A 95118-nucleotide genomic window follows, 5' to 3' on the forward strand; every position below is an offset into this window, starting at 1 on the left:
GTGGGACGACGAAATCGAATTCTAACGAATTACCGATTTCTGTCCCACTCTCTTTATTTTAAAGATGATACAAATCTTCTACAATGGCAGCTACTTTTTTAATATCTCCCAACATCCCCCGCATTTCAAAATCGGCTAACATAGGGAAACCAAAGCGTTGGCTATATTGCTTAGCGGTTAAACAATATTGATTGTTAAAATTCCGATTGCCTGACCCAACCACTCCTAAACACTTGCTGGCATTGTCTCCGTAAGCAATAAAATCCGCAACATCTGTCGTCAAAATTTCCACATCGCCATTGTCGACACCATTTCCACCCTCCAAATAGGTAGGCAAAAAAGTGATAAAAGGATTGGTCATTTCAAAGAAGGGCTGGCCCTCTTTGACTAGGTCTTTCACATGAACTTTCTCGATTTCAAGTCCGGGATGGGCTTCCAGCAAATAGTCACTTAAACGGCGGACAAAACTCTCTGTATTTCCACTCAGACTAATATAAACAAAGGATACTTTCATCTTTTTTCTCCAATCAAGAAGCCCTCTTATCCTCTAAGAGAGCTCCATTCAAACTTATCTATTATGCCCTAGCTTGAGCTTTTCTCAAACGCAAGGTTTTATACAAAACAATTCCAAGGAAGAGAAGGGATAAAGCAGTCAAGAGTAACAAAGCAATGGATGAAGATGCCAAATATCGTTGGCGAAGGGACGGGTTTGAAAAACTAGCTAATAGTGGACGCCCTGCAAAATAATTATAGCAAGAGAAGGCTTGACTTAATAAAATCTGCCCCATATAAGTATAATGTGCTGTTAACAGATCCTGCTTCATAAAGAGGAAATAGAAAGTTGCCAGCAAAGCAATCAGAATCAGGGACACAAATAAAAAGGTTAGTGGAGACTGATTGAGTTGGGCTGATTTCTCATAATATGTCACATAGTCAGCCTTGTCTTGAGCCGTTGTTAAACCAAGTTGTTTAGCAAAATCATCTGTCAACTCAAAACTCTTTGAAGCTCCAAAGGTTGAAACAGCTGAAGTCAGGGTTCCAACCGTAGAGAAAAATAACAGGATATAAAGATAGATAGGTTTCTTTTTCATACAAACTCCTTTTCATTTCTTACACCCTATTATATCGCGATACAGATAGAAAGGCAAGCGCCTCAAAACCGTGGAAGCACTTGCCTGATCACTGATACGTTCAAATGAAATTCATTTGGAAAAGTAATGTGTGCAAAAGATGAAAAAGACATCGCAACTGTATAATTGGAATGATTAGAGATATAACGGAGTCCTATAAACTTTCATTCGAACACCACCAGTATACCTCATTCTCTTCTTCTTGTGTCATCCATTTCTATTCTGCTTCATTTCGACACGATTTGGTCTATAAAAGCCATTTCCTCTCCTTATCCAAAAACTATTCTGTTCTATTTCTCAACTATTTGGTCATCACTCCATCAAAAAAGCCAGAAGGATTTGCCTTCTGACTTTCTTTATTTAGATGAATGAACGAAAGAACTAAGAATTAATCTTCTTTTTTCTTGCGTGCAAGACCCAATCCAAGCAATCCAGCCATCGCACCTGCAAGAACAGCTGCAGTTGAGCTTTCTGTACCTGTATTTGGAAGCGCAGGTGTTTGTGGTTGCGCAGGTTGTACAGGCTGTTCCGGAACTTCAGGAGTTGGTTCGATTGGAACCTCTGGAGTTGGTGGAACGATTGGTGTAGGTGGAACAATTGGTGTTGGTGGGTTGTATGGAGTTGGTGGAGTTGGAGGAACTGGTGTTGGTGGGGTTGGAATATCTGTTTCCGTTACCACTTTATTCTTATGCCATTTCACTTCAGCTTCCGGTTTCACCGGATTCGTATTTGGAACGACTTCAGGAGTCGGTGGGGTTGGAGCTTTTGGTGGAGTTGGAGCTTTTGGTTCCTCCACATCGACCGTAATCACAGTGTAGTTAGGTGCTGTTGGCGGAGTTGGTGATTTAGGTTCTTCTGGTTTCGTTGGCTCTGCAGGTAGATTTTCCACTGTAATCGTTGGTGGAGTTGGAGCCTTTGGTTCTGTTGGTTTTGTTGGCTCTTTCGGTTCTTCTCCTGGCTCTTTAGGAAGACCTACATTTGAGTTGATGGCAAACCAGTAAACCGTTGGTTGACCAGCCGCATTGGCACCATTAGCCGTAAAGACTAAGTGTCCATCTGACATCTTCAAGCCTGCTCCACCATAATAGAGGTATGGAGAAGATGGATTATCCCAACCTTCAAGAGTTGTTGAAGATTCACCGTTAAAGACAGAGCCATGTTCAATATATTGGTTATCTTTAAAGGAAGTTACTTCTTTAGTAGCAGCATCATAAGACACACTTGAGTTTGGAATTGGAATAAATTTATTATTTCCAACATTTACAGACTCTTGGTGTTCCACGTTTTCAAATTTCTTCTTAGGCGTGAACGTAATTTGACCTGTAGTTGCATCTACTTTGTATGATCCGATAACATCATCCTTACCTTCAAAGGTAAATTCTTCTGTACCAATAGAATGAACACTTCCTGAACCCGAAGCATTTACAGTTAACGCATCCGTTACTTCTTCCTTCTCAGGTGTCGTACCAGGAACCCATTTACCTGTGTCATCTTTAACATAACCATATTTCTGAGTCACAATTTTGAGAGGGTTGTCTGCTGAAATGGAAACAGTTGCAGTACCAAAGTCTGCTTTTCCTGTTTTAACCTTCACTTCATTGTTTTCAATGCTCATGGATGAACCATCTGCATATGGATCCCAAGTTCCACGAACAGTGTTGCCATTTTTATCTTTGGCTTCTACTGTAAGGGCACGAGGTTTGTCCCCACTATCGACATAGGAAGCACCTGTCCAGTGGTTGAGCGAGTTCAAAGCGACAATGGCATTGCGTTGAGTCAAATCAAATTTATTGCCATCACCATCATAGAATTCAACATCGACAGCAACCTTAACAGGTTTGTCTTGGTCTGTTGAAGCACCCACTGTCATGGTTACCGTTGGATCTGCGTTGACTGCTGCAATCCCTTTGCCATCATTTGATGGAAGACTTAAAATCTCATAACGGTAAATCACACGTTTGATTGGATGCATATCCGTATTTTCACGCATGCTGGACTGATTCAAGTTATCATAAGTAACGACAAATTTATCGCCTTCTTTCACTTGAATGTACTCAGTTTCATTATTGGCCCAAGGACTAGTTGCTACAATATCTGAAGCTTCCAATTTATTAGAATCATATTGATGGACATTGCTTGTATTTAAACGAGCTTGAGCATCACGAGTAAGATAAGTGCTGATGCCGTCAATGGTGTGAGTTGCACCACCTTCACGTTGGAAGGTCAAATCTTGAACAGTTGAAACATTTTTAAGGTCAGCATACGCATTGTCTGTCATATATTTGTCGTATGCTTGTTTCGCGTCCGTATATTGTTTTTTGGCAACTTCGTATTCAGCTAATTTCTTTTGATAAGCAATATAATCATTTTCGTACTGTACTTTTTCTACATTGTATTTTGCAAGATCAGCTTCGTATTGAGCCTTAGCAGCATCTTCTTCTGCCTTCTTCGCTACCAATTGATCATAAGCTGCTTTATCTTTATCGTATTGCGCTTTCTTAGTTTGGTATTCTTGTAAATCTTTATCGTATTGCGCTTTCGCTGTATTGTAAACAGCCATTTCTGCTTCATACTTAGCTTTTGCTTCTGCATTGGCCTTATCTGCTGCTGCTTTTTCTGCTACTTTAGCATCGTAGGCTGCCTTTTTAGCATTGTACTCTTCTAAAGCTTTATCATAAGCTGCTTGTTGGGTTTTGTAGTCTTCTACTTGTTTCTTGTAAGCCGCTTCTGCTTCTGCATTTCTCTTTTCAATCAATGTGATTTCTTGAGATTTTGCTTCATACTCCGCTTTTGCCTTTTTGTAGTTATCAACTACTGTGTTGATTTCAGCTGTTTGAGCTTTATTATCTGCTTCTGCTGCTGCGATAGATGGTTGGACTTTTTCAGCTTCTTCTGTAACGGTCACACCTTCTGTAGCCGCATCAGCTTTTGCTTTTTCAAGTTCTGGTGATTCTACATAAGTCGTCGTAACTGTTTTATTTCCTTCTGTCACAGTTGTAGATGTCAACTTAGAACTTGTTGAAACAGCTGCATCGCTTGTTGCTGTATCCGTAGTAGTCGCTTCAGTTGCAGGCGCTGTTGCTTCATCTGCTTTCACTTCTGCTCCGTAGGTATTAACAGTAGCCAATCCAGCGATGGCCAATGAAACAACACCGACTGATAACTTACGAATTGAAAATTTTTCCTGCTTCGAAACATGTTCACGATAGCTTTTCATTTTCAAAACTCTCCTTTTTTGTTTAAAAAAATCTCACTGTAGAGGCAAAAATATGCTACTTCCAGTTAACTTCATTGTATCACAATCAACCATTTTTATATATTTGTCAATTTAATTTTTTATTTTACTTTAAATATATAACAACTTGAATCCCCAAACTTTCCTTGCCTTCCCCATCTTTAGTTGAAAATATATGCAAACGCCTGTGAAAAAATCCTTTATTTTCAAGGGTTTTTAAGACACTTTCTCTTTTTATAAATTTCACCGAAAGGCTTTTTAAAGGGAAGTATTTTTTTATACCAATAAATTAGATTTGAAGACTGAAATAAAAATTATGTATTTTTTTCCCTTTAGGGGTTGCAAAATTCAAAAAAAAACACTTTTTGCAGAGTGTCCATTCCCTAAACTAGCTCCATTTCTTCTCCCAAATGAGAAGTAATGAAAAAGACCAAGGTCTTATGGACCTTGGTCTAACAACTAATGATTAGTTTAAGTGCCAGATATCTTCATTGTACTGAGCGATCGTACGGTCAGATGAGAAGAATCCTGCTTTAGCAATGTTTACGATAACTTGATCCAACCATGCATCACGGTCTTCGTAATCAGCCAACATGCGTTCTTTGGTTACAATGTAGTCTTCCAAGTCAAGAAGAGTCATGAACCAGTCTTTGTTGATCAATTCCTTGTGAAGACGAGTCAAGCGTTCCTTGTTACCAACTGCAAGAACGGCATCGCTGATAATGAAGTCTACCAATGGTTTGATAGCTTCACGTTCATAGAAGTCCGCTGATTTGTATGCTGATTTGGCATATAGATCGATTACAGTTTCTGAATCTTCACCGAAGATGTAGATGTTGTCACGTCCAACCAATTCAGCGATTTCCACGTTTGCTCCATCCATAGTACCAAGTGTTAACGCACCATTCAACATGAATTTCATGTTACCAGTACCTGAAGCTTCCTTAGAAGCAAGGGAGATTTGCTCAGAAATATCGCTAGCTGGAATCAAGTAGCTTGCAGCAGTCACGTTGTAGTTTTCTACCATAACGACTTGCAAGTGTGGAGCTACTGCTGGATCGTTTGCAATCACTTCAGACAAGCAAAGGATCAAGTGGATAATATCTTGTGCAATGGTGTAGGCAGGAGCTGCTTTACCACCAAAGAGAACAGTGATTGGGCGAGCAGGGATATTTCCAGCTTTGATGTCCAAGTATTTGTGGATCACATACAAAGCGTTCATTTGTTGACGTTTGTATTCGTGGAGACGTTTGATTTGGGTATCAAAGATAGAGTTAGGATTGATTTCCACACCTTGATGGTCTTTCAAGAAACGAGCCAATTTCCGTTTGTTGTGAGACTTGATGTTTTCCAATTTTGCTTTGACTGCATCTTTATCTTCATAAGAAAGAAGGTCTTCCAATTTAGATGCGTCATGGTGCCAGTCACGTCCGAGGATATCATCCAAGTAGTGTGACAAGGTTGGGTTGGCATGCATGAGCCAACGACGGAATGTGATCCCGTTTGTTTTGTTGTTGAATTTTTCAGGGTAAATGTCGTAGAAGGCTTTCAACTCAGAATTCTTCAAGATTTCTGTGTGAAGTGCCGCTACCCCGTTTACGCTAAATCCATAGTGGATATCCATGTGCGCCATGTGTACGCGATCATTCTCATCGATGATTTGAACAGCTGGATCTTTGTATTCAGCGCGAACACGGCGGTCCAATTCTTCAATGATTGGAACCAAGTGAGGAACCACTTCTTGTAAGAATTCAAGTGGCCATTTTTCAAGGGCTTCCGCAAGGATTGTGTGGTTAGTGTAGGCCGTCATGCTACGAACGATAGAGATGGCTTCATCCATTCCAATACCACGTTCTGTCAAAAGACGGATCAATTCAGGGATGACCATTGATGGGTGAGTATCGTTGATTTGGACAACAGCATAGTCAGCAAGGTCATGCAAGTTGCTTCCTTTTTCGATGGCTTCGTCGATGATCAATTGTGCACCATTTGATACCATGAAGTATTGTTGGAAGATACGGAGCAATTCCCCTTGACGGTTACTATCATCTGGGTACAAGAAGAGGGTCAAGTTGCGAGCGATATCTGTCTTGTCAAAGTTAATACCATCTTCAATAATAGATGAATCAACTGAATCCAAGTCGAACAAACGCAAACGGTTCTTGGTATCAATCTTGTAACCAGGGACATCGATATCATAAAGGGTAGAAGTCAATGTGAAGTGTGCAAATGGCACTTGGTAGCTACGGCTTGAACGAACGAGCCAGCTTTGGTCAGTCAACCATGCGTTTGGAATGGTTTCTTGTTGGTTGTTTTTAAGGACTTGTTGGAACAAACCAAAGTGGTAGTTCAAACCAACCCCATCCCCTGTCAAACCAAGGCTTGAGATAGAGTCGATAAAGCAGGCTGCCAAACGTCCCAAACCACCGTTACCAAGTGATGGTTCCAATTCCACTTCTTCGACTTCGATCAAGTCTTTACCAGCATCTGACAATTCTTTTTTGACATCGTCGTAAAGACCCAAGTTGATCAAGTTATTAGACAAGAGTTTACCGATCAAGAACTCAGCTGAGATATAGTAAACTTTTTTCTTACCAGTATTTAATTTCTTTTGAGCGCTTGCTTGCTTGGTGTAATTAAGCAAAGCAAGGTACAATTCTTCATTTGAACATTCAGCAATTGTTTTTTGATGATGATCAATCACATATTTTTGTAATGATTCCATGTTGGGAGTCTCCTTTGTTTCAACAATTTTTTAATAGGGGGAAAGATTATTTTTCTGCTTTCGTAACTTCTTTTTTCAAGTCTTTGTTTTCACGACGATAGATCGTAGTGAAATCAAGCAATTCTTGCTCGACAGCTGGAGTCAATTGATCCGCTGTCATTCGCCATGACCAGTTACCACCGAGAGTAGATGGGAAGTTCATCCGAGCTGAGCCATCTAACTCAAGCAAGTCTTGCATCGTAGCAATCGCCATGAAGCTGACGGAAGCAAAGACGGTGCGAAGCATAGCATGCGGTACAGATTCGTACTCTTTCCGGTTGGTATAACGAGCAAGATACTCACGAGTTGGATCGTCGATTTCATTTCGGTACCATCCAAGAACTGTGTTGTTATCATGTGTTCCAGTGTACATCACAGAGTTGTTTGGTGCCAAGTGAGGGCTATCGATACTTTCATCGTCAGGATTGAAGGCGAATTGAAGAATCTTCATTCCTGGGAAGCCAGTGCGTTCACGAAGTTCGATGACTCCGTCTGTCATGAAGCCAAGGTCCTCAGCGATGATGTTCAAATCACCGAGCTCTTTCTTCACGGCTGCAAAGAGTTTGTAGCCAGGACCTTTGACCCATTTACCTGGTGCTGCAGTTTCAGAACCAGCAGGGATTTCCCAGTATGATTCGAAACCACGGAAGTGGTCGATCCGAACGATGTCATAGATCTTGAAGCTTTCACGCAAGCGTTCAATCCACCATTGGTAGCCATCTTTGTCCATTGCTTCCCAGTCATAGATTGGGTTCCCCCAAAGTTGACCAGTTGCTGAGAACTCATCTGGCGGGCATCCTGCAATGCAAGTTGCTTTTCCGTTTTCATCTGTTTTGAAGAGATGAGGATTAGCCCACATGTCGCTTGAATCTTCTGCTACATAGATTGGCATATCTCCCACAATTTCAATGTGGTGGTCGTTAGCATAAGCTTTCAAGGCCAACCATTGTTGGAAGAAGAAGAATTGAGTCACACGATGGTAAGTCAATTTATCAGCCAATTCTTCACGGTAGTTAGCCAAAGCTTTTGGCTCACGCGCACGAATAGCTGCATCTGGCCATTCTGTCCAAGCTTTCAAATCAAAGTGTTCTTTAATAGCCATGTATTCTGCGAAGAGCTCCAACCAAGAAGCATTGGCTTCACAAAATTCTTGGAATTCTTTTTGATCACTTGATTTTAAGAAATTCGCAACTGCTTTTTCAAGCAAGGGACGACGTTGCTCGAAAACCTTTGCATAATCCACTTGAGTAGGATCTTGACCAAAGTCCACTCCTTTAAGGTCTGCTTCTGTCAACAAACCTTGTTCGATCAAAAGATCGAAATCAATAAAATGAGTGTTCCCAGCAAAAGCTGAGAAAGATTGGTATGGAGAATCTCCATAACTGGTTGAACCAAGCGGCAAGATTTGCCAGTAACGTTGCTTGGTCCGAACGAGGAAATCAACAAAATCATATGCTGATTGTCCGAATGATCCGATTCCGTATTGTCCAGGAAGGGAAGAAATGTGCATCAAAACACCACTTTGACGTTTTTTCATGGGTTACCACCTTTTTTTATTTCTTTGAAGCCTGCGATTCGGTGCACGGTATGGGTATCGTTGCAGAGTCGTATCCAGCTCTCAAGCGGCTCTACTCTTTGTTAAAATCGAACAGGCGCAACTCAGTTTACGCAATTTTTGCGAAAACGTTTGCGTACCATGTCATTATAAACTTTTTCCATATTTTCTGCAAGGGGTTTCTTAAAAAACTTTATATCTTTTTTAAAAAAGCCCCTTATCACTAGTTTAGTATTTATTATTAGCAATGTCAATGAATTAGCGGTTTTTATAGAAGAAAGTTTAGAATTAAAATATTTTTTAAAAATTTTCTCAAAATCACTTGCAAACGTTTTCGCCTTGTGATATACTTAAGTCGTTTTAGGAAAACGTTTGTCTAAAACGGTTTCTAATTATTATCTTTTTTTATTCTTTAGGAGGAATAAATCATGAAACGTACAATTTTACGTAGTGCTGCTGTACTTGGTACAGTTGGTTTTGCCGGCTTCTTACTTGCTGCTTGTAGCAATAGCTCTTCAGGTTCTTCTGAGGCAAGTAAAGAAATCAACGTCTATGTAGACAAAGGCTACAAATCTTATGTTGAAGAAGCTGCAAAAGCTTTTGAAAAAGAAAATGGCGTAAAAGTTAAAATCAAAACTGGTGATGCCCTTGGTGGATTGGATAACCTTTCTCTCGATAACCAATCTAAAAAAGCTCCAGACGTTATGATGGCACCATACGACCGTGTAGGTGGTCTTGGTAACGATGGTCAATTGGCTGAAGTGACATTGAACAAAGATAGCCACACAGACAAAACAACTGAAGCTCTTGTCACAAACGGTGGTAAGGTTTACGGTGCACCTGCTGTCATCGAAACGTTGGTTCTCTACTATAATAAAGATCTTGTAAGCGAAGCTCCAAAAACATTTGGTGACCTTGACAATCTTGCAAAAGATAGCAAATACGACTTTGCTAGCGAACCTGGTAAAACAACTGCCTTCTTAGCTGACTGGACAAACTTCTACTATGCTTACGGTTTGCTTTCAGGTAATGGTGGTTATGTATTTGGTAAAGATGGTACAGATCCTAAAGATATTGGATTGAACAACCAAGGTTCTATCGACGGTATCGAATATGCGAAAACTTGGTATGCTAAATGGCCAAAAGGTTTGCAAGATACTAAAGGTGCTGCTAACTTCATCCAAACACAATTCCAAGAAGGTAAAACAGCTGCTATCATCGATGGTCCTTGGAAAGCTGCTTCATTGAAAGAAGCTAAAGTAAACTATGGTGTCGCAACTATTCCAACTCTTCCAAACGGAAAACAATATTCTGCCTTTGGTGGTGGTAAAGCTTGGGTTATCCCTACAGGTGCGAAAAACCTTGATGGCGCTCAAAAATTCATTGACTTCTTGACAAGCACTGACCAACAAAAAGCTTTGTTTGACAAGACAAATGAAGTTCCTGCCAACACCGAAGCTCGTAAATATGCGGTTGGTAAAAACGATGAATTGACAACTGCCGTTGTTGAACAGTTCAAGAACGCTCAACCAATGCCAAACATCTCTGAAATGAGTGCTGTTTGGGATCCAGCTGCTACTATGCTTTTCGATGCTGTAAGTGGTAAAAAATCTGCAAAAGCTGCTGCTGACGATGCAGTGAAATTGATTAAAGAAACCATCGAACAAAAATTCGGTAGCAAATAAGACAGTTTTTTAGGTTTGAGTAAGAGGTTGGCGACAAGGTCCCAACCTCTTATGTTCCATTATCAACCTTCCACTAGATCACTGTCAAACTTGTCTTCTTGCTCTCTGGCAAGGACATTATAAGGAGATTTGAATGACTACAGAACAAAACCCAAAAAAGGCTATGTGGCTCTCTTTGATCCCGGGTCTTGGGCAAATTTATAACAAACAAAAAGCTAAAGGCTATATTTTTCTTGCAGTGACTGCTCTCTTTCTCGCCTATTTCCTAGGAATCGGAGTTGGAGAATTATCGAAATTGGTTACACTTGGAACCGTCCGTGGACAAGATAATTCTCTCTTTATCTTGATTCGTGGCGCCTTCCACTTGATCATTACCATTGTTTACTTCCTATTTTATGCCTTAAATATTAAGGATGCTGGAACCGTTGCAAAACGTATCAACAATGGCATCGCTGTTCCAAAAACTGGAAAAGAAATGGTTCAAGCCATCTATGAAAATGGCTTCCCATATTTATTGATCATTCCTTCATACATTGCTATGACATTTGCGATTATCTTCCCAGTTTTAGTAACTTTGATGATCGCCTTTACCAACTACGACTTCAAACATACCGCTCCAACAACCTTGCTTGATTGGATCGGGTTCCAAAACTTCACTAATATGTGGACCTTGAGTACCTTCCGCTCAGCCTTTACATCTGTTCTTGGCTGGACCTTGATTTGGGCGCTCGCAGCTTCTACTCTTCAAATCGTACTCGGTATCTTGACCGCTATTGTTGCAAACCAACCATTCGTAAAAGGAAAACGAATCTTTGGGGTTATCTTCTTGCTCCCATGGGCTGTTCCAGCCTTCATCACTATCTTAACTTTCTCAAATATGTTTAACGATAGTGTCGGTGCCATCAATGCACAAGTTATCCCATTGTTTGCGAAGATCTTCCCATTCTTAGATGGCGTTTTGATTCCTTGGAAAACAGATCCTACCTGGACAAAAATTGCTTTGATTATGATGCAAGGTTGGCTCGGCTTCCCTTACATCTACGTCTTGACTTTAGGGATTCTTCAATCTATTCCAAACGATCTTTACGAAGCTGCTTATATTGATGGTGCCAACGGTTGGCAAAAATTCCGCAGCATCACTTTCCCAATGATTATGGCTGTTGCAGCTCCAACTTTGATCAGTCAATATACCTTCAACTTTAATAACTTCTCCATCATTTACTTGTTTAACGATGGGGGACCTGGTTCTGTCGGAGGAAACGCCGGATCTACAGATATCTTGATCTCATGGATCTACAAGTTGACAACCAATTCTTCTCCTCAATATTCAATGGCTGCAGCGGTAACCTTGATTATCTCTGTGATTGTGATCTCAATCTCTATGGTTGCCTTCAAGAAACTACATGCATTTGATATGGAGGATGTATAAAATGAAAAATTCAGTTCAATTTAAACGCCGCCTCAATCATTTCTTGACTTACCTGTACATGGTGGTTCTTTCAATCGTTATCATTTATCCATTGTTGATTACGGTTCTATCAGCCTTCAAATCAGGGAATGTCAGTGCCTTTACACTTGATTTTAGTGGCAATCTTAGTTTTGATAACTTCTCAAAACTTTTCTCTGAAACCCATTATGGCACTTGGTATATGAACACCTTGGTTATCGCCATTATCACCATGATTGTACAAACAAGTATCGTTACCTTCGCAGGTTACGCATACAGCCGTTACAATTTCTTGGCGCGTAAACAAAGTTTGGTCTTCTTCTTGATTATTCAAATGGTCCCAACCATGGCAGCCCTCACAGCCTTCTTCGTTATGGCTTTGATGCTGAATGCCTTGAACCAACCTTGGTTCTTGATCTTCCTTTATGTTGGTGGTGGTATTCCAATGAATGCCTGGTTGATGAAGGGATACTTTGATACTGTTCCAATTTCCCTCGATGAATCTGCGAAATTGGATGGAGCTGGACACTTCCGTCGCTTCTGGCAAATCGTCCTTCCTCTTGTTCGTCCAATGATTGCCGTTCAAGCACTTTGGGCTTTCATGGGGCCTTTCGGAGACTATATCTTGTCTAAATTCTTGCTTCGTGACGAAGTGAACTATACGGTAGCCGTTGGTCTTCAAACCTTTATCAGTGACCAAAAAAATCAAAAAATCGCCTTCTTTGCAGCCGGTGCTATTTTGATCGCGGTTCCAATCTGTATCTTATTCTTCTTCCTACAAAAGAACTTTGTTTCAGGCTTGACAGCTGGTGGAGATAAAGGATAAAATAGAATCTTATTTCAAGCACATTTTATTTTTAAGTTGAGGGTAGTATGGTGGATGCTTTACTACCCTTCGTTAAGAATAAAATCAATGCAAAGAGATTTCTCTTTGCATTTCTGATACTCTTATATTTAGAAAGGTCATCTTATGCCCTATCCTTTTAATTATTTCGCAAGTATCTTCAATTTCCGCTCTTCTTTTGCAAACCGCAAAAAACTGAGCTGGTTCCAAATGATTTTTACTTCTTTCTTTCTAATCTCTATCACACTATTACCTGTGGCTCTGCAAAATGCTCAACTCAAAACCTATCCTTTGACAACCTTTGTCAGCGATGTGTTTGATCCTTTATCAACAGACGTTATGAAAGATATCCAAGAACACGTCGTGATCAAAGACCAAGAGCTCACCTATACAGGGACTAACCCTGTACACAAGACTTCAAAAGGACAGGTTATCTTAGGCCAAGAGGCAAAGGCTAGTGAAGGCAAGGAGTTAACACTCCATTTTGATCGCAAACAATTGATTATCTCAAAAGAAAATAAAGAACTCGCTACCGTCTCATACCAGGCTATCAATCAGGAGAGCCTCCGGGATAAAAAAAGCTTCACTCAAGCTATCTCTAGCGATTGGTTCCGTGAAAATCGACTCCCTGTCAGTCTCTTTCTCGTGATTTTCTCTGGCTTCTTATCGACAGTCAATTATTTGATTCTCATCCTAGGGGCATCTTTCTTCCTCTACTTGACACGAAAATCTCGACTCTTTTCACTACAAACTTTCAAGGAATGTTTCAATTGTATTCTGAATTGCTTGGGACTCCCTATTTTACTAAGTGTCCTCATCAGTTTACTATTCCATCAAGTATTTACTACGACGATCATGATCCAAAATGTCTTATTTGTACTCTATCTTGCTATGGTATTTTATAAGACCCACTTCCGTGATCCAGACTATCACCGCTAGGAGGTTTTCTCATGCGTGTTACCATCAAAGATGTGGCGAAACTCGCTGGCGTCGCGCCTTCAACTGTCACGCGCGTCATCCAAAACAAATCCACGATTAGTGATGAAACAAAAAAACGTGTCCGTGAGGCCATGGTCGAATTGGACTACCATCCCAATCTTAATGCTCGCAGCCTTGTCAGCCAATCTAGTCAAGTCATTGCTTTGGTCCTACCAATCGACAGTGACGTCTTCTACCAGAATCCTTTCTTCCCAACTGTTTTAAGAGGGATTACCCAGATCGCGTCAGACAATGATTATGCCATCCAAATCTGTACGGGGCAAAATGAAGAACGGCGGCTCGATAATCTCAAACAACTCATCTACGGAAATCGTGTAGATGGTTTGATTTTCCTTTATTCCAACCCGAATGATCCCCTCGTTGAATTTGCACTGAAGGACAAGTTTCCCTTCCTCATCCTTGGAAAGGCGGTCTCTCCTTTTGTTTCGCTAGTCGATAATGACAATATCAAGGCCGCATTTGATGCAACAGATTATTTTATTCAACAAAACTACCGAAAAATTGCTTTTATCGGGGGAAACAAAGAGCTGTTTGTGTCTCAAGACCGCTACCAAGGTTATAAAGAAGCCCTCCAAAAAGCAGGGATTCCTCTCGATGAAAAACTCGTTCATTTTTCATTTGGGTTTATGTTAGAAGATAATTCTTATCAAATGATGGAGAGTCTACCATTAACAGAACTAGATGCGATTATGACGACCGATATTCTCGTTGCTGAAGGGGTGCGCCAATACCTATTAGAACACCAGCTGACAATCCCGATTATTTCCTTTGATTCGATCAAGCCACGACTCGATATTGAAGCCTATATTGACATTAATGCGGTTGAACTCGGACGCGAATCTGTTCGAACGATTCTACAAATTATCAAGGATCACAAAGAAGGAAAAACCGTTTGCTACCGTCAATTGATTGACCATACCATTACGAAACTTTAGGAGTCTTTATGTCTACATTTACTGCTTATTTAGATGACCAAGACCTGATTCTTATCCAAAAAGGAGAGGAGCATATCCTTCCTTTTTATTTGGAAACGAACCAAGGTCATCTTGCCTTAATCCCTGTCAAAACGTCAAGTGCAGCGACTGACACAGGAGACTATTTCTTAAGCCCTATTCCGCTTGAACTCGGAGAAGAGTACACCATCTACGATGCTGCTGGAAATTCTTCTATTCTCCACTATCGTCAAATTGTTCGCAAACCCATTTTTGATCAAACCTTCACCTATACTGGAGAGGATCTAGGAAGTTTCTACACACTACGTCAGACGCAATTTAAATTCTGGGCACCCATTTCGCAAGATGTGACCCTCCATATCGAAGATCAGGTCTATCCAATGCATCGTACAGAAAATGGGGTCTGGGAACTCGTACTCAAAGGGGATTGGGAAGGAGCTGCCTACCACTATGAGTTCCGTGTCAATGGCCTAGAACGTCGGATCCACGATCCCTATGCTCTATCCTCTTTAGCAAACTCTGGAGATAGCCTCGTCGTCGACCGCAAGAAGATCACACGTCCTATCACACGTGCTGCTCGTCAACTCGACCCGACAGAAGCGCTCATCTATGAGATGAGCGTTCGGGACTTCTCTGTCCAAAAAGAGGCCGGCTTTAAACACCCTGGTAAGTTTAAAGGGTTGACAGAATCGCCTCAACTCAATGGTCAAATCCTTGGATTTGATTACCTTCAAAAACTGGGCATTACCCATGTACAGTTACTTCCAGTTTACGATTTCGGTAGTGTCGATGAAGAGGATCAATGGAAGGCCTACAACTGGGGCTATGATCCTGTTCAATACAATGTTCCAGAAGGCAGCTATGCGAGTGACCCTAACGATCCTTATGCACGAATCCTAGAGCTCCAAGACACTATTGACACCTATCATCAGGCCAATCTGAGTGTCATCATGGATGTAGTCTACAATCACGTCTACCAAGCCGATGAGTATGCATTTGAACAAATCGTACCAGGTTATTTCTACCGCTATAATGCAGAGGGAGAGCGGACCAATGGAACCTTCTGTGGGAATGATGTCGCAAGTGAACGTTCCATGATAAGACACTATATCAAGCAATCCCTCAAGCAATGGGTTTCCCTCTACGGTTTTGATGGTTTTCGCTTTGACTTGATGGGAATCTTAGACATTCAAACCATGACAGAGATTGCAGAGGAGCTCCGTGAAATCTATCCTAACGTCTATCTCTATGGGGAAGGGTGGAAGATGGATACAGGCCTCTCTGAAGACCAGCTCGCTCACCAGTACAACTCAAAACGATTACCAGATTTTGGCTTTTTCAGTGATAATTTCCGGGATACGGTCAAGAGAACACTCTTAGCCGGTCACCGTTGTGATAGTCAACATCCAGCCAATGATTTTTCTAATATCCTAACAGCAAATGTCGGGAAAGTAGGACCTGCTCATTTCATCCAACCTCAACAAGCCATTCAGTACGTCGAATGCCACGACAATGCAACTGTTTTTGATTATTTCCAACTTGAAAAAGAAGAGATTCGTCTAGAGGAGAGAAAAACTCTCTCACGCCTCGCTCTTCATTTGGTATTATTATCCCAAGGTGTACCTTTTATCCATGCGGGTCAAGAACGTTACCGCACAAAAGGGCTCGAAGACAACACCTATAACTTGCCAGATAGTCTCAACCAATTGGACTGGACATCCCTTTCAAAATGCCAAGAAGAACTTGCTTTTCTTAAAGAATTGATTGCTTACCGGAAATCGCAACCTCTCCTTCGTTTGAAAAAAGGACAAGAGATTCGAGATTACTGTGATGTCAAATGGTTGTCTGATCATCATTTGATCTACACGATTGAAAAAAATCGTGAAAAAATAACGATTCTCGTTAATATCGGTGATCAGGACACGACCTATCAACATCCTAGCGATAGTCAACTGCTGTTTGCCTATCCTTATGCCAATCTCCAAACGCCTATTCCTAAAGGAAAGGAACTTTCTATTCCTGCCCATAGTTGGCTCCTTCTCCGAGAAGCTGAATAAACAAAATAAGGTCACCACGATGTGGGACCTTATTTTATTCTTCTGTTTCCACAAAGCGTCCAATGATATGAACGTTTTCTGAAATGGTGATAAAAGCCTGAGGATCAGCTTTTTTCATAATATATTTGAATTCATTAAACTCTGCACGCGTAATAACTGTCAGTAGAACTGCTTTTTCCTGATGGTTATAGGTTCCTTCTGCATTGTGGATAATGGTTGCTCCACGATGCAATTTTTTATGAATCTTTTCAATAATGGCATCCGGCTGGCTCGTTACGATCATTGCCTGCATCCGTTTTTGCTTGGTAAAGACAGCATCCGTTACTCGACTCGATACGAAGATGGTAATCATAGAGTAAAGAGCATACTTCCAACCAAAGGTCAGACCAGCAATCAACATGATGGTCCCATTGACCAAAAAGGAGATACTGCCGACATTCTTTCCTGTCCGTTTTCGAATCGTCAAACTAACAATATCCGTTCCTCCACTGGAAATGTTGTTCCGAAGAGCAAAACCAATCCCTGTTCCCATGACAACCCCACCAAATAGGGCATTCATGATCGGATCGTTGGTCAACGTAATCACTGGCACGAACTGAATAAAGAGGGAACTCATCGAAACCGTAATAAAGGTAAAGATGGTAAATTTATGGCCAATTTGATACCAAGCCACAATCATCAAAGGGATATTGATGGCATAAAAGGTCAAGGAAACGGGAATCGTAAAGCCAATAAAGCGTTGGCTCAGAACAGATAAAATCTGAGCTAGCCCTGTTGCACCGCTGGAGTATACATGTCCTGGTTGAAAGAAGAAGTTGACGGCAATCGCTGATAGAAAACCATACAGCAAGGAAGCTGACACTTTTTCATCGTATTTCTCACGGGAGATGCTCTTCAGCACGCGCAATAATTTAATGTTATAAGCTAGTCGCCGCACATGATAGCGAAATAGCTTATGAAAGCGAGTTTTTTTCATTTTCAATCCATCGATTAGAAGAAAAGGAAGATCTTAGAGCAACTGATTCCTAGACTTTCCCTTTTCTCTCTTGTCCTATTCTTGCTCTGCTAGTTCTACTTGAAGATTTAACTCATCCAATTGCTTTTCAGAAACGACAGAAGGAGCTTGTGTCATTGGATCTGTCGCCTTGTTATTCTTCGGAAAGGCAATGACTTCCCGAATATTATCTTCACCTGCAAGAAGCATCACGAAGCGGTCCAAACCAATCGCCAATCCTCCATGTGGTGGGAAACCGTAATCCATTGCTTCCAACAAGAAACCAAATTGTTCATTAGCAGCTTCTTTTGTAAAGCCAAGTGCTTTAAACATCCGTTCTTGTAAATCTTTATGATTAATCCGTAGGCTTCCTCCACCTAATTCATAGCCATTTAAGACGATATCATAGGCAATTGCTCGAACTTTTGAAAGATCACCTTCCAATTCATGCTCTGTTTCAGCTTGTGGGAGTGTAAATGGATGGTGAGCAGACATATAACGGCCTTCTTCTTCAGACCATTCAAACATTGGCCAATCCACTACCCAAAGGAAGTTGTATTGATTGTTGTCAATCAAGTCAAGCTCTTTCGCAAGACGAACACGCAAAGCACCAAGCGTTGCATTGGCTACTTCAAGAGTATCTGCTACAAAGAGAACTAGATCTTTGTCTTCTAACTGTAAAGCAACTGTCAAGTCACTTGTCAAGTCTGTCAAGAACTTCGCAACAGGACCGTTCAAAGTACCCTCAGCATATTTCACCCAAGCAAGACCTTTTGCACCGTATTGCTTCGCAACTTCTGTCAATTTATCGATGTCTTTACGAGAGTAATGATCCGCTGCACCTTTGACAACAATCGCCTTAACTGCTGGAGCTTCTGAGAAGACTTTGAAGTCTACACCCTTGACAAGCTCTGTCAAGTCTTGGAGCAACATTTCAAAACGTGTATCTGGTTTATCTGAACCATACAAGGCCATAGCGTCATCATAATTCATCCGTGGGAATGGGAGTGTTACTTCAATTCCCTTGGTTTCTTTCATGACACGTGCAATCAAGCCTTCTGTGATATCCTGGATTTCTTGATCACTCAAGAAAGAAGTTTCCAAGTCGACTTGTGTAAACTCAGGTTGACGGTCTCCCCGTAAATCCTCATCACGGAAACACTTCACGATTTGATAATAGCGATCAAATCCAGCATTCATCAACAATTGTTTTGTAATTTGAGGACTTTGAGGAAGGGCATAGAAATGACCCTTATTGACACGGGAAGGAACCAGGTAGTCACGTGCTCCTTCTGGAGTTGACTTAGAAAGAAACGGTGTTTCCACATCAATAAATTCTAATTCATCTAAGTAATTGCGGATTGAATGGGTTACTTTTGCACGGAGTTTGAGGTTTTCCAACATCTCAGGACGACGAAGGTCTAAGTAGCGGTAACGAAGACGGGTATCATCATTGGCTTCAATTCCGTCCTTGATTTCAAATGGTGTAGTTTTTGCAGTATTGAGAACCGTAATAGCTTCCACTTTGAGTTCTACTGCTCCTGTAGGCAAGTTTGGATTAGCTTGTTCACGAGCTTCTACAAGACCTGTCACTTCTACAACATATTCACTACGGATGCTTTCAGCTGTAGCCATTACTTCTGCACTAACTGTTTCTGGATTGATCACCAATTGCATGATTCCTTCGCGGTCGCGTAGATCGATAAAGATCAAACCACCCAAGTCACGACGACGGCTAACCCATCCTTTCAAGGTAATACGAGTTCCAATGTGTTCTTCACGAACACGTCCAGCATACATTGAACGTTTCATTTCTAATTAATCTCCAAACTAATATTCTTCCTTCTATTTTACCATAAAGACCAGCAGAAAGTGGCCTTTAGCTCAACTTTTTCAGTCACCAACTTCTTTAGTTATCGTGGCTCTCTTCTTTCTTTTTGGGATCATCGTAGAGAGTGGGTGCTAGCACCTTCATTAAAGTCGCCGTCCCAAATCGTAAGACAGCTGCTGCTAGTCCAAAAATAGGGGATAGGTAGCGGAAAAAGAAATCTCCCCTAAGTACATAGGTCATGCCACCCACAATAAAAAAGATCACAATTCCCTGAACGATTGCGTAAAACCAAATTTTTTTCACACTATTCTCCTTTTCACAAACCAGCTGACTTATCCACTGTTTTTTATCACTTATCCACAAAAATGTGGATAACTTTCACCTTTTGCTCCCTCAAAAGAGGAAGTGTCATCAGCACCAGGACTTGTTTTCATCCATTTACAAGGAAGTTTCCCACAGCCTGTGGATAACTCTCTTGCTTGTTTGTGACTTTCTCGTCACTTTCCTCACAAATCAAGGAGCCAGGATTTGATCCTGCCCCCTTTGATCAAGCATTATTTAAATTCGTCTGGTGTCCCTTTATATTGAGCCCAGTCTTTACTGAAGAAGCGATCATTTAGATGGTAAGTTGGTGCTTTTTCAGCCTTTGTGACAAAGGGATTGACCGCTTTATCAAAGGCTAGCCAACCATTCCATCCCATATGAATCGTATCTTCCATAAAGTAGGGCTGATCACCATCTTTAGAAAAGTCTGCAATATTGGTGAATCCTTGACTTTCCAATTGGTAACGAATCTTTTGAACAGCCTGTTCATATTTTTCTTGGCTCAAGCCTGTGTATTTCATCCATTTGGCATTAACTGGAGGAATGACAAAGATGACATTGGTCCGAGATTTAGCAAACTGGTCTAGAACCAATTGCAAGTCATTGTACTCAGGAGATTGAACATAGGATTCGTTTTTTTGGAAACCTTTAAGTTTCTTCAACTTCATTTTTAAACGAGTATTGTAAAAATGATTACTGATCCCAAGGTCGTTGTTATTGGTTTTGACTTTTGCTTCAGCCGTTGCAATTTCTTCCAATTTCTCATATGAGAATTGATCTGGTAAATCTTGTAGACGTTTTTTGACCTTCTTATCGTAATTCCCGTTTGTACGCGTTGCAAGATTACTAAATAAAGCATCTTCGCGTTGGACAAGGTGGGAAACAAGCTGGTTCAAAGACTGATCAAATCTGGAAATTTTCTTTCCTTGAGAAATTTTCGTTACAACACTTTGAAAGGCGACATTTGGATACTGTTGTAACAGACGCTTTGCAGCATACTGGGATGCAGCATCCTGTTGGTGATTGGCAATAAAGCTATTCAACTGATCGCTATTAAAAAATTGTTGAAAGGCAGAGGAATCATAGCCCTTCTTGGTGAACCATTGCGGAGAAACTACATAAACAGCTGTATTGTCCTTGAGTTCTGGCAAAATCTGTTGCATTCCAAAATACTGGTTCAAAGAAGCCGCACCACGTTCTCCTAAAAAGTAGGGTCTGTAATTGCGGTCATATTTTTCAGCCAAAACCGCTGGATGCACCACATCAAAGCGCAACCACTCACTGGAGCCGAAATAAGGGACAAAGCGATGCTGTGGATCAGAGAGTGCTTCTTGTTTCTTTGTACGACTCTTGAATCCTTCTGCATTCAGACTTACCGCAGCTTTTTTCTCTTCGGTATAGTTGTGCTTATGATTGATTGGATAAAAGAATAATAAAGCTGTTACCATGAGGAGCGCGCAAAATACGGGCCCTAAAATCAGCCACAAACGCTTAAGCATTCTGAAGCTCCGTTACACCTTCTACGATCTTGTTAGCAGTATTCCAATCATCGCGTCCAAATTCAGATACAGGAACACGGATGCCAAAGCGATTTTCCAGTTCCACAATCAATTCGACTGTCCCCATACTATCAAGGACACCCGCATCAAAGAGATCCTCATCCATCATGTCTGAGACATCTTCCATAAACAATTCGTCAATAATTTCAATTACTTGAGATTTTACATCCATTTTTCTATTCTCCTTTTATTTCAATTTTGGAAACCATTGTTGATCCAAGAATCCTGAGAAAATCAGGAAGGACAGCATCACTGTGTTAAAGGTGATAAAGATCCCTAAAGCTTTGGTCCAACGATTGTCCGGTATAGGATCCAATCCTTTTGCTTTTCTTTCTTTATTGATGGTCTTTTTCTTACGAATCCAAGCATCATTGATGACCAGTCCAAGCCCATGGAAGAGCCCATAAGCGATGTAGTACCAAGTCACCCCGTGCCAGAAGCCCATGACCAACATATTGATAATGTAGGCAACATTTGAGGTGGTAATCCGGCTCTTGAATACTTTATTGCGCATCAATACCATCACGAGACGCATAAAGACAAAATCACGGAACCAGAAAGATAAACTCATATGCCAACGATTCCAGAATTCCTTTAAGTCACGTGATTTAAAGGGACGATCAAAGTTGATTGGACTTTTAATTCCCATCAGATTGGAAGCTGCTAAAGCAAACATCGAATAGCCCGCAAAGTCAAAGAAGAGGTCAAAGCCATAAACATACATGACTCCCAGCGTTCCGATATTGAAGAATCCACCTTGAGACAAGGCATAGGTCTGCACATGACCTAACAATAAGTGGCCAAAAATATGAGCTAGGATAAATTTATAAAGGAAGCCATACATGATATACTTAACAGCTTGCTCCAACATATCCAATAATTCTTCACGCTCAGGAATGGCTTTATAATCCTCATTAAAACGCTTGAAACGATCAATCGGCCCACTTGAGAAGGTCGGCATAAAGAGCATAAAGCGTAAGAATTCCCAAAGTGTGAATTCTTTCAAGACACCATCTCGCATTTCGATGATCATTCCGACAGCTCGGAAGGTTAAATACGAAATCCCTAAAAATCCAAACAAGGATTGGTGCCCATTCTTGATTGCTGGCTCTACCTTAACAAAGATCAGGGGCAAGACAGACAAGAAGGAATGAAGATAGAAAATCCACTTATTGTCCGCTTTTTGACGATAGATCTTGTAGGAATACACAATCAAGATTTGCCAGACTACGTAAAAGAGCAGGGCATAAATTTGCTTGAGATTCGAACCTGTCAGCATCAAAATGATAAAGATCAGACTCACCAGTCCTTCATATACCGGAAATCTCTTTTTGAAAAAGAGAGCCACAAAGATCGGCAAAAAAGCTAGAATGAGGTAGATAAAATAGATCGGTGTTCCATAGTGTTCTAAATGAGGGAGCTGTTTCAAAAACTCGATCATCGGTTGTTAACCTCGCTAATCAACCCTTTGATGTCGATTTTCCCGTTTGGTGTTAATGGCAAGCTGTCACGGTAAAGGAATTTTGAAGGCATCATATAAGACATCATAATATTTTCTAAATCTTCTTTAATGGCTTTCGTGATATCAATTTCGCGCTCAAATTGTTCTTTGACGCCCTCTTTTAAGATGACATAGGCCAAGAGATTTTGGACCTTGTGATCCTTATTATAACGCGGTACTGCGACTGCTGAATCAATATACTTCGATTTGTTCAAGTTTTGAGAGACATCCTCTAGCTCGATCCGATAACCGTTAAATTTGATTTGGAAGTCCATCCGACCACCATAGAGAAGAAGGCCTTCATCCGTCATGGTTCCGACATCTCCCGTATGATAGGCTGGAAGACCTTCAAATTCGAAGAAGGCTTCTGCTGTTTTCTCTGGATTATTCATATAACCTTTTGAAACAGCTGGGCCAGATACGATGATCTCACCTTGCTCACCATTCGGCAATTTGTTACCTGCCTCATCAATGATGAAGGTTGGAGAATCTTCTTTGGTGTAACCAATTGGCAGACGTTTCAAAGTAGCTAACATCTCATCTGTTACGGCTACAGCCGAAAGAGCTACAGTTGCTTCCGTTGGGCCGTAGGCATTGATGATGCGCGCATTTGGGAAACGCTCGCGCAATTTTTGTGCAGTTTTAACGGTCAATTCTTCCCCATCAAAGTAGAAATGGGTGATCCCTGGCATCTTTTCAGCATTGAAATCTTCAGACAACATGGCCATATCTGCAAAAGATGGTGTCGAAGTCCAGATAGCAATTGGAAGAGAAAAGATCGTCGCAAAGAGTTGTTTGAAGTCTTGAGTGATGGCTGATGGAAGAGCAAAAAGGGTTCCTCCAAGAGCTAAGGTCGGTGCCCAGTACATGACAGACAAGTCAAAAGAATAGGGCGGTTGCGCCAACATTTGCGGACGCTCTGGCGTTGCAAATTCCTTGTCCGTAATCATCCAGTTGGTAAAGCTGAGCAAGTTATCGTGCGAAATTTGCACCCCTTTTGGTTTCCCGGTTGTCCCTGAGGTAAAGATGATGTAGTAGTTATCATCCCCTTTGACTGGATGTTGTAAGTCATAGGCATGCTGAGCTGCATAAGCTTCACGCACTTGCTCCAAGGACATGATTGGAGCAGCTGGGTTTTCCAATGGAAATTCATTGATGGCAATAATCAAGCTTGGCTCTGCTACTTCAACAATGGCAGACACGCGCTCCAAGGCAGAGTGGCTATCAATTGGGATATAGGCATGGCCAGACTTTGTCAAGGCCACAAAGGTTGCTAACATTTCATATTCTTGGCCACCAAAGACCACTACAGGTGACTTTTCAGGAAGGCCCATTTGGTCGATGTGGGCAGCCAAGCTATCTGAATCAGCCTTCAATTGGCCATAGGTATGTTCCTCACCAAGGACATTGTAGACCGGATAGTCTGGTTGTAGTTGCGCATAACGTTCAATTGTCTCGATCATATCAGTAATTGGTTGGTTTGACACGGTTAGGAGTCTCCTTTTCTAAAATTCGTTGTAGATAAAGCCACCCTGACCTTGACCAAGGTAACTAAAGAAATAAAGTAGGGCTAGAAAAATGGCGAAATACAAGACCGTCTGCCCGATAAATTTATAAAGTGTTTTATGTTTCATAAGTTTCACTCTTCATTTTGATTGTTATTCACTATTTTACCATTTTTTATACCAAGTAAGCAATTTTAAACATAGTGAGAATGTCGTAGAAAACGTTATCATTTCAGATCATTCAAGCCGTTTAACGAAAGCATTTTTCTTTAATCAGTTTTCTGGTTGAAATCCTATTCTATTTCACAGTCCCCTGATGAATCAACTCCAGACACTTGTCCAGATCCACATCTCTCTCGAAATGGCTAGGTGTCCAAGAAATCTCTATATCGGGTAGAACACCCTGATCCGTCATTCCTTCCCCTTGATCCACGCTTAAACAGCGAGAAGTGGGAAACATTAAACAAAAATTATCATAATCAACCGTACAACAATTAGAGTAGTCTAGAATTCCGAGAGTTGGTCGACCCACCACCGTTACCTTCTTAAACTGCTTCATCATCTGTACAAAGTTATCCCCAGATGAAGCACAATAAATATCTGATAAGATAAAGATCTGTTCAGGATAGTGGCCACCTCTAACCTCTGGGAAGAATTCCTCGCTTTCTTGCTGATACGGTACATAGCCTTGTCCCCAATGGTGGATCAAATTCTCTTTCATATCTTCAAGTAGCTTATCTGTTTCGGGACTAATTTCTTCCTGTTGCATCCAGTCCTCAAAGTCTTTCAAACGCAGGTCAACATTGCGCTCTGTGTAGAGAATTTCCATGCCATCATCATCCCAGTCAAGCGAATCATAGCCCTGATCCTTCTCTAAGCCTAGATGTAACAGAGGAAGATATAGAGAATCCGTCCCTCCACTGTTACGTCGAACATCAATGATAAGAAACTTGACTTCCGTCATCATCGGTAAACACTCTTGATATACCCGACTAATGGCTCCTTCATCCATAAAGTTATCCAGACGAAGATAAAGAATCTCATCGTCTAATCTTTTCCAAAAAATCTGATCTTGGATCGGTTCTCGACTAGGGACTACTTCAATGGTCTTTTCTATCCCTTCTCGAAGCAGGGTGACACTCGTTGACTGAGAGACCAAATCCGCCCATTCTCGGTAGTGTCTTTCAGGGGTCTTACTGATAAAATAGTCTTTATGAAGAGAAGCTATCTGATCCAAGTCACTTCCATCCAAACCTAGGATCTGATCTCCTACTTGAAGACCCGTATCTTCATTAGCTTCCTCAACATACAGTTTCTGTCCGTTTATTCTCAAAAGAAACCCTTTTGGACTGGCCTTTTTATCTCGAAAGGAAACATGCCCGATCACCCCAAAACTAGCTAGGTAAGTCTTAACTTGATAGAGAAAGGCATCATCTGTCATATCATCTGTAATGTTTTCTCGAAAAGGCTCTAGATCGCATCCTTTTCGATCCTTGATGGTAGATGAATCATGGGTCATAATAGAGACGACATCTTCAAAAATAGCAGTCTTTTTCATAAGGGATTCCTTCAATTTTTTAGAAACAGTATACCACTTTTTCTTAAAAAGTTCTTAAAATCCTAAAAAACTATCCTAAAGTAGGATAGCCGTTATAGATTCTTTCTTTTCTTCGCTTTCTTTGTCAGAGCGACATCACAATTTTCAATCTTGCTAATCAATAGATTGGCAAGAGCAAAATCATCGATATTCGATTTTATATTCACCTCATAGTTCAAGGTCAGTTGTTCTCCAGCTTGGACCGTTGTGACAGAAATAAAGTCAATTTCTGAACAACTTTGGTCTAACAACTGACTAATTTGTTCTGCAACAGCATCTTGTTTTGAGACTGTAATAGTCAAATGGCGGCGCCGTTGATGGTCTGCCTTACTCTGTTTGTTCTCTAATACCAGCCACACCCCTAGTAAAGAGAGAGTTGATAAAATGGCCAATAAAAGATAGCCCGAACCTGCAGCCAATCCTATAATCATAGCTAAGAAAATGGCAATCAACTCTCTCGAACCACTCGTAGCCGAACGAAAACGGATCAAACTAAAGGTCCCTGCCACTGCAATCGAGGTTCCCAAACTTCCATTGACCAAAAAGATCACTAAGGTCATCATACAAGGAAGCAAGGTCAAACTAATGACAAACTCTCGAGTGTAAAGTGTTCGGTATTTATAGGTCCAAGATAGGGCCAGCCCTAGAAAGAGGCTGACCAAAAGGGCCAGCAGTAAGCGCAAGGGATCCACCGCTGCTGTGGCATTATTAAAAATAGAATCAAATAGATTAGACATAGGCAGCACCTACCGTTTCTTGAACTGGTCTTGGGGCATAATCCAAGCCTTGTGATTTATGATAAGCACAGCTATATTTTGAAAATTTCTGTTTCACCAAACCATACTTCTCTAAAATATCCTTTAGCCATTTAGGTTCTTGGCCAGGAGCCTTAATTTCCATGATCACGAAGTCATCCTCTAGTAGAGGTTCTCCTTTCTTCCCACCAAAAAGGCTAACAGCCTGGTCTCGAAAGACTAAGTTTTGATCGATTGTCACGCGAATCTTCTGATAAGGATAACCCTGAATGGATTTCTTTTCTTTGAGAGACAAACGATCATAATAAATGAACATCCGTGGTTCCAATCGATGACCATAACGTTTGCGCAATCTCTGAATCTCTTGCACTAAGTCTGGATCTTGTATCTGATGATCTACTGTCCCATCTGTCATCAAGTTGATAATGGCTTGCGAAGTAGCGACTAGGCGGAATTTATGGCCAATTCCTTCTTCATCTTTTGACTTCACCTCTAGAAACACTGGGCTGTCTGCTTGAGGTTTTTCTATATAAGTCCGCATCCGAATTTTTTCACGGCGGTGTTGTTTTGCAAGAGCATCTTGAATGACATCAAAATTTTCCGTATCAAAATAAATGTTTGAAATGGTTGAGGTTGGGTAATCATCTTCTACGACGTATTCTTTTAAGTCTTTGATCAAGTCCTTCACGTCATCTTTTGCGACGATATATTTTGTTTCGATTCGTTTGAAACTTGTCTCAATTGTTTTTTTCATGTTTCTTCTCCTTTAAGAGGGATCTATTGTTTCTAACCTTCAGTAAGTATGAATACGACTTACGTGCTTTCTAGTTTAATGGGACTTTCTTAACTGGTCATTAAGCCAAACTTAAAGAAAACTAAAGTTAAGGTTCCTTTCAGAAAAACTTTAGGAAACTTTCAGCTAGCAACTTTAGACTAGGAGCATATCAATTGAACGAGAGGAAAAGCTCATGAAATCAAACAAATGGAAATTTTTATTAACGGGGGCCGCAACCCTCACCTTACTGACAGCTTGCACCCAGGCGTCATCACAATCAGCTACAAAAAGCAATACTGCACAAACTACCGCTACTTCTACTTCAAAAAATAAAACAAACAATTCCAACTATTTTACAGATAAGGACAAGGACAGCTCTTACGATGAAAGCAAAGCCTCTACTGTAAAACTGTCTGGATCTTCTGCAAGTGTATCAGGTGACGGCGTAGCTGTATCTGGATCCACCGTGACCATCTCAAAGGCTGGAACCTATGTCATCTCTGGTGAATCCGATGGGGTTCAAATCAAGGTCGAAGCAGGTGACTCAGATGATGTTCACATCGTCCTGAAAGGCGTTACCATGACCAACACCAACGCGCCAATTTCTGCTACGAAAACAGGTCATGTCTACCTCACTCTAGCAGACGGCACGACCAATACCTTGTCTGATTCAAGTTCAAACAATGATGAAGACGCCGATGCAGTGATCTTCTCTAAAGGCGACCTCACCATCAATGGTTCAGGTACGCTCAACATTGACGCTAAGAAGAATAACGGGATCAAGGCCAATGACACTCTCCATATCACAGGTGGAACCTATAAGATCACGGCTGTAGGAGATGCCTTCAACGTCAATGATGAACTCAATATCACTGGCACGACCATGACCATCGATGCAGATGAAGATGCAGTCAAGGTGGATAATGATGAAGATACTTCGGTCGGAACCATGTATCTTTCAGATAACAAAATGACCATCACTGCAGGAGATGACGGAATCCATGATTCTGGTGATCTGATCATCGATAGCGGAACCTATGAGGTAACAGAGTCTGTCGAAGGTCTCGAAGGAAAATCGATCACCATCAACAGTGGAGATATCACCATCTATGCAACCGATGACGGTGTCAATGCAGCCAATGCTAATGCTAACCAAGATGAAATTTTCTTCACTATGAATGGTGGAACCCTCAACGTTGAAGTTGGCCAAGGCGATACTGATCCAATTGATTCGAATGGAAATATCACTGTTACCGGAGGAACCATTAAATTAACGGGACAATCTGGATTCGACTTTGATGGTACTGCTACCTACACTGGCGGAGACATCTATATCAACGGTGAAAAACAAACGGAAATTGTCAACTCCATGCCTGGAGGCGGTGGGGCTCCAGGCGGTAGCGGACCTCAAGGCGGCGGTCATTAATAATAACAAATAAAGGCAGGATTTCTTCCTGACCTTTTTTTGTTGCCTTTTTTATGATAGAATAGAAAATCAATTAGCTTATCGAAAGGAACATGATGAAAAAACAGACACTCCCTCTTTTGTTCACACTCTTGCTGTCTCTTCTTTTTCTATCAGCCTGTGTGCCGGACCTTAAGATCAACTTTAAAAAAGTACCCACTGCTACCAGCTCAAAAAAGAAAACCTTTAAAAAAAGTAGCTCGAGTCATTCTAGCCTCCCGAGTCGCTCAACCAGTTCAAATAGCTCAAGCAACTCCTCTAGCTCTCCCTCAACTACTACGGAAACCACTTCTGACATCGTCACAACCGAAGGACTCCCTAGAAATGCTCAAGAAGCACCCAAAGATAAAATTTATGCAACAGGGAACTTAAAAGTAGCCTACTCTAGAAATGACGATAAAATTTTTGCACAGACGCCGGATTATGAAGGATATACCACTGCCCTTGTCCAAAAGATCCTTGGGAATCCAGAGAAACAAATAACAGACCCTGCTTATATTGCTGAATCTTTTGAAAATACCGAATTAGAAAATATTAAAGGGCTCTACCACGAGGGGAAAATCACAGGGGAACAAGCTCACGCCTTTTTGATGGGAGCTGTTGATCTCAAACAAGCTTCTAAATCCGGAGTAGACTATACCATTTACACCTATAAAAACAACACCATCCAACTGGTCTTTGAAAACGACCAACTTCTCTATATTACTCCAAATCCTGATGTCGTCTTCTTTAAATAATAAACATTCTCGCTTAAACAAGCGAGAATTTTTGTTTCACATGAAACAAAAAACTCCCAACACATTCTGTTGGGAGTTCCTGAAGATTAGTCCTCTTCATATTTTTTTGGATTATAGAACCACATTCCGAGTCCTGCAAAAAGGACAATAGTCATCAGAAGGAAGGCCACTTGATTTCCAATTTCTCCTGTCATCGAAATCGTTTGACGAAGACCAGAAACGGTATAACTCATTGGCAAGAATGGATGAATGGCTTGGAAAAAGCCATTTGTCAAAGCAAGAGGATAGGTTCCTGCACTAGAAGCCAATTGCAAGAGCAAGAGGATCAAGGAAAGGAAAGCACCGATCTTTCTTTGCCATGTTGTCAAAGCAGTCACGATAGACATGAAGGCCACACTACCAATCACACAAAGGAAGAGAGTAGCCATCTCATGATTAGCTGATAAACCAATCAAGTGAACGGCACCATAGACCAAGACTCCTGCAATCACCGCAATCGTTCCGTTGACCTCAAAGCGAGATTTAAACCATGCCCAGCGACTTTCAGGGTGGCGACCGGATGGCAATTTTGCAAAGATCATATTGGTTGACAAGGCACAAACAAAGAGTGCTACTGAGATCATATAAGGAGCCATCCCAACACCATTCACAGGAACATTATCATGGTCTGTTTTAGAGGTCGTGACAGGATCTGCTAAGGTTTTAGCGTTCTCTTTTTCAGTTGTAGCCACATTCAATTGTCCCTTAGCATCGTTTAAACCTTGACTCAAGGTTTGGCTTCCTGTTGCTAATTCACCTAAACCATTTGTCAATGTTTGGCCACCTGCTGCTAATTTGCTGGACCCATCTGAGATTTGATTTGCACCGTCGGCTAGTTTATCAGCCCCAGTCACCAATTGACCTGATTTTTCTGTCAACTGATTGACACCAGTGACAAGTTTATTGACACCACCTGCCAACTCTGGAGTCTTGCTGTTCAATTGCCCTACACCTTCAGCTAATTTTCCAGCACCGGCAACCAATTCACCCGACTTACCTGTTAATTGGGTCGCTCCTGAAGCCAGTTGATTCATACCTGATGTCAAGGCAGGCATCTTCCCATTTAACTCACCTAGACCAGAAGCTAATTGATTGCTTCCTGCAAGTAATTCTGATGATTTACTATCTAGTTGACCAACACCTGCTGCTAACTGACTAGCCCCATTTGTTAAAGTACTGCTATTCGTCTGAAGTTGGGTTGCTCCATTAGCGATTTTATCGACACCAGCTGTATAAGCGCTGATCCCCTGACTGATGGTTTGACTAGCTGGCAACAATTGTCCACTAACTGCGGATTGGATCTTAGATAAGCCACTTGACAGGTCTGTCAAGGTAGAAGAAGCTGTCGGTAAAACTTGATTGGCTGCCGTTTGCAGTTGTGTCAAGCTATTTCCTGTATTCAAACTACCTTGGATCGTTTGAATCGTAGTCAAGATTCCTTGAGCCGCCGTTTCACTCGAGCTTGGGCTCGATGAGATCGCTGCATTGATTTCCGCTTGTTGGTCAGCTGTCATTGCTTGATAGGCTGCTGTCCCTTGAACACTTGCAAGGGCATTTGCACGATCCGCTTGGGCTGAAGCAAGGATTGATTGAGCTGAATTCGCAATACTCGTCAATCCAGACGAAAGTTGACTGGTATCTACTGTAGCATTTTGAATCGCTGCATTTAATTGGTTTAAACCAGCTGCCAATTGATCAATCTGAGCAGATTGACTTGTAGAAGCTTGTAGCTGGCTTGATAATGTTTGAATACCTGATTCTAATTGAGAAACCCCATTTCGAAGGGTAGCAGATTGACTACTTAATTGACCCGCTCCTTCTGATAAAGTAGCGACTCCATTTGTATAGGTTGCTAAACCATTTGAAAAGTTAGATAGGCCCGAATTCAATTGACGCACGCCATTGGTATAATTCCCAAGACCATCATTGAAGGTCCCCATACCGCTGGTTAATTGACCAACTCCTGAGGCCAACTGAGGGGTTTGACTCGCCATTTGATTGAGACCATTTCCTAATTGATCCACTCCGGTAGCGTAAGCCATCAAGCCTGTATTAAAAGTACCAAACCCATTATTTAATTGATTGACACCAGATACCAAGTTTGGAAGTTGACCAGCCATTTGATTGAGACCATTTCCTAATTGACCAACACCATCTGTATAGGCTGCTAGACCTGTACGAAGAGTGGTTGCACCATCTGAAAATGCTAAGCTTGAACGAGCCAATGTATTCAAATTAGTAGACAGTGTTTGACCACCATCTTCCAATTTACTTGCACCATCTGCTAATTTAGCACTTCCATCTGCCGCTGTCCCCATACCAGTTTTAAGCGATCCCATTTTAGAAAATAAAGCTGTTGTATAAGTATTGGTCACTTTTTCAGCCACTGACTGCTTCATTTTTGTCATCGCAGTGTCACTCATTTTTCCTGCGATAAAACTATGACCACTGGACGTTTGGTAATCAATGGTCATCTGTTCCGGATGATTGGTTAAGATGGAGCTAGCTTTTTTTGAAAGATCCTCAGGCAGGGTTACAATCATATAATAATCGCCATTTTTGAGACCATCTTTCGCAGCTTTCTCATCTACAAAATGAAAATCAAGTGAGTCATTGTCCTTCAAATTGGACACCATGTCTTTTCCAATTTCCATCTTTTGTCCATTATATGTAGCAGATTGATCCTTATTGACAACCGCTACAGGAAGATCCGAAACCTTTCCATATGGATCCCACATGGAAGATAGAAAAATAATATTATAAAGAGCTGGAATCAACGCAACTCCAATCATGACAATGATAAATGTTGGCTTTTTAAGAACAGCCTTCCATTCTTTCATCATATTTTTTGTCTCCTTTTTATACACAATGTCTAAATTTCTGATATAATAGATTATACAGTTTCTAGAAATTTTCACAAGTATAAAATATTATTTTTAGACACTGTGTATAATTTTGTGCAAAAAGGATTAACAGATGACTGAGAGCAATAAACGATTAAAAACAAAACGAAATATTGAGGAGGCGATGGTTCGACTACTCGAAAAGGAATCATTCGATCAAATCACAACGGTTGAACTAGCACAAGAATCCGGCATTAGTCGCTCTAGCTTTTATACCCACTATCGAGACAAGTATGACATGATCGAGCGCTACCAACAAGCACTCTTTCACAAGCTTGAATATATCTTTGACAAACACCAAGATGACAAGCGCCAAGCGATTACAGAAGTGTTCGAATTTCTAACCAAGGAGCCACTCTTTGCGGTTCTTCTGACAGAGAATGGAACCAAGGAGATCCAAACCTTTTTACGACATAAATTACAGATTCTTCTGGTTGATAGTCTGCAAGAGCGCTATAGTCATAAATCATTAACAGATATTGAAAGAGTCTACAGTTCTGTCTATCTGACCAATGCCTTCTTCGGAGTCTGTCAAATGTGGGTTTCTCGCGGAAAAAAAGAAAGCCCTCAACAAATGGCTGAATTTTTAATAAAAATGTTACGGTAACAGTCTCTCCTGATCTAGATAGATCAGGAGTTTTTTTATTAGCAGGTTTAGGTTTTAAGAAAACAAAAAACTGTCTCATTTAATGAAACAGTTTTAGAAAATTTGTAACTGAACAAAGCCAGAAATCAACCCTTTAAGACAAAACAAAAAGCCCACTGTTGTAGGCTTTCTGTAAGGTATATCTTAAAATTAAAGCATTTTGTTATCAGCACTTAAACATGTATAGTAATAATAAGGCAACCTAACTACCAAAAACATTGTATTTCAACAATCACTAACAAAGTGAGACATGCTGGGGTAACTTAAAGGGTAGTAAAAAGGGAACTAAATCTAATGAGTTCAACAGGCAAGAATTAAGCTCCAAAATTTTGGGGCTTTTTTAAAATCTTTGACTTTTTTTGACCTATACCCCCACCCCCCTTAAAAATTAACCCTTATATTTAGAAAATCGACCCCTCCCACCGGTTCCCAGAGACCGATTTTTTTCGATTTTTTTCGACCGGGGGGTATTATTTTTAGATTTTCAATTTTGTGTACATTCCCAAAAATGAGTAATTCTAATTTTTTGTCTCATTATTTTTGCATTTACTAGCCCTGTTCCCCCTTCTCAATTAGACATATCTTACATTCTGTCTAATTCGTTTATTCACCAAACCCCAAGCGTATCAAGAAACTACAAGATTTTAAAAAATGAATTGGCATTTTCCTCATTATGTCTAATTGGAAGAATTGAAAGATAAAAAGATAGGCCGAAGCCTATCCTCTACCTATTTTATCTTCTCAACTCATCAGCTTTACTTTGATAATCATTGAGACCTTGAGCCACTAATACAGTTTTTCCATTCTCCAGTATTACATCTCCAGCTTGGTATCCTTCGTTTAGGTATGGCTCCGAATAACTACCCTTTATCTCTTTTTGAATTTGTTCAAATCTTTTCTCCCGAATAGTTTTTAATGTTTCATGTCTTGCTTCGAGAGTTAACAACATGACTATTTTTTCAGCGTCATTTGCAACTCTTAACATCTGTTTAGTGGTGGGTTTCTTGTTTGGTGTTAACCCGATTGTCATTAGCTTCTGACCATATGATAGATTGTTTTTCTTATCCTTTACTCCAAGTGTCATTAACTTCTGACCATATGACTGATTTTTGTTATTCTTAATACTTTTCAGTTCATCAATATTCGCATCAATTTTATCTAAATTCTTTTTAATTACATTTTCCATAAACAAGTGTCGCCCTTGTTCTGGGACATGTTCGAGAATACTAGCAACCATTTCACGGGAAATTTTTTTCATGAACATTTGTTTATCTACAAAGCCATACTCTAGCGCACGATCACAAGAAAACCATGTTTCTTCTTCCATTAAATTTCTAATAGTTTCCATTGGTAAACCTGTCTTGTTTTGATAGGCCAAAGCGATACTATTGTTTACTACTTCTAGAGCTTCAATTTGTTTTTTATGCTCTTTAGTATTACCATACGTCCAAGCCATTGCGTTATGTATCATAAACAAACCTGTCGGGCTCATTTCTACAGTATCCCCAGCCATTGCAATCACACTGGCAATACTAGCACAAACCCCCACTATTTTTACAATTACTTGTCCTTTATGATCTTTCAATCGACTGTATATTTCGCTTCCTGTGAATACATCACCACCCCCAGAATTGATGATCACTTCTATAGGTTCAGAAGAAGGCGGTAATTCAATATCTTGTAAGGCCGTGTATTCCTTCCCCTCTTTCTTATATGCTTCAATACTATTATTGGGGATAATTGCCCCTTTGATCTCAATCTTATTCATTTGTAAAAGCTCCTAACATCTTTTTGAAAAAGCCTTCTTGCTTCCCTTGTGCTTTTAGTTCTTTTAAAGCTTGTTGCATTTTCATACCTTCGATATATGCAAGTTCTTCCGCTTCTTTACGTTTTTCATGGACACTTGCAAGCCATTCAACTTTTGAACTAAATCCGTTTTCTTTCCAGTAGTTTTCTACTTTAAAGTTTGTTAAATGTCTATTAAGTGTCTGTAAGCCTAATTCTTCAAACTCTTCCTCTGCATGACGTGTAAACGAAACTTCTTCACCAATTCTAATGAAATAGTTAAAATCACGATCTTTTAAAGGTGGGTAAGGTGTATATAATTCATCTACAAAATAATTTGTAAATTCTTTTTCTGTACACTCTGGGCAATTTGCGTATAAGTTAATTTTTGAAGGAAGAACTTTATTATCTCCAAATTCCCCAAGTGTTTCAGTAACTTCTTGAATTTTATTTAAAATTGGAGCAAATACTTTTTCTTGTTTATTGGCAAGTTTTACATTTACTTTTACCAGATCATTTAGATTTAAAGCAATTTCTTTTTTTAACTCACTTGCTTTATGGTCTTTCTCTTTACTAGTGAGATAATTATCAGAAAGAATTTTATTCATTTTATCAATGGACTTTGTTCGAAGTTCCCAATATTTTTTAATTGAATTACGAATTTCTTCAACAAGTTTAATAATATCTTTGCCCTCTGATAATGTACTTGCAATTTCTGGAATAAGTCCTAGTGTTAGGTAGTGATAATTATCACTATACCCTGTACCAAACCAGGTAGTTTCTTTATTAAATAAATTATAGTTTTGAACTAATTCAAAATAAATCTTTTTTGCTTCTTTAATTTCCATTTTTTCCTCTTTTCTTTAGATTGATATAAAAAAGAGACATGACAAAAAACGAATTATAAAAACCGTTTTATGTCATGCCTCTTGTTCTCAAGTCAGCAATTAAATTTTTGTTTGTTCTTTAGTCTCTATGAGTGTAACAACACCATTAGAGACCTTTAAATTCAGCTCCCCAAATTCGGGGATCTTTACACTTTTAATTATACCACGGTTCATAAAATAGATCCAACCGTCATTTAGTTTATCCATCATAACCCCTCCCATTCTTCATCGAAATCTAAATTTAGCCCTGTACGATATTCATCATAAAAGTTACAGATTCGATTTAGAATACTGCTTAAATCATTTACAGATACATATTTTAACGACAATCTAGTTAGACTACTGTCCTTCTCTACACATAGGAAGTCTACCTTTGCATTTACCCTAAAATGAGTACCCAGTAAATATCCTATAAGTGCCTCCGAGGCTATATGAGCCGTTTCTTCTGTTTTAAAATCATATGTAAAATTAAATTCCTTTACATTGTATTTTAGTTTTATTTTCATTTTCCACCTCCTTTTTTATCATTTTGGTTGTAAAAATTTTCCAACTGGTTGGAATTTATAAACTAGTTTTCCAACCGCCTTAAGCCTGTTATATCAACGTTTTTTAGATCTGGTTGGAAAAGTTGGATTTTTTTCACCGAAAGTTAAAATAATTTAATACAGTGTATTCAACAATAAGTAATATACTTTTTCTTATTAAATATTGTTATTTTCCAACCAATCATCAAAAAAACCTTATATACCAAGCGTTTCCGTGGTTGGATTTTTTAAATAACTTTCCAACCATTTTTTTAAAAAATCCTTCCCCCCTTACTCTCACAAGGGTTTATACGGTTGGAATTTTGTTCTCATTTTTCCAACCTCATTGTTAAAATTCCAACTATCCATTTTTGAAAAAACCAGATGTAGTAACCTTCCCGAATTTTATGCCTTTCTTGTATTGCCATTCCTGTTGATTTTGTAGAGCCATTCTTATTTTTGCCTTTTGCTTTTGAGTGGGGCTGTCGTTCAGATAGACTTCTTGAAAAAATAGGTTAACAGTTAAGCGATCACGTTCAACTAATTTCCCGTATTTTTCATCTAGTTTTTCTTCCTCACCATTTCCATTAAGCCAAATTCCATTGGTTAAAATTTCATGGATAAAATACTTTCTAACTTTATCATTAGGAGGGCTAAAATACATTCTTTCGGGATAGGGGGTATTTAGATATCTTTCAAGATCTTCTAATTCTTCATCTATAGCTTTATATTTGGCCCGTATAGCGTTTACTAGGGCTTCTTGTTCATCTGATAGGGTTAAGTCTTTATTATCTCTCCAAGCCTTGACCATACCACCCCAGAACCTCCTACGATCATTTTCAGTCCAGTTTCTACCTTTGTAGGAACTATCTTTATAGACTTCAGCAACAAGAAAACGACGTTCTCCAGTTAAATCATTTAGGAAGTCGGGCTGGTTCGTTGCCCGTACAATAACAAAGTTTTTCAGTAATCGCCTATCAGTGCTACCATAAGGCGGGCGATATTCGATTTTTCTATCAGTTATGAACCTTTTTAATTCTTGGAAACTGGTCTTTTTAGTTGCTACCATTTCATCATCAAAAACGCACCAATTTCTCACCATTCGGGCTTTATCGTCTTTATCCGTGAAAGTTTCAACGGTTGTGAAGTATTGATCTGTAAACAAGCCTTCAAAAAATTGTGTTTTTCCTACCCCTTGTTTACCAGTCAAATCTAATACAAAATCAAACTTTACACTAGGATCAAACACTTTCGCAACTGCTCCACGAAAAAATAGATCAAATATTATCCGATTGTATTTACTATCTTCTACATTAAGATATTGACGTAAAATATTAAATGTTTCTGGTGGATCACTGCAAGAATTATATTCCCTTTCACATTCTAGCAAGAATTTTTTCAAGGGGTTGTAACCTTGTGTACGGGCCACAACTTCCAAAGTGTCAGAAATATCGCTTTTTTTAAAATCCACTTTATATTTTTTTGCAATATATAGACGAATTTCTTTTAAAACACTATCATCTGCTACCCCAGTAAGCCCGTTATCACTATTGAGTTTTAATGAACCGATGATATCAATTTCATGTGTGAATTCATTATATCTTAACTTGTCTTTCAGTAGACTGTCTCCACTTATAATCTTACTCAAATTATCTAAACTAGAAGCCCAGCCTTTCCCTTTGGCCTTTTCAACCAAACCAAGACTATTATTTTCGGTCTCTGTTTCTCTTCTTTCCGTAAGGTTTGGAAAGTTCGGGGAAGCCCGTTCTTCTTGTATTGTCTTTTCTAATGCTTTTTTAACACTCATGTAGTTACCTCATAACGGTTTATCAATTCAACAAAATCACGGGCAAGAGATTTCTTTTTAACGATATTAGAAAAGATCTGTATGATTATTTCTAAATTATATCCAGCCCCGATCATCATTTTTAAAAAGGTAGATACTTCTGTTCGATCATTTAAGCCATACGCAACAAATTCCAGTAATGGCCCATTAAATTCTAAACCATAGCCATTTTTATAACCTCTAAATTTATAGACTTCATATAATTGTAAAAACTCTAGTAAGTCCCCTTGTAATTTACTAATAGGGAAATTACGTACTAACTTCCAGCCCCTATTTTCTAGGTTTTTAGAGTTGGTTACTACTTGGATAAGCATTTTAGGGCTTACTTGTTCAGTCAGATTTTCCCCCATCGGTTCATAGTAAATAAAAGCGTACCACTCATTCTTTTTATAAACCCTAGTAGGGGTATCCTTCAAAAAGTCAAATTCTTGTATCTTTTGTTCTTGTAGAAATAAAATCACTTGTCTATACATCTTTTCACCTTCTCAAAATGTTCTATGATCTTCTTTTCAGCTTCTTCATCTGTACCTAATGGCAGTAATAAAAGATTAAAAGGAGCATTATATACTGCTTTGTTAAAATCTTTAGACGGTTCATAATATCTCACTTCCATTGCTCTCTACCTCACTGATAAGAACAAATAAATGTCACTTGGGCGATAATAAACTTTTCTAGCTCTCTCAGTTGGGGTTTGCAGTTTTTTCAGTCCAAGTTTTTCCCAATTTCTTAGAGTTTCTCCTGAGACTCCTAGAGCCTCTTTTAATTCTTCTCTAGTAATAAGATCTAGTTTCCCTTTTCGTTCCATTTCTAAATTCACAAGTGTTTCTAAAGTCTCTTTTTGTGCTTGAAGCCATTCCAATTGAATTTCCTTTGAAAGTAATTCCATATCCTTACCCCTTTCAATTAAAACGCTTGCCAGCTAACCATACATAAGCCCCATAGTCTGGATTTAGTTTTTCATTTATTATTTCTTTTTCCCCTTTTGTATAAGTTTCATTTTTCTTTGTCTTTGGCTCAAAAAACCATATTTTGGATACGATCAAATATAAAATAATAAATAAGATGATTGTTTGTTCTAGAGACAAATTCCATTCATTCATTTTTTCCAACTTTCTAATATTCCTATTTTCTATACAGTACTTTAATAAGTTTATATTGTGCAAAATCTACACAAATGGTCTTTTTCAAACGCTTATTTTCTATTAGCTAATGCCATTTTTTCTCTCAAAAAATCTTTGTGAGTTTGAGTGTTCTCTGAATATAGATCTTCTGCATAACTGACAAATGAATTCTTTTCCTTCTCAGTATGAAAAAAATTATTTGCTAAACGTTCCAAAAATGCCAAACGCATTCCATCAATTTCAAAAATTCCCGCATGGAATACCATTCCATAAGTCATTTTGTTGACTGCTTCAATTTTACCGCTCTCATTCAACTCTGGATACTCTACCCATAGAAGCCTAGCGATATCTTCTTTTATCGTATTGAGTTGTTCAGCTTTGAGTGATAAACAATATAAATTGTTTTCTTTGCCAATTCTGATTAATTCATTATGAAGATTTTCTATTTTCTCACTTAATAATTCATATGTTGTTTTTCTCATTGATTTCTCCTTTTATCGCTCAAATGTTGATACATAGCAACATTTAGTAACATTCTACGTTTGTTTGTTGACCGATAGCCCACATTTTTAATAAACAGAGGCTTATATTTGCCCTGTCAGCATGGCTTTTCTTATACAGTTTTCTTTTTTCACCTATCCGCTTGCCTGTTTAATAAGTGATTATTTATTTAATTTTTGTTCATGTTCTATCTGATCTCCAAGTCTTTTATAAAAGATATCAAAATCAGATCTTGTAATTTCTCCATGGTATAGTTGTGAAACCAATGTCACTGCCCTACTTAATAAGCGGGGATAATGGGAAAACTTCTTTCCTTTCATCTTGTGTACCTCTCTAATTTCTGATATACTAGGTACATAAAAAGTATTTAGAAAGTATTCTTTCTAGGTACCTGTTTCTTTTAAGTCATATACTCAATTTTTGGCGAAGGCGAGTATTTGACTTTTTTTGTTGTCTTTTTTTGAAAATCATGTATACATTATGTATCCTTTCTAATCTTTCACATCTAGAAATTCATCAATAGTTACCCCTAGAAAACTTGAAACTTTCTTCAAAGTATCCAATGTTGGACTCTTTGCACGTTCATAGTATAATGCCGTTAGTGTACTTTTTGATATCCCTGTAGCTTCTGCAACGTCAGAAGTTTTCTTCCGTTGCTTTGCTAATAATAAGCGCATGTTATTTCTCATGCTTTACCTCCTTTATATTATTTTTATGGTGTTTACTAATTTGCACGCAACTTCCTGCGGTACATCTTGAATTATACACGCATTTTTTTGCGTTGTCAATACTTTTTTAAAAAATAAATGCAATTTTTTGCGTCTATTTAAATATTTTTTGTGTTATAATGTTTTTGAAAGGTGTTTACTATGAATAGATTGAAAGAATTACGCAAAAAGAAAGGAATTTCACAGAAGGAATTCTCTAAAGAACACAATATTCCTTTACGTACTCTGCAAAGTTGGGAAAATGGTGAAAGTCAATTCAAAGCAGATAGAGGGCAACAGTTAGCCGAATATTTTGATGTAAGTTTAAATTATTTATTAGGTTTTGAAGATGAACCCCATAAATCTATGTACGACTTGGCCCAGCAAAATCCAGATGATTTCCCTAGTGATGAAGACGATCTCCAAGATATTACCCCCCAAGGACTTGTGGACGCTTCTTCAGAAAATAATAAAAGATATTTTTATATAGAAAACATAACTAATTTTGTAAAAGATAAAAAAACTACAAATAGTAAGTTAAAGTTGCTATCTGATTTAATAGATAATTTTAAAAAGTCGTAACGTTTCGACATTCTAAAAAATGGAACTTACACTATTTAAAATACCCAACGTTGGGTAATATTAAATGCTACTTTAATAATCACGACCACATTATTAACCTAAAAGCGACAACGTTGTCGTTTATCAAATTTCGTAACGTTTCGAAATGTTGCAACGTTGCAACATATTGTTTCTTCGTTTTTCGAAGAAACAAATCTAATCTAAAAACGTTCAACGTTTAACGATTTCAAATTACTCAACGTTGAGTAATTAAATTATGTGACGTCACATAATTTAGAAAGCCCAAGAAATAGCAAATACGACCACATGGTCGTATTTAATACCCTTAATAAGTGACAACGTTGTCACTTTTATTAATTTTTCTTTTCTCACCTATCCGCTTGCCTGTTGATGGAAAGGAAAGAAAAATGAATATCAAAACAGTAGTAAAAAAGAATGGCCAAACTGTTTACCGTGCTAGTGTTTATTTAGGTGTAGATCAGATGACGGGGAAAAAGGCCCGTACCACTGTTACAGCTAATACTAAAACGGCAGTCAAAATCAAGGCTAGGGAAGCAATTAATACCTTTGCCAACAATGGATATTGTGCTAAAAATAAACCAACGATCACTACTTATAGAGAGTTAGTTGCTCTATGGTGGGAGAGTTATAAAAACACAATCAAACCAAACTCCCAACAATCTATGGAGGGTATTGTAAGGCTTCATATTTTGCCCGTTTTTGGCGATTATAAACTAAATAGCCTAACTACCCCTATTATTCAACAACAAGTAAATAAATGGGCAGATAAAGCGAATAGAGGGGAGAAGGGGGCATACGCAAATTATAGTTTTCTAAACAATATTAACCGCCGTATACTTCAATATGGAGTTACTATGCAAGTGATCCAGCACAATCCAGCCCGTGATGTTATTATTCCGCGTAAGCAACAAGCAAAAGAACAAAAGATTAGATTTTTTAGCAATCAAGAATTAAAGAAATTTCTAGCCTATCTTGATAGTTTGGATCTAAATTTATATGAAAATCTTTTTGATTACGTTCTTTATAAAACTTTGCTGGCCAGTGGTTGCCGTATTGGGGAAGCTCTAGCCCTTGAATGGTCTGATATAAACCTCAAAACAGGTACGATCAGTATATCTAAGACTTTAAACAGATATCAAGAAACAAATACCCCTAAATCAAAAGCAGGCCTAAGAGATATTGAAATAGATCCAGCGACTATCTCACTTTTAAAGCAGTATAAAAAGCGCCAACAAGTAGAATGTTGGAAGCTGGGAAGGTCTGAAAATATTGTGTTCACACCTTTTACTACTAAATACGCTTACGCTTGCTTATTGAGAAAAAGACTACAGGGGCATTTTAAGAGTGCTGGGGTACCCGATATAAGTTTTCATGGTTTTCGTCATACCCATGCTACTATTATGCTTTACGCTGGAATAGAGGCTAAAGATCTGCAATATAGACTAGGCCACTCTAATATAACAATGACATTAAATACATACGTCCACGCTACAAAAGAAGGCGCAAAAAAAGCCGTCTCAATATTTGAAACGGCAATCAGCAATTTATAAATACAGTAAAATACAGGGTGAACCTGAAAAGGTACACCCTCTTACTATACAAAAATTAGTCATAGGTAACTAAAAGGGTAGTAAAAAGAAACAAAGCACTCTAGGGAAAATACCTAAAGTGCTTTGTTTAAAGGCTTTCCAGCCTATCATAGTTAAAAAGATATTACAACATTTTGTTGTAGAATTCAACGACAAGTGCTTCGTTGATTTCTGGGTTGATTTCATCGCGTTCTGGAAGGCGAGTCAATGAACCTTCAAGTTTGTCAGCATCGAATGATACAAATGCTGGACGTCCAACTGTAGCTTCAACAGCTTCAAGGATAGCTGGAACTTTAGCTGATTTTTCGCGAACTGAGATCACTTGACCTGGAGTTACACGGTATGAAGGGATATCAACGCGTTTTCCGTCAACAAGGATGTGACCGTGGTTAACGAATTGACGAGCTTGACGACGAGTAGTCGCAAGTCCAAGACGGTAAACAACGTTATCCAAACGACGTTCCAAAAGAAGCATGAAGTTGAAACCGACAGTTCCTTCTTTAACTTTAGTAGCTTGTACGAACAAGTTACGGAATTGTTTTTCACCAAGTCCGTAAGAGAAACGAAGTTTTTGTTTTTCAGCTAATTGCAAACCGTATTCTGACAATTTTGAACGGTTGTTTGGTCCGTGTTGACCTGGTACGTAGTTACGACGTGCCAATTCTTTACCTGTACCTGTAAGTGACAAGCCAAGACGGCGAGATTGTTTCCAAGATGGTCCTGTATAACGTGACATTTGAAATGTCCTCCTATAAAAATAATTTTTGTAGGAAATAACGTTTTAGACAAACCTGATTCGTTCAGAAAGCCTTCGCCCAAACAGCAAAGGTTACTTTTCTAGCTGACTTCCTGTTGACGAGCTTCATTTTGTCCTGCTGTCATTTCGCACAAATTCTATTCTATCACGGAATAGAAACTTTGTAAAGTCCTTCAAAACAATTTCAATGAAATTCAGACAATAATTCTATGATTCGTTTTTTATATTGCAATTGTTGCCAGTCTCTATCCGTTGCTGGATCCCATTTTAAAGGAAGATCTGCAATAATTTCACCGGGATTATGATTTAAGATATAGATCCGGTCACTCAATGTCAAAGCTTCTTCGATACTATGAGTGATCACTAGAGTGGTGAGACCAAGACGTTCCTTACTGTCTAGATACCAGTGATAAAGATCCTGCCTTGTCAATTCATCTAAGGCACTAAAAGCTTCATCTAATAGGAAGACAGAATGACCCAGAAGATAGGTTCTCAATAGCGCCACCCGTTGCCGCATCCCCCCACTCAGGGCATTGGGATAAAGGTTGGCGATACTTCCCAATTTAAATTCATCTAACAATTTTAGAGCTGTAGATGTCGCCTCTTCCTTAGGAATCTTTTTCAATTGAAGGGGAAGAATAATATTTCCCAATACTGTCTTATGTTCCAACAAAAGATCCTTTTGTAGCATATAGCTGACTTTCCCAAAGGAGATCGGAGCATCATCTACTTCTATAGCGCCCTTTTGTAAGGGAAGGATCCCAGCAATTAAATTAAACAAGGTTGATTTCCCTACCCCACTCGGACCTAGAATAGAGACGATTTCTCCTTTTTGCACTTCTAGTGATACATTATTTAAAACTGCTTTATCTCCAAAAGAGAAACTTACATCTTTTACGGTTAAAATATCAGTCACCTACCAATTCGTTTGTGAAACCTTTGTCTTCTAAGTCATTTGAAACCAATCCTTGCTCTTTTGCCCAAGCATAAAAAGCATTCCACCGCTTAGGATCAAACTGCCCCCACTTGTCCTTGTCTGAAGCATATTGATTAGAAAGATATTTTTGGGAAGCGAGTACAAAATCACGCTGGTTAGCTAAGGCAGGGGCCTGTTTGATCAAGATATCCGCAGCTTCTTCTGGATGCTCTATAGCATATTGGTAGCCTTTTTTCACCGCTTGAATGAATTTTTTTGCTTCCTCTTTATGAGACTTCAAATAGTCATTGTTAGCAATAATAACAGGCGAATAGTAGTCAAATGCAGGAACAAAATCTTTCATATAGAAGAAATTGGTCTTCATTCCCTTTTGCTCAGCCAAAATTCCATCCCAACCGTGATAAATCCAAGCAGCATCAAAGACCTTATTTTCAATCGGAGTAATGGAATTTGAATCACTATTTGGAACCAATTTTACTTGATTAAAATCAGCTCCTTCTTTTTTCATCATCGATTTGATCATTTCCAACTCAATCGGATCATTCCAGGTACCATACTTCTTACCCACCAAATCTTTTGGACTTGTGATCGCTGCATCTTTTCTTGAAATAATCCCTGACGTATTGTGTTCGACGATAGCTGCAACAGCGGTAATACCCGCACCTTTATCCAATTTCTTGGCCATAGAATCTTGGAAATAAATACCAAATGGAGCTTTCCCATTGATAATCAAATCAGAACTACTGTCTTCCGGAGGAAGTTTTATATCTACATCCAGTCCTGCTTCTTTAAAGTACCCTTTTTCCTTTGCTACATAGAGACCCGTGTGATTAGTATTCGGGGTCCAATCTAGAATAAAATCAATCTTTTTCAAACCACTTGACGATTGCTTGACAGAATTTTGACAAGCACTCAAGAAAACAAATCCCAATATTATTGAGAAAAATAAACCTATTGACTTTTTCATTAGCTATACCTCTTTTACATTTTTGTCAATTTAATTTTTACACCATTTACAAGTTTGTCAATCCTTTTTCCATTTTAGAATGGTTCGTTCTAATTGGTCAACGAGAAACATACCGAGTAAACTAATAGCAGAAATCAATACAATGATCGCAAACATCGTATCATACTGAAATAACTTCTTCGATTGGATCATATAGACCCCCAATCCATCAAAACCTCCTAACCATTCTGAAACGACCGTACTGATAAAAGCATAGGAAACACTCACACGTAAACCTGCGAAAAAATAAGGAAGCGCTGCAGGAATTTTATAATGGACTAAAGTCTGAAAGCGATTGGCTTGCATAATCTGAAACAATCTCAGAATGTCTTGATCGCAATGCCGAAAACCATCTAACAGACTGACTACGATGGGAAATACCACCGTAATAATGATCAAAACCAGTTTTGGAAGCATACCATAACCAAACCAAAGAACCAGGATAGGGGCCAAGGCAATCGTCGGAATGGTTTGAATAACAACCATAAAAGGATAGACCAGATCATTCACCCATTGAAAACTATCCATGAGAATCGCAAAGCCAGCAGCAAGAAGAACGCCTATAACAAGTCCGATCAAGGCCACTTGAAGGGTAGACAAACTGTGATGAATCAGGAGAGATCGATCTCGTACAAAGGCATTCCCAATTTCAAGTGGCGTTGGTAATACAAATTTGGGGAGGATATTTAAAAATCCTGCTAACTGCCATAAGACAAGAAGACTGCTAAAACCTGCAAATCCTATCAATTGTTTTGAATATCTTTTTACAAGAGACATCGTAACCTCCTTTCTCACAAATAAAAAACGCCTCCAAAATAGGAGACGGATTGCACAAGGTCACTCATAACGAAAAATACATTTCATTTGTTTCCTACGCTGGCATTACCCAGATCAGGTGCGGTCGAAGCTTACACTTCCTCTCAGACTGTACACAGACTCCCATATGTATTTATTATAATAACTGATTTAGACGATAAAAGCAAGAAATTAATCCAAATAACGAATTAAATTCTTCTCTGTTAAAATATCTGAATAGGTGTAAGACTCCACGTATGTATTAGCTGGTTCACCTGGCAAGCTATTGTCGTTCGTATACTCGATAATAAATAAAGAAGGATAGACCTCAATCAAGCGTCCAAATTTATTTTTTTGACGTTTCCGTCCATTTTCAAGCGTCATTTCAACCACTTGTCCTTCATGGGCCTTGATTTCTTCTTTAATTTTTTTCATTTTTGCAACATCTGTAAATGCATCACTCATCTTATTGATCCTCTCTCTTTGAAATACTTGAGAATTTATTGTATTCCTTTTGGAATATTAATTCGACTGTCCCACGCGCACCTGAACGGTTTTTCTCGATAATCACTTCAACCGTATTATTAGGCATTCCATCTTCTTCCTCTTCACCAGCTCGATCATAATAATCATCACGGTACAAGAAAGCAACAATATCCGCATCCTGTTCAATCGATCCAGATTCACGAATATCAGAAAGAACAGGACGTTTGTCTTGGCGCTGTTCCACACCACGTGATAGCTGACTCAAAGCAATAACGGGAACTTTTAGTTCCTTAGCCAAAATCTTTAACTGACGAGAAATTTCTGAAACTTCCTGTTGACGGTTTTCTCTTCCAGTCCCTGTAATCAGCTGCAGGTAGTCAATCAGAATAAGACCGAGATTCCCTGTTTCCTGCGCTAATTTTCTTGCTCTCGAACGAATCTCAGTGATCCGAATTCCCGGAGTATCATCGATGTAAATACTCGCATTGGCCAAATTTCCTTGAGCAATGGCATATTTCCGCCACTCTTCATCCGTCAATTGACCTGTACGAATCGAATGGGATTCAATCAAACCTTCAGCTGCTAACATCCGGTCAACCAAACTTTCAGCACCCATTTCTAATGAGAAAATAGCCACTGTCTTATCCAACTTTGTCCCGATATTTTGAGCAATATTTAGAGCAAAGGCTGTTTTCCCTACTGCAGGACGAGCCGCTAAAATAATCAACTCTTCCTCATGTAGCCCCGTCGTCATATGGTCCAAATCGCGATAGCCTGTCGCAATACCCGTAATATCAGAGGTTTGAAGCGAGCGGGCTTCCAAGCTACCAAAATTTATATTCAAGATGTCTCGAATATTTTTAAATCCACTACGATTTGCGTTTTCACTAACATCAATCAGAGCTTTTTCAGCACCCGCAATGATTTCATCTGAAGGACTTGCACCATCATAAGCTTGATTAATACTTTCCGTTAATCGAGAGATCAATCGACGTAAGACAGCTTTTTCGGCAACAATCTTCGCGTAATACTCTGCGTTAGCTGAAGTTGGTACCGAATTAATGACTTCTACCAAATAGGAGAGACCGCCAATATTTTGGAGATCCCCCTGACTATCTAAAATATTTCGAACAGTCGTCGCATCAATCGCATCCCCGCGGTCAGCTAGATCGATCATGGCTTTAAAAATCAAACGGTGCGAGTACTTAAAGAAATCGCCAGGCTCGATATATTCACGAACAAAGACCAATTTCCCCTCATCAATAAAGATGGCTCCCAACACTGATTGCTCCGCTTGGATATCCTGAGGTTGTGTTCGTAATTCCTCTATCTCAGCCATAAAAAAACCTTTCTATCGATCGTGTTTACCCTTCGTTTACACGAATATTAATCAAACCTGTAACATCTTGATAAATTTTTACAGGGACGTCAATCAATCCTGTTGAACGAATTGGAGAGGAAACTTGGATATGACGTTTATCAATTTTAATGCCAAATTGTTTCTCAAGCTCTTCTGCAATCTTTTTATTGGTAATAGAGCCGAAGGTACGGCCATCTGGCCCAATTTTTTCAGTGAATTGAACAACAGTTGCTTCTTCTTCTAATTTCGCTTTAATCTTTTGCGCTTCCGCTAACAATTCAGCATGCGCTTTTTCTTCTGACTTTTGCTTTCCACGAAGCTCACCGATTGCTTGGGCATTGGCTTCTTTCGCAAGATTTTTCTTGATCAAAAAGTTTTGTGCATAACCAGTAGGCACTTCTTTAATTTCGCCTTTTTTACCTTTACCTTTTACATCCGCTAAGAAAATAACTTTCATTCTACATTCTCCTTTTCAATAGTTACTTCGTTTTCAATAGTCTCAATCAGTTGTTGACGAATACTCATCAAATCTTGACCTTCAATTTGAGAGGCTGCCGAGTTGAAATGACCTCCTCCGCCAAGTTGTTCCATGATACGCTGTACATTGACTTTGCTTCGACTTCGTGCAGAAATAGAGACAGTCCCACTTTGATTACAAGCAATGACAAAGGTTGCTTCCACCTCAGACATGGCTAGCATACTATCAGCTGCTTTACTAATAGTTACTGAATCATAGGCTTTAGTCGTATTGGCACAAGCTACGATGATATGCGGCAAAATCTTTTCACCAGTCAAGATCAGTTCGTTCACTTCGCGGTACTCGTCAAACTGAATAGCAGAGATCTCCTGGATGGCTACACTATCACTACCTCTTGAGCGAAGGTAGCTCGCCACATCAAAGGTCCGACTTGTAACACGTGTGGAGAAGTTCTTAGTATCCAGCATGATCCCAGCCATCAAGACACTAGCTTGAATCTTCGTTAACCGATTTTTCTTCGACTTCTGGAACTGAATAAGTTCACTAACCAATTCGCTCGCACTACTTGCTCCACTTTCAATATAGGTGATCAGAACATTTTCAGGGAAATCATCATCCCGACGGTGATGGTCAATGACAATAATCTGTTGAAATTCCTGATAAAACTCTTTTGAAAGAGTCAAGGCTGTCTTAGAATGGTCAACCATAATTAACAAAGAGCGATCCGTCACCATTTGCATGGCTTCCTCTAGGGGAAGGATTTTCGTCACCTGCTCTTCTTCTAGTTTCGCAATTGCTCTTGAAATATCACTAGCCATTGCATGCGGGTCATAGACCACATAAGAGGAGGCCAAAATATTGCTAGAGAAAAACTGCATTCCCACAGACGCTCCTAAAGCGTCCATATCCAAGTTTCTATGTCCAACAATGAAGACTTGATCAACGGATTTAATCTTATCCGAAATAGCTGTCATCATAGCGCGTGTGCGAGTCCGAGTCCGCTTCACAGCCGAAGCTGTTCCACCACCAAAGAAAATAGGGTTTTTCTGTTCATCATTTTCCTTGACAACCGCTTGATCCCCACCACGAACTTCCGCAAGGTTTAGGTTCAAGAGAGCCACTTTACCAATCTCATCATGCTCCCCGTCACCATACGAGAATCCCATACTTAAGGTAATAGGTAGCTCACGATTTTTAGCTTCTTCACGGAATTGATCGATGACAGAAAATTTTGATTCCATCAACTGTTCTAAGACCGTGTAGTCTGTAAACAAATAGAAACGATCCATCCCCACACGTCTGTAAAACATATGGTAATGAGCTGTAAACTCTTCTACAAAGTTGGCAATAAAACTATTGATATTGCTAATATCAGAGTCTGAAATGACATCTTCTAGATCATCATAGTTATCAACAGAAATAATACCGATAACAGGACGAGTTGTCACCAATCCCACAGTTGCTTCATATTCACTTGAAACATCAAAAAAGTAAACAACACTAGACGTCTGATCAAAGTAAACAGAATATTTCTTATCGGCTACAGTGACATAATGACCTTTATCCTCAAACAGAGTATTGAGTAACTTTTTCAAGGATTCAACATCAAAGTCCCCATCATCTGTTGAAAAAATCAATTCAGCATAAGGGTTGAACCACTCTACTTCATTTGTCTCTTCATTAATTTTGATAACTCCAACAGGCATTTTATCAAGGAGGGATGCTAATCCGCTTTCTGCCTGATGGTTAACGTATTGTATTTGTTCTAATTCATCTAACTCTGAAATTTGTAACTGGTATTCAAATAAAGCAATCAATCCAGCTAAGACTAAAAAAATTGCAATAAGAGTTACATAGCCTTTGCCAAAGATTCTTAAAAAAATTGCTAAAATTGCAAATGAAATAAAACCAATTAACACATAATGGATGAACGATAAACGAAATTTTTTCATCATAAACCTCTTCTCGGAATTATACCATAAATAGAGGTAAAAAGCGAGGTTTCTCTCTATATTACAGAGAAGATTGACCCGTAAAAAGCTTTTCCTCGGTTTCACTACTTTGTAAACAAGGTTTACAACTGTGTAAACAGTAACAACAGATTTCAATCCATAAAATTGAGGCTGAAACATCATCTCAGCCTCATTTGATTAGTGGTTTGCTTTGTTTTTGGAGATACTCCGAGATTTACCTTCCAAGTAAACCATTAAAATAGAGATATCCGCTGGATTGACACCTGAGATACGACTTGCTTGACCAATCGTTTCTGGATTAATTAATTTAAATTTTTGACGAGCTTCGGTTGCGATGGAGTCAATATCATCCCAGTCAATATTCGCAGGAATTCTTTTTTCTTCCATACGCTTCATTTTTTCGACTTGGTCCATTGCTTTTGAAATATAGCCTTCGTATTTAATTTCAGTTTCAATCAATTCAATGATTTTATTATCCAGTTCTTCAGCTGCAGGACCGATAAATTCTACCACATCTTGGTAAGAGACTTCTGGTCTTCGCAAGAATTCTTTAGCAGTGACAGCATCTGTCAAAGGTTTAAAGCCTAGTGCTGCAACCTTCTCGTTCGTTTCCTTTACAGGCTTTAACTTAATGCTATCCAAACGCTTCATCTCGTTTTCAAACTGATACTTCTTGGTTTCGAAACGTTGCCAACGTTCATCATCTACCAATCCAATTGCTCGTCCCATTTCTGTCAAGCGCATATCGGCATTATCATGACGCAAAATCAGACGGTATTCTGCACGGCTTGTTAACAAACGATACGGTTCGATCGTTCCCTTTGTTACCAAGTCATCGATCATGACCCCAATATAACCATCACTGCGTTTCAAAATGAGTTCCGGTTTTCCTTGGATTTTTAGAGCCGCATTGATCCCTGCAATAATCCCTTGACCAGCAGCCTCCTCATAGCCAGACGTTCCATTGGTTTGGCCAGCTGTAAAGAGACCTGAAATTTTCTTAGTTTCCAAAGTTGCGCGCAATTGATGAGGCAACACCATATCATACTCAATTGCATAACCCGTTCGCATCATTTCTGCCTTCTCAAGTCCCTTAATAGAATGGACGAGATCCCGTTGAACATCCTCTGGTAAACTCGTTGACAGCCCTTGAACATAGACTTCTTCTGTATTTCGCCCCTCAGGTTCTAAGAATAGTTGATGACGCTCTTTGTCAGCAAAACGGACAATTTTATCCTCAATGGACGGACAATAGCGAGGACCCACTCCCTTTACAACCCCTGTAAACATAGGTGCTCGGTGTAAATTATTCTGGATAATTTCATGGCTATGCCCATTCGTATAAGTCAACCAACAAGGAACCTGATCCTTTACATAATCTTCATCACGCGATGTATAAGAAAAATGATTTGGAGCTTCATCTCCAGGTTGAATTTCCGTTTCGTCATAATTAATTGACGATGCCTTTACACGAGGTGGTGTCCCTGTTTTGAAACGTCCAATTTCTAATCCTAGCTGTTTGAGATTATCGGCCAAATTGATAGAAGCTAGACTATGATTAGGTCCTGACGAATACTTGAGATCTCCAATGATAATTTCTCCGCGTAAAGCTGTCCCAGTAGTGACAATAACAGCCTTTGCCCCATACTCTTGGTGAGTCGCAGTCCTTACACCAACAACCTTACCATTCTCCACCAAAATCTCATCAATCATAGTTTGGCGAAGAGTTAAATTATCTTGGTTTTCAACCGTTTTTCGCATTTCTTTTGAGTAAAGTTCTTTGTCTGCTTGAGCGCGAAGTGCACGAACCGCAGGACCTTTACCAGTATTGAGCATTTTCATTTGGATGTAGGTCTTATCGATGTTCTTCGCCATTTCTCCGCCAAGTGCATCTACTTCACGGACAACAATCCCTTTAGCAGATCCACCAATAGATGGATTACAAGGCATAAAAGCTAGCATTTCAATGTTAATAGTCGCAAGTAAGACCTTGCAACCCATACGGCTAGCAGCTAGAGAGGCTTCTACTCCTGCATGCCCAGCACCGATTACAATGATATCGTATTCTTCAATAAAATTATAAGTCATTTTTTCTCCTATTTCTCAAGATGGATGTGTCGTAATTTTCCGTCCCATTCTGGTAGGGCTGATTTTAAAAAGGCTGGTTTCAGGTCAACAGTGTGTAAATCATCTAAAGCAATCCAACGGCAAGGTAATTGCTTTGTATCTTCCTGCATGACCAAAGGTGCATCTTCCAGCAGGTCCACCAAATAATGAAATTCAATGTTATGGTAGTGGATTCCAGCTTGTTCAAAGTGATTTTCAACCACGAAAGCTAACGGACCTGCTGTAGATGTGACACCAAGTTCCTCTTTGACTTCCCGAACTACAGCATCTTCTGTAGTTTCATTGACTTGAATAGCACCTCCGATTGTATAACAGCCGTCCTCATCTTCTATGACGAACAAGCGATTATCTTTTACAATCAAAGCAGTCGCTCTCACGCCAAAAACAGTAGAACCTATTTTCGTACGAAAATCCTGTTGCCTCATTTTACTTCCTTTCAAAATCACACAAAAATAGTCAAAACTCTGAGAAGTGCAGGACAAAAAAGCCTGCAACATCCATGAGCTTTGACCATCATTTCTATTGCTTTTCTTATTGTAGCAAATTGAGAAAATTTGTCAATTTAAATATACTGACAAACTTTTCCATCTCGATAAGCATTATCAATCAAGCCACCGCCTAGACACTCTTCCCCGTCGTAAAAAACAACAGCTTGTCCTGGTGTAATAGCACGCTGAGGTTCAGCAAAAATAACCTCTGCTTTATCACCTTTAACCTTTACAGTAACTTTACTATCAGATTGACGATAACGGAATTTTGCTGTACATTCCATTTCAAATTCTTCTGGCATATCTCGTGTAAAGTGAACTTGACTAGCCTGTAAACTTGTTGACATCAGTGCATCATGATAGAAGCCTTGACCAACGTAAAGAATATTTTGACTAAGGTCTTTCCCCACTACAAACCATGGAGCATTGTCTCCACCCTGTTGTCCACCAATTCCAAGACCACCACGCTGACCGATCGTGTAATACATCAAACCGGCATGTTCACCCATATCTCGTCCATCTACGGTCATCATTCGGCCTGGCTGAGCAGGTAGATAGTTGCTGAGAAACTCTTTGAAATTCTTTTCTCCGATAAAGCAGATTCCAGTGGAATCTTTCTTTTTAGCCGTTGCTAGTCCAGCCTCTTCTGCTAACCGGCGAACCTCAGGCTTTTCTAAATGCCCCAACGGAAACATGGTTTTTTGAAGTTGTTCTTGTGACAATTGGCTTAAGAAATAAGTTTGATCCTTTCCATTGTCAACGCCACGTAACATATGGACAACGCCATCCGCATCACGCGTCACGCGTGCATAGTGCCCTGTCGCTATATAATCGGCACCGAGGGTCATAGCGTAATCTAGAAAGGCCTTAAATTTGATTTCCTTATTACACATGACATCCGGATTTGGTGTCCGACCAGCTCGGTATTCAGCAAGGAAATATTCAAAGACACGATCCCAATATTCTTTCTCAAAGTTGACAGAATAGTAAGGAATGCCAATCTGGTCTGCAACTGCTGCTACATCTTTGTAATCTTCTGTAGCTGTACAGACACCATTTTCGTCTGTGTCGTCCCAGTTTTTCATGAAGATGCCGATGACATCGTAACCCTGTTGCTTTAACAACAAAGCCGTTACAGATGAATCGACACCGCCACTCATACCAACAACAACACGTGTTTTCGAGTTATCACTCATAGGTTTCTCCCATCTTTTCGTTACTCACGATTGAAGGTCGTGGTTTGCTTCAACGATTGAAGGTCGTTTTGAGCAGTTACCATTTTAACACGCTTTATAGAAGAAAACAAGCATTTGACCGCCCTAGTCCTCTCTAATTAATGATACGTTTACAGAGCTGTAAATTTAAAAAGAGTCTTATTCAAGGACTCTTTTTAAACGAATTTAATACCAGCCATTTGCCAACCAGAAATTTTTAGCTGCTGACCATGATCCATAACGGTTGACAACGTATTGATTGGCCACTTTTTCTTGGTTTGCAGGTGATAAATCACCATTCAAATAGGTGAGAGTTAATTGGTAACGACCATAATATTGGCCATTTTGTGCTGTATAACTACCACTTGATTCTTTTTGGGCAATCCATTCCTTAGCAGCTGCATCTTCCGCACTCAAGCCATCTGAAGCAGAGACAGTCGTTGTTGCTTGTGTAGTATCCGTTTTACTAGTAGTAGCTTGCTCCGTAGTTTTCTGCGTTGTTTTTGCATCTTCAATCTCAAGAACTTGACCAACTGAGATAAGGTTCACGTTACTAATCTTATTTTTCTTAGCAATCGCATCAACCGTTGTGTTCTTCTCTTTAGCAATAGCTGATAAAGTATCACCTGATTTTACAGTATAAGAATCTGCATTCGCTACAATGGGAAGGAAAAGTCCTGCAAGTAAACTAAGTCCAATAATATGTTTCATCATTTGTTTTTTATTCATTATTATGTACTCCTTTATTGGTATACCTCTATACTACACAAGAAATATTTCATATTTATTGAAATAATGTGTCAAATATTTCAGTCAGATGTTAGAAATACTAAAAATCCAGGATAATATAAATGCTTTAAGCCCCCTTTAAGATTTCTCAGATATTTCGGGAAAAATAGAAGAAATCATCAGCCATATCTGATATAATGAAGTAAAGTGATCACAAAGGAGCAGAGCATGAACTCTTTAAAATTCCAATCAGTTTTTGATATTATTGGACCTGTGATGATCGGCCCATCCAGTAGTCACACTGCAGGTGCTGTTCGAATTGGTAAAATTGTTTCTTCTATCTTTGGAGAGGAACCAAAAGAAGTTGAGTTCCAATTATTTAATTCCTTCGCCAAAACCTATCGTGGTCATGGAACAGATTTAGCCTTAGTAGCGGGCATCTTAGGAATGGACACAGATGACCCTAGAATCCCAGATAGTCTAAAAATTGCACATGAACGAGGCATTCGGATTGTTTGGTCTATTCAAAAAGAGAGCAATGCTCCTCACCCCAACACAACAACCATTACTGTAAAAAATGACCATAAAACGATTTCTGTCACTGGAATTTCCATTGGTGGTGGGAATATACAGGTTACTGAGTTAAATGGCTTTGCTATCTCGCTAAATATGAATACTCCAACCATTATCATTGTGCATCAAGACGTCCCTGGGATGATCGCTCATGTGACAGAAGCCCTTTCTCGCTATGATATTAACATTGCACAGATGAATGTGACGCGGGAAAAAGCTGGAGAAAAAGCGATTATGATTATAGAAGTTGACTCAAGGAGTTGTGAATCAGCGATCGAAGATATCCGTCAAATTCCTCATCTTCATAATGTCAACTTTTTCAAATAAGGAGTTCGTATGTTTTATTCAATTGTAGACCTCGTAGAACAAGCAAGCACACAATACGAAGGAAACGTCGCAGAGTTAATGATTGCAACTGAATTTGAACTAACTGGTCGTGAACGCGAAGAAGTCCTCCGATTAATGACCCGTAATTTAGAAGTGATGATTGATTCTGTAAAGTTAGGATTAAATGAAAATCACTCTCGTAGTGGATTAACTGGTGGAGATGCGGCAAAATTAGATCGTTATATCAAATCAGGAAAAACTTTATCTGACTTGACCGTCTTAACCGCAGCAAAGAATGCTATCGCTGTCAACGAACACAATGCTAAAATGGGGCTGGTCTGTGCAACACCCACTGCAGGATCTGCTGGCTGTCTTCCTGCAGTTCTCACTGCGGCAACTCAAAAATTAGGGTTAAACCGTCAGCAACAATTAGATTTTCTACTGACAGCTGGAGCTTTTGGTTTAGTCATCGCAAATAATGCTTCTATTTCAGGTGCAGAAGGTGGTTGTCAAGCAGAAGTTGGTTCTGCTTCAGCTATGAGTGCGGCAGCATTGACACTAGCTGCTGGGGGAACTCCTTATCAAGCGAGTCAGGCAGTCTGTTTTGTCATCAAAAACATGCTTGGTCTCATTTGTGATCCAGTAGCAGGACTCGTGGAAGTTCCATGTGTCAAACGAAACGCAATGGGAGCCAGCTATGCCTTCATTGCTGCTGATATGGCCTTAGCAGGTATTGAATCAAAAATACCTGTTGATGAAGTGATTGACGCCATGTACCAAGTTGGATCTAGTCTTCCGACTGCCTTTAGAGAAACAGCTGAAGGAGGATTGGCAGCAACACCAACCGGACGTAGATTACAAAAAGAGATATTTGGAGAATAGCATGCAAGCCTTATTTTTTGATTTAGATGGAACATTAGTTGACAGTTCCAAGGGAATTACAGAGAGTTTTCAACATACATTCGATACTTTGAAGGTTCCTCAACCCGATCTCAAAACTATCCGTAGTTTTATGGGACCACCTTTGATTTCTAGTTTTGAAGCTACCCTTCCTGAAACTTTAGTAGATCAAGCAGTGATGATCTATCGCCAGTATTATCATGAAAAAGGTCAATACAAATCAACTCTATTTCCTCAGATACTAGAAGCTTTGAAAGCATTACAAGACGAAAACATTCCTCTTTATGTAACTACTTCAAAACATGAACCAGTTGCTTTACAGATGTGTCAAGATTTAGGTATCGATAAATACTTTAAAGGAATTTATGGATCAAATTCAGATCGTATCCACAAAGCCGATGTCATTCGATACGCCTTGTCAATCAATGACCTTCCAAAAGAGGAGACAGTGATTATTGGAGACACAAAATTTGACCTCATTGGAGGTCAAACAGTTGGCATAAAAACCGTGGCCGTCACTTGGGGATTTGGAGATCTTGAAGAGCTACTTCTTTACTCACCAGATTTTATTTGTCACTCTCCACTTGACATTCTTGAGACATTAAAAAAATAGGTTTACAAATTGTAAACCTATTTTTTAATAACCCCAAGCTGACAAACCTTGAGAGCTGTATGCATTATATGCCGCCTGGATTTGATCATCAACTGTTGCAGTTGAACCCCAACCTGGCATTGTTTGGAATAAACCACTTGCACCAGAAGCATTTGCTGCATTTACTTGACCATTTGATTCACGGGCAATAATTGCTTCCCAAGTAGAAGCAGGTACACCAGTCATTTCAGCCATACGAGCAGCTGCATAAGATCCTTGTTCTCCAGCAGTATTCCCATTTGATAGAACAATTCCACCATTTGTTGATTGTGCAGAAGTCACTGCAGCATTTGCTGCATAAGTTGTTTGTTTTTGAGCAGTTTGTGCTGTTGCAGTTGCTGTAGGTGCACTTTCAGCAGGTTTTGCTTGCTCTTGTGGAGCAACTTTATCAATCATAGATTTTGAACGCTCACCTAACTCAATAATTTGTCCTGCATAGATCAAATCTTCATTGGTCAAATTGTTAGATGCAATAATATTTTCTACTGAAGTGTTATTTTCTAGTGCAATTTTTGATAGAGTATCTCCAGACTTCACTTCGTAAGTTTCAGCATTCACTGTAGCAATACCTGAAATGAAAAGTGATGCTGCTGAAAGTAGGGAAGTGACTGTCCATTGGAACTTTTTACTGTTCATGAATTCTATTCTCCTTTCGAACATAATTCTATCATACACACAAAATGTTACAGTTTATTGTAGAATATATTACAAATGTTACAAGAATATGTGAATTTAATGTAAAAAGCGCTTTGTATAGCGCTTTTTCCTTATTTTTGAACCAATACAACTAGCTCTATCCATTTTTTAGATAAAAAACTATCAACATGAGGCACAGAATAACGAGCAATGCCAGGGTATCTTTTACTCCCCACTGCAGAGTCCGATAGCGTGTTCGTCCCTCACCGCCTTTGTACCCTCTCGCTTCCATCGCAATTGCTAATGCATCTGCGCGTTTAAAACTAGAAGCAAATAGAGGAATGAGGATCGGAATAAAGGAACGGATCCTTTTTAATAGATTTCCCTCACCAAAATCAACACCACGTGCCCTTTGCGCATTCATGATTCGATTCGTATCATCTACTAAGGTTGGAACAAAGCGCAAACTCATAGATAGCATTAACCCAATCTCATGAGCCGGAACCTTAATAATTTTTAGTGGGGTAAGGATCTTTTCAACAGCATCTGCTAAACTCAATGGTGTCGTCGTCACGGTTAAAATCGTCGAATAAAAAATGATTAAAATAAATCTACAAAATATGATGGCGGCTTGCATCAATCCTTGGTCGGTTAATTTAAAAAACCACCATTGGTACAAAATAGTTCCTTGAGAGGTCGCAAATAATTGAAAAATGGTTGTAAAAGCAATGATAAAAGTCATTGATTTTAAACCTTTAATATAAAAACTAACCGAAATCCTCGTTAGATACATTAAAACAAAAATAAAACCAAAGAGAAGAACATTTGTCTGGATATTATTTGCCCAAAACAGAAGAAATATGAATAAAAACATTGAGAGCAACTTCCCACGAGGATCTAGTTGGTGGATAATGGAGTTTCCAGGAATATACCTTCCTAAAATCATATTATTCATGAAGTAACAGCTCCTTTAGTTCCTCAATTTTGATTGGTAGTCTGTCCAGAGGAAGTCCTCTTCGTTTCAATTGAAGAGCAAAATTCGTAATTTGTGGGACTCCTAATTGAAGTTTTTGTAAATACTCAACCTGTTGAAACACTTCCCTTGGGGATCCGTTTAGGACAAGTTTTCCCGCTTCTAAAGCAAATACGGTATCAGCAAAATTTGCTACATCATCCATCGTATGAGTTACCAGAACTAGAGTCATCCCATTTTTATGTAATGTTTCAAACAGCGCCATCAATTCCTTTCTTCCAGCAGGATCTAGCCCTGCTGTTGGCTCGTCCAATACTAAAATCTCTGGTTCAATAGCTAAAATACCCGCGATCGCAACCCGTCTCATTTGTCCACCAGATAGTTCAAATGGACTTTTATCATAGATAGACTCTTCTAAACCAACGATCGCTAATTTTTCTTTGGCTATTTCCTCCGCTTTGTCCTTAGGTACCCCAAAATTTTGTGGTCCAAAGGCTACATCAGCTAGAACAGTTTCCGCAAATAGCTGACTTTCTGGAAATTGAAAAACCAAACCGACTTTTTTTCTCAGGTACTTCATTTCTTTTGGCTCAGAATGATTATCTAAAACAAAATCTTCAAATTGAATCGTTCCTTTAGTCGGACGCAGTAAACCATTTAGTAATTGCAACAAAGTAGACTTGCCACTGCCAGTATGCCCGATGATGGCTGTATAAGATCCATCTTTTATTTCCAAACTAATATCAGAAAGCGCCTGCCCTTCAAAAGGACTTCCCTCTTGATAAGTATAATAGACATTCTTTAAAGAGATTCCCATAGTTGGTCTAATAACTCACTTTCTGTTAGATAATCCTGTTTTAGCGGAAAATGCGAGCTGAGAGATTCTTGAACCTGCTTACTAAAAGGCTTATCTAGTCCAATCTCATTAAGGTCATTTCTTGAAAACAATTCCCGCGGCGTCATAGAAGACTCTAGTTTTCCTTTTTGAAACACCAGTGTTCGATCACTTAAGGCAATTTCGGTTAAATCATGGGTAATGGAGATAATTGTTAATTGAAATTTTTTCTGAAGTTCTCTCATTACCGCCATTAGATCCTCTCTGCCTTCTGGATCTAACATACTAGTTGCTTCATCAAGGATAATAATAGTTGGTCTCAAGGCGATAATACCTGCTATGGCCACCCGTTGCTTTTGACCACCTGACAAACGAGATGGTTCGCGATCTTTAAACTCCAGCATACCAACTTGCTCAATAGCCTTCTCCACTCGTTGAAGCATTTCTTCCCGTGGAATTCCTTGATTTTCTAAACCAAAGGCAACATCATCTTCTACTGTCGCACCAACAAATTGGTTATCAGGATTCTGAAATACAATCCCAATTTTACTACGGATTTCCCATATAGTTTCACGAGTCAGTTTTTTTCCATCAATGTAAATCTCACCAGACTCAGCTTCCAAAAGACCATCAATCAGGCGTACAACTGTAGATTTCCCACTACCATTGTGCCCAACAATTGAAAGCCACTCCCCTTGTTTCACGTGAAACGAAACAGTGTCAATTTGATACTCTTCTATTATTTTATCGTATCGAAACGATACATTTTTTAGCTCTATAATATGTTTCATTTATTTAAATGTGTCTTTAAAGAGATAGCTACTTCCCTTAAAGTAGTCGTAACCAGAATAAATTGTAAAAATCAGTGCGATATAAAGTAATACTTGCCCTGGAAGGGTCCAATGACAAAGCAAAAAGATAATAGCAAACATTTGGCTAAAGGTCTTAATTTTACCAGGCATGGCTGCAGCAAGAACTGTACCACCCGTCTCAACAAGTAGAAGACGCAAACCAGTGACAGCTAACTCACGACAAATGATAACGGCTGCAATCCAAGCAGGAACCATCTTTAATTCAATCATCATGATAAAGGCTGACATGACCAATAATTTATCTGCCATTGGATCGGCAAATTTTCCAAAATTACTAACTACATTCCATTTTCGTGCAAGGAAGCCATCTAAATAATCTGTAATACTTGCAATTGCAAAAATAACTGCTGCTACAATATGGCCTAGATAAGAATGGCTTAGACTTAAAATAGCAATAAAAATAGGAATCATCACAACTCGAATTAATGTCAATGCATTAGGAATATTTTCTTTTTTCATACTTCCTCCAAAAAACAAACTATCTTTACAGCTATTTTACTCATGCTGTAAACTTATAAAAATATACGATATAAATCACAAATCCAAGAATAGCAAAGCTAACTAGCAGATAATACAGGATTGGTAACCAGCTTGTTTTCTGCCTTAACTTTCTTGAATGAAGCTCTTCATCATTTACAAGTATTTCTTCATCAAATAACAATTCTTTTCCTTCATGAAAAGCTGTCAATAGGATGGACTCATCCAATCCCAAAGCCCATGATAACTTTTTAAGATAGATCTGGGCGTAAAAGGGACTCGGTAATAAATCAAACTCATCGTTTTCCAACGCTTCTATATAAGGAATTTCGATGGCTGTCTTATTTGAAACATCCTGTAAACTTAAGTGTAAATTTACTCTTGACAATCTTAACACTTGACCAATCGTTCTCTTCTTCATGTTTTCCCTTCTTGATACATTGTTTACTACTTTTGAAAAATCATATAGTCAACCATTTCAGCCTGGTCGATGAACTGACGACCTAATTTGATGATATCTTGTAAACTAATACCTTGTAAAATCTTTGGAAGATCATAAGAAGTGCTACCGTCTGAAAAATATTCAAACTGAGTGGCACTATACTCAAGCGAATTTAAACCTTGTAAGAAATCACCAAACATTTCGCTTTTAATCGTATCTAAATGTTCCTGATTCACATCCGGATCCTTATCAAATTGTTTAATAGCTGATCTAAATTGATGAGATAAGGAGACCGGTTCTTGAGTATCCATTGTCAAGACGACGAAATGAAACAATTCCTCAACCTCGACTTCAAGTGTCAATGAGTTGTCAATTTTCCCAGCTTCATATAAACTTTGAAACCGTTGTGAGGTCCAACCAAACATCATCGAAAATAGTAATTTTAACATTAATTTATAGCGAAATTTTTCCTCTTCCTTAATGATATCATTTCCTCGAATTCCAATTGCCAACTTAGGAGTAGCAACTTGCATTCTACAGGATTGATTCAATTTCACTTCATTTTTTTCTACAGGAAAACGTTCTAACTCAATAGAAGGATGAGGAGGAGTCAGATCATATTCCTTTACTACTTGCAATACTTCATCAACATCAAAATTTCCGATCACTAATAAGTGCATTTGAGAGGGATGATAGAATAGGTCAAAGTTTTCACGGAGATTATCTATTGTAATATTAGAAATAGATTCCCTCGTCCCAGCAATATCGTCTGCTAACGGTGTCCCAGGATATAAATTTTCTAAAGCACCAAAAAACAATCGATAGTCTGGACTATCTTGATACATTCCAATCTCTTGTTGAATGATTTCTCTTTCCTTAGATACAGATTTTTCTGTAAAGGAAGCTTTTGAAACCATCTCCAATAACAATTGAATATTTTCAGGGACCTTTGAAGTTGTTGAGAAAAGATAACTTGTCTTTGTAAAGCTTGTAAAGGCATTGCTTTCCGATCCTAAATGAACGAATTTTTTTAGATAATCTTGGCCTTTTTCATCTTCGAACACTTTATGTTCTAGAAAATGAGCAATTCCTGCAGGATATTTTCTTTCATCCCCATTCACTAGAATTCGTGTGTCCACTGAACCAAACTTAGTTGTGATCATCCCATAAGTTTCATAATAATCTTCTTTTGGAACTAAATGAATGGTCAACCCGTTTGACAAGCGTGTAAAGTAAACCTGCTCACCAACTGATTCATAATATTTTTCTTTAATTTTCAATCTTTACACTACTTTCCTTCCATAAAATAAACAGACTGTAAATTAATTGTTTTTGCCGTTTCAATAATTTCCTCTCTACTAACCTTATTGATGGATTCTAACCATTCTTCTAAGGAAAGTACCTTCGTTCCTAGGATCGTTTTCAGATATTCCCTTTCAATCAAGGTATTTTGTCGATCCTGTGCTAATAAGGTCGTATTCACCAACATTTCTTTTGTCAACCGAAGCTCTGAATCTGTAAATTTACCTCGTTTTAAATCATTCAACTGTCGCATAATCAAGGTCATTACTTTCGTACGAGATTCCTTATCGATACCTGCAAAAACTCTCATAAAGCCTGTGAAAATATCAAAATGGCTAGAGATGGTGTAAGCGAGACCTTCTTTCTCACGAATTGTTTGAAAAAGTCTTGAATGCGAGAAAGCTCCCAGCATCCCATTTAATACAACTAGTGGGATATGGAGAGATTCTCCATACTGGGTAGAAAAATGGTAACCTAATTCTAAAATAGATTGTTGGTTTTGTTTTTGCTCTAACTTTTCTCTAACGACATTTGTAAAAGGTTGTTGATAATTGACAGATAAATGGTTATCACGTGGCTTGAATTCAAAACTATTCACTCGATCTACAATAGCGACTTCATTAAAATCACCTATGAAAAAGAAGTCAATGTTATCGAATTGAAGCATCTGATGAAACTGTGAAAGAGAAGTTTGAGCTGTCTCTTGTCTCACTAAATCAACTTTTCCCAATCTTGACATCCCGATTGTTTCGTCTTCAAAAAATAGTTGATTCAATTGCCCATGGGCATAATAATAAGGTTCTTCAATTTCCGACTCCAAATCGGAAATCGTATTTTTCTTTTCAACCTCAAATGTATCACTGTCAAAGTAATCTGCTACTACCAAAGGTGAAAAGAAGATAGTTTCTATAATGTCCAAAACTTCATAAGTAAGAACATTTTTCTTGCTCAAAAAGTCATCGCGCACAAAGGAAATATTCAAATCAACATAATGAACACGCCCCCTCTTAGAGACTGAGGTTGACAATTCTACCCCGTATAGACTCGCTAATTTTTCACGGAATAATTGTGAAGTTGGATATTTTTGATTTGCAGTTTCCATCATACAGGCTACTAAAACACGCGCAGCTACGGTATTTTCATCTAATGGCGATGAAAAACGGACCTTAATTTTATTGGTTTTAAATTTTTTTGATTGAAGAAAGTGAAGATTCACGCCCTTTACTAATTCCATTTTCATCCTCGTTCTACTCAATAGTAACTTTCATTATAACACGAAATCACACTAAAATCCTAATTCAAACTGTGAAAAAGCTCCTCAAATCACTCAACATTCTCTACCCTAGAAAAACTAAAAATATGGTATAATAACACGCAAAGAGGTGAACTATGAATTACAAATTATTTGATGACTTTATTACATTACAAGCAATCTTAAAAGAACTCGGTATTATACAGAGTGGTGGTGCAATCAAAGCCTTTCTTCAAGAAAAAGAAGTCTTTGTTAATGGTGAATTAGAACAACGGAGAGGCCGTAAACTTCGTGTCAATGATCAAATTGACATTCCTGAACTGAGCATGACTATCACCATTCTTGAACCTTCTCAAGAAGAAATAGAAGAGCATCTTAAAGAGAAGGAAGAAAAGGAACGTGTTGCTAAACTTGTCAAGCAACTCAATCAACAACAAAAGAAACAACCGACAAAGACTAACAAAAAAGAAAAAGCAATTCGCTTTCCTGGTATCTCCTAATGTGGTTAAAACACTTATCCATTCAACATTTTCGTAATTATCAAGAACTTGAAGTCGAGTTTCATCCTGGATTAAATATTTTCCTAGGTCAAAATGCTCAAGGAAAGACCAATATTCTCGAATCAATTTATTTTCTAGCTTTAACCAGAAGTCATCGAACACGAAATGATAGAGATCTCATCTATTTTGAATCCACAGATTTCAAAGTTTCTGGTCAATTACAAAGAGAAACTGGTCCCCTTCCATTAGAAATTTCCTTGACACCAAAAGGTCGGATAACTAAGGTAAATCATTTGAAACAAGCCAAATTATCGAACTATATTGGCCATATGAATGTTGTCCTTTTCGCACCCGAAGATTTGCAACTGATCAAAGGATCACCTGCAGGGCGTCGAAAGTTTATTGACATTGAATTAGGTCAGATGAAACCTCTCTACTTATCTGACTTATCTCAATACAACCATGTACTGAAACAAAGAAATAGTTATCTAAAAAATTCGGAAAAAATTGATGCTACATTTTTGGAGGTCTTAGATTCACAACTAGCTAGTTTTGGAAGTCGCGTCATCCATCATCGGCTTGAGTTTATTAAAAAATTAGAAGCTAAAGCAAAAGAAAAACATACTCGACTTTCTGACAACAAAGAAAACCTATCAATTCAATATCAGTCAACTGCTTTTTCTGAAGAAGGAAATGATATAGAAGAGCAGTTTCTCTCTATGTTGGAAAAAAACCGTCAGAAGGATATTTTTAGGAAAACAACAAGTATTGGGCCTCACAGGGATGATTTGGCATTTTTTATCAATAATATGAATGCTACCTTTGGTAGTCAAGGCCAGCATCGAAGTGTTGTTCTCTCTCTAAAATTAGCAGAAATTGAATTAATGGAAGAAATCACAAGAGAAAAGCCGATTTTACTACTTGACGATGTCATGAGCGAACTTGACAATTATCGTCAACTTCAACTACTTGAAACCATCTCTAATAATATTCAAACATTTATTACAACGACCACTCTCGATCATTTAAAAGAACTACCTGAAGAGTTGAAAATTTTCACTGTTCAAGCCGGTCATATCAAAACAGCATCTTAACAATACTGTCAAGATGCTGTTATTTTTGTTTACAAATGTGTAAATTTATTGTGCCGAGTAGTTAGGAGCCTCGTTTGTAATTTGCACATCATGAGGATGACTTTCTTTCAATCCTGCGCCACTCATTTCAACAAATTGTGCATGATCATGTAAATCTTGAATGGTTGCTGCACCAACATAACCCATACCTGAACGAATACCACCGATCATTTGGAAGACCATATCTGCTACAGAACCTTTATAAGCAACGCGTCCTTCAATTCCTTCAGGAACCAATTTATTGGCTTCATTGACAGATCCTTGGAAGTAACGGTCGCTAGAACCTTTCTTCATTGCTGCAATAGATCCCATACCACGGTATGTTTTAAATTTACGACCTTGGAAGATTTCTGTTTCACCTGGTGCTTCATCTGTACCTGCAAGCATTGAGCCAAGCATAACCGCATTTCCACCAGCTGCGAGTGCTTTGACAATATCTCCTGAATACTTGATACCACCATCAGCAATGATCGTTTTTCCATATTCACGAGCTACAGCGGCTGCATCATAAATAGCAGTAACTTGAGGGACACCAACCCCTGCAACAACACGAGTTGTACAGATTGATCCTGGACCAATTCCAACCTTAACTACGTCTACCCCTGCATCAAATAAAGCACGCGCACCTTCAGCTGTTGCAATATTTCCTGCAATCAAGGTACGATCTGGGAAGTGAGCACGAATTTCTGCGATCTTACGAAGAACACCTGCAGAATGTCCATGAGCAGTATCGATGACAATAGCATCTGCACCAGCTTCAAAAAGAGCTTCTGCACGTTCAAAAGTATCTGAAGTAACCCCTACGGCACCAGCCACAAGCAAACGACCAAATTCATCCTTAGCCGCATTTGGAAACTCAATAACTTTTTCAATATCTTTGATTGTAATCAAGCCAGAAAGACGACCATTTTCATCTATCAATGGTAATTTTTCAATACGGTGCTCTTGTAGAATACGTTCAGCTGTTTCTAAATCGGTTCCAACCGGTGCAGTCACCAAGTTTTCACTTGTCATATGATTTGAAATGGGTTGATTGTAATCAGAAATAAAGCGCAAGTCACGATTGGTAAGAATACCAACTAATTTACGATTTTCAAGTGTTTCAACAACTGGAACACCACTGATGCGGTATCGTCCCATCAACTCATTTGCTTCTGCAATTGTATGAGAAGGTGTCAAATAGAATGGATCAATAATAACCCCATTTTCAGAACGTTTTACTTTGCGTACTTCATCTGCCTGTTGCTCAATTGACATGTTTTTATGGATCACACCAAGTCCACCAGCACGTGCCATTGCAATTGCCATTTGACTTTCTGTCACTGTATCCATTGCGGCAGTAATGATTGGGATGTTCAAGCGTAAATTACTTGCTAATTGTGTACTTAAATCTGCATCATTAGGCAATACGTGACTTTCTGCTGGAATCAAAAGCACGTCATCGAATGTAAACCCTTTTTTTAAAAACTTTGTGTCCCAATTAGACATTAGCTGGATCCTCTTTTCTTTTTATTTGAGCAAGGCTCGAATTTTTATTGTTAATATCATACCATTCTATCGTAATTTGTCAATCATTTATTGGTAAATTATCAATGAACAGTAGAGAAATGTTCGCTATTACTGAAGTCGTTTTATTTTTTAAAATAGGTAATTCCCATCGCAGATTTTACTTCATCCAGTGTTTGAGCTGCTACATTTCGAGCGCGCTCACTTCCTTTTTCAAGAACAGAGTAAACTTCCCCCATATCCTTTGCAAACTCAAGGCGTCTTTCACGAATTGGTCTTAATTCACGATCTAAAATTTCTAAAAGATATCGTTTGGTCTTTACATCACCAAGTCCACCACGTTGATACTGTTCTTTCATTTCTGCAATTTCAGTTGCATCTTCTGGACGGCCAAATACATCCAGGTAATGAAATACCATATTTCCTTCGATTTTTCCTGGATCCTCTACTTTAATATGATCCGGATCAGTATACATACTCATCACTTTTTTCTTTAAAGTATCTGCATCATCAGCTAGGTAAATTCCATTATTCAACGATTTAGACATTTTAGCATTTCCATCTAAACCAGGTAAGCGCCCTGCTGCTTCATTTTCAGGATAAATCCCTTCTGGTTCGACCAAAGCATCTGTGTTGTAAGCATGGTTAAAGGAACGAACAATCTCACGAGTTTGTTCAATCATTGGTTTTTGGTCGTTTCCTACTGGAACAAAATTTGCTTTAAATGCTGTAATATCAGCTGCTTGTGAAATAGGGTATACCAAAAATCCTGTTGGAATACTCTCACCAAAACCTTTTTGAGAAATCTCAGTTTTTACAGTTGGGTTTCTTTCAAGTCGTGCCAAAGATACCAGATTCATATAATACATAGTCAATTCTGCCAATTCAGGAATCTGACTTTGAATGAAAATCGTAACCTTTTCAGGATCCAATCCTGCAGCAAGATAATCTAAAGCAACATTTCCAATAGATTCTACAATCGTTTTTGGATCTTTTGCATGGTCTGTCAAAGCTTGCTGGTCTGCTAGAAAAACAAACATATTATACTCGTCTTTATTTTGTAGCAAGACGCGATTTTTTAAAGAACCTACATAGTGGCCAATATGGAGTTTTCCTGTCGGTCTATCTCCTGTCAAAATGATGGGTTTTGTCATACTCTTCTCCTTAATCGTTATACCTATCATTATAGCACTTTCTAGTTGAAAATGTTAGTCTATCCTCTATGTTTGTAAGCAATTAACACTTTACTAAACTGTCAATTTAGTTTACATAGTTGTAAAAATAAATTGACAGTAAAAAAGTTGAATTTTCCCCTATTTTCTAGTAAAATGAAGACATTATAGAAAGAGGAGAAAATCATTGCTTACAGTATCAGACGTCTCACTACGTTTTAGTGATCGAAAATTGTTTGACGATGTCAATATTAACTTTACAGAAGGAAATACATACGGTCTCATTGGTGCCAACGGTGCTGGAAAATCAACCTTTTTAAAAATTTTAGCTGGAGATATTGAACCAACAACTGGTCATATTTCTCTCGGTCCTGATGAACGTTTGTCCGTTTTGCGTCAAAATCACTTTGACTATGAAGACGAGCGGGTCATCGATGTTGTCATTATGGGAAATGAGAAGCTCTACAACATTATGAAAGAGAAAGATGCTATCTACATGAAAGAAGATTTCTCTGATGAAGATGGTGTCCGTGCAGCTGAACTTGAAGGTGAATTTGCCGAACTTGGTGGATGGGAAGCAGAAAGTGAAGCATCTCAATTGCTTCAACATCTAAATATTTCAGAAGACCTTCATTATCAAACTATGAGCGAGTTAGCCAATGGGGATAAAGTGAAAGTTCTCTTAGCTAAAGCCCTTTTTGGTAAACCAGATGTCCTTCTTTTGGACGAGCCGACCAATGGATTGGATATTCAATCCATTACCTGGTTAGAAGATTTTCTGATTGATTTTGAAAATACGGTTATCGTTGTATCCCACGACCGCCACTTTTTGAACAAAGTCTGCACCCATATGGCGGATCTCGACTTTGGAAAAATTAAACTTTACGTCGGGAACTATGATTTCTGGAAAGAATCTTCTGAACTTGCAGCAAAATTACAAGCAGATAGAAATGCAAAAGCTGAAGAAAAAATTAAACAATTACAAGAGTTTGTCGCACGTTTCTCAGCCAACGCTTCAAAATCAAAACAAGCAACTTCGCGTAAAAAAATGCTTGACAAGATTGAACTTGAAGAAATTGTTCCATCTAGTCGGAAGTACCCATTTATCAACTTTAAGGCAGAACGAGAAATTGGTAACGATCTCTTGACAGTTGAAAATCTTTCTGTCAAGATTGATGGAGAAACTATCCTTGACAATATCAGCTTTATCTTACGTCCTGGTGACAAAACCGCCCTTATCGGACAGAACGATATTCAAACAACCGCTTTGATCCGTGCATTGATGGATGATATTGAATATGAAGGAACTGTCAAGTGGGGAGTTACAACTAGTCGGTCTTATCTACCAAAAGACAACAGTCGGGATTTTGCAGGTGGTGAAAGTATTCTTAATTGGCTTCGTCAATTTGCAAGTAAAGAAGAAGATGACAATACTTTCCTTCGTGGTTTCTTAGGACGTATGCTCTTTTCGGGTGACGAAGTTAACAAGTCTGTCAACGTCTTGTCAGGGGGAGAAAAAGTTCGTGTCATGTTGTCTAAATTGATGCTCCTCAAGTCAAATGTTCTTGTACTGGATGATCCAACCAATCACTTGGATTTGGAGTCTATTTCAAGTTTGAATGATGGATTGAAGAATTTTAAAGAATCGATTATCTTTGCCAGCCATGACCACGAATTCATTCAAACACTCGCCAACCATATTATCGTTCTTTCAAAAAACGGCGTAATCGATCGAATTGATGAAACCTATGATGAGTTTCTTGAAAATGAAGAAGTTCAAGCAAAAGTGAAAGAACTTTGGAGTCAATCATAAAAATAAAGAGCCCTGAAATCATTATTTCAGGCTCTTTCAGTAGAAATATATGAATAAAACAAAGCTAAAAACATCCCTTTTTATAGTATCTTCTTTCCTGATTCCAGCTATCATGATGTTCTTTATTTACCTCTCGCAAGGAATCTACTGGAACAGTGATACATCCCCCTTATTAGGAGATGGTTATCATCAGTATGTCATTTTTGATACCACACTTCGAAATATTTTACACGGGACAGATAGCCTATTTTACAGTTTTCAAAGTGGACTAGGCATTAATTTCTATGCACTCAGTAGCTATTATCTAGGAAGTTTCTTTTCTCCTCTTGTCTTCTTCTTTAATGCACAATCCATGCCGAATGCTGTTTACCTCATCACTCTTCTTAAATTTGGAGCTATTGGGTTAAGCACTTATATTAGTTTACATGGAATGTTTTCTAAAATTCCTAGATCCCTGGTTCTTACCCTTTCAACCTCATTTGCTCTTATGAGCTTTGCTATCAGCCAAATTGAAATCAAAACTTGGCTTGATGTTTTTATCCTAGCACCATTAATTCTTTATGGATTCAAAAAACTCATTTACAATGAGGGAGAGATTCTCTACTTTATCAGCTTAACCAGCTTGTTTATCCAAAATTATTATTTTGGGTTTATGATGTCTATTTTTCTTATTTTATGGTACTTGACACAACTGTCATGGGACATCAAAGGAATTGGAAAACGCTTCTTTCATTTTGTGATTGTATCTCTTTTATCAGTTATAACAAGCCTTGTGATGTTATATCCAACCTTCTTAGATTTACGCACTCATGGAGAAAGTTTTTCAAATGTTGACAGTATCTTTACAGAAAAAAGTTGGTATCTTGACGTATTTGCAAAAAATTTCATTGGAAGTTTTGATACTACTAAATATGGATCAATTCCAATGATCTACGTGGGATTATTTCCACTTCTTTTAGCGATTACCTTTTTCTTTGTAAAGTCGATCAAGTTTCACGTGAAACTTTCTTACTTTATACTCTTGACCATTCTTATTTTGAGTTTTCGTTTTCAATTATTAGATCTCCTTTGGCAAGGTATGCACGCGCCAAATATGTTTCTTCATCGATACTCTTGGATCTTTTCTTTGACGATTATTCTGATGGCAGGAGAAGTACTAAATCGAATAGAGGAGATCACTTGGATTCGTTTTAGTCTTGCTAATTTCCTCCTTATTCTAGGATTTGGAGCAACTGTCCTTTACAGCAGTCACTATAAATTTTTAGATGCTGTCAATTTTATTGTTACTTTTGAATTTTTAATTGCTTTCTATTTGGTCTGTTTAGGATTTATCCTAAAAAAGATACCGCCTAGACTTTTCTATCTTTCGATCCTTTTTTTCTCCATTTTTGAATTATCGGTAAATAGTTATTATCAAATGGAAGGAATTGCGAATGAATGGGTCTTTGCTTCTCGATCATCCTACGAACGCGACTTAAAAGCCATCCAATCCTTAGTAAGAGAGAAGACAGACTCAAATTATCGGACTGAGATTCTACATCCACAAACGGGCAATGATAGCATGAAGTATGGTTATAATGGAATTTCTCAATTTTCATCTGTACGAAATACGGATGCTAGCTCGACATTGGACAAACTAGGATTTAAATCTGAAGGAACTAACCTCAATCTTCGATACCAAAACAATTCTATTTTAATGGATAGTCTATTTGGTGTTCGCTATAATTTAAGCCAACAACCTGTTCAAAAATTTGGATTTAAAGAGATTGCAACCAAAAATGGAGTCTCACTTTCAGAAAACGAATATGCCTTACCAATCGCCTTTCTGTCAGCAAAACCTTATAAAAATACTTCCTTTACGAATTTGACACTGGATAATCAGACACGATTCATCCATCAAATCACGGATGAAAAATATAAATTTTATAAGAAATTAAATATTCTCTCGCCTACTTCACAAAATACTACATCTTCGTTGCAAACTGCAAAAATTGAAGAAGATAGTCATCTTTCCTACGCAAGTATTCAATATGAAGTAACGGTTCCTACCCATAGCCAACTATATGTCAATGTTCCAAATTTACAATTTTCAAACGATGATCGGAAAGATATTGAAATCAGCTACAATGGACAGACCCAACGCTATACCATTGATAATGCCTTTCCATTCTTTTCAATTGGCCATTTTGACACAGAAGAAACAGTTACTATTCGTATGAGTTTTCCAGAAAATTCGACAGTCTCCTTTGATACACCAGAATTTTTTGCTCTGGATCTTGACCAATACACACAAGCTATCGCTAGTATTCGTCAGCAAGAAGTTGCTATTCACAAAAAGAAAAACAAATTGGTAGCAGCCTATAACGCAAATAGAGACACTACCCTTATTTTTACACTCCCTTATGATAAAGGCTGGTCAGCTAAACAAAATGGAAAGCCTATCCAAATTCATCGCATCCAGAAAGGATTGATGGGAGTTCGTGTTTCAAAAGGATCCGGAACAGTCACCTTAACATTTGTTCCCCAAGGCTTCATTGAAGGACTCATTGCCTTTTTCATTGGAATCATTCTCTTCTTCCTCTACGAATGGAGACAAATAAAAAGACGAAAAAGTTAAGGAATCTAACCATCGTTCACTTATAAATAAAAGGCTAGGATAGTCATTATCCTAGCCTTTTTCAAAACAAAAAAAAAACACCCAAATGGGTGCTATACTAGCTCCGCCAGTAGGACTCGAACCTACGACATCATGATTAACAGTCATGCGCTACTACCAACTGAGCTATGGCGGAATGAGATATAGTCCGTACGGGATTCGAACCCGTGTTACCGCCGTGAAAAGGCGGTGTCTTAACCCCTTGACCAACGGACCATATATTCATTAACAGAACATATCCCATTATATCAAAATTTAACTAATTGTCAAGCACTAAATTCTAAATTTTGCTCTTCAATTAATTTTTTGGCACGTTTGATATTGCTTCTTGAGATTGGACAAGAATACCCTTCTTTCAACAGCAGCTGTTTCTTTTTCTTATCCATTCCAATGATCATACTTCTATTCACGATAAAAGATTGATGGGGACTGAAATATCTCTCCTCCACATCTTTCTCCAAGACATCTGATAAACTTCCCGCAATTTCTTTTTGAAAATTTTTCCCAACTAAGTTTAATTTATAAGCCGAACCAACAGTTTCAATATAAAGAATATCCTTAAATGGAATTTTTATCTTTTTATCCTTAAAGTCATACTCAAAATAATCTGTCAAATCATCATTTCCAATTTGAATAGTTGTTAGGTACTCAATACACTCCTTGATTTTTAATCTAAATAAATCTTCATTCAAATTTTTATCAATAAAATCTAAGGCAGATACTTTATAACGATAGGTAATCGAAGCGAATTCTGATTTTGTAGTAATAAAAACAATAATGGCATAAGGATTTGCTTCTCGTATTTTTTGAGCAATTTCCAGCCCACAATACTCATTGTCTTGGATATGAATATCTAGAAAATATAATTGGTGGATATCCGAATGTTGGATATAATTTTCAAATTCCGAAATTTTACCGGTAGAAATCACTTCAAGTTTAATTTCTAATTCCTTAGCAATTTCTGCAATATGTTTTTCTACCCGTATCTGTTGAGAGAGCTCATCTTCTAATAAAAAAATCTTCATTCTTGTTCGTATCCTCCAATCTTCAAAACTTGTAAAAAACGATTTCCTTGCAATTCCGTTTCTAAAAACATCGTTCCATAATTTGCTAAGATTTTTCTCACATTATTTAATCCTAGTCCTCTATTTTCTCCTTTTGTCGAATAGCCTTCTTCATATATTTTTCTAATATCAAAAGTGATTTCATTTGTTGTATTATGAATCACTAAGTAAACAATTTTTGAAATAGAGAAAATAGCAATATGAACTTTCTTTTCTTCTGCTTCTTTTGAAGCTTCCAAAGCGTTTGTCACTAGAATCCCAACGATTCTCACGATATCCAATAAATCAACTGGTAGTTGCTCGATTGGTTCACTCGTTTCAAAGGTCATTTCTACCCCAGCATCTCTTGCATCCAACCAACCTCGAATCAAAATACTTCGTAAAGCAGAATCTTTGATATTGACCAAGTTGAATCCTGATAATGCTTCTGTATTGATCTCTTTATAACCTTTTTCCAATACTTCTCTATGGATTCTCTGTATTTCTGGAATATTTTCTTCCTCAATAGCTAATGACATAGAAATAACTAAATTTCCCAAATCATGACGAAATCCCCTAACAATCGAATAGAGACTTTGAATTTCAGCCATATACCGACTCATTTGTTGCTCAGAAAATTCTTTATACTCCAGTTCTAAATTTTTACGATACTGATCTCGCTCGATTTTCATATGGAATAAGCTGACTACAAAAGAGAAAAAACAAATCGTTGCCAACATACTCCCAAAATTTTTAAATTGCTCTTGTTCACTAATCCATAAAGAAAAATTAATCACTACAAATATAGCAAAATAGACGCAGATGAGTCTCTTTAAATATTTTTCAAATTCTTTCTCATAAAAAGGAGTGAAATCAAATTCAAATAAGTCAATTAACTTCAAAATGATTCCTAAAGAAAGCAAACGAATACACATATTGTAGACAATCGAGTAAGCTGCTACTAAAGCATCTCCCAACACTGAAGAGACAATTATCGTCAGAAAAGTTGCTGTTCCTTCAACCGCTAAATAAGTAAAAAAAGAATAAAAAATGGCGCACAAGCGATTCGTCCGATTGGCATAATGATAATAAGGATATAAATAAACCGGCCATAAGAGCATATTTAAATCAGAGAGTCGAATATTTGAAAATAAAGTCACATCTAAAAATACTAAGAGACTTTCAAAAAGAAGAACAAAGGTGCTCAGCAGAAAGATAAATGCAAATTGATGTTCCTGATAGATTTTTTCGTCCACTAATGCAAACGTCAGAACAATGATCCCTCCCAAGAGAAAAGACAAGATTAATGACTGAATCACACAAACTCTCCCACTTTGTTTTTTCTATTTTATTATACTCTAGTATTATTATAAAAAATAAAATTTTATATACAAAAAATTATAATATAAAATAGCCTAAAATTAAAGGGAATAGGTAAAATTGTAATGTTTTTAATGTTTTTGTTACATGAATGAAAACTATTTTACACAATTTATATAATCTACACTTTGCACTATATAGGGATTGTTAGTTCTTTTTAAAAATATTCCTAATAAATCATTCCGTTACTATTTGTCTATAGTGAATTATACAAAAATTAATAGATGATGAAAATTTATACATTTTTATATAAAAGAAAAGATGCAGCAAAAGCTGCATCTTTCATTTGATCCCAGCAGGATTCGAACCTGCGACCGTTCGCTTAGAAGGCGAATGCTCTATCCAGCTGAGCTATGAGACCGAACTTACTTCATTTTAGCAGAAAAAGGAAGGAGCGTCAAGGTTATTTATGGTAAGGACTCCCCTGTTGAATCATGAAAGCACGATAGATTTGTTCCACCAACACTAATTTCATCAACTGATGAGGAAGAGTTAATTGACCAAAGCTCATCAATAGATTTCCTCTTTTTTTCACTTCAGGAGACAGACCAAGACTACCTCCAATAACAAAAGTAAGGTTTGAATAACCAGATGTCATAATCTGGTCAATCGTTTGACTAAATTTCTCTGAAGGAAATTGTTTTCCTTCAATGGCTAATATAATCACATATTCCTTATCTGAAATTTTAGAGAGAATTCGTTCCCCCTCTTTTTCAAGGATTTGTTGATTTTCAAGTTGACTGGCACGATCTGGAGTTTTTTCATCAACTAACTCAACCTGTTCTACTTTTGCAAATCGACCAAGCCTTTTAATATACTCCGCGATCCCATCTTTTAAGTATTTTTCTTTTAATTTTCCAACGGTTATCAATTTAATTTTCATTCCCCTATTGTAGCATAATTCTTCAATTCCACAAATAATCCACAGCTATAGAAAGGAAATCTATTCTATAAAGTCCTTTTTAAAGCCATTTCTCAACTAAATTCTACAACTTATCCACAATTTGTGGATAACTTTAGTTGTTTAAGATATAATTAAGAAAGTTTTTCTATACTTTAGACAATTTGATATCCTTAGGAGGAAAATATGAAATCTTCATCTAATTTACTGAAAAAACTTGGAAACATAACCCTCATTTTCGTTGTAGGTTTTCTAGGTGGGATTCTTGGAACCTTTTTAACCTTACAAACCTCTCATTCTTCTACTTCAAATACTGAAAGTAAGCAAGTACACTCAACCACTGTTAAAACAGCTTATAAAAATACAACCTCAACTAGTGAGGCCGTAGATAAGGTGAAAAATGCTGTAGTTTCTGTGATTACTTATTCTGATTCTTCGAATCAAGGGTTATTTGAAAAAGAAGAAAACTCTGACTCACAAATTTCTAGTGAAGGTTCTGGGGTCATTTATAAAAAAGAAGGAAAATATGCCTACCTTGTTACCAATACCCATGTGATCAATGGTGCTAAAAAAGTAGATATTCTTTTAGCAGATGGGAATAAAGTCCCCGGAGAAGTAGTTGGGTCAGATGTCTATTCTGATATTGCAGTCGTTCGCATTAGTGCAGATAAAGCAAAGGCAGTAGCTGAATTCGGAGATTCAAACCAATTAACGGTCGGTGAGACTGCAATTGCAATTGGTAGCCCTCTTGGAACAGATTATGCTAATTCTGTTACCCAAGGGATTATTTCCAGCCAAGGCCGCAATGTGAAATTGAAAGCCGATAATGGACAAAATATCTCTACACGCGCCTTACAAACAGACGCAGCCATCAACCCAGGAAACTCTGGAGGTCCATTAATCAATATTCAAGGACAAGTCATCGGGATTACCTCAAGTAAAATTTCAAATAACGGACAAACTTCAGTAGAAGGAATGGGATTTGCAATTCCTGCAAATGATGTTGTCAATATTATCAAGCAGCTAGAAGAAAAAGGAAAAGTAGTTCGACCAGCTCTTGGAATCCAAATGATGGATTTATCCAACCTTTCAACTTCTGATTTAAGCCATTTAAAACTTCCTGAAAAAATCTCTGGAGGAGTACTGGTTCGTTCAACACTTGAAAATATGCCTGCTTCAGATAAATTGCAACGTTATGATGTCATCACAAAGATCGATGATACAGATATCGAGTCAACGGCAGATTTACAATCCGCCCTCTATTCTCACCAAATCAATGATACGATCAAGGTCACATTCTATCGTGATGGAAAACAACAAACAACTTCTATCAAGTTGACAAAATCAACTGAGGATCTGAGCGATTAACTTTCACTTTCTTGACATACTTGTAAACACACCTTTACGAATTTGTAAAGGTGTGTTATTCTATTCATAAGATGGAAAAATTAGAAAAAATAGCGGTAAAGGACATTCGAACCAATCCTTTCCAACCAAGAAAAGTATTTGATCAAGAAAAATTAGAAGAACTGGCTCAGTCAATCAAAGAAAATGGCTTAATTCAACCCATTATTGTCAGAAAATCTCCAATAATTGGTTTTGAATTGCTTGCAGGTGAAAGACGTTTTAGAGCTTTAAAAATTGCTGGATTAGAGCTTGTTCCTGCGATTATTAAAGAGTTAACGGATCAAGAAATGATGCGACAAGCCATTATTGAAAATCTTCAACGAGAAGATCTCAATCCAATTGAAGAAGCTATCTCCTACCAGAAGCTCGTTGATCATGGCTATAAGCACGACCAAATCGCTCAATTTATGGGGAAATCTAGACCCTATATCAGCAATATGCTTCGCTTGTTACATCTAGCCCCCTCTGTTCAAGAAGCAGTCATTCAAAATGATATTTCTTCGGCTCACGCGCGTGTTCTTGTTCCTCTTGATGAAGAAGAGCAGCACTTTTGGTTGGAGCGAATCAAACAGGATCATTTAAATGTTCGAACATTAGAAAACAAGATTAGTTCAAAAAGAAAACAGAAAAAACAAAAAGCAAAAGAGAGCTTCCTACTAGAAGAGGAACAACGATTGAAAAAAATATTAGGAACAGATGTGACGATACACTCCTCTTCTCAAAATAAAGGAACTATCCAAATTTCTTTTTCCAGTCTTGATGAATACCAACGAATTATCAACAGCCTTAAATAAGGCTGTTATTTTTATTTTTTATATTGACAAGCTTTTCCACCATAAAAATCTTTTGTAAATAGCAGAAAAATAAGGATATTCTCTAGTTATCCCCACTTTGTGGATAACTTTTAAAAACAATGTGAATTTAAATCCACAACTTGTGGAAAAGTTTAAAACTATAATTTAATTTCATGAAATTTAGCCTGTGGAAAACTATTTTTGTTTGTGGTAGAATAGGAGTACGTATGATTTGATACAATTCAAGAAAAGGAGGGAAGTCTGATAGTGTCACAAGAAGAGCAATTTTGGTCTCGTTTTTTAGAATTAGCCCAATTACAACTAAAAGATAGTGCCTATGATTTTTTTGTCGCCGATTCAAAATTAGTCAAAATCGATGGAGAAACGGCTACCATTTATCTTGATGGAAATTATAAAGAATTATTTTGGGAAACAAATCTAAAAAATGCTTTGATCACAGCCAGCTTTGAAGTCTACAATACAGATTTGAAGTTCCATTTCGTTTTTGAAGATACCGAAGAAATTCCTAGTAGTCATAGCGGTGAGAATAGGAGATTATCTTCAGGTAGCTTAACAACCGAACCGTTGCCTAAAATTGATACAGGTCTGAAATCAAAGTACACATTTGATAATTTTGTGCAAGGGGATGGAAATATTTGGGCGAAAGCAGCAGCGCTTGCAGTTTCTGAAAATCTTGCAACAACTTACAACCCTCTCTTTATCTATGGTGGACCAGGGCTTGGAAAGACTCACCTATTGAACGCAATTGGAAATCAAATCCTAGAAAATATTCCAAATGCACGGGTTAAGTATGTTCCAGCAGAAACCTTTATTAATGAATTTTTAGAACACCTTCGATTAGGAGAAATGAAGACGTTCAAGAATACCTATCGAAGTCTTGATCTCTTACTGATCGATGATATCCAGTCACTCGGCGGGAAAAAAGTCACGACTCAAGAGGAATTCTTTAATACCTTTAATGCCCTCCATAGCGACAACAAACAGATTGTTCTAACAAGCGATCGAAGTCCGGATCATTTAGATAGTCTTGAAGAGCGACTGGTTACTCGTTTCAAATGGGGACTAACGCAAAATATAACACCACCTGATTTTGAAACTCGGATTGCCATCTTACGGAATAAAATTGAAGATCTAGACTATATTTTTCCTAATGACACACTGGAATATCTAGCAGGTCAGTTTGATTCAAATGTCCGAGACTTAGAAGGTGCCTTAAATGATATTTCTTTAATGGCGAAGGTGAAAAAACTAAAAGAAATTACGATCGATGTTGCAGCTGAAGCTATTCGAGCTCGTAAAAACGATAATAGCAAGACGCTTGTCATCCCCATTGAAAAAATTCAGGAAGCAGTTGGAGCCTTTTATGGAGTCAGTGTAAAAGAAATCAAAGGTTCTCGAAGAGTTCAGAATATTGTCCTAGCACGACAAGTGGCCATGTATCTTTCAAGAGAGATGACAGACAACTCACTTCCTCGAATCGGAAAAGAATTCGGTGGAAAAGACCACACGACCGTCATTCATGCTTATGAAAAAATTAAAAGTATGGTCGACACAGATGATAATCTACGACTCGAAATTCAAAGTATCAAGAAAAAGTTAAATTAATCTGTGGATAACTTTCTCTTAACTTCTAGGGGTTATGCACATTTTTTAAACAAGTAACTTTTTAAGTCATAGATAGGATTCAGAGAGTTTTCCACAACTTCCACACAACCTACTATTACTATTAACTTACTAATCATAAAATAAATAAAAGGAATGACCATGATAAATTTTTCTATTAACAAAACTTTATTTTTACAAGCACTAAATACTACCAAAAGAGCGATCAGTTCAAAAAATGCTATCCCAATTCTTTCCACGATTAAAATTGATGTCACTCCAGAAGGAGTTGCCTTATCAGGATCGAATGGCCAAATTTCAATCGAAAACTTTATTTCTATCAAAGACGAAAATGCTGGTTTACTAGTGACCTCCCCAGGTTCTATTTTATTGGAAGCAACTTTCTTTATTAATGTGGTTTCAAGTTTACCAGATGTTACTTTAGATTTTAAAGAGATTGAACAAAAACAGGTTCTTTTAACAAGTGGAAAATCAGAAATTACACTTAAAGGAAAAGATGCAGATCAATATCCACGTATTCAAGAAATTGCTGCAAGTAATCCATTAGTTTTGGAAACAAAATTATTAAAACAATTAATTAATGAAACAGCATTTGCAGCAAGTGTACAAGAAAGTCGGCCAATTTTGACAGGTGTTCACTTTGTTCTATCGGATAATAAAGAGCTAAAAACAGTAGCAACAGACTCTCACCGTATGAGTCAAAAAGTGATTACACTGGAGAAAAATGGAGACAACTTTGATGTTGTCATCCCAAGTCGCTCTCTTCGTGAATTCACCTCTGTCTTTTCTGATGATATTGAAACAGTTGAAGTTTTCTTTGCTAACAATCAAATCCTATTTAGAAGCGAACACATTAGTTTTTATACCCGTTTGCTAGAAGGAAATTATCCTGATACAGACCGTCTCATTCCAACAGAATTCAATACAGAGGCAACCTTCAATGTGGCCAACCTTCGATTTGCAATGGAGCGTGCTCGTCTTCTTTCAAATGCGACTCAAAACGGAACGGTTAAATTAGAGTTCAAAAATGGAGTGGTTTCTTCTCACGTTCATTCACCAGAAGTTGGGCGAGTAAATGAAGAGATCGATACGAGCGCCGTTTCAGGAGAGGATTTGTCTATTAGCTTTAATCCAACTTATTTGATTGAAGCGCTCAAAGCTATTGACAGTGAACAAGTTGTTATTCGTTTTATTTCTTCTGTTAGACCGTTTACATTGGTTCCAGAAGGAAATGAACAAGGGTTCATTCAATTGATTACGCCAGTTCGCACAAATTAACAAAGGTGAATCATGTATACGTTAGGTGATTTTGTAGAAATGAAAAAGCCTCACGCTTGTGTGATTAAAGAAACAGGCAAGAAGGCAAATCGTTGGGAAATTACGCGACTTGGTGCAGACATAAAAATCAAGTGTAGCAATTGTGATCATGTGGTCATGATGAGTCGCCATGATTTTGAACAGAAAATGAAGAAAGTACTATAAAAGGTTCAGTCACTTATGTGACCGAACCTTTTCGATTATTTTAATTCTTCAAATTTTCCATTTTTAACTTCTTTGAAACCACCCTGTTTCATCATATCAAAAGTTGATTTGAAGCTGATATAGTCGACTTTTTTATCTTTTTGTGTCGTTACTAATTTCTTTTCAATTAGCTGATCTAAGTCTGCCTTTTCATAATTTAGTGTTGTTTTTTCAACCATATAATCATCTTTATATTCAGCAGAATGTGTGAATCCTTTGACATCTTTGTATTCTTCATCATATTTATCGATCATTTCCTTTAATTGATCTTTCGTAACTCCCGCCTCTTTGTAATAAATAGTAGTGGTGGTTTGGTTACTGATCGCTTTATCACCTTTATGTTCTAGTGTAATACGAACATCTGTTTTCTTTTCTTGGTTGATTGCCTGAAGATAGGATTTTTGAACAGATTGTTGTCCACAAGCTCCAAGAAGAAAGAGAGTAAAGATAGCGATTAAAGAAAGAAAAATAGATTTCCATGTTTGTTTTTTCATCTGAAAAACTCCTTTGTTCATTGTTAAATATAGTATACCATTTTTATCTTTTTAGAACGTTACAGTTTGATGAAAAAATCTAGTTTCAAAGGTGATGAAATATTTCATTTTTCATCACTTGTCTTTTGAATTATGTTATAATAAAAGAGATTGAAATTTGAACGGAGAAAAAGAAAAATGGCATTAACAGCAGGTATCGTTGGCTTACCAAACGTTGGTAAATCAACCCTATTTAACGCAATTACAAAAGCAGGAGCAGAGGCCGCAAACTATCCCTTTGCGACCATTGATCCAAACGTCGGGATGGTAGAAGTTCCAGATGAACGCCTCCAAAAATTGACGGAAATGATTACTCCTAAGAAGACAGTTCCGACTACTTTTGAATTTACAGATATTGCTGGGATTGTGAAAGGAGCTTCTAAAGGGGAAGGACTTGGTAATAAATTCTTGGCCAACATCCGTGAAGTAGATGCCATTGTCCATGTAGTGCGTGCTTTTGATGATGAAAATGTCATGCGGGAGCAAGGTCGTGAAGATGCCTTTGTTGATCCACTAGCAGATATTGATACCATCAATTTAGAATTAATTTTAGCTGACTTAGAGTCTGTCAATAAACGCTATGCGCGTGTAGAAAAAATCGCTCGTACACAAAAAGATAAGGATTCTGTTGCAGAATTTAATGTTCTACAAAAAATCAAACCAGTTCTTGAAGATGGTAAATCAGCTCGGACCATTGAATTCACGGAGGAAGAACAAAAAGTGGTGAAAGGACTTTTCCTTTTGACTACCAAACCAGTTCTTTATGTAGCCAATGTGGATGAAGATGTTGTTGCAGATCCAGATTCTATCGAGTATGTGAAGCAAATTCGTGACTTTGCGGCAACAGAGAATGCGGAAGTCGTGGTGATTTCTGCGCGTGCTGAGGAAGAAATTTCTGAGCTAGATGATGCAGATAAACAAGAATTTTTAGAGGCAATTGGCCTAACAGAGTCTGGAGTTGATAAACTCACGCGTGCAGCTTATCACTTGTTGGGACTTGGCACTTATTTCACAGCTGGTGAAAAAGAAGTGCGTGCTTGGACCTTCAAACGTGGCATGAAAGCTCCTCAAGCTGCTGGAATCATCCACTCTGATTTTGAAAAAGGATTTATTCGTGCCGTGACCATGTCCTATGATGATTTGGTTAAATACGGTTCTGAAAAGGCTGTAAAAGAAGCAGGACGCTTGCGCGAAGAAGGAAAAGAATATGTTGTCCAAGACGGGGACATCATGGAATTCCGTTTTAATGTATAAGAGAGTTAAAAAAATGTAAAGGTTGGAAAAGATATTTCCAACCCTTTTAGTGTTTTGAAAGGAAAGAGATGACGAAATTAATTGTTGGATTGGGAAATCCAGGTGATAAGTATTTTGAAACGAAACACAATGTAGGCTTTATGTTAGTTGATCAAATGGCAAAGTCTTTAAATCTTACTTTCTCCCATGATAAAATTTTTCAAGCTGATATTGCCTCAACATTTTTGAATGGCGAAAAGGTCTATTTTGTAAAGCCAACCACTTTCATGAATGAGAGTGGAAAAGCGGTCCATGCCCTTCTGACTTATTATGGTCTGGATATTGAAGATCTTTTGGTTATTTACGATGATTTAGATATGGAAGTTGGTAAGATTCGTCTTCGAGCGAAAGGATCAGCTGGAGGTCATAACGGAATCAAATCGATTATCAATCATATTGGAACTCAGACTTTTTATCGAATTAAGATTGGAATTGGAAGACCTAAGCAGGGCATGTCAGTTGTTCATCATGTCTTAGGAAAATTTGATAAAGACGATTACATCACTATTCTACAAACAATTGATCGAGTAGAAGAAGCGGTTAACGATTACTTGGTAGAAGAAAATTTTGAAAGAAGCATGCAGAAATACAACGGGTAAGTAGATGAATGTAATTGATTTAGTGAGTCAAAACTCCAACCTTCTATCCTGGCAACAAGGTTTGCAAAAAAATAATAGGGAATTGATCTTAGGATTGTCTGCGACCACAAAGGCTATTGTAATGGCTTCAGCCTTTGATTCTATTGAAAAAGCAGTCCTCATTACTTCCAGTTATAACGAAGCAGAACGATTGGCTAGTGATTTTATTGCTTTACTTGGAGAAGAGAAAGTCCATACATTTTTGGGAGATGATAACCCTTTAGCAGAATTTGTTTTTGCTTCACAAGAAAGGCAATTTTCACGATTAGAGGCTTTGAACTTTTTATGTCAAGAGGATCGTCAAGGCATCCTTGTGACCAATGTGAGTGGTATAAAACTACTATTACCTTCTCCTAAAGTTTTTGCATCTAGCATTTTTCAATTGAAGGTCGATCAAGAAATAGACTTAACTACTCTGAGTGAAACATTACAGAAGATTGGCTACCAAAAGGTGAGCCAAGTTTTGCAACAGGGAGAGTTTAGTCTACGAGGAGATATTTTAGATATCTTTGAGATCGACCAACTCCAACCCTATCGGATTGAATTTTTCGGAGATGAGATTGATGGAATCCGAATCTTTGACCCAGAAAGTCAGCGTTCTGTTGAAAATGTTGAAGAAGTTCAACTGAAGGCAGTGAGTGATCTATTGTTGCAAGAGGAAGATTTCATCCGTGGTCAGCAGCAAATCGAACAATTGCAAGAACAGAGCGCGAATGAAGAATTTAAATCTTATCTAGCAGAAATTTTAGGAGATATTTCTCAAAGGAAACTTCATCCGGATCTTAGAAAATTTATTAGTTTCTTTTACGAGAAGCAATATACCCTATTCGATTATCTCCCTAAACACACTCCTGTTTTTCTGGATGATTATCAAAAAATAGCAGATCAAATAGCGAGATTTGAACTAGATACAGCTAATCTCTTGACGGAAGATTTACATAAAAATAGAGCTTCTTCTCGCCAAGTGTATTTTGCAGACACCAGTACAACATTACGAAAATATACGCCTGCAACTTATTTTTCAAACTTTCAAAAAGGATTAGGAAATCTGAAGTTTGATCATTTGTATCAATTCAATCAATATCCCATGCAGGAGTTTTTTGGACAATTTGATTTACTAAAAGAGGAAATTGAACGGTATCGAAAATCAAACTATACAGTTATTATCCAAGCAACTTCTCATCACAATCTTCAACAGCTCCATAAAAATTTAGAAGAGTATGGGATTCGATTAGATTATATTGATGGGGATACGATCATTCCTCAAGCTAGTCAATTAGTTGTTGGAGGACTAGCTCACGGTTTTCAATTTGTTGATGAAAAAATTGTCTACATTACAGAATCAGAGATTTATCAGAAAAAGATCAAACGAAAGATTCGCAGGCAAAATATTTCCAATGCAGAACGCCTAAAAAATTATAATGAACTGGAAAAAGGGGACTATGTTGTTCACCAAGTTCATGGTATTGGTCAATATTTGGGAATTGAAACGATTGAAATTTCGGGTGTCCATCGTGATTATGTTTCAATTCAATATCAAAATGGAGATCGCATCTCGATTCCTGTCGATCAGATTCAGATGTTGTCCAAATACGTTGCAAGTGATGGAAAAACGCCAAAAATTAACAAGTTAAATGATGGGCGTTTCCAAAGAACGAAGCAAAAGGTTCAGACCCAGGTGGAGGACATTGCGGATGATTTGATAAAACTTTATGCGGAGCGTAGTCAATTAGAAGGCTTTGCCTATTCCCAAGATGATGAAAACCAAGAGGCTTTTGAACAAGATTTTCCATATATTGAAACAGATGACCAATTACGTTCCATTGAAGAAATTAAAAAAGATATGGAATCGAATCGTCCGATGGACCGATTGCTGGTTGGAGACGTCGGTTTTGGGAAAACAGAGGTCGCTATGCGAGCAGCTTTTAAGGCAGTAAATGATCATAAACAAGTAGCAGTGCTGGTTCCTACCACTGTTCTTGCCCAACAACATTATGCCAATTTTAAGGAGCGTTTTGAATCTTTTGCAGTAGAAGTTGCTGTTTTAAGTCGTTTCCAGAGTAAGGCAGAGCAGAAAGAAACGCTTGAAAAGTTGAAAAAAGGACGAGTGGATATTATTATTGGAACTCACCGGCTCTTGTCCAAAGATGTTGTTTTTTCAGACTTAGGCTTAATCGTGATAGATGAAGAACAACGTTTTGGAGTGAAGCACAAAGAAACCTTGAAAGAATTGAAAAAAAAGGTGGATGTGCTTACCTTGACAGCTACCCCTATACCTCGAACTCTTCATATGTCTATGCTAGGAATTAGAGATTTGTCTGTCATTGAAACACCTCCTACCAATCGATATCCTGTGCAAACTTTTGTACTAGAGACCAATCCAACTATTATTCGAGATGCTGTGTTGCGGGAGATGGATCGTGGAGGACAGGCCTATTATCTTTACAATAAGGTAGATACAATTGAACAAAAGGTGTCTGAATTAAAAGAGTTGATTCCAGAGGCTTCGATTGGCTTTGTTCATGGCCAGATGAGTGAAGTTCGCCTGGAAAATACCCTGTTGGATTTCATTAATGGCGAATACGATGTCTTAGTGACGACAACCATTATTGAGACAGGTGTGGATATTCCAAATGCTAATACACTCTTTATTGAAAATGCGGATCATATGGGACTTTCAACGCTTTATCAATTAAGAGGTCGTGTGGGACGAAGCAATCGAATTGCTTATGCCTATTTGATGTATCGTCCAGACAAATCTCTTACAGAAGTGTCTGAAAAACGCTTAGAAGCTATTAAAGGTTTTACTGAGTTGGGGTCTGGATTTAAAATTGCTATGCGAGATTTATCGATCCGTGGAGCAGGGAATATCCTTGGAGCTTCTCAATCTGGTTTCATCGATTCAGTTGGTTTTGAAATGTATTCTCAATTGTTAGAAGAAGCTATTGCTAAGAAACAAGGCCAAGAGCATCGTAGGCAAAAGAGCAATGCAGAGTTGAACCTTCAAATAGATGCATATTTACCTAATGAATATATTTCAGATCAACGTCAAAAAATTGAAATTTACAAACAAATTCGTGAAATGAATTCTGCGACGGACTATGAATATTTGCAAGATGAATTGATCGATCGTTTTGGAGAATACCCAGATGTTGTGGCCTACCTACTTGAAATTGGTTTAGTGAAAGCTTACTTGGATCAAGTCTTTGTCCGTCTTGTTGAGAGAAAACAACAAAAAGTGACAGTGAAATTTGAACCTATTGCCAAACAACTGTTTTTAACACAGGATTATTTCAAAGCTCTGTCAATGACACAGTTAAAGGCACAGATTGCAGAGGAAAAAGGATTGATTGAAGTGATCTTCGATATTCGAAATAAGAAAGATTTTGAAATTTTAGAAGCTCTGAAGCAATTTGGTCAAACCTTATTGGAAATTAAACAGGAAAAAGAAGAGGACTAGAAGTTCTTAGCTCATTTTTCGCATTTTATGTATAAAAAATGATACAATACTATGTTAGAGGTGACAGTATGAGATTAGATAAATATTTAAAAGTTTCTCGCATTATTAAGCGTCGTCCTGTTGCAAAGGAAGTTGCAGATAAAGGGCGGATCAAAGTCAATGGAGTATTAGCCAAAAGTTCAACGGATTTGAAAGTGAATGATCAAATTGAAGTTCGTTTTGGAAATAAAGTATTGACGGTTAAAGTCTTGGAAATGTTGGATAGTACAAAAAAAGAAGATGCATCCAAAATGTACGAAATAATTAGTGAAACAAGGATAGAAGAAGATGCCTAAAAATATCGTTCAAATGAACAATAAATATATCAAAGACGAAAGTCAGCGAAAACGTTTTTTAGAAGAAGAAAGAAAAAAACGCAATCGTTTTCTAGGGCTCGTTTTGATATTGGTCATGTTACTGTTTATTCTTCCAACTTATAATTTAGCCCAGAGCTATCAATCGCTACAAGATAAGAAAGAACAATACAAACAGTTGGAAAAAGAGTATAAAGAAACAAGTGAACAAAAAGAATACCAACAAGACATCGCTAAAAAATTAAAAGACGATGATTATGCAACAAAATATGCACGCGCAAAGTATTCTTTTTCAAAAGATGGTGAATATGTTTATACCATCCCAGATTTACTCCCCCAATAACCGATGGAAAATATCTTACAAACAGTTAAACAATTTCTTGAATTTTCAGATGAAAAATTAGAGGAATTAAAAAAGAAAAACCAAATGATCAAACTTCAAAAGGATGAAAAGGAAAGGAATACAGGTGTCTAAACGATTTCTGCTCCTATTGTTAGTTCCAATTTTATTTATTGGGTCTCAAGCAGCGAGTATCGAGCAGTCTGAGTTTTCTCAGACAATGGCTCATCCATCAGAACTTTATTTTTCTTCAATTCCAGCGAACCCGAATGTCTATCGCAAAATTTCTGTTTTTTCTGATCCTCAGTTGAAAAAAGCAAAAGGAGAAATTCTTCCCAACACACCGTTTACAATCGAACAACTCTTTGTAAATGATGAAGGGAAAGCTGTATTTAAAATAGCAGATAAGGGATATGTATTAGCAGATTCTTCTGTCATTTTTTCTGATGTTGTACAAGAAACACAAGAAAAAAAACAAGACATGTGGCTAAAACCTGGTTTTAAAATGTATGACCGACCCTTAATAAATGGTGCAAAAGAAAAAAATACACCTCTTTCTCCTTATACAAAAGTGACAGTCTTACGTACAGCTAAGACTTTACGAGATGAGTTTGTGGAGATTGAAGGTCAGGGCTGGGTGAACAAAGCATTCGTTACTGAAAAAGATAATCGAATGGAAAAAGTCCAGGACTTGTTAAATAGTAAATACAATTCTCCTTCGTATGGAATCTATGTAAAACAATTAGAGACTGGAAATACTGCTGGAATCAATCCGCAAAAAGAAATGTATTCTGCCAGTGTAACGAAATTACCATACTTGTACTACGTCCAAGAACAGCTCAATAAAAAAGCCATTTCTCCAACTACAACCTACAAATATATTCCAGAAGTCAATGATTTCAAAGGTAGCTATGAACCAGAAGGAAGTGGTAGCCTTTCAAAAACACCAGATGGAAAAGAATATAGTGTTCAAGAGTTGGTAGATAAAATTGCAAAAGAATCAGATAATGTTGGACATAATATCTTGAATTATTATGTCACTCATCAATCAGATCAAGACTTCCAAAAAACTTTGGATAAAATTGCAAAGAAACATTGGGATGTTGAAAAAAGAGAAGCATCCGCTGAAATGGCTGGCAATGTCATGGAGGCTGTCTATCAACAAAATGGCCCTATTATTGATACACTCTCCTCTACAAAATATGATGATCAACGGATTGCGCGTGACCTTCCAGTAAAAGTTGCTCATAAAATTGGAGATGCCTATGATTTTAGACATGATGTTGCAATTGTATATACAAATTCACCCTATGTAATAGCCATTTTTACAGATCATTCGAATTATGATACGATTTCCAACATTTCAAAAGATATCTATGAGGTATTGAAATAATGGAAAAGCGATTTTTAGAGTTTTGTGAAAAACAAGATCTATTTACTCCCCATCGCCGTGTTTTAGTTGCCTTATCTGGTGGATTGGATTCAATGAATCTGTATGAACTTTTATATAAGAATAAAGAACGATTGAAAATCCATCTGGTACTCGCTCATGTCAATCATGGACAAAGACCAGAATCAGATTTAGAAGAAAGTGAACTTCGAACGCTAGCTGATAGGCGAGAGACACGTATCCATGTGGCTCACTATTCGGGTGATTTTACAGAAGCAAAAGCTCGTACCTTTCGTTATGATTTTTTTAAACAGATTATGGAGAAAGAGGATTGCACCGCTTTAGTAACAGGTCATCATGCAAACGATCAAGCCGAAACAACTTTCATGCGCTTAATACGAGGAACAAAATTACGCCATTTAAGTGGTATTCCTGTACGCCAACCATTTGGTAAGGGTGAGTTAATCCGTCCTTTGTTAACTTTTACCAAAGATGAGTTGATGAAAATCCCTCACTTTGAAGACAGTAGCAATGACTCACAGGACTATTTTCGAAATCGTGTACGCCATCAATACCTTCCAGAATTTGAAAAAGAAAATCCCCAAATGCAAGCAAGTCTTCGCTATTTAGCAGAGGAAGTGAATCATTGGCACCAAGCACTGAAAGAATTGACTAGCGAGTTAAGCATTCAAGATTTAGCTTCTTTTAGAACGTATTCTCATTCTGTACAATCATTCTTATTAGAAGAGTATTTGGCACAATTTCCAGATTTGCAACTTGGTAGGGCCCAGTTTCAAGAATTATTAGATTTACTGCGAAAAAAAAGAAATTGCATTCATTATTTAAAGTCGAATTATGAATTACATCAAGAATATGATTTCTTTGAAATACAAAAAATCAGTCAAAAGTCGGATGACCAACCCCTCCCATTTTTGTTAGAATTTGGGAATATCTTTGAAATTGCAAATTATAAACTATCTTTTGGACAACCATTAGTAGGAGAAAATGTAGAAATTCTTTCTGTTTCACGCGAAACTCCCATCTTAATTAGAAGGAGAAAGGAAGGAGATCAGCTGCTTGTTAATGGCCACCATCAAAAATTAAGACGGTGGTTTATCAACCATAAAATTTCAATTTCTCTTCGGCAAAAGGCTCTCATTATAGAACAAAATCATAATATTCTTTCTGTAGTGGGATTGGTAACGAGTGATTTGAGTAAGCTCTCAAAAAGTGGTATAATGAAAGATAGTCTTTATATTCAAAAAATAGATAGGTAAAAACATGTTAGAAAAAGATATAAAAAAAGTATTGGTTTCACATGATGAAATTGTAGAAGCAGCAAAGAAATTGGGTGAAACCCTAACAAAAGAGTACCAAGGAAAAAATCCAATTTTTGTTGGAATTTTGAAAGGCTCTGTTCCATTTATGGCAGAGTTGATCAACCACGTGGATACACATATTGAATTGGATTTTATGCTGGTTTCAAGTTATCATGGTGGTACAGCAAGCTCAGGTATTATTAATATTATCAAGGATATCGACCAAGATATTACTGGTAGAGATATTTTATTTGTAGAAGATATTATCGATACAGGTAAAACCCTCAAGAGTCTAAAAGAACTCTTTGAAGAACGAAATGCAGCATCTGTGAAGATTGCTACCTTACTGGATAAACCTGAAGGACGTTTGGTTGAGATCGAAGCAGATTACACCTGCTTTACGATTCCAAATGAGTTTGTTGTCGGATATGGTTTAGACTATGATGAAAATTATCGTAACCTACCCCATGTTGGTGTATTAAAAGAGGAAGTGTACTCAAAATAGAGGAGACTAGATGAATAACAGAAAAAATAACGGTTTTGTTCGAAATCCATTTCTGTATTTGTTGATTATTGTAGCGGCTGTGACAGGATTCCAGTACTTTTTTGCGGGTAATGGAGTTGGTCAAAGTCAGCAAATCAACTACACAGAATTGGTCAAAGAAATTAAAAATGACAATGTAAAAACGATCAGTTACCAACCAAATGGTAGTGTGATTGAAATTGCAGGGACCTATAATAAAGCTAAAGAATCAAAAGATGATACAGGAATTCAATTTTTTACCCCAAGTGTTCAAAAAGTATCTCGCTTTACTAGTGTCATCCTTCCATCTGATATCACCGTCAATGAATTACAAAAATTAGCAGCTGACCACAAAGCAGAAATCACCATCAAGCGTGAGAGCTCAAGTGGCATGTGGATAACAATTCTTACTTCAATTGTTCCATTTGTTATCGTCATGTTCTTCTTCTTCTCAATGATGAACCAAGGCGGTGGCGGAGGTGCCAGAGGTGCAATGAACTTTGGTCGTAATAAAGCCCGCGCTGCTAATAAAGAAGATATTAAAGTTCGTTTTTCAGATGTAGCAGGAGCTGAAGAAGAAAAACAAGAACTTGTTGAAGTTGTTGAATTTTTAAAAGATCCAAAACGCTATACTAAATTGGGTGCAAGAATCCCAGCAGGTGTGCTTCTTGAAGGCCCTCCCGGAACTGGTAAAACCCTTTTAGCAAAAGCAGTAGCTGGTGAAGCTGGAGTGCCATTCTTCAGTATCTCTGGTTCTGACTTCGTTGAAATGTTTGTCGGAGTCGGTGCTAGCCGGGTTCGTTCACTTTTTGAAGATGCTAAAAAAGCAGCTCCAGCCATTATCTTTATCGATGAAATTGATGCTGTTGGGCGCCAACGTGGTGTAGGTCTTGGTGGTGGAAATGATGAACGTGAACAAACCCTTAACCAGCTCTTGATTGAGATGGATGGTTTTGAAGGTAACGAAGGAATCATTGTTATCGCAGCAACTAACCGTTCTGATGTCCTTGACCCTGCCCTTCTTCGTCCTGGCCGTTTTGACCGTAAAGTATTAGTTGGACGTCCAGATGTGAAAGGTCGTGAGGCAATTCTTCGTGTTCATGCTAAGAACAAACCACTCGCTCCAGATGTGGACTTGAAATTGGTTGCTCAACAAACACCGGGATTTGTCGGTGCTGATCTCGAAAATGTTTTGAACGAAGCAGCCTTGGTTGCAGCTCGTCGAAATAAAAAAGTAATTGATGCTGCTGATATCGATGAAGCAGAAGATCGTGTTATTGCAGGTCCATCTAAGAAAGATCGGACGATTTCACAAAAAGAACGTGAAATGGTTGCTTATCACGAAGCTGGTCATACAATCGTTGGTCTGGTCTTATCAAATGCTCGTGTAGTTCATAAAGTTACGATTGTTCCACGTGGTCGTGCAGGCGGTTACATGATTGCCCTTCCTAAAGAAGATCAAATGTTACTTTCTAAAGAAGATATGAAAGAACAATTAGCTGGGCTCATGGGAGGACGTGTTGCCGAAGAAATTATTTTCAATTCGCAAACAACGGGTGCTTCAAATGACTTTGAACAAGCTACCCAAATGGCGCGTGCAATGGTGACAGAATATGGTATGAGTGAAAAACTTGGACCGGTCCAATATGAAGGAAATCATGCGATGTTTGGTGCTCAAAGCCCACAAAAAATGATTTCAGAACAAACAGCTTACGAAATTGATGAAGAAGTTCGTGGTTTGTTGAATGAAGCCCGTAATAAAGCAGCAGAAATTATTCAAGGAAATAGAGAAACGCATAAATTAATTGCGGAAGCTCTATTAAAATATGAAACCTTGGATAGTGTTCAAATTAAATCATTATATGAAACAGGAAAAATGCCTGAAAATTCAGAGCATGAATTAGAAGAAGAAGCAAAACCTCTATCATATGATGAGATTAAGTCAAAATTAGAAGAAAATAACTAATTCAAAAGAAGGAAAATATTTCCTTCTTTTTTTATTAAAAAAGTGTTGACAGAGTAAAAATATTCTGTATAATAGAATATGTTGTAAAAATGGTCCGTTGGTCAAGGGGTTAAGACACCGCCTTTTCACGGCGGTAACACGGGTTCGAATCCCGTACGGACTATCGATAAACTGTCACCAGGTGGCAGTTTTTTTGTGTATTTGGACAAAATAGTTAAAAATAATAACCAAATAGTTAAAAAAACGTGCAGAATAGAAAAAAAGTCCAATGGGCTTCTTTATTTTTATAAAATACAGATAAAAATAAAGGAGAGCTTATGGAATTTAATAAAATGTATCAAAAAGTAAAATATATCGTAAGAAAATGTGAAAAAGAGTATTATATTCAATTATGGGAAAAGGATGATTGGGAACAAGAAGGTCAGCTAACTCTGTTTGAACTTTATCAAAAAAATCCTGAAATTGAAACAAATGAAGAATTACTTTATACATATTTCAAAACAAAATTTAGAAATCATATTAAAGATAAAATAAGACAACAGGAAAGTGATAAGAGAAAAATTAATAGACTTCCATATATTGAAATTGGAGAAATTAGTCACAGAATTTCATCAAGAAAAATATATTTAGATGAGCTGGTTGTTCTGAGAGATGCATTAAAACGTTTTAAAGAAAAATTAACAGTAAAAGAAAAAGAACAATATGAAGCATTACTAGCAAACAGAAGATGTCTAGGAAAAACAAAAATGAAAAAGAAATTAGAGAACTATCTAAAGGATTTTAAAAATTCAATTTAAGAACTGAAAGTTGACAGTGTATAAATGAACTTTCAAAAAAATAAAAAATTTTGAAAAAAAGTGTTGACAGTAAGGGTGGGTCATGATATACTAATATAGTTGTCGCGCGAGAGCGACAAAGACCTTTGAAAACTGAACAAGACGAACCAATGTGCAGGGCGCTATAACGAAAGTTATAGTAACTGAACAATAAAAAAACAATAAATCTGTCAGTGACAGAATGAGTTTAAGACAAACAATTATTTTAATGAGAGTTTGATCCTGGCTCAGGATGAACGCTGGCGGCGTGCCTAATACATGCAAGTAGAACGCTGAAGCTTGGTGCTTGCACCGAGCGGATGAGTTGCGAACGGGTGAGTAACGCGTAGGTAACCTGCCTCTTAGCGGGGGATAACTATTGGAAACGATAGCTAATACCGCATAAAAGTCGACATTGCATGATGTTGACTTGAAAGGTGCAATTGCATCACTAAGAGATGGACCTGCGTTGTATTAGCTAGTTGGTGAGGTAACGGCTCACCAAGGCAACGATACATAGCCGACCTGAGAGGGTGATCGGCCACACTGGGACTGAGACACGGC

The 95118-nt window shown here is 38.0% G+C and carries 87 protein-coding genes, 4 tRNA genes, 1 rRNA gene and 1 riboswitch; of the genes, 36 read left to right on the forward strand and 56 right to left on the reverse strand.

Going from position 1 to position 95118, the window contains the following annotated elements; genetic code table 11:
* Window positions 1-58 precede the first annotated feature (58 nt).
* The 5 genes from nrdI to malQ all read right to left on the reverse strand — a co-directional run bounded on the left by nrdI (window position 59) and on the right by malQ (window position 8666).
* The gene (gene nrdI / locus LIZ08_RS03395) at window positions 59-514 is read right to left on the reverse strand and encodes a class Ib ribonucleoside-diphosphate reductase assembly flavoprotein NrdI (protein ID WP_045760033.1); all 456 of its coding nucleotides are present in this window, start codon (window positions 512-514) and stop codon (window positions 59-61) included.
* Window positions 515-575: 61 nt separating this feature from the next.
* Window positions 576-1091 carry a hypothetical protein gene (locus tag LIZ08_RS03400; protein ID WP_021154108.1) on the reverse strand — a complete coding sequence of 172 codons (516 nt, stop codon included), beginning with the start codon at window positions 1089-1091 and terminating at the stop codon, window positions 576-578.
* Window positions 1092-1518: 427 nt separating this feature from the next.
* Window positions 1519-4347, reverse strand: coding sequence for a GbpC/Spa domain-containing protein (locus LIZ08_RS03405; protein WP_227038273.1), 2829 nt, complete (start codon window positions 4345-4347; stop codon window positions 1519-1521).
* Window positions 4348-4831: 484 nt separating this feature from the next.
* Window positions 4832-7090: a glycogen/starch/alpha-glucan family phosphorylase gene (gene glgP, locus LIZ08_RS03410; protein WP_227038274.1), complete on the reverse strand. Its 2259-nt coding sequence runs from the start codon at window positions 7088-7090 to the stop codon at window positions 4832-4834.
* A 46-nt stretch (window positions 7091-7136) separates the two neighbouring features.
* Window positions 7137-8666 (reverse strand): 4-alpha-glucanotransferase, encoded by a 1530-nt coding sequence (gene malQ, locus LIZ08_RS03415; protein ID WP_227038275.1) that lies wholly within the window; start codon window positions 8664-8666, stop codon window positions 7137-7139.
* Window positions 8667-9112: 446 nt separating this feature from the next.
* Between malQ and LIZ08_RS03420 the strand changes: the two genes are divergently transcribed.
* The 6 genes from LIZ08_RS03420 to pulA all read left to right on the forward strand — a co-directional run bounded on the left by LIZ08_RS03420 (window position 9113) and on the right by pulA (window position 16669).
* The gene (locus LIZ08_RS03420) at window positions 9113-10369 is read left to right on the forward strand and encodes an extracellular solute-binding protein (protein ID WP_227038276.1); all 1257 of its coding nucleotides are present in this window, start codon (window positions 9113-9115) and stop codon (window positions 10367-10369) included.
* Window positions 10370-10502: 133 nt separating this feature from the next.
* On the forward strand, window positions 10503-11798 hold the full coding sequence (locus tag LIZ08_RS03425) for a carbohydrate ABC transporter permease (RefSeq protein WP_227038277.1): 1296 nt from the start codon (window positions 10503-10505) through the stop codon (window positions 11796-11798).
* 1 nt (window position 11799) lies between these two features.
* Window positions 11800-12642, forward strand: coding sequence for a sugar ABC transporter permease (locus LIZ08_RS03430; protein WP_021154117.1), 843 nt, complete (start codon window positions 11800-11802; stop codon window positions 12640-12642).
* A gap of 144 nt (window positions 12643-12786) precedes the next feature.
* Window positions 12787-13599 (forward strand): DUF1189 family protein, encoded by an 813-nt coding sequence (locus LIZ08_RS03435; protein ID WP_227038278.1) that lies wholly within the window; start codon window positions 12787-12789, stop codon window positions 13597-13599.
* Window positions 13600-13610: 11 nt separating this feature from the next.
* Window positions 13611-14594 (forward strand): LacI family DNA-binding transcriptional regulator, encoded by a 984-nt coding sequence (locus tag LIZ08_RS03440; RefSeq protein ID WP_070664978.1) that lies wholly within the window; start codon window positions 13611-13613, stop codon window positions 14592-14594.
* An 8-nt stretch (window positions 14595-14602) separates the two neighbouring features.
* The gene (gene pulA / locus LIZ08_RS03445; RefSeq protein WP_227038279.1) at window positions 14603-16669 is read left to right on the forward strand and encodes a type I pullulanase; all 2067 of its coding nucleotides are present in this window, start codon (window positions 14603-14605) and stop codon (window positions 16667-16669) included.
* Between the two features lie 34 nt (window positions 16670-16703).
* Here the strand turns inward: pulA and LIZ08_RS03450 are convergent, their stop codons facing one another.
* The 11 genes from LIZ08_RS03450 to LIZ08_RS03500 all read right to left on the reverse strand — a co-directional run bounded on the left by LIZ08_RS03450 (window position 16704) and on the right by LIZ08_RS03500 (window position 27489).
* Complete coding sequence (locus LIZ08_RS03450; protein ID WP_021154122.1) at window positions 16704-17645, reverse strand: YitT family protein; 942 nt, start codon at window positions 17643-17645, stop codon at window positions 16704-16706.
* 75 nt (window positions 17646-17720) lie between these two features.
* On the reverse strand, window positions 17721-19475 hold the full coding sequence (gene aspS, locus LIZ08_RS03455; RefSeq protein WP_227038280.1) for an aspartate--tRNA ligase: 1755 nt from the start codon (window positions 19473-19475) through the stop codon (window positions 17721-17723).
* A 97-nt stretch (window positions 19476-19572) separates the two neighbouring features.
* Entirely contained in the window at window positions 19573-19797 is a 225-nt protein-coding gene (locus LIZ08_RS03460; RefSeq protein ID WP_021154124.1) for a hypothetical protein, read from the reverse strand.
* A gap of 251 nt (window positions 19798-20048) precedes the next feature.
* Window positions 20049-21317, reverse strand: coding sequence for a D-alanyl-lipoteichoic acid biosynthesis protein DltD (gene dltD / locus LIZ08_RS03465; RefSeq protein WP_227038281.1), 1269 nt, complete (start codon window positions 21315-21317; stop codon window positions 20049-20051).
* Entirely contained in the window at window positions 21310-21549 is a 240-nt protein-coding gene (gene dltC, locus LIZ08_RS03470) for a D-alanine--poly(phosphoribitol) ligase subunit DltC (protein WP_003002265.1), read from the reverse strand. The genes dltD and dltC overlap by 8 nt, the downstream gene beginning before the upstream one ends.
* 15 nt (window positions 21550-21564) lie before the next feature.
* The gene (gene dltB, locus LIZ08_RS03475; RefSeq protein WP_227038282.1) at window positions 21565-22818 is read right to left on the reverse strand and encodes a D-alanyl-lipoteichoic acid biosynthesis protein DltB; all 1254 of its coding nucleotides are present in this window, start codon (window positions 22816-22818) and stop codon (window positions 21565-21567) included.
* Window positions 22815-24365: a D-alanine--poly(phosphoribitol) ligase subunit DltA gene (dltA, locus tag LIZ08_RS03480; protein ID WP_195327038.1), complete on the reverse strand. Its 1551-nt coding sequence runs from the start codon at window positions 24363-24365 to the stop codon at window positions 22815-22817. Before dltA ends, dltB begins: the two co-directional genes overlap by 4 nt.
* 18 nt (window positions 24366-24383) lie before the next feature.
* A complete protein-coding gene (locus tag LIZ08_RS03485; protein ID WP_003002102.1) occupies window positions 24384-24512 on the reverse strand; it encodes a teichoic acid D-Ala incorporation-associated protein DltX in 129 nt (42 codons plus the stop codon).
* Between the two features lie 169 nt (window positions 24513-24681).
* Window positions 24682-25941 carry a S41 family peptidase gene (locus tag LIZ08_RS03490; protein WP_227038283.1) on the reverse strand — a complete coding sequence of 420 codons (1260 nt, stop codon included), beginning with the start codon at window positions 25939-25941 and terminating at the stop codon, window positions 24682-24684.
* A 92-nt stretch (window positions 25942-26033) separates the two neighbouring features.
* Window positions 26034-26717 (reverse strand): DUF4956 domain-containing protein, encoded by a 684-nt coding sequence (locus tag LIZ08_RS03495; protein ID WP_227038284.1) that lies wholly within the window; start codon window positions 26715-26717, stop codon window positions 26034-26036.
* Complete coding sequence (locus LIZ08_RS03500; RefSeq protein ID WP_049492711.1) at window positions 26710-27489, reverse strand: polyphosphate polymerase domain-containing protein; 780 nt, start codon at window positions 27487-27489, stop codon at window positions 26710-26712. Before LIZ08_RS03500 ends, LIZ08_RS03495 begins: the two co-directional genes overlap by 8 nt.
* A gap of 214 nt (window positions 27490-27703) precedes the next feature.
* On the opposite strand from LIZ08_RS03500, the gene LIZ08_RS03505 reads away from it, so the two are divergent.
* Window positions 27704-28936: a carbohydrate-binding domain-containing protein gene (locus LIZ08_RS03505; RefSeq protein WP_227038285.1), complete on the forward strand. Its 1233-nt coding sequence runs from the start codon at window positions 27704-27706 to the stop codon at window positions 28934-28936.
* Window positions 28937-29028: 92 nt separating this feature from the next.
* A complete protein-coding gene (locus LIZ08_RS03510; protein WP_227038286.1) occupies window positions 29029-29712 on the forward strand; it encodes a DUF4947 domain-containing protein in 684 nt (227 codons plus the stop codon).
* Window positions 29713-29798: 86 nt separating this feature from the next.
* Here the strand turns inward: LIZ08_RS03510 and LIZ08_RS03515 are convergent, their stop codons facing one another.
* Complete coding sequence (locus tag LIZ08_RS03515) at window positions 29799-32594, reverse strand: YhgE/Pip domain-containing protein (protein WP_227038287.1); 2796 nt, start codon at window positions 32592-32594, stop codon at window positions 29799-29801.
* Between the two features lie 133 nt (window positions 32595-32727).
* On the opposite strand from LIZ08_RS03515, the gene LIZ08_RS03520 reads away from it, so the two are divergent.
* Window positions 32728-33261 (forward strand): TetR/AcrR family transcriptional regulator, encoded by a 534-nt coding sequence (locus tag LIZ08_RS03520; protein ID WP_227038288.1) that lies wholly within the window; start codon window positions 32728-32730, stop codon window positions 33259-33261.
* Window positions 33262-34033: 772 nt separating this feature from the next.
* Here LIZ08_RS03520 and LIZ08_RS03525 read toward each other — a convergent pair.
* The 10 genes from LIZ08_RS03525 to LIZ08_RS03570 form a co-directional block, all read right to left on the reverse strand.
* Window positions 34034-35068: a head maturation protease, ClpP-related gene (locus LIZ08_RS03525; protein ID WP_227038289.1), complete on the reverse strand. Its 1035-nt coding sequence runs from the start codon at window positions 35066-35068 to the stop codon at window positions 34034-34036.
* Window positions 35061-35933 carry a hypothetical protein gene (locus LIZ08_RS03530; RefSeq protein ID WP_227038290.1) on the reverse strand — a complete coding sequence of 291 codons (873 nt, stop codon included), beginning with the start codon at window positions 35931-35933 and terminating at the stop codon, window positions 35061-35063. Before LIZ08_RS03530 ends, LIZ08_RS03525 begins: the two co-directional genes overlap by 8 nt.
* A gap of 99 nt (window positions 35934-36032) precedes the next feature.
* On the reverse strand, window positions 36033-36182 hold the full coding sequence (locus LIZ08_RS03535) for a hypothetical protein (protein WP_227038291.1): 150 nt from the start codon (window positions 36180-36182) through the stop codon (window positions 36033-36035).
* Window positions 36179-36478 carry a hypothetical protein gene (locus tag LIZ08_RS03540; protein ID WP_227038292.1) on the reverse strand — a complete coding sequence of 100 codons (300 nt, stop codon included), beginning with the start codon at window positions 36476-36478 and terminating at the stop codon, window positions 36179-36181. Before LIZ08_RS03540 ends, LIZ08_RS03535 begins: the two co-directional genes overlap by 4 nt.
* Window positions 36479-36857: 379 nt before the next feature.
* The gene (locus LIZ08_RS03545) at window positions 36858-38303 is read right to left on the reverse strand and encodes a virulence-associated E family protein (protein WP_227038293.1); all 1446 of its coding nucleotides are present in this window, start codon (window positions 38301-38303) and stop codon (window positions 36858-36860) included.
* Window positions 38300-38815, reverse strand: a complete 516-nt coding sequence (locus tag LIZ08_RS03550) for a hypothetical protein (RefSeq protein WP_227038294.1) — start codon at window positions 38813-38815, stop codon at window positions 38300-38302. The genes LIZ08_RS03545 and LIZ08_RS03550 overlap by 4 nt, the downstream gene beginning before the upstream one ends.
* A 146-nt stretch (window positions 38816-38961) precedes the next feature.
* Window positions 38962-39228 (reverse strand): MerR family transcriptional regulator, encoded by a 267-nt coding sequence (locus LIZ08_RS03555; protein WP_227038295.1) that lies wholly within the window; start codon window positions 39226-39228, stop codon window positions 38962-38964.
* A gap of 13 nt (window positions 39229-39241) precedes the next feature.
* Window positions 39242-39451, reverse strand: coding sequence for a hypothetical protein (locus tag LIZ08_RS03560; RefSeq protein ID WP_413743231.1), 210 nt, complete (start codon window positions 39449-39451; stop codon window positions 39242-39244).
* An 83-nt stretch (window positions 39452-39534) separates the two neighbouring features.
* Complete coding sequence (locus LIZ08_RS03565; protein WP_227038296.1) at window positions 39535-39945, reverse strand: hypothetical protein; 411 nt, start codon at window positions 39943-39945, stop codon at window positions 39535-39537.
* A gap of 510 nt (window positions 39946-40455) precedes the next feature.
* Entirely contained in the window at window positions 40456-40653 is a 198-nt protein-coding gene (locus LIZ08_RS03570) for a helix-turn-helix domain-containing protein (protein ID WP_154358711.1), read from the reverse strand.
* 180 nt (window positions 40654-40833) lie between these two features.
* Here LIZ08_RS03570 and LIZ08_RS03575 point away from each other — a divergent pair, with 180 nt between their 5' ends.
* Together LIZ08_RS03575 and LIZ08_RS03580 are read left to right on the forward strand one after the other, a co-directional pair.
* Window positions 40834-41253 (forward strand): helix-turn-helix domain-containing protein, encoded by a 420-nt coding sequence (locus tag LIZ08_RS03575; RefSeq protein ID WP_227038297.1) that lies wholly within the window; start codon window positions 40834-40836, stop codon window positions 41251-41253.
* Window positions 41254-41660: 407 nt separating this feature from the next.
* On the forward strand, window positions 41661-42824 hold the full coding sequence (locus tag LIZ08_RS03580) for a tyrosine-type recombinase/integrase (protein ID WP_227038298.1): 1164 nt from the start codon (window positions 41661-41663) through the stop codon (window positions 42822-42824).
* A 163-nt stretch (window positions 42825-42987) separates the two neighbouring features.
* On the opposite strand, the gene rpsD is transcribed toward LIZ08_RS03580, so the two are convergent.
* The 12 genes from rpsD to LIZ08_RS03640 all read right to left on the reverse strand — a co-directional run bounded on the left by rpsD (window position 42988) and on the right by LIZ08_RS03640 (window position 55213).
* Window positions 42988-43599 carry a 30S ribosomal protein S4 gene (rpsD, locus tag LIZ08_RS03585; protein ID WP_003002210.1) on the reverse strand — a complete coding sequence of 204 codons (612 nt, stop codon included), beginning with the start codon at window positions 43597-43599 and terminating at the stop codon, window positions 42988-42990.
* Between the two features lie 205 nt (window positions 43600-43804).
* Window positions 43805-44536 carry an ABC transporter ATP-binding protein gene (locus tag LIZ08_RS03590; protein ID WP_201089508.1) on the reverse strand — a complete coding sequence of 244 codons (732 nt, stop codon included), beginning with the start codon at window positions 44534-44536 and terminating at the stop codon, window positions 43805-43807.
* Window positions 44529-45524 carry an ABC transporter substrate-binding protein gene (locus LIZ08_RS03595; protein WP_227038299.1) on the reverse strand — a complete coding sequence of 332 codons (996 nt, stop codon included), beginning with the start codon at window positions 45522-45524 and terminating at the stop codon, window positions 44529-44531. Before LIZ08_RS03595 ends, LIZ08_RS03590 begins: the two co-directional genes overlap by 8 nt.
* A gap of 57 nt (window positions 45525-45581) precedes the next feature.
* Window positions 45582-46340: an ABC transporter permease gene (locus LIZ08_RS03600; RefSeq protein ID WP_049495750.1), complete on the reverse strand. Its 759-nt coding sequence runs from the start codon at window positions 46338-46340 to the stop codon at window positions 45582-45584.
* Window positions 46341-46414: 74 nt separating this feature from the next.
* A riboswitch (TPP riboswitch) is annotated at window positions 46415-46516 on the reverse strand.
* A gap of 34 nt (window positions 46517-46550) precedes the next feature.
* Entirely contained in the window at window positions 46551-46823 is a 273-nt protein-coding gene (locus tag LIZ08_RS03605) for a Veg family protein (protein WP_003009183.1), read from the reverse strand.
* A gap of 1 nt (window position 46824) precedes the next feature.
* Window positions 46825-48183 (reverse strand): replicative DNA helicase, encoded by a 1359-nt coding sequence (gene dnaB / locus LIZ08_RS03610; protein WP_014714093.1) that lies wholly within the window; start codon window positions 48181-48183, stop codon window positions 46825-46827.
* A 25-nt stretch (window positions 48184-48208) separates the two neighbouring features.
* Window positions 48209-48661 (reverse strand): 50S ribosomal protein L9, encoded by a 453-nt coding sequence (gene rplI, locus LIZ08_RS03615; protein ID WP_049495754.1) that lies wholly within the window; start codon window positions 48659-48661, stop codon window positions 48209-48211.
* Window positions 48658-50637 (reverse strand): DHH family phosphoesterase, encoded by a 1980-nt coding sequence (locus LIZ08_RS03620; RefSeq protein ID WP_201087702.1) that lies wholly within the window; start codon window positions 50635-50637, stop codon window positions 48658-48660. The genes rplI and LIZ08_RS03620 overlap by 4 nt, the downstream gene beginning before the upstream one ends.
* Window positions 50638-50832: 195 nt before the next feature.
* The gene (gene mnmG / locus LIZ08_RS03625; protein ID WP_021154144.1) at window positions 50833-52743 is read right to left on the reverse strand and encodes a tRNA uridine-5-carboxymethylaminomethyl(34) synthesis enzyme MnmG; all 1911 of its coding nucleotides are present in this window, start codon (window positions 52741-52743) and stop codon (window positions 50833-50835) included.
* A gap of 8 nt (window positions 52744-52751) precedes the next feature.
* On the reverse strand, window positions 52752-53207 hold the full coding sequence (locus LIZ08_RS03630; RefSeq protein ID WP_021154145.1) for an NUDIX hydrolase: 456 nt from the start codon (window positions 53205-53207) through the stop codon (window positions 52752-52754).
* Between the two features lie 137 nt (window positions 53208-53344).
* Window positions 53345-54466, reverse strand: coding sequence for a tRNA 2-thiouridine(34) synthase MnmA (gene mnmA / locus LIZ08_RS03635; RefSeq protein ID WP_227038300.1), 1122 nt, complete (start codon window positions 54464-54466; stop codon window positions 53345-53347).
* Window positions 54467-54670: 204 nt separating this feature from the next.
* Complete coding sequence (locus LIZ08_RS03640; protein ID WP_045760055.1) at window positions 54671-55213, reverse strand: LysM peptidoglycan-binding domain-containing protein; 543 nt, start codon at window positions 55211-55213, stop codon at window positions 54671-54673.
* A gap of 228 nt (window positions 55214-55441) precedes the next feature.
* On the opposite strand from LIZ08_RS03640, the gene sdaAB reads away from it, so the two are divergent.
* The 3 genes from sdaAB to LIZ08_RS03655 are packed head-to-tail and all read left to right on the forward strand — an operon-like array spanning window position 55442 to window position 57626.
* Complete coding sequence (sdaAB, locus tag LIZ08_RS03645; RefSeq protein WP_031574774.1) at window positions 55442-56113, forward strand: L-serine ammonia-lyase, iron-sulfur-dependent subunit beta; 672 nt, start codon at window positions 55442-55444, stop codon at window positions 56111-56113.
* 9 nt (window positions 56114-56122) lie between these two features.
* On the forward strand, window positions 56123-56995 hold the full coding sequence (sdaAA, locus tag LIZ08_RS03650; RefSeq protein ID WP_003002222.1) for an L-serine ammonia-lyase, iron-sulfur-dependent, subunit alpha: 873 nt from the start codon (window positions 56123-56125) through the stop codon (window positions 56993-56995).
* 1 nt (window position 56996) lies between these two features.
* Window positions 56997-57626, forward strand: a complete 630-nt coding sequence (locus tag LIZ08_RS03655; protein WP_049475066.1) for an HAD hydrolase-like protein — start codon at window positions 56997-56999, stop codon at window positions 57624-57626.
* 24 nt (window positions 57627-57650) lie between these two features.
* Here the strand turns inward: LIZ08_RS03655 and LIZ08_RS03660 are convergent, their stop codons facing one another.
* The 8 genes from LIZ08_RS03660 to yfmF all read right to left on the reverse strand — a co-directional run bounded on the left by LIZ08_RS03660 (window position 57651) and on the right by yfmF (window position 64436).
* A complete protein-coding gene (locus LIZ08_RS03660) occupies window positions 57651-58301 on the reverse strand; it encodes a LysM peptidoglycan-binding domain-containing protein (protein WP_003002250.1) in 651 nt (216 codons plus the stop codon).
* Between the two features lie 157 nt (window positions 58302-58458).
* The gene (locus tag LIZ08_RS03665; RefSeq protein WP_227038301.1) at window positions 58459-59256 is read right to left on the reverse strand and encodes an energy-coupling factor transporter transmembrane component T family protein; all 798 of its coding nucleotides are present in this window, start codon (window positions 59254-59256) and stop codon (window positions 58459-58461) included.
* Window positions 59249-60091, reverse strand: coding sequence for an energy-coupling factor transporter ATPase (locus LIZ08_RS03670; RefSeq protein ID WP_021154152.1), 843 nt, complete (start codon window positions 60089-60091; stop codon window positions 59249-59251). The genes LIZ08_RS03665 and LIZ08_RS03670 overlap by 8 nt, the downstream gene beginning before the upstream one ends.
* Window positions 60076-60900 (reverse strand): energy-coupling factor ABC transporter ATP-binding protein, encoded by an 825-nt coding sequence (locus LIZ08_RS03675; protein ID WP_031574782.1) that lies wholly within the window; start codon window positions 60898-60900, stop codon window positions 60076-60078. Before LIZ08_RS03675 ends, LIZ08_RS03670 begins: the two co-directional genes overlap by 16 nt.
* Complete coding sequence (gene pgsA / locus LIZ08_RS03680) at window positions 60901-61440, reverse strand: CDP-diacylglycerol--glycerol-3-phosphate 3-phosphatidyltransferase (RefSeq protein ID WP_003009208.1); 540 nt, start codon at window positions 61438-61440, stop codon at window positions 60901-60903.
* 40 nt (window positions 61441-61480) lie between these two features.
* The gene (locus LIZ08_RS03685; RefSeq protein ID WP_031574784.1) at window positions 61481-61879 is read right to left on the reverse strand and encodes a helix-turn-helix domain-containing protein; all 399 of its coding nucleotides are present in this window, start codon (window positions 61877-61879) and stop codon (window positions 61481-61483) included.
* Between the two features lie 26 nt (window positions 61880-61905).
* Window positions 61906-63180 (reverse strand): EF-P 5-aminopentanol modification-associated protein YfmH, encoded by a 1275-nt coding sequence (gene yfmH, locus LIZ08_RS03690; protein WP_195487234.1) that lies wholly within the window; start codon window positions 63178-63180, stop codon window positions 61906-61908.
* Window positions 63181-63188: 8 nt separating this feature from the next.
* Entirely contained in the window at window positions 63189-64436 is a 1248-nt protein-coding gene (yfmF, locus tag LIZ08_RS03695; RefSeq protein ID WP_227038302.1) for an EF-P 5-aminopentanol modification-associated protein YfmF, read from the reverse strand.
* A gap of 155 nt (window positions 64437-64591) precedes the next feature.
* Here yfmF and yaaA point away from each other — a divergent pair, with 155 nt between their 5' ends.
* Together yaaA and recF are read left to right on the forward strand one after the other, a co-directional pair.
* On the forward strand, window positions 64592-64954 hold the full coding sequence (gene yaaA / locus LIZ08_RS03700) for a S4 domain-containing protein YaaA (RefSeq protein WP_024054765.1): 363 nt from the start codon (window positions 64592-64594) through the stop codon (window positions 64952-64954).
* A complete protein-coding gene (gene recF, locus LIZ08_RS03705) occupies window positions 64954-66048 on the forward strand; it encodes a DNA replication/repair protein RecF (protein WP_031574793.1) in 1095 nt (364 codons plus the stop codon). The genes yaaA and recF overlap by 1 nt, the downstream gene beginning before the upstream one ends.
* 45 nt (window positions 66049-66093) lie before the next feature.
* Here the strand turns inward: recF and guaB are convergent, their stop codons facing one another.
* Together guaB and trpS are read right to left on the reverse strand one after the other, a co-directional pair.
* Complete coding sequence (gene guaB, locus LIZ08_RS03710) at window positions 66094-67575, reverse strand: IMP dehydrogenase (RefSeq protein ID WP_031574797.1); 1482 nt, start codon at window positions 67573-67575, stop codon at window positions 66094-66096.
* 143 nt (window positions 67576-67718) lie between these two features.
* Entirely contained in the window at window positions 67719-68747 is a 1029-nt protein-coding gene (gene trpS, locus LIZ08_RS03715; protein ID WP_045760062.1) for a tryptophan--tRNA ligase, read from the reverse strand.
* A gap of 205 nt (window positions 68748-68952) precedes the next feature.
* Between trpS and LIZ08_RS03720 the strand changes: the two genes are divergently transcribed.
* Both LIZ08_RS03720 and LIZ08_RS03725 read left to right on the forward strand, forming a co-directional pair.
* The gene (locus tag LIZ08_RS03720) at window positions 68953-70578 is read left to right on the forward strand and encodes an ATP-binding cassette domain-containing protein (RefSeq protein ID WP_227038303.1); all 1626 of its coding nucleotides are present in this window, start codon (window positions 68953-68955) and stop codon (window positions 70576-70578) included.
* A 49-nt stretch (window positions 70579-70627) separates the two neighbouring features.
* Window positions 70628-73195: a YfhO family protein gene (locus LIZ08_RS03725; RefSeq protein WP_003009226.1), complete on the forward strand. Its 2568-nt coding sequence runs from the start codon at window positions 70628-70630 to the stop codon at window positions 73193-73195.
* A 101-nt stretch (window positions 73196-73296) separates the two neighbouring features.
* Here LIZ08_RS03725 and LIZ08_RS03730 read toward each other — a convergent pair.
* The 6 genes from LIZ08_RS03730 to rlmH form a co-directional block, all read right to left on the reverse strand.
* A tRNA-Asn gene (locus LIZ08_RS03730) sits at window positions 73297-73370 on the reverse strand.
* An 8-nt stretch (window positions 73371-73378) separates the two neighbouring features.
* Window positions 73379-73450 (reverse strand) — tRNA-Glu (locus LIZ08_RS03735).
* Window positions 73451-73500: 50 nt separating this feature from the next.
* Entirely contained in the window at window positions 73501-74259 is a 759-nt protein-coding gene (locus LIZ08_RS03740) for a response regulator transcription factor (RefSeq protein WP_003009229.1), read from the reverse strand.
* Window positions 74256-75596, reverse strand: a complete 1341-nt coding sequence (locus LIZ08_RS03745; RefSeq protein WP_031574807.1) for a GHKL domain-containing protein — start codon at window positions 75594-75596, stop codon at window positions 74256-74258. Before LIZ08_RS03745 ends, LIZ08_RS03740 begins: the two co-directional genes overlap by 4 nt.
* 348 nt (window positions 75597-75944) lie before the next feature.
* Window positions 75945-76018 (reverse strand) — tRNA-Arg (locus tag LIZ08_RS03750).
* 42 nt (window positions 76019-76060) lie between these two features.
* Window positions 76061-76540 carry a 23S rRNA (pseudouridine(1915)-N(3))-methyltransferase RlmH gene (gene rlmH, locus LIZ08_RS03755; protein ID WP_031574810.1) on the reverse strand — a complete coding sequence of 160 codons (480 nt, stop codon included), beginning with the start codon at window positions 76538-76540 and terminating at the stop codon, window positions 76061-76063.
* Between the two features lie 204 nt (window positions 76541-76744).
* Here rlmH and LIZ08_RS03760 point away from each other — a divergent pair, with 204 nt between their 5' ends.
* The 5 genes from LIZ08_RS03760 to LIZ08_RS03780 all read left to right on the forward strand — a co-directional run bounded on the left by LIZ08_RS03760 (window position 76745) and on the right by LIZ08_RS03780 (window position 81885).
* On the forward strand, window positions 76745-77926 hold the full coding sequence (locus LIZ08_RS03760; protein ID WP_031574813.1) for a S1C family serine protease: 1182 nt from the start codon (window positions 76745-76747) through the stop codon (window positions 77924-77926).
* Between the two features lie 71 nt (window positions 77927-77997).
* Window positions 77998-78759: a ParB/RepB/Spo0J family partition protein gene (locus tag LIZ08_RS03765; RefSeq protein WP_227038304.1), complete on the forward strand. Its 762-nt coding sequence runs from the start codon at window positions 77998-78000 to the stop codon at window positions 78757-78759.
* Between the two features lie 267 nt (window positions 78760-79026).
* Window positions 79027-80385, forward strand: coding sequence for a chromosomal replication initiator protein DnaA (gene dnaA, locus LIZ08_RS03770; protein WP_031574821.1), 1359 nt, complete (start codon window positions 79027-79029; stop codon window positions 80383-80385).
* A gap of 159 nt (window positions 80386-80544) precedes the next feature.
* Complete coding sequence (gene dnaN / locus LIZ08_RS03775; protein WP_021154169.1) at window positions 80545-81681, forward strand: DNA polymerase III subunit beta; 1137 nt, start codon at window positions 80545-80547, stop codon at window positions 81679-81681.
* A 12-nt stretch (window positions 81682-81693) separates the two neighbouring features.
* The gene (locus LIZ08_RS03780; protein WP_003002008.1) at window positions 81694-81885 is read left to right on the forward strand and encodes a DUF951 domain-containing protein; all 192 of its coding nucleotides are present in this window, start codon (window positions 81694-81696) and stop codon (window positions 81883-81885) included.
* Between the two features lie 35 nt (window positions 81886-81920).
* Here the strand turns inward: LIZ08_RS03780 and LIZ08_RS03785 are convergent, their stop codons facing one another.
* Complete coding sequence (locus LIZ08_RS03785; protein WP_031574824.1) at window positions 81921-82418, reverse strand: DUF1307 domain-containing protein; 498 nt, start codon at window positions 82416-82418, stop codon at window positions 81921-81923.
* A gap of 177 nt (window positions 82419-82595) precedes the next feature.
* Here LIZ08_RS03785 and ychF point away from each other — a divergent pair, with 177 nt between their 5' ends.
* The 13 genes from ychF to LIZ08_RS03845 all read left to right on the forward strand — a co-directional run.
* Window positions 82596-83711, forward strand: a complete 1116-nt coding sequence (gene ychF / locus LIZ08_RS03790; protein ID WP_003010773.1) for a redox-regulated ATPase YchF — start codon at window positions 82596-82598, stop codon at window positions 83709-83711.
* A 68-nt stretch (window positions 83712-83779) separates the two neighbouring features.
* Window positions 83780-84349 carry an aminoacyl-tRNA hydrolase gene (gene pth, locus LIZ08_RS03795; RefSeq protein WP_003009246.1) on the forward strand — a complete coding sequence of 190 codons (570 nt, stop codon included), beginning with the start codon at window positions 83780-83782 and terminating at the stop codon, window positions 84347-84349.
* 4 nt (window positions 84350-84353) lie between these two features.
* Window positions 84354-87848: a transcription-repair coupling factor gene (gene mfd, locus LIZ08_RS03800; RefSeq protein ID WP_024056450.1), complete on the forward strand. Its 3495-nt coding sequence runs from the start codon at window positions 84354-84356 to the stop codon at window positions 87846-87848.
* Between the two features lie 68 nt (window positions 87849-87916).
* Complete coding sequence (locus LIZ08_RS03805) at window positions 87917-88183, forward strand: RNA-binding S4 domain-containing protein (RefSeq protein WP_003002258.1); 267 nt, start codon at window positions 87917-87919, stop codon at window positions 88181-88183.
* Window positions 88176-88544, forward strand: coding sequence for an FtsB family cell division protein (locus LIZ08_RS03810; protein WP_003009251.1), 369 nt, complete (start codon window positions 88176-88178; stop codon window positions 88542-88544). The genes LIZ08_RS03805 and LIZ08_RS03810 overlap by 8 nt, the downstream gene beginning before the upstream one ends.
* Window positions 88545-88547: 3 nt before the next feature.
* Window positions 88548-88676: an SP_0009 family protein gene (locus tag LIZ08_RS10385; protein WP_003009253.1), complete on the forward strand. Its 129-nt coding sequence runs from the start codon at window positions 88548-88550 to the stop codon at window positions 88674-88676.
* Window positions 88669-89934 (forward strand): serine hydrolase, encoded by a 1266-nt coding sequence (locus tag LIZ08_RS03815; protein WP_272157584.1) that lies wholly within the window; start codon window positions 88669-88671, stop codon window positions 89932-89934. The genes LIZ08_RS10385 and LIZ08_RS03815 overlap by 8 nt, the downstream gene beginning before the upstream one ends.
* Window positions 89934-91208, forward strand: coding sequence for a tRNA lysidine(34) synthetase TilS (tilS, locus tag LIZ08_RS03820; protein WP_129299524.1), 1275 nt, complete (start codon window positions 89934-89936; stop codon window positions 91206-91208). The genes LIZ08_RS03815 and tilS overlap by 1 nt, the downstream gene beginning before the upstream one ends.
* Window positions 91209-91212: 4 nt before the next feature.
* Window positions 91213-91755 carry a hypoxanthine phosphoribosyltransferase gene (hpt, locus tag LIZ08_RS03825; RefSeq protein WP_227038305.1) on the forward strand — a complete coding sequence of 181 codons (543 nt, stop codon included), beginning with the start codon at window positions 91213-91215 and terminating at the stop codon, window positions 91753-91755.
* A gap of 10 nt (window positions 91756-91765) precedes the next feature.
* The gene (gene ftsH / locus LIZ08_RS03830; RefSeq protein WP_227038306.1) at window positions 91766-93739 is read left to right on the forward strand and encodes an ATP-dependent zinc metalloprotease FtsH; all 1974 of its coding nucleotides are present in this window, start codon (window positions 91766-91768) and stop codon (window positions 93737-93739) included.
* Between the two features lie 91 nt (window positions 93740-93830).
* Window positions 93831-93902 (forward strand) — tRNA-Glu (locus LIZ08_RS03835).
* A 154-nt stretch (window positions 93903-94056) separates the two neighbouring features.
* Entirely contained in the window at window positions 94057-94536 is a 480-nt protein-coding gene (locus LIZ08_RS03840) for a sigma-70 family RNA polymerase sigma factor (protein WP_003009261.1), read from the forward strand.
* 243 nt (window positions 94537-94779) lie between these two features.
* Window positions 94780-95118 (forward strand): 16S ribosomal RNA (locus LIZ08_RS03845); the annotation flags it as partial.

Source organism: Streptococcus sp. 210928-DFI.4.42 (assembly GCF_020554365.1).
GTDB lineage: Bacteria > Bacillota > Bacilli > Lactobacillales > Streptococcaceae > Streptococcus > Streptococcus parasanguinis_S.

What these genes read in the sequence shown, in the direction of transcription:
- LIZ08_RS03810 (WP_003009251.1), top strand. Translation starts at nt 88,176, where the DNA reads ATGCCTAAAAATATCGTTCAAATGAACAATAAATATATCAAAGACGAA.
- yaaA (WP_024054765.1), top strand. Translation starts at nt 64,592, where the DNA reads ATGAATTACAAATTATTTGATGACTTTATTACATTACAAGCAATCTTA.
- mnmG (WP_021154144.1), bottom strand. Translation starts at nt 52,743, where the DNA reads ATGACTTATAATTTTATTGAAGAATACGATATCATTGTAATCGGTGCT.
- LIZ08_RS03655 (WP_049475066.1), top strand. Translation starts at nt 56,997, where the DNA reads ATGCAAGCCTTATTTTTTGATTTAGATGGAACATTAGTTGACAGTTCC.
- LIZ08_RS03490 (WP_227038283.1), bottom strand. Translation starts at nt 25,941, where the DNA reads ATGAAAAAGACTGCTATTTTTGAAGATGTCGTCTCTATTATGACCCAT.
- LIZ08_RS03665 (WP_227038301.1), bottom strand. Translation starts at nt 59,256, where the DNA reads ATGAATAATATGATTTTAGGAAGGTATATTCCTGGAAACTCCATTATC.
- LIZ08_RS03515 (WP_227038287.1), bottom strand. Translation starts at nt 32,594, where the DNA reads ATGATGAAAGAATGGAAGGCTGTTCTTAAAAAGCCAACATTTATCATT.
- LIZ08_RS10385 (WP_003009253.1), top strand. Translation starts at nt 88,548, where the DNA reads ATGGAAAATATCTTACAAACAGTTAAACAATTTCTTGAATTTTCAGAT.
- LIZ08_RS03600 (WP_049495750.1), bottom strand. Translation starts at nt 46,340, where the DNA reads ATGTCTCTTGTAAAAAGATATTCAAAACAATTGATAGGATTTGCAGGT.
- LIZ08_RS03675 (WP_031574782.1), bottom strand. Translation starts at nt 60,900, where the DNA reads ATGAAACATATTATAGAGCTAAAAAATGTATCGTTTCGATACGATAAA.
- LIZ08_RS03420 (WP_227038276.1), top strand. Translation starts at nt 9,113, where the DNA reads ATGAAACGTACAATTTTACGTAGTGCTGCTGTACTTGGTACAGTTGGT.
- guaB (WP_031574797.1), bottom strand. Translation starts at nt 67,575, where the DNA reads ATGTCTAATTGGGACACAAAGTTTTTAAAAAAAGGGTTTACATTCGAT.
- sdaAA (WP_003002222.1), top strand. Translation starts at nt 56,123, where the DNA reads ATGTTTTATTCAATTGTAGACCTCGTAGAACAAGCAAGCACACAATAC.
- mfd (WP_024056450.1), top strand. Translation starts at nt 84,354, where the DNA reads ATGAATGTAATTGATTTAGTGAGTCAAAACTCCAACCTTCTATCCTGG.
- aspS (WP_227038280.1), bottom strand. Translation starts at nt 19,475, where the DNA reads ATGAAACGTTCAATGTATGCTGGACGTGTTCGTGAAGAACACATTGGA.
- LIZ08_RS03435 (WP_227038278.1), top strand. Translation starts at nt 12,787, where the DNA reads ATGCCCTATCCTTTTAATTATTTCGCAAGTATCTTCAATTTCCGCTCT.
- LIZ08_RS03725 (WP_003009226.1), top strand. Translation starts at nt 70,628, where the DNA reads ATGAATAAAACAAAGCTAAAAACATCCCTTTTTATAGTATCTTCTTTC.
- dltB (WP_227038282.1), bottom strand. Translation starts at nt 22,818, where the DNA reads ATGATCGAGTTTTTGAAACAGCTCCCTCATTTAGAACACTATGGAACA.
- LIZ08_RS03400 (WP_021154108.1), bottom strand. Translation starts at nt 1,091, where the DNA reads ATGAAAAAGAAACCTATCTATCTTTATATCCTGTTATTTTTCTCTACG.
- sdaAB (WP_031574774.1), top strand. Translation starts at nt 55,442, where the DNA reads ATGAACTCTTTAAAATTCCAATCAGTTTTTGATATTATTGGACCTGTG.
- LIZ08_RS03575 (WP_227038297.1), top strand. Translation starts at nt 40,834, where the DNA reads ATGAATAGATTGAAAGAATTACGCAAAAAGAAAGGAATTTCACAGAAG.
- LIZ08_RS03505 (WP_227038285.1), top strand. Translation starts at nt 27,704, where the DNA reads ATGAAATCAAACAAATGGAAATTTTTATTAACGGGGGCCGCAACCCTC.
- LIZ08_RS03595 (WP_227038299.1), bottom strand. Translation starts at nt 45,524, where the DNA reads ATGAAAAAGTCAATAGGTTTATTTTTCTCAATAATATTGGGATTTGTT.
- LIZ08_RS03525 (WP_227038289.1), bottom strand. Translation starts at nt 35,068, where the DNA reads ATGAATAAGATTGAGATCAAAGGGGCAATTATCCCCAATAATAGTATT.
- LIZ08_RS03485 (WP_003002102.1), bottom strand. Translation starts at nt 24,512, where the DNA reads ATGAAACATAAAACACTTTATAAATTTATCGGGCAGACGGTCTTGTAT.
- hpt (WP_227038305.1), top strand. Translation starts at nt 91,213, where the DNA reads ATGTTAGAAAAAGATATAAAAAAAGTATTGGTTTCACATGATGAAATT.
- LIZ08_RS03780 (WP_003002008.1), top strand. Translation starts at nt 81,694, where the DNA reads ATGTATACGTTAGGTGATTTTGTAGAAATGAAAAAGCCTCACGCTTGT.
- LIZ08_RS03430 (WP_021154117.1), top strand. Translation starts at nt 11,800, where the DNA reads ATGAAAAATTCAGTTCAATTTAAACGCCGCCTCAATCATTTCTTGACT.
- pth (WP_003009246.1), top strand. Translation starts at nt 83,780, where the DNA reads ATGACGAAATTAATTGTTGGATTGGGAAATCCAGGTGATAAGTATTTT.
- LIZ08_RS03500 (WP_049492711.1), bottom strand. Translation starts at nt 27,489, where the DNA reads ATGAAAAAAACAATTGAGACAAGTTTCAAACGAATCGAAACAAAATAT.
- LIZ08_RS03545 (WP_227038293.1), bottom strand. Translation starts at nt 38,303, where the DNA reads ATGAGTGTTAAAAAAGCATTAGAAAAGACAATACAAGAAGAACGGGCT.
- LIZ08_RS03670 (WP_021154152.1), bottom strand. Translation starts at nt 60,091, where the DNA reads ATGGGAATCTCTTTAAAGAATGTCTATTATACTTATCAAGAGGGAAGT.
- rlmH (WP_031574810.1), bottom strand. Translation starts at nt 76,540, where the DNA reads ATGAAAATTAAATTGATAACCGTTGGAAAATTAAAAGAAAAATACTTA.
- LIZ08_RS03685 (WP_031574784.1), bottom strand. Translation starts at nt 61,879, where the DNA reads ATGAAGAAGAGAACGATTGGTCAAGTGTTAAGATTGTCAAGAGTAAAT.
- LIZ08_RS03660 (WP_003002250.1), bottom strand. Translation starts at nt 58,301, where the DNA reads ATGAACAGTAAAAAGTTCCAATGGACAGTCACTTCCCTACTTTCAGCA.
- glgP (WP_227038274.1), bottom strand. Translation starts at nt 7,090, where the DNA reads ATGGAATCATTACAAAAATATGTGATTGATCATCATCAAAAAACAATT.
- LIZ08_RS03565 (WP_227038296.1), bottom strand. Translation starts at nt 39,945, where the DNA reads ATGAGAAAAACAACATATGAATTATTAAGTGAGAAAATAGAAAATCTT.
- LIZ08_RS03495 (WP_227038284.1), bottom strand. Translation starts at nt 26,717, where the DNA reads ATGTCTAATCTATTTGATTCTATTTTTAATAATGCCACAGCAGCGGTG.
- LIZ08_RS03440 (WP_070664978.1), top strand. Translation starts at nt 13,611, where the DNA reads ATGCGTGTTACCATCAAAGATGTGGCGAAACTCGCTGGCGTCGCGCCT.
- LIZ08_RS03580 (WP_227038298.1), top strand. Translation starts at nt 41,661, where the DNA reads ATGAATATCAAAACAGTAGTAAAAAAGAATGGCCAAACTGTTTACCGT.
- pgsA (WP_003009208.1), bottom strand. Translation starts at nt 61,440, where the DNA reads ATGAAAAAAGAAAATATTCCTAATGCATTGACATTAATTCGAGTTGTG.
- LIZ08_RS03570 (WP_154358711.1), bottom strand. Translation starts at nt 40,653, where the DNA reads ATGAGAAATAACATGCGCTTATTATTAGCAAAGCAACGGAAGAAAACT.
- malQ (WP_227038275.1), bottom strand. Translation starts at nt 8,666, where the DNA reads ATGAAAAAACGTCAAAGTGGTGTTTTGATGCACATTTCTTCCCTTCCT.
- LIZ08_RS03520 (WP_227038288.1), top strand. Translation starts at nt 32,728, where the DNA reads ATGACTGAGAGCAATAAACGATTAAAAACAAAACGAAATATTGAGGAG.
- ftsH (WP_227038306.1), top strand. Translation starts at nt 91,766, where the DNA reads ATGAATAACAGAAAAAATAACGGTTTTGTTCGAAATCCATTTCTGTAT.
- LIZ08_RS03540 (WP_227038292.1), bottom strand. Translation starts at nt 36,478, where the DNA reads ATGAAAATAAAACTAAAATACAATGTAAAGGAATTTAATTTTACATAT.
- dnaB (WP_014714093.1), bottom strand. Translation starts at nt 48,183, where the DNA reads ATGGCTGAGATAGAGGAATTACGAACACAACCTCAGGATATCCAAGCG.
- LIZ08_RS03640 (WP_045760055.1), bottom strand. Translation starts at nt 55,213, where the DNA reads ATGAATAAAAAACAAATGATGAAACATATTATTGGACTTAGTTTACTT.
- LIZ08_RS03510 (WP_227038286.1), top strand. Translation starts at nt 29,029, where the DNA reads ATGATGAAAAAACAGACACTCCCTCTTTTGTTCACACTCTTGCTGTCT.
- LIZ08_RS03450 (WP_021154122.1), bottom strand. Translation starts at nt 17,645, where the DNA reads ATGAAAAAAACTCGCTTTCATAAGCTATTTCGCTATCATGTGCGGCGA.
- dltC (WP_003002265.1), bottom strand. Translation starts at nt 21,549, where the DNA reads ATGGATGTAAAATCTCAAGTAATTGAAATTATTGACGAATTGTTTATG.
- LIZ08_RS03620 (WP_201087702.1), bottom strand. Translation starts at nt 50,637, where the DNA reads ATGATGAAAAAATTTCGTTTATCGTTCATCCATTATGTGTTAATTGGT.
- nrdI (WP_045760033.1), bottom strand. Translation starts at nt 514, where the DNA reads ATGAAAGTATCCTTTGTTTATATTAGTCTGAGTGGAAATACAGAGAGT.
- LIZ08_RS03555 (WP_227038295.1), bottom strand. Translation starts at nt 39,228, where the DNA reads ATGGAATTACTTTCAAAGGAAATTCAATTGGAATGGCTTCAAGCACAA.
- rplI (WP_049495754.1), bottom strand. Translation starts at nt 48,661, where the DNA reads ATGAAAGTTATTTTCTTAGCGGATGTAAAAGGTAAAGGTAAAAAAGGC.
- LIZ08_RS03605 (WP_003009183.1), bottom strand. Translation starts at nt 46,823, where the DNA reads ATGAGTGATGCATTTACAGATGTTGCAAAAATGAAAAAAATTAAAGAA.
- mnmA (WP_227038300.1), bottom strand. Translation starts at nt 54,466, where the DNA reads ATGAGTGATAACTCGAAAACACGTGTTGTTGTTGGTATGAGTGGCGGT.
- dnaN (WP_021154169.1), top strand. Translation starts at nt 80,545, where the DNA reads ATGATAAATTTTTCTATTAACAAAACTTTATTTTTACAAGCACTAAAT.
- LIZ08_RS03840 (WP_003009261.1), top strand. Translation starts at nt 94,057, where the DNA reads ATGGAATTTAATAAAATGTATCAAAAAGTAAAATATATCGTAAGAAAA.
- tilS (WP_129299524.1), top strand. Translation starts at nt 89,934, where the DNA reads ATGGAAAAGCGATTTTTAGAGTTTTGTGAAAAACAAGATCTATTTACT.
- LIZ08_RS03760 (WP_031574813.1), top strand. Translation starts at nt 76,745, where the DNA reads ATGAAATCTTCATCTAATTTACTGAAAAAACTTGGAAACATAACCCTC.
- LIZ08_RS03425 (WP_227038277.1), top strand. Translation starts at nt 10,503, where the DNA reads ATGACTACAGAACAAAACCCAAAAAAGGCTATGTGGCTCTCTTTGATC.
- trpS (WP_045760062.1), bottom strand. Translation starts at nt 68,747, where the DNA reads ATGACAAAACCCATCATTTTGACAGGAGATAGACCGACAGGAAAACTC.
- recF (WP_031574793.1), top strand. Translation starts at nt 64,954, where the DNA reads ATGTGGTTAAAACACTTATCCATTCAACATTTTCGTAATTATCAAGAA.
- LIZ08_RS03405 (WP_227038273.1), bottom strand. Translation starts at nt 4,347, where the DNA reads ATGAAAAGCTATCGTGAACATGTTTCGAAGCAGGAAAAATTTTCAATT.
- pulA (WP_227038279.1), top strand. Translation starts at nt 14,603, where the DNA reads ATGTCTACATTTACTGCTTATTTAGATGACCAAGACCTGATTCTTATC.
- yfmF (WP_227038302.1), bottom strand. Translation starts at nt 64,436, where the DNA reads ATGGAATTAGTAAAGGGCGTGAATCTTCACTTTCTTCAATCAAAAAAA.
- LIZ08_RS03805 (WP_003002258.1), top strand. Translation starts at nt 87,917, where the DNA reads ATGAGATTAGATAAATATTTAAAAGTTTCTCGCATTATTAAGCGTCGT.
- rpsD (WP_003002210.1), bottom strand. Translation starts at nt 43,599, where the DNA reads ATGTCACGTTATACAGGACCATCTTGGAAACAATCTCGCCGTCTTGGC.
- LIZ08_RS03530 (WP_227038290.1), bottom strand. Translation starts at nt 35,933, where the DNA reads ATGGAAATTAAAGAAGCAAAAAAGATTTATTTTGAATTAGTTCAAAAC.
- LIZ08_RS03535 (WP_227038291.1), bottom strand. Translation starts at nt 36,182, where the DNA reads ATGATGGATAAACTAAATGACGGTTGGATCTATTTTATGAACCGTGGT.
- dltD (WP_227038281.1), bottom strand. Translation starts at nt 21,317, where the DNA reads ATGCTTAAGCGTTTGTGGCTGATTTTAGGGCCCGTATTTTGCGCGCTC.
- LIZ08_RS03630 (WP_021154145.1), bottom strand. Translation starts at nt 53,207, where the DNA reads ATGAGGCAACAGGATTTTCGTACGAAAATAGGTTCTACTGTTTTTGGC.
- ychF (WP_003010773.1), top strand. Translation starts at nt 82,596, where the DNA reads ATGGCATTAACAGCAGGTATCGTTGGCTTACCAAACGTTGGTAAATCA.
- LIZ08_RS03550 (WP_227038294.1), bottom strand. Translation starts at nt 38,815, where the DNA reads ATGTATAGACAAGTGATTTTATTTCTACAAGAACAAAAGATACAAGAA.
- LIZ08_RS03740 (WP_003009229.1), bottom strand. Translation starts at nt 74,259, where the DNA reads ATGAAGATTTTTTTATTAGAAGATGAGCTCTCTCAACAGATACGGGTA.
- LIZ08_RS03785 (WP_031574824.1), bottom strand. Translation starts at nt 82,418, where the DNA reads ATGAAAAAACAAACATGGAAATCTATTTTTCTTTCTTTAATCGCTATC.
- LIZ08_RS03765 (WP_227038304.1), top strand. Translation starts at nt 77,998, where the DNA reads ATGGAAAAATTAGAAAAAATAGCGGTAAAGGACATTCGAACCAATCCT.